This is a genomic window from Mycobacterium sp. NPDC049093 (assembly GCF_040704635.1).
Classification (GTDB): domain Bacteria; phylum Actinomycetota; class Actinomycetes; order Mycobacteriales; family Mycobacteriaceae; genus Mycobacterium.
On the sequence record NZ_JBEZJS010000002.1, the window covers coordinates 1 to 115,343 of the forward strand.

The 115,343-nt window shown below is 64.5% G+C and carries 104 protein-coding genes (1 of these 104 running past the window's edge); 46 read left to right on the forward strand and 58 right to left on the reverse strand.

The genetic code is table 11. The features are described from left to right. Window positions 1–32 precede the first annotated feature (32 nt). The 3 genes from AB0876_RS05605 (at window position 33) to AB0876_RS05615 (ending at window position 1,303) form a co-directional block, all read left to right on the forward strand. Complete coding sequence (locus AB0876_RS05605) at window positions 33–377, forward strand: DUF4193 family protein (RefSeq protein ID WP_526041909.1); 345 nt, start codon at window positions 33–35, stop codon at window positions 375–377. Between the two features lie 358 nt (window positions 378–735). Continuing rightward, window positions 736–1,167 carry a transposase gene (locus AB0876_RS05610; protein WP_160117209.1) on the forward strand — a complete coding sequence of 144 codons (432 nt, stop codon included), beginning with the start codon at window positions 736–738 and terminating at the stop codon, window positions 1,165–1,167. 19 nt (window positions 1,168–1,186) lie between these two features. Continuing rightward, the gene (locus AB0876_RS05615; RefSeq protein ID WP_234814784.1) at window positions 1,187–1,303 is read left to right on the forward strand and encodes a hypothetical protein; all 117 of its coding nucleotides are present in this window, start codon (window positions 1,187–1,189) and stop codon (window positions 1,301–1,303) included. Window positions 1,304–1,755: 452 nt separating this feature from the next. Here AB0876_RS05615 and AB0876_RS05620 read toward each other — a convergent pair whose 3' ends face one another. The 3 genes from AB0876_RS05620 to AB0876_RS05630 all read right to left on the reverse strand — a co-directional run bounded on the left by AB0876_RS05620 (window position 1,756) and on the right by AB0876_RS05630 (window position 4,852). After that, window positions 1,756–2,433: a TetR/AcrR family transcriptional regulator gene (locus AB0876_RS05620; protein ID WP_526041479.1), complete on the reverse strand. Its 678-nt coding sequence runs from the start codon at window positions 2,431–2,433 to the stop codon at window positions 1,756–1,758. A 35-nt stretch (window positions 2,434–2,468) separates the two neighbouring features. Further along, window positions 2,469–4,208 (reverse strand): class I adenylate-forming enzyme family protein, encoded by a 1,740-nt coding sequence (locus AB0876_RS05625; RefSeq protein ID WP_036446656.1) that lies wholly within the window; start codon window positions 4,206–4,208, stop codon window positions 2,469–2,471. A 341-nt stretch (window positions 4,209–4,549) separates the two neighbouring features. Next, window positions 4,550–4,852, reverse strand: coding sequence for a TetR/AcrR family transcriptional regulator C-terminal domain-containing protein (locus AB0876_RS05630; protein WP_036446655.1), 303 nt, complete (start codon window positions 4,850–4,852; stop codon window positions 4,550–4,552). Window positions 4,853–5,269: 417 nt separating this feature from the next. Between AB0876_RS05630 and AB0876_RS05635 the strand changes: the two genes are divergently transcribed. Both AB0876_RS05635 and AB0876_RS05640 read left to right on the forward strand, forming a co-directional pair. After that, complete coding sequence (locus AB0876_RS05635; protein ID WP_036446650.1) at window positions 5,270–6,265, forward strand: MaoC family dehydratase; 996 nt, start codon at window positions 5,270–5,272, stop codon at window positions 6,263–6,265. 97 nt (window positions 6,266–6,362) lie between these two features. After that, complete coding sequence (locus AB0876_RS05640) at window positions 6,363–6,818, forward strand: MaoC family dehydratase (protein WP_036446649.1); 456 nt, start codon at window positions 6,363–6,365, stop codon at window positions 6,816–6,818. A gap of 30 nt (window positions 6,819–6,848) precedes the next feature. Here AB0876_RS05640 and AB0876_RS05645 read toward each other — a convergent pair whose 3' ends face one another. Continuing rightward, window positions 6,849–7,661 carry an HpcH/HpaI aldolase/citrate lyase family protein gene (locus tag AB0876_RS05645; RefSeq protein ID WP_234814786.1) on the reverse strand — a complete coding sequence of 271 codons (813 nt, stop codon included), beginning with the start codon at window positions 7,659–7,661 and terminating at the stop codon, window positions 6,849–6,851. 125 nt (window positions 7,662–7,786) lie between these two features. Between AB0876_RS05645 and AB0876_RS05650 the strand changes: the two genes are divergently transcribed. Further along, complete coding sequence (locus AB0876_RS05650; RefSeq protein WP_135358473.1) at window positions 7,787–8,941, forward strand: acyl-CoA dehydrogenase family protein; 1,155 nt, start codon at window positions 7,787–7,789, stop codon at window positions 8,939–8,941. A 58-nt stretch (window positions 8,942–8,999) separates the two neighbouring features. Continuing rightward, the gene (locus tag AB0876_RS05655; protein WP_135358474.1) at window positions 9,000–9,644 is read left to right on the forward strand and encodes a TetR/AcrR family transcriptional regulator; all 645 of its coding nucleotides are present in this window, start codon (window positions 9,000–9,002) and stop codon (window positions 9,642–9,644) included. Between the two features lie 7 nt (window positions 9,645–9,651). On the opposite strand, the gene AB0876_RS05660 is transcribed toward AB0876_RS05655, so the two are convergent. Further along, the gene (locus AB0876_RS05660; RefSeq protein ID WP_135358475.1) at window positions 9,652–10,857 is read right to left on the reverse strand and encodes an acetyl-CoA hydrolase/transferase C-terminal domain-containing protein; all 1,206 of its coding nucleotides are present in this window, start codon (window positions 10,855–10,857) and stop codon (window positions 9,652–9,654) included. Between the two features lie 293 nt (window positions 10,858–11,150). On the opposite strand from AB0876_RS05660, the gene AB0876_RS05665 reads away from it, so the two are divergent. The 3 genes from AB0876_RS05665 to AB0876_RS05675 all read left to right on the forward strand — a co-directional run bounded on the left by AB0876_RS05665 (window position 11,151) and on the right by AB0876_RS05675 (window position 14,175). Then, window positions 11,151–11,798, forward strand: a complete 648-nt coding sequence (locus AB0876_RS05665; protein WP_135358476.1) for a TetR/AcrR family transcriptional regulator — start codon at window positions 11,151–11,153, stop codon at window positions 11,796–11,798. Window positions 11,799–11,867: 69 nt separating this feature from the next. Continuing rightward, window positions 11,868–13,019, forward strand: a complete 1,152-nt coding sequence (locus AB0876_RS05670; RefSeq protein ID WP_135358477.1) for an acetyl-CoA C-acetyltransferase — start codon at window positions 11,868–11,870, stop codon at window positions 13,017–13,019. Between the two features lies 1 nt (window position 13,020). Further along, window positions 13,021–14,175, forward strand: a complete 1,155-nt coding sequence (locus AB0876_RS05675) for an acyl-CoA dehydrogenase family protein (RefSeq protein ID WP_135358478.1) — start codon at window positions 13,021–13,023, stop codon at window positions 14,173–14,175. 87 nt (window positions 14,176–14,262) lie between these two features. Here the strand turns inward: AB0876_RS05675 and AB0876_RS05680 are convergent, their stop codons facing one another. The 17 genes from AB0876_RS05680 to AB0876_RS05760 all read right to left on the reverse strand — a co-directional run bounded on the left by AB0876_RS05680 (window position 14,263) and on the right by AB0876_RS05760 (window position 31,364). After that, complete coding sequence (locus AB0876_RS05680) at window positions 14,263–15,849, reverse strand: FAD-dependent oxidoreductase (RefSeq protein ID WP_135358479.1); 1,587 nt, start codon at window positions 15,847–15,849, stop codon at window positions 14,263–14,265. A gap of 3 nt (window positions 15,850–15,852) precedes the next feature. Continuing rightward, entirely contained in the window at window positions 15,853–16,044 is a 192-nt protein-coding gene (locus AB0876_RS05685) for a ferredoxin (RefSeq protein WP_036446641.1), read from the reverse strand. After that, window positions 16,044–17,423, reverse strand: a complete 1,380-nt coding sequence (locus tag AB0876_RS05690) for an aldehyde dehydrogenase family protein (RefSeq protein ID WP_036450132.1) — start codon at window positions 17,421–17,423, stop codon at window positions 16,044–16,046. The genes AB0876_RS05685 and AB0876_RS05690 overlap by 1 nt, the downstream gene beginning before the upstream one ends. Before the next feature lie 8 nt (window positions 17,424–17,431). Then, entirely contained in the window at window positions 17,432–18,223 is a 792-nt protein-coding gene (locus AB0876_RS05695) for a coniferyl-alcohol dehydrogenase (protein WP_036446640.1), read from the reverse strand. A gap of 8 nt (window positions 18,224–18,231) precedes the next feature. Next, window positions 18,232–19,497: a cytochrome P450 gene (locus tag AB0876_RS05700; protein ID WP_036446638.1), complete on the reverse strand. Its 1,266-nt coding sequence runs from the start codon at window positions 19,495–19,497 to the stop codon at window positions 18,232–18,234. Continuing rightward, window positions 19,494–21,035, reverse strand: coding sequence for an acyl-CoA synthetase (locus tag AB0876_RS05705; protein WP_105367243.1), 1,542 nt, complete (start codon window positions 21,033–21,035; stop codon window positions 19,494–19,496). The genes AB0876_RS05700 and AB0876_RS05705 overlap by 4 nt, the downstream gene beginning before the upstream one ends. Window positions 21,036–21,045: 10 nt before the next feature. Then, window positions 21,046–21,450 (reverse strand): SCP2 sterol-binding domain-containing protein, encoded by a 405-nt coding sequence (locus AB0876_RS05710; protein ID WP_036446635.1) that lies wholly within the window; start codon window positions 21,448–21,450, stop codon window positions 21,046–21,048. An 87-nt stretch (window positions 21,451–21,537) separates the two neighbouring features. Further along, window positions 21,538–23,142 (reverse strand): class I adenylate-forming enzyme family protein, encoded by a 1,605-nt coding sequence (locus tag AB0876_RS05715; protein WP_036446634.1) that lies wholly within the window; start codon window positions 23,140–23,142, stop codon window positions 21,538–21,540. Window positions 23,143–23,145: 3 nt separating this feature from the next. Continuing rightward, window positions 23,146–24,006: an SDR family oxidoreductase gene (locus AB0876_RS05720; RefSeq protein ID WP_036446633.1), complete on the reverse strand. Its 861-nt coding sequence runs from the start codon at window positions 24,004–24,006 to the stop codon at window positions 23,146–23,148. A gap of 13 nt (window positions 24,007–24,019) precedes the next feature. After that, window positions 24,020–25,216 (reverse strand): acetyl-CoA acetyltransferase, encoded by a 1,197-nt coding sequence (locus tag AB0876_RS05725; RefSeq protein ID WP_036446632.1) that lies wholly within the window; start codon window positions 25,214–25,216, stop codon window positions 24,020–24,022. Next, window positions 25,206–26,546 (reverse strand): OB-fold domain-containing protein, encoded by a 1,341-nt coding sequence (locus tag AB0876_RS05730; RefSeq protein ID WP_036446630.1) that lies wholly within the window; start codon window positions 26,544–26,546, stop codon window positions 25,206–25,208. Before AB0876_RS05730 ends, AB0876_RS05725 begins: the two co-directional genes overlap by 11 nt. Beyond that, window positions 26,543–27,751 (reverse strand): acetyl-CoA C-acetyltransferase, encoded by a 1,209-nt coding sequence (locus AB0876_RS05735; protein WP_036446629.1) that lies wholly within the window; start codon window positions 27,749–27,751, stop codon window positions 26,543–26,545. Before AB0876_RS05735 ends, AB0876_RS05730 begins: the two co-directional genes overlap by 4 nt. Further along, window positions 27,748–27,984, reverse strand: a complete 237-nt coding sequence (locus AB0876_RS05740; protein ID WP_036446628.1) for a hypothetical protein — start codon at window positions 27,982–27,984, stop codon at window positions 27,748–27,750. The genes AB0876_RS05735 and AB0876_RS05740 overlap by 4 nt, the downstream gene beginning before the upstream one ends. After that, on the reverse strand, window positions 27,984–28,517 hold the full coding sequence (locus AB0876_RS05745) for an aromatic-ring-hydroxylating dioxygenase subunit beta (protein WP_036446626.1): 534 nt from the start codon (window positions 28,515–28,517) through the stop codon (window positions 27,984–27,986). Before AB0876_RS05745 ends, AB0876_RS05740 begins: the two co-directional genes overlap by 1 nt. Next, window positions 28,514–29,764, reverse strand: coding sequence for an aromatic ring-hydroxylating oxygenase subunit alpha (locus tag AB0876_RS05750; protein WP_036446625.1), 1,251 nt, complete (start codon window positions 29,762–29,764; stop codon window positions 28,514–28,516). The genes AB0876_RS05745 and AB0876_RS05750 overlap by 4 nt, the downstream gene beginning before the upstream one ends. After that, entirely contained in the window at window positions 29,761–30,561 is an 801-nt protein-coding gene (locus AB0876_RS05755; RefSeq protein ID WP_036446624.1) for an enoyl-CoA hydratase/isomerase family protein, read from the reverse strand. The genes AB0876_RS05750 and AB0876_RS05755 overlap by 4 nt, the downstream gene beginning before the upstream one ends. Further along, window positions 30,558–31,364, reverse strand: coding sequence for an enoyl-CoA hydratase/isomerase family protein (locus AB0876_RS05760; RefSeq protein ID WP_036446623.1), 807 nt, complete (start codon window positions 31,362–31,364; stop codon window positions 30,558–30,560). The genes AB0876_RS05755 and AB0876_RS05760 overlap by 4 nt, the downstream gene beginning before the upstream one ends. 387 nt (window positions 31,365–31,751) lie before the next feature. Between AB0876_RS05760 and AB0876_RS05765 the strand changes: the two genes are divergently transcribed. Then, on the forward strand, window positions 31,752–32,153 hold the full coding sequence (locus AB0876_RS05765; RefSeq protein WP_133058156.1) for a hypothetical protein: 402 nt from the start codon (window positions 31,752–31,754) through the stop codon (window positions 32,151–32,153). A gap of 192 nt (window positions 32,154–32,345) precedes the next feature. Here the strand turns inward: AB0876_RS05765 and mceG are convergent, their stop codons facing one another. The 15 genes from mceG to AB0876_RS05840 all read right to left on the reverse strand — a co-directional run bounded on the left by mceG (window position 32,346) and on the right by AB0876_RS05840 (window position 45,673). Beyond that, on the reverse strand, window positions 32,346–33,428 hold the full coding sequence (gene mceG / locus AB0876_RS05770; RefSeq protein ID WP_081814177.1) for an ABC transporter ATP-binding protein MceG: 1,083 nt from the start codon (window positions 33,426–33,428) through the stop codon (window positions 32,346–32,348). Window positions 33,429–33,485: 57 nt separating this feature from the next. Beyond that, window positions 33,486–33,995, reverse strand: a complete 510-nt coding sequence (locus AB0876_RS05775; RefSeq protein WP_051577040.1) for a hypothetical protein — start codon at window positions 33,993–33,995, stop codon at window positions 33,486–33,488. A 157-nt stretch (window positions 33,996–34,152) separates the two neighbouring features. Continuing rightward, window positions 34,153–34,572 (reverse strand): hypothetical protein, encoded by a 420-nt coding sequence (locus AB0876_RS05780; RefSeq protein ID WP_234814787.1) that lies wholly within the window; start codon window positions 34,570–34,572, stop codon window positions 34,153–34,155. After that, complete coding sequence (locus AB0876_RS05785; protein ID WP_237165681.1) at window positions 34,569–35,000, reverse strand: hypothetical protein; 432 nt, start codon at window positions 34,998–35,000, stop codon at window positions 34,569–34,571. Before AB0876_RS05785 ends, AB0876_RS05780 begins: the two co-directional genes overlap by 4 nt. Window positions 35,001–35,043: 43 nt before the next feature. Then, entirely contained in the window at window positions 35,044–35,685 is a 642-nt protein-coding gene (locus AB0876_RS05790) for a hypothetical protein (protein WP_234814789.1), read from the reverse strand. A gap of 49 nt (window positions 35,686–35,734) precedes the next feature. Continuing rightward, window positions 35,735–36,385 carry a hypothetical protein gene (locus AB0876_RS05795; protein ID WP_036446618.1) on the reverse strand — a complete coding sequence of 217 codons (651 nt, stop codon included), beginning with the start codon at window positions 36,383–36,385 and terminating at the stop codon, window positions 35,735–35,737. Window positions 36,386–36,424: 39 nt separating this feature from the next. Beyond that, window positions 36,425–37,381: an MlaD family protein gene (locus AB0876_RS05800; RefSeq protein WP_036446616.1), complete on the reverse strand. Its 957-nt coding sequence runs from the start codon at window positions 37,379–37,381 to the stop codon at window positions 36,425–36,427. Beyond that, a complete protein-coding gene (locus AB0876_RS05805; protein ID WP_526041480.1) occupies window positions 37,378–38,379 on the reverse strand; it encodes an MlaD family protein in 1,002 nt (333 codons plus the stop codon). The genes AB0876_RS05800 and AB0876_RS05805 overlap by 4 nt, the downstream gene beginning before the upstream one ends. Beyond that, a complete protein-coding gene (locus tag AB0876_RS05810; protein ID WP_036450124.1) occupies window positions 38,376–39,491 on the reverse strand; it encodes an MlaD family protein in 1,116 nt (371 codons plus the stop codon). The genes AB0876_RS05805 and AB0876_RS05810 overlap by 4 nt, the downstream gene beginning before the upstream one ends. Continuing rightward, window positions 39,491–40,432, reverse strand: coding sequence for an MlaD family protein (locus AB0876_RS05815; RefSeq protein WP_169618742.1), 942 nt, complete (start codon window positions 40,430–40,432; stop codon window positions 39,491–39,493). Before AB0876_RS05815 ends, AB0876_RS05810 begins: the two co-directional genes overlap by 1 nt. A gap of 17 nt (window positions 40,433–40,449) precedes the next feature. Further along, window positions 40,450–41,454 carry an MlaD family protein gene (locus AB0876_RS05820; protein WP_036446613.1) on the reverse strand — a complete coding sequence of 335 codons (1,005 nt, stop codon included), beginning with the start codon at window positions 41,452–41,454 and terminating at the stop codon, window positions 40,450–40,452. Beyond that, window positions 41,451–42,539 carry an MlaD family protein gene (locus AB0876_RS05825; RefSeq protein ID WP_036450122.1) on the reverse strand — a complete coding sequence of 363 codons (1,089 nt, stop codon included), beginning with the start codon at window positions 42,537–42,539 and terminating at the stop codon, window positions 41,451–41,453. The genes AB0876_RS05820 and AB0876_RS05825 overlap by 4 nt, the downstream gene beginning before the upstream one ends. A 22-nt stretch (window positions 42,540–42,561) precedes the next feature. Beyond that, a complete protein-coding gene (locus AB0876_RS05830) occupies window positions 42,562–43,299 on the reverse strand; it encodes an ABC transporter permease (protein ID WP_234814790.1) in 738 nt (245 codons plus the stop codon). 134 nt (window positions 43,300–43,433) lie between these two features. Next, window positions 43,434–44,372 carry an MlaE family ABC transporter permease gene (locus tag AB0876_RS05835; protein ID WP_237165683.1) on the reverse strand — a complete coding sequence of 313 codons (939 nt, stop codon included), beginning with the start codon at window positions 44,370–44,372 and terminating at the stop codon, window positions 43,434–43,436. Window positions 44,373–45,067: 695 nt separating this feature from the next. Then, window positions 45,068–45,673 (reverse strand): TetR/AcrR family transcriptional regulator, encoded by a 606-nt coding sequence (locus tag AB0876_RS05840; protein WP_036446610.1) that lies wholly within the window; start codon window positions 45,671–45,673, stop codon window positions 45,068–45,070. A 286-nt stretch (window positions 45,674–45,959) separates the two neighbouring features. Here AB0876_RS05840 and AB0876_RS05845 point away from each other — a divergent pair, with 286 nt between their 5' ends. The 8 genes from AB0876_RS05845 (at window position 45,960) to AB0876_RS05880 (ending at window position 57,382) form a co-directional block, all read left to right on the forward strand. Then, complete coding sequence (locus AB0876_RS05845; RefSeq protein WP_234814795.1) at window positions 45,960–47,408, forward strand: PEP-utilizing enzyme; 1,449 nt, start codon at window positions 45,960–45,962, stop codon at window positions 47,406–47,408. A gap of 51 nt (window positions 47,409–47,459) precedes the next feature. Continuing rightward, a complete protein-coding gene (locus AB0876_RS05850; protein WP_051577038.1) occupies window positions 47,460–48,377 on the forward strand; it encodes a DUF7064 domain-containing protein in 918 nt (305 codons plus the stop codon). 44 nt (window positions 48,378–48,421) lie between these two features. Continuing rightward, complete coding sequence (locus AB0876_RS05855) at window positions 48,422–49,039, forward strand: hypothetical protein (RefSeq protein ID WP_036446609.1); 618 nt, start codon at window positions 48,422–48,424, stop codon at window positions 49,037–49,039. After that, on the forward strand, window positions 49,036–50,550 hold the full coding sequence (locus AB0876_RS05860; RefSeq protein WP_036446608.1) for a pyruvate, phosphate dikinase: 1,515 nt from the start codon (window positions 49,036–49,038) through the stop codon (window positions 50,548–50,550). The genes AB0876_RS05855 and AB0876_RS05860 overlap by 4 nt, the downstream gene beginning before the upstream one ends. Beyond that, a complete protein-coding gene (locus AB0876_RS05865; protein WP_234814791.1) occupies window positions 50,547–52,187 on the forward strand; it encodes a PEP-utilizing enzyme in 1,641 nt (546 codons plus the stop codon). Before AB0876_RS05860 ends, AB0876_RS05865 begins: the two co-directional genes overlap by 4 nt. Window positions 52,188–52,332: 145 nt before the next feature. Then, window positions 52,333–53,457, forward strand: coding sequence for a TIGR03857 family LLM class F420-dependent oxidoreductase (locus tag AB0876_RS05870; RefSeq protein WP_036446607.1), 1,125 nt, complete (start codon window positions 52,333–52,335; stop codon window positions 53,455–53,457). Between the two features lie 95 nt (window positions 53,458–53,552). After that, window positions 53,553–55,055, forward strand: coding sequence for a PEP-utilizing enzyme (locus tag AB0876_RS05875; protein WP_234814792.1), 1,503 nt, complete (start codon window positions 53,553–53,555; stop codon window positions 55,053–55,055). Between the two features lie 65 nt (window positions 55,056–55,120). Continuing rightward, window positions 55,121–57,382, forward strand: coding sequence for an MFS transporter (locus tag AB0876_RS05880; protein WP_526041481.1), 2,262 nt, complete (start codon window positions 55,121–55,123; stop codon window positions 57,380–57,382). Here the strand turns inward: AB0876_RS05880 and AB0876_RS05885 are convergent. After that, entirely contained in the window at window positions 57,343–57,804 is a 462-nt protein-coding gene (locus tag AB0876_RS05885; RefSeq protein ID WP_491837085.1) for a MarR family winged helix-turn-helix transcriptional regulator, read from the reverse strand. The genes AB0876_RS05880 and AB0876_RS05885 overlap by 40 nt on opposite strands. 113 nt (window positions 57,805–57,917) lie before the next feature. On the opposite strand from AB0876_RS05885, the gene AB0876_RS05890 reads away from it, so the two are divergent. After that, the gene (locus tag AB0876_RS05890) at window positions 57,918–58,340 is read left to right on the forward strand and encodes an organic hydroperoxide resistance protein (RefSeq protein ID WP_491837086.1); all 423 of its coding nucleotides are present in this window, start codon (window positions 57,918–57,920) and stop codon (window positions 58,338–58,340) included. A gap of 17 nt (window positions 58,341–58,357) precedes the next feature. On the opposite strand, the gene AB0876_RS05895 is transcribed toward AB0876_RS05890, so the two are convergent. The 4 genes from AB0876_RS05895 to AB0876_RS05910 are packed head-to-tail and all read right to left on the reverse strand — an operon-like array spanning window position 58,358 to window position 63,368. After that, window positions 58,358–59,701: an amino acid permease gene (locus AB0876_RS05895; protein ID WP_526041482.1), complete on the reverse strand. Its 1,344-nt coding sequence runs from the start codon at window positions 59,699–59,701 to the stop codon at window positions 58,358–58,360. Window positions 59,702–59,712: 11 nt separating this feature from the next. Beyond that, window positions 59,713–61,350 (reverse strand): amidohydrolase, encoded by a 1,638-nt coding sequence (locus tag AB0876_RS05900; RefSeq protein WP_526041483.1) that lies wholly within the window; start codon window positions 61,348–61,350, stop codon window positions 59,713–59,715. Next, window positions 61,347–62,354, reverse strand: a complete 1,008-nt coding sequence (locus AB0876_RS05905; protein ID WP_526041910.1) for an agmatine deiminase family protein — start codon at window positions 62,352–62,354, stop codon at window positions 61,347–61,349. Before AB0876_RS05905 ends, AB0876_RS05900 begins: the two co-directional genes overlap by 4 nt. Before the next feature lie 24 nt (window positions 62,355–62,378). After that, window positions 62,379–63,368: a nitrilase-related carbon-nitrogen hydrolase gene (locus AB0876_RS05910; protein ID WP_526041484.1), complete on the reverse strand. Its 990-nt coding sequence runs from the start codon at window positions 63,366–63,368 to the stop codon at window positions 62,379–62,381. 87 nt (window positions 63,369–63,455) lie between these two features. Here AB0876_RS05910 and AB0876_RS05915 point away from each other — a divergent pair, with 87 nt between their 5' ends. Then, window positions 63,456–64,058 (forward strand): TetR/AcrR family transcriptional regulator, encoded by a 603-nt coding sequence (locus AB0876_RS05915; protein ID WP_491837090.1) that lies wholly within the window; start codon window positions 63,456–63,458, stop codon window positions 64,056–64,058. A gap of 5 nt (window positions 64,059–64,063) precedes the next feature. Here AB0876_RS05915 and AB0876_RS05920 read toward each other — a convergent pair whose 3' ends face one another. After that, complete coding sequence (locus tag AB0876_RS05920; protein WP_491837091.1) at window positions 64,064–64,381, reverse strand: heme-binding protein; 318 nt, start codon at window positions 64,379–64,381, stop codon at window positions 64,064–64,066. A gap of 38 nt (window positions 64,382–64,419) precedes the next feature. Continuing rightward, window positions 64,420–64,707 (reverse strand): hypothetical protein, encoded by a 288-nt coding sequence (locus AB0876_RS05925; RefSeq protein WP_491837146.1) that lies wholly within the window; start codon window positions 64,705–64,707, stop codon window positions 64,420–64,422. 265 nt (window positions 64,708–64,972) lie between these two features. On the opposite strand from AB0876_RS05925, the gene AB0876_RS05930 reads away from it, so the two are divergent. From AB0876_RS05930 to AB0876_RS05975, 10 genes are all read left to right on the forward strand, one after another. Continuing rightward, the gene (locus AB0876_RS05930; protein WP_526041485.1) at window positions 64,973–66,106 is read left to right on the forward strand and encodes a putative sulfate exporter family transporter; all 1,134 of its coding nucleotides are present in this window, start codon (window positions 64,973–64,975) and stop codon (window positions 66,104–66,106) included. Between the two features lie 21 nt (window positions 66,107–66,127). Beyond that, window positions 66,128–67,078, forward strand: coding sequence for an ABC transporter substrate-binding protein (locus tag AB0876_RS05935; protein ID WP_491837093.1), 951 nt, complete (start codon window positions 66,128–66,130; stop codon window positions 67,076–67,078). Window positions 67,079–67,090: 12 nt separating this feature from the next. Then, window positions 67,091–67,795, forward strand: coding sequence for a queuosine precursor transporter (locus AB0876_RS05940; protein WP_491837094.1), 705 nt, complete (start codon window positions 67,091–67,093; stop codon window positions 67,793–67,795). 74 nt (window positions 67,796–67,869) lie between these two features. Continuing rightward, entirely contained in the window at window positions 67,870–68,541 is a 672-nt protein-coding gene (locus AB0876_RS05945) for a 5-oxoprolinase subunit B family protein (protein WP_491837095.1), read from the forward strand. Between the two features lie 16 nt (window positions 68,542–68,557). Then, complete coding sequence (locus tag AB0876_RS05950) at window positions 68,558–69,442, forward strand: 5-oxoprolinase/urea amidolyase family protein (RefSeq protein ID WP_526041486.1); 885 nt, start codon at window positions 68,558–68,560, stop codon at window positions 69,440–69,442. 184 nt (window positions 69,443–69,626) lie between these two features. Beyond that, window positions 69,627–70,217, forward strand: coding sequence for an aminoglycoside N-acetyltransferase AAC(2')-Ib (gene aac(2')-Ib, locus AB0876_RS05955; protein WP_526041487.1), 591 nt, complete (start codon window positions 69,627–69,629; stop codon window positions 70,215–70,217). A gap of 110 nt (window positions 70,218–70,327) precedes the next feature. After that, a complete protein-coding gene (locus AB0876_RS05960) occupies window positions 70,328–71,743 on the forward strand; it encodes a nitrate/nitrite transporter (protein ID WP_491837098.1) in 1,416 nt (471 codons plus the stop codon). Window positions 71,744–71,777: 34 nt separating this feature from the next. Next, window positions 71,778–72,929, forward strand: coding sequence for a uroporphyrinogen-III synthase (locus AB0876_RS05965; protein WP_491837099.1), 1,152 nt, complete (start codon window positions 71,778–71,780; stop codon window positions 72,927–72,929). Next, the gene (locus tag AB0876_RS05970; RefSeq protein WP_491837100.1) at window positions 72,926–73,621 is read left to right on the forward strand and encodes a sirohydrochlorin chelatase; all 696 of its coding nucleotides are present in this window, start codon (window positions 72,926–72,928) and stop codon (window positions 73,619–73,621) included. The genes AB0876_RS05965 and AB0876_RS05970 overlap by 4 nt, the downstream gene beginning before the upstream one ends. Window positions 73,622–74,294: 673 nt before the next feature. After that, window positions 74,295–74,549, forward strand: coding sequence for a transcriptional repressor (locus AB0876_RS05975; RefSeq protein WP_491837101.1), 255 nt, complete (start codon window positions 74,295–74,297; stop codon window positions 74,547–74,549). Here AB0876_RS05975 and nirD read toward each other — a convergent pair. The 3 genes from nirD to AB0876_RS05990 form a co-directional block, all read right to left on the reverse strand. Next, on the reverse strand, window positions 74,534–74,905 hold the full coding sequence (gene nirD, locus AB0876_RS05980) for a nitrite reductase small subunit NirD (RefSeq protein WP_491837102.1): 372 nt from the start codon (window positions 74,903–74,905) through the stop codon (window positions 74,534–74,536). The genes AB0876_RS05975 and nirD overlap by 16 nt on opposite strands. After that, entirely contained in the window at window positions 74,902–77,502 is a 2,601-nt protein-coding gene (nirB, locus tag AB0876_RS05985) for a nitrite reductase large subunit NirB (protein WP_491837103.1), read from the reverse strand. Before nirB ends, nirD begins: the two co-directional genes overlap by 4 nt. Before the next feature lie 113 nt (window positions 77,503–77,615). Then, window positions 77,616–79,028 (reverse strand): aminotransferase-like domain-containing protein, encoded by a 1,413-nt coding sequence (locus AB0876_RS05990; RefSeq protein WP_491837104.1) that lies wholly within the window; start codon window positions 79,026–79,028, stop codon window positions 77,616–77,618. On the opposite strand from AB0876_RS05990, the gene AB0876_RS05995 reads away from it, so the two are divergent. Beyond that, window positions 79,027–79,935 carry a DMT family transporter gene (locus tag AB0876_RS05995; protein ID WP_491837105.1) on the forward strand — a complete coding sequence of 303 codons (909 nt, stop codon included), beginning with the start codon at window positions 79,027–79,029 and terminating at the stop codon, window positions 79,933–79,935. The genes AB0876_RS05990 and AB0876_RS05995 overlap by 2 nt on opposite strands. Window positions 79,936–79,996: 61 nt before the next feature. Here the strand turns inward: AB0876_RS05995 and AB0876_RS06000 are convergent, their stop codons facing one another. Continuing rightward, window positions 79,997–80,473, reverse strand: coding sequence for a hypothetical protein (locus tag AB0876_RS06000; protein ID WP_491837106.1), 477 nt, complete (start codon window positions 80,471–80,473; stop codon window positions 79,997–79,999). 115 nt (window positions 80,474–80,588) lie between these two features. Beyond that, the gene (locus AB0876_RS06005; protein ID WP_491837107.1) at window positions 80,589–81,347 is read right to left on the reverse strand and encodes an isocitrate lyase/PEP mutase family protein; all 759 of its coding nucleotides are present in this window, start codon (window positions 81,345–81,347) and stop codon (window positions 80,589–80,591) included. A 211-nt stretch (window positions 81,348–81,558) separates the two neighbouring features. Here AB0876_RS06005 and AB0876_RS06010 point away from each other — a divergent pair, with 211 nt between their 5' ends. From AB0876_RS06010 to AB0876_RS06030, 5 genes are all read left to right on the forward strand, one after another. Next, entirely contained in the window at window positions 81,559–81,855 is a 297-nt protein-coding gene (locus tag AB0876_RS06010; protein ID WP_055119715.1) for an Rv0250c family protein, read from the forward strand. A 50-nt stretch (window positions 81,856–81,905) separates the two neighbouring features. Continuing rightward, the gene (gene sdhC, locus AB0876_RS06015) at window positions 81,906–82,736 is read left to right on the forward strand and encodes a succinate dehydrogenase subunit SdhC (protein WP_491837108.1); all 831 of its coding nucleotides are present in this window, start codon (window positions 81,906–81,908) and stop codon (window positions 82,734–82,736) included. Between the two features lie 33 nt (window positions 82,737–82,769). Further along, window positions 82,770–84,692, forward strand: a complete 1,923-nt coding sequence (locus AB0876_RS06020) for a fumarate reductase/succinate dehydrogenase flavoprotein subunit (protein ID WP_491837109.1) — start codon at window positions 82,770–82,772, stop codon at window positions 84,690–84,692. A gap of 2 nt (window positions 84,693–84,694) precedes the next feature. Then, window positions 84,695–85,444 carry a succinate dehydrogenase/fumarate reductase iron-sulfur subunit gene (locus AB0876_RS06025; RefSeq protein WP_055119709.1) on the forward strand — a complete coding sequence of 250 codons (750 nt, stop codon included), beginning with the start codon at window positions 84,695–84,697 and terminating at the stop codon, window positions 85,442–85,444. A gap of 127 nt (window positions 85,445–85,571) precedes the next feature. Beyond that, window positions 85,572–85,733 (forward strand): hypothetical protein, encoded by a 162-nt coding sequence (locus AB0876_RS06030; protein WP_110762097.1) that lies wholly within the window; start codon window positions 85,572–85,574, stop codon window positions 85,731–85,733. A 22-nt stretch (window positions 85,734–85,755) separates the two neighbouring features. Here AB0876_RS06030 and AB0876_RS06035 read toward each other — a convergent pair whose 3' ends face one another. From AB0876_RS06035 to AB0876_RS06060, 6 genes are all read right to left on the reverse strand, one after another. Then, the gene (locus AB0876_RS06035) at window positions 85,756–86,241 is read right to left on the reverse strand and encodes a flavin reductase family protein (protein WP_276126276.1); all 486 of its coding nucleotides are present in this window, start codon (window positions 86,239–86,241) and stop codon (window positions 85,756–85,758) included. Window positions 86,242–86,363: 122 nt separating this feature from the next. Continuing rightward, window positions 86,364–87,695, reverse strand: a complete 1,332-nt coding sequence (locus AB0876_RS06040) for a cytochrome P450 (RefSeq protein ID WP_491837110.1) — start codon at window positions 87,693–87,695, stop codon at window positions 86,364–86,366. Window positions 87,696–87,805: 110 nt separating this feature from the next. After that, on the reverse strand, window positions 87,806–89,572 hold the full coding sequence (locus AB0876_RS06045) for an AMP-binding protein (protein ID WP_491837111.1): 1,767 nt from the start codon (window positions 89,570–89,572) through the stop codon (window positions 87,806–87,808). A gap of 47 nt (window positions 89,573–89,619) precedes the next feature. Then, the gene (gene pe, locus AB0876_RS06050; RefSeq protein ID WP_491837112.1) at window positions 89,620–90,750 is read right to left on the reverse strand and encodes an acyltransferase PE; all 1,131 of its coding nucleotides are present in this window, start codon (window positions 90,748–90,750) and stop codon (window positions 89,620–89,622) included. Between the two features lie 69 nt (window positions 90,751–90,819). Then, window positions 90,820–93,813 carry an MMPL/RND family transporter gene (locus AB0876_RS06055; protein ID WP_491837113.1) on the reverse strand — a complete coding sequence of 998 codons (2,994 nt, stop codon included), beginning with the start codon at window positions 93,811–93,813 and terminating at the stop codon, window positions 90,820–90,822. A gap of 67 nt (window positions 93,814–93,880) precedes the next feature. Next, window positions 93,881–95,302 carry a condensation domain-containing protein gene (locus AB0876_RS06060; RefSeq protein ID WP_491837114.1) on the reverse strand — a complete coding sequence of 474 codons (1,422 nt, stop codon included), beginning with the start codon at window positions 95,300–95,302 and terminating at the stop codon, window positions 93,881–93,883. Between the two features lie 248 nt (window positions 95,303–95,550). On the opposite strand from AB0876_RS06060, the gene AB0876_RS06065 reads away from it, so the two are divergent. Further along, on the forward strand, window positions 95,551–106,650 hold the full coding sequence (locus AB0876_RS06065) for a type I polyketide synthase (protein WP_526041488.1): 11,100 nt from the start codon (window positions 95,551–95,553) through the stop codon (window positions 106,648–106,650). An 81-nt stretch (window positions 106,651–106,731) separates the two neighbouring features. Here the strand turns inward: AB0876_RS06065 and AB0876_RS06070 are convergent, their stop codons facing one another. Next, window positions 106,732–107,811: an NAD(P)H-dependent amine dehydrogenase family protein gene (locus AB0876_RS06070; RefSeq protein ID WP_526041489.1), complete on the reverse strand. Its 1,080-nt coding sequence runs from the start codon at window positions 107,809–107,811 to the stop codon at window positions 106,732–106,734. 234 nt (window positions 107,812–108,045) lie between these two features. Here AB0876_RS06070 and AB0876_RS06075 point away from each other — a divergent pair, with 234 nt between their 5' ends. The 4 genes from AB0876_RS06075 to AB0876_RS06090 all read left to right on the forward strand — a co-directional run bounded on the left by AB0876_RS06075 (window position 108,046) and on the right by AB0876_RS06090 (window position 111,543). Then, window positions 108,046–109,884 (forward strand): acyl-CoA dehydrogenase C-terminal domain-containing protein, encoded by a 1,839-nt coding sequence (locus AB0876_RS06075; protein WP_448444851.1) that lies wholly within the window; start codon window positions 108,046–108,048, stop codon window positions 109,882–109,884. A 143-nt stretch (window positions 109,885–110,027) separates the two neighbouring features. Then, window positions 110,028–110,669, forward strand: a complete 642-nt coding sequence (locus tag AB0876_RS06080; RefSeq protein WP_055119693.1) for a DUF1361 domain-containing protein — start codon at window positions 110,028–110,030, stop codon at window positions 110,667–110,669. A gap of 110 nt (window positions 110,670–110,779) precedes the next feature. Continuing rightward, complete coding sequence (locus AB0876_RS06085; RefSeq protein ID WP_526041490.1) at window positions 110,780–111,271, forward strand: hypothetical protein; 492 nt, start codon at window positions 110,780–110,782, stop codon at window positions 111,269–111,271. Continuing rightward, the gene (locus AB0876_RS06090) at window positions 111,268–111,543 is read left to right on the forward strand and encodes a hypothetical protein (protein ID WP_491837119.1); all 276 of its coding nucleotides are present in this window, start codon (window positions 111,268–111,270) and stop codon (window positions 111,541–111,543) included. Before AB0876_RS06085 ends, AB0876_RS06090 begins: the two co-directional genes overlap by 4 nt. A 10-nt stretch (window positions 111,544–111,553) precedes the next feature. Here the strand turns inward: AB0876_RS06090 and AB0876_RS06095 are convergent, their stop codons facing one another. After that, complete coding sequence (locus AB0876_RS06095) at window positions 111,554–111,826, reverse strand: DUF4235 domain-containing protein (protein WP_526041491.1); 273 nt, start codon at window positions 111,824–111,826, stop codon at window positions 111,554–111,556. A gap of 166 nt (window positions 111,827–111,992) precedes the next feature. Between AB0876_RS06095 and AB0876_RS06100 the strand changes: the two genes are divergently transcribed. From AB0876_RS06100 to AB0876_RS06110, 3 genes are all read left to right on the forward strand, one after another. Beyond that, window positions 111,993–112,403 (forward strand): phage holin family protein, encoded by a 411-nt coding sequence (locus AB0876_RS06100; protein ID WP_491837121.1) that lies wholly within the window; start codon window positions 111,993–111,995, stop codon window positions 112,401–112,403. Then, complete coding sequence (locus AB0876_RS06105) at window positions 112,390–112,683, forward strand: DUF3618 domain-containing protein (protein WP_526041492.1); 294 nt, start codon at window positions 112,390–112,392, stop codon at window positions 112,681–112,683. Before AB0876_RS06100 ends, AB0876_RS06105 begins: the two co-directional genes overlap by 14 nt. Window positions 112,684–112,913: 230 nt before the next feature. Next, window positions 112,914–114,440, forward strand: coding sequence for an NAD(P)H-binding protein (locus AB0876_RS06110; RefSeq protein WP_526041493.1), 1,527 nt, complete (start codon window positions 112,914–112,916; stop codon window positions 114,438–114,440). A gap of 27 nt (window positions 114,441–114,467) precedes the next feature. Here AB0876_RS06110 and AB0876_RS06115 read toward each other — a convergent pair whose 3' ends face one another. Beyond that, complete coding sequence (locus AB0876_RS06115) at window positions 114,468–115,094, reverse strand: TetR/AcrR family transcriptional regulator (protein WP_526041494.1); 627 nt, start codon at window positions 115,092–115,094, stop codon at window positions 114,468–114,470. Window positions 115,095–115,231: 137 nt separating this feature from the next. Here AB0876_RS06115 and AB0876_RS06120 point away from each other — a divergent pair, with 137 nt between their 5' ends. Beyond that, window positions 115,232–115,343 carry the beginning of an MmpS family transport accessory protein gene (locus AB0876_RS06120; protein ID WP_526041495.1) on the forward strand. It continues 335 nt past the right edge of the window, so only the first 112 of its 447 coding nucleotides appear in the window; its start codon is at window positions 115,232–115,234; its stop codon lies beyond the right edge, outside the window.

The following is a 115,343-nucleotide window of genomic DNA, read 5'->3' on the forward strand; positions in this document are numbered from 1 at the left end:
CACGGACTCAGCCCCACCGAGTTCGCCCTACAGTGGACCACGACCCACCAACCCCAAGCCGCATAGCGACTGGACCAGTAATCGGGTCCCCCTCACCAGCCCACGACGACACCCCTCCTACACAGCTCGACGGATTGCCCCGGATCTTGGGCCTGCGGGCGAACACACTCAGCGACGACCAGGGCACCGCGCTAGATGATCCCGACTCGGCCGAACCACTGGATCTACCAGATGCTGACCTGTCCGAGGAATCCTTATCGGTCACTGTGGTGCCAGTCCAACCCGACGAGTTCGTGTGCTCGCGATGCCTGCTTGTCCAGCACCGTAATCGTCTCGTCTGGGTGGACAACCATCCGGTGTGCGCAGACTGTCTCTAGCCCACTTTCCAACTTCCACCCTCCACTTTCCCATCAGCAGCGCCCTGCGGCTGTGATTCCATCAACGAGGGGACAGGCGAACGGTGCCTGCGATCTACGCTTGCCCACGGACTCAGAAGCGAATGACCTCCGCCCTCAGCATTGCGGCGCGCCTCGTCGCGGTCGCGCTGATGGCGTGCTCGGCGCTCGCGTTTCCATCACCGACCGCAGCCTCAGACCCGTGCCCGCACACCGAACTGATATTCGCGCGTGGAACATTCGAGGCCCCGGCACCGGGAGCGTGGGGCAGGCCTTTGCCGATGCGCTCAGATCAAGACTCGGGCCTGCAAACCTGGTGGTGCATTCCGTCGATTACCCAGTGTCACTGGACTTCGCCACGGCCGCCCAGCTCGATGTGCTTGTCCGGCAGCCCAATCCGGCGCTAGCCCCAACCATTCCATTCCGCTCCGAACCCTCCTTCGCCGCCCTGTGCGGGGCCGCTCCGGTACCGGCGTCCTCGGGCAAGTTCACCCGCCACCACCTGTCCCGCGGCGACGACCGAGCAGCTAACAGAGCCCTCTACCTAATGGCGCTGATCCGCATGTCGGCTCACCCGCAAACCCGCGCCTTCGTCGCACGCCAGCTGGCCGACGGCCGCACTAAGAACGAGATCCTGCGGCTGCTCAAGCGCTCCATCTCCCGCGAGATCTTCAAACTTCTGACCCGCCCCCGTGCCCGTGCCCGTGCCCGTGCCCGTGCCCGTGCCCGTCGACGACTACTACGGCGACCTGCGGCCCGCACGGCAGGCTAGGAACCTCACCCTGGCCACCGTGGCCGCCCACTTCGGTGTTCCGACCATCACTATCTCCCGGCTCGAACGCGGACGCCAACGTAACCAAACCCTCGCCGACAATACCGACAGTGGCTCACCACCGCTTGACTCCTAACACCAATAGCGCTGCTTTGAGGAGAGGGTCTCTGCCGGCGACGCACAAAGCTAGTAGGACCGCAGATCCCTCGCGTGCACGGCTTGATCTCCTTGCGCCCTCAGCAAGACGACTTCAATTCGCCCTCGTTGCTGCCACGGAACCAACTGTCCCACCAACGTAGGACAAACCATCGGCCAAGCCGCTGGTGACCCCGAACGTTCGTAGGCCCGCTCAACTAAGTATGGATTCGTAGGTAGCCAACCTTAACGACGATCGCAGAGTGCGATATCTGAGATCTCAACTCGCGTAGCAACGATGTCCGGCGTTCGCGGTGCTTAGACGCAAGGATCTCGGGACGGCTGATTCGTCGGCGTGGTCCGTCTAGAAGCCCTCATCACCACAATGCATGATCGACGCCCGAGGGAAGTACCCTGACTCGAACACATTCCTTGCGCTCAACGAAGCCGGCTTCAGCCCCGAGGGCGCAGGGTTTGTGGGCCGCCGGGCGGGCATAGCCCTAGGACGGAATTCAATTGGGCATCGGTGAATGCCCTTGCGGGCATATGAGTCTGTGCAGGGCGGCGGCGCACACCGTCGAGCATCAATACGACATAACGGCGCCAAAGATCCGGAGCGACCGCACCGGCGTAGTCATTCACCGAACCGGCGAGCATGCCGAGTATCGGGATGTCGGTATGAGAGAGGTCCCGCCGAATACATCCTTGGTCCTTCGCACGCTCCACGACTGCAGCAATAACGCTGATAAGACGTTCACGAGCAGCCGCCGGACAAAACTCCGCGCCACTGACCTCGAATGCCATCTCGCGGAATCCACGGTCCGACGCAGACATCTCACACAACGAGATCAATGCCGATTCCATTGCTGTCCAAGCATCTTCACTTCGATGGGCCGATTCAAGCTTCACTATGCAGTGATCGAGTGCTTCCGCGTATACCTGGTGGATAAGTTCTGACTTCGTCGGGAACCTTCGGTACACGGTCGCCACTCCCACACCGGCGTGGTGCGCAACATCGTTGAGCCCCGGCGACAGCCCCTTTGTCACGAACAACGCCCGCGCAGCTTCGAGGATGCGGCGACGATTGTCCGCGGCATCCCTGCGGAGCGAAACCTGCTTGCCAGCAGACATATTCAGCGTATCTTCCCTTATCCCACCCGTCTGGATCACTGCCGTTCTTCGGTGGCGAATGTTGGCCGTTGGCTGAGTTGCTGCACCAGCCGATATTTCTGCACCTTTCCGGTGGCTGTGGTCGGAAGTTCTTCGGCTTGACGAAAGACCACTGATTTCGGCACCTTGAATCGAGCCAACGCGCTCCGGCAGAAGGACAGCACCTCGTGCTCGGTGATTGTGGACTGCGGTCTCGGGACGACGACCGCACAGCCGATCTCGCCCCATCGGTCGTTGTGGAGCCCGACCACGTACACCTGGCTGATGTCGGGATGTTCGGACAGCACATCCTCTATCTCCTTTGGCATCACCAACTCGCCTCCACTCTTGTAGAGCTCCTTGGTGCGCCCGGTCAGTTGCAGGTATCCGTCGGCACGAACCCGGCCGAGGTCTCCGGAGTGAATCCATCCATCCCGCAGCACTTCTGCGGTATCAGTGGGTCGGTTCCAGTACCGGAGCATCGCAGTCGGGCCCGACGAGACCAACTCTCCGTCGACCCCAGCAGGGAGCACCGCGTCGCACGCGGCGTCCACAGCTCGATAGATCGTGAGGCCGTCGGTACCGCTCGCACCTGCGACGCCGGCGAGTTTCGGTCGGCCCACCGTGTCGGTGAGTGCCTCCACCGGATCTTCGGGTAGTGTCAGCGTCATCGCCCCGCCGGATTCAGTCATGCCGTAGCCGGTGACGATCTCCTGGACGCCGAATTCCGCCTTGAACTGCCGCCACAACCACGCCGGAGCAGGCGCCGATCCGCATAGTACGGCGTTGAGCGAGCTCAAGTCATAGTCCCCGCGAACGGGGCTTTCCACCATGGACACCGCCATAGTAGGTACACAAAGGATGTCGGTTGCGCGGTGACGCTCGATTTCGCGGAAGTAGTTCTCTGGAGTGAACTTCGGCTGCAGGATGACCGCTCCGCCCACGCACATTGCGGACAGCAATCCCTCAATGTAGCCGAACATGTGATAGCAGGGCAGAGAGAAGAGGATTCGGCGACCTTGCTCATAGGCGCGGGTCAGTGCGGACGCATAGGCCGTTCGCAAGACCGCATCATGCGACAACAGAACACCTTTGGGCGACCCCGTGGTACCGGAGGTATAGAGCAGGTCGCCGGCTGCAGCAGGATCCACGACGGGCCACTCACTCGCCGCATCATCTATCGCGTCGATTTCTGCCATTTGCTGCAACTGAAGTGCGCCCGTCCGCGGCACGCCGCCGGTATCCAAGAGCACAACGTGACGCAATTCCGGGACCTCATCAGATTCCGGCGCTCGGCCTGTGAAGCCGGCGCGGTCCCAACCGGGCGCGACACTGTCGAGAGTCTGTTGGTAATCCTGATCGCTGAACCGGGTCATCGTAATCAGGACACAGCAGCCGGAATCCGCCAGGACATAGGCCAGTTCCCGCTCACGGTAAAGGTAGTTGAACGGCACGGCGATGGCCCCGAGACGCGCGATGGCGAACTTGACCGATACGAATTCTGGATAGTTGGCCATCATCATCCCGACGCGATCACCGGACCGAACCCCGAGGGCGTGCAGGCCCCTGGCGAGATCACGTGATCTCGCCGCGACGTTGCCGTAGCTCCAAGCTGTGTGGTCGGTCAGAACGAAAGGCCGAGACGCATATTCCGACGAGCACCGGTCCAGCCATTCCGCCAGAGACACGCTCTGCCAAGTGGGGAACCGATCCCGCAGCGACTGACGTCGGGAGTCGATCGATGCGGCAGCCGTCATGACGGACCGACGCTCGGCGCAGAGACCTCCATGCCGACTAGGGGTCGGAATGGCGATCGCCAGTAATCGATCATGGTGGCCTCCCGAGGTCGAGAGTCAGGACGAGGCCTGACGGGCGGACAACTGCACTACGTCATCATAATTTAATCTATAATAAAGTTTGATTGCGGAGAAGGCTTCTCTACTCACACTGGACCTTCCCGGCCCACGCTACAAAGTCGACTCCTGGAGTGCGCCGATCCTGGCCAAGTCAGCACGGAGTCCGTCGATGACGATGCTTACCCCGTACCGGAAAGCAGCATCGTCCGATACCTCCTGCCCCGCTTCACCCGCCTCCGAACTCAGCGGCTGCCACAGTGTGGCGCCGCCAACCGCCGAGGAGCCGAGGAGCCGAGGATCAAGTTCAGCAGCACGGCCAACGCTCGGTGCGCGACATCACAGGGAAAGCTGGCGTCGCACAGGGCGGAGACGAACCGTCCTCGCCGGATGAACTGTCCGGGTTTCACCGACAAGCCGGTCAGCGTCAGCGTCACCAGATTGGGGTGCTGCCGACAGATCTCGTACAGTTCGGTTGCTGTGTCTCGGATCTGATCCTCCCAGGAATCGCCCCGGAGCGACAGAATCTGCTGTTGATCGAATGCCAATTCACAGGCGGCTCCGAATTATTCCTGCTTATTGCGGACGTACCCGTAGATCGTCATAGTTGCGACGCCCAGTGGCTCTGCGAGTTTCCGCATGCTGCCACAAGCCGCAGTGCTCGCATGGGTCGCTTCCCACCTGCCCCGGCCGATCTGGTTCCGGTTATGCGGGTTGATGACGAAGTGACCGCGGCCGTACCCGCCGGGGTAGGTATACCAAGCGCACGCCGAGACCATCTGCCAAAGTAGGTTGCGTTCAATATTCGAATATTGATTAAATATCGACAACGGGCCCGCCCTGGACTGCCGACAGATCGAATAGCTCCGTCACAGAGACTTTTTCAGGTGCCAGGCCACCCTGTACACGATACGGAGGTACGCCATGATTACTTCTCCCAGAACCAATCCGCGCGATGTCCTCGTATGACAGCGCACGCGTCGGGTGGTCCCTACTTCGACGAACTCACCCGGAACACCGTGTTCGATTGGGCGCCTGCACTGACGCTGACCTCTGGCGGCGCCGCCTTACATCAAGCCATACTGGGAGATCGTCTACGCCTACCCCTCGATCGTGAACTCAGTCGCGCAGTCACCGGACAGTTATCGGTAGTTGCGCATCCGGCTTATGTGTGCGACGTGGCGATCGGCCAATCGACGCTGGCAACGCAACGAGTGAAGGCCAACCTCTTCTATCGTGGCCTGCGATTTCACCGCTTCCCGGCGATCGGCGACTCGCTTTACACGCGGACCGAAGTCGTAGGGCTCAAGCAGAACTCGACCAAACCCGGTAGGCCGTCGACTGGTCTGGCCGCTCTGCGCATCACGACGCTCGATCAGGCCGAGCGCCTGGTGCTGGACTTCCACCGCTGTGCGATGCTTCCGCTGAGCGACGACTCGATCCAAACGGGCTACAACGATGACCTGTCTGGGATCGGGACCGAGTCGCCGGCCGATCCGGGAAACCCCATCGCCGGCTGGCGCACCGAGGAGTTCCGCCGGAGAGCAACACGACCGGACTTCTCGCCGGAATTGACGGGTACCACCTTGCGCAGCACCGCAGATGTCGTCAGCAGCGCAACCGAACTGGCGCGGCTCACTCTCAACATCGCGGCTACCCATCATGACTCTCGAATCGCCGGTCAACGTCTCGTCTACGGCGGGCATACGATCGGCCTCGCCCTGGCCCAGGCGACCCGCTTGCTACCCAATCTGGTCACGGTGCTCGGTTGGCAGTCGTGCGATCATTCAGGCCCGGTGCACGAAGGTGACACGCTGTACAGCGACCTCGTTGTGGAAGACGCGATGGCCCTGGCCGGCGATCGTGGCACCGTCCTGAACCTCAGATCGGTCGTCTATGCCGCCGACGAGGGTGCGGACCGACAAGTCCTCGACTGGAAGTTTACTGCCCTGCACTTCTGACCGTCCCGACTTCGACGCACGGGAATGCACGCGCGACCAACCACCACTCCATCTTCGGCTGCCGCAACGACACAGCCGCTCCACAGACGGGACAATCATGCACATCTTCGAATCCTTGGGTGAACTGGCCGACACCAAGGGGGAACCACTCGGAACCAGTGAGTGGATGCTGTTGACACAGAACGAAATCGATCGGTTCGCCGAAGCGACCGGAGATTCCCAGTGGATTCACGTCGATCCCGTCCGCGCTGCGACCGGACCATTCGGCACCACGATCGCGCACGGCTTTCTGACGTTGGCACTCCTGCCACAGATCTGGCATCAGATCTACGAAGTGCGGGGCGTCCGGTTCGCCGTCAATTACGGTCTCAACCGAGTGCGTTTCCCCGCGCCGGTGCCGGTCGATTCCCGTGTTCGCGGCACCAGCACCGTCACCGATGTCATCGAGGTGGCGCGGAATACTACCGCAGTGACGTTGTCGACGACCATAGAGGCGATGGGCTCGGCCAAACCGGTGTGCATAGCTGAGAGCATCGTCCGCTACACCGGGTGAGCAAAGGCTCCGGTGACCACCCAGAGCTAGCTAGACTGTGATGCCTGCCGTCTTGAGTATGCGGCGGGCCCGGGCGATCACCGGGGCGTCGATCATCTTTCCGTCTACCACCGCGACACCTTGATCGTTCACCTCGGCGAGAATTCTGTACGCCCAACGCACTTCGGACTCGTCCGGGGCGAAGCCCGCGTTCACGGCAGCGACCTGTTTTGGGTGAATGCACAATTTTCCACCGAAGCCGAGGCCGCTGGCGTGTTCGATGTCAGCTCTCAGCGCATCGGGACTGCTGACATCGCCGGTGACGCCGTCCAATGGCGGTGCAATTTTCGCGGATGCGCAAGCCAGCACGAGCGCGCTGCGCGCGAACAGAAAAGCCTCCTGACGCTCCGGAGCGACCCCGATCTCTGCGCCAAGATCGAAACTGCCGAAAGCAACCCGAGTTACCCCAATACCCGAACAAATTTCGCGCGCGGCCAAGACCGCAGCTGAGGACTCGATGAGTGGTATCAAGTCCGCGTCGTCGCGCAGATGTCGCCAAACGACCTCGACATCGGTTACGGATTCCACCTTCGGGATCATGACGGGGCACCCGTGTCTCCGAACCATGTCGAGGTCTTGTGCATGCCAGTCCGTGTCGCGGGCATTGACACGAACCACCCCGACGTTGCCATCACCCAGCCATCCGTCCACATGAGAACGAGCTTCCGACTTGTCGGCGGGCGCCACCGCATCCTCGAGATCCAGCACGATGCCGTCGGCGCCGGCTTCGGCGGCCTTCCTGAATCGTTCGGGCCGCGTCCCCGGAACGAACAGTAAGCTCCGCGCCGTCGTCAGATCGCGCATCGAATCTCCCATCGAGGTCGAGGATCCTCTCGCCAGCAGTCACTTTGACTAACCGGTCGAGCATCATTTAATCTCGATTAAATACTGCCACATCACCGGTTCACCCAGTCGAGGAAGTTGCCACGATGCCCGCACCCCTGTCCAACGAAGAGGCTTTCCTGGTCGAGACGGTGCGGGCCTTCGTCGATCGGGATGTGAAGCCGACCGTGCAGGAGGTCGAGCACGCGAACGAATATCCCGAGCGCTGGATCGAGCAGATGAAGCAGATCGGGATCTTCGGCTTGGCGGTGCCAGAGTCCTACGGCGGTAGCCCCGTGTCGATGCCTTGCTACGCGCGGGTGACCCAGGAACTCGCTCGAGGGTGGATGAGCCTGGCCGGCGCGATGGGCGGACACACCGTTGTGGCCAAACTGCTCACGCAGTTCGGGACCGAGGAACAGAAGCAGACCTATCTGCCGAAGATGGCCACCGGAGAGATCCGCGCGACGATGGCGTTGACCGAACCCGGTGGCGGGTCGGATCTGCAGGCCATGACCACCGTCGCGAAGACCGACGGGACCGACCTGGTGATCACCGGCGCCAAGACGTGGATCTCGAATGCGCGGCGCTCGGATCTGATCGCGCTGTTGTGCAAGACCGACCCGAACGCCGTCCCGAAGCACAAGGGCATCTCCGTCGTGCTGGTCACACACGGGCCCGGGCTGACGGTGTCGAGGGATCTGCCCAAGCTGGGCTACAAGGGCGTCGAGTCGTGTGAGCTAGCGTTCGACGGGTACCGCGTCTGCGCGTCGGCGATTCTGGGTGCGCAGCCGGGCAAGGGCTTCGGGCAGATGATGAAAGGGCTGGAGACAGGTCGTATCCAGGTGGCTTCACGGGCATTGGGGGTGGCGACGGCGGCGTTGGAAGATTCTCTGGCCTATGCCCAGCAACGGGAGAGTTTCGGGGCGCCAATCTGGAAGCACCAGTCGGTCGGCAACTACCTGGCCGACATGGCCACCAAGCTGACCGCGGCCCGCCAGCTCACCTGGTACGCCGCAGAGAAGTACGACAGCGGGGAGCGTTGCGATATGGAAGCCGGCATGGCCAAACTGTTCGCCTCCGAGGTCGCCATGGAGATCGCGCTCAACGCGGTGCGCATCCACGGCGGTTACGGGTACTCCACCGAATACGACGTTGAACGCTACTTCCGCGACGCCCCACTGATGATCGTCGGCGAGGGTACCAACGAGATCCAGCGGAACGTCATCGCGTCACAACTCGTATCCCGCGGCAGCATCTGAGCGGGTCTAGCGCGAGCCGGACCCCGCAACCACAGACGGCTGTGAATATAATTGAAGAATGACTAGAAAACCGGCGAACGCTGCGAACGGTGCTGCGCCGGATTCGGACACCAAGGCGGCTCGGACTCGCGCGCGAATTCTTGATGCCGCAGCACACGTCCTGAGCGTCAAAGGCTACGCCGGCACCCGACTGACCGACGTCGCCGAGTTCGCCGAAATCCAGGCTCCCGCGATCTACTACTATTTTTCGTCCAGAGAAGAGTTGATCGAGGAGGTCATGTTCTCCGGAATCGGCGAGATGCGCCGACACCTGAAAAGCATCCTCGACGATCTGCCACCCGAAATCTCGCCAATGGACAAAATACTGGCGGCAGTTGAGGCCCACCTTCGCCACGAACTCGAATTATCCGATTACACCACCGCATCCATCCGAAACTCAGGGCAGATTCCCGAGCACCTCCGCACCCGCCAGCGTAAAGAAGAAGCGGCCTACGGGCGTGCCTGGCGGCGGTTGTTCGACGACGCGTTGGAGGCCAAACAGCTCAACCCCGAGCTGGATGCCAAAACTGCGCAGCTGCTGGTACTGGGCGCGCTGAACTGGGCGGCAGAATGGTTCGACTCTCGCAAGTTCACGGTCGACGCCGTGGTGCGCAATGCCCAGATCCTGGTACGCAACGGACTGCAGAACGACGACCGAGCCTGACCAGAAGCTAGTCGAATAATCCGGCCAGGAGCGTTCCGCGCCGGTCCCAATCGCAGTCACGTAGATCGGCGTAGCCGCGCTCGGTCACAACGATGTCGACATCATGGGCCGGGGTCGACGCCGGGCGGCTCAACCTGTCGACGAACGGCGATCGGCCCTTAAACCTCGATTCAACGGCGATAATCGACAATCCACCAGGACTCGATCGACCAGCGCAGCAGAAGTCCGGATGCCCCCCGATTCCCCCGACGACCCGGTCGCTGACGCCTTCGACGTTGACCTGCCCGTACCGGTCGATTTCGATCGCCGTGTTCACCGCGATGAACGGCTCGCCACGAGACAGTCTGGTCAGATCGTGACTGTAGTCGATACCGCGAAGTATCGGACGCCCTTCAGCCCATTCGTAGAGCACCTCGGACCCGATCAAATAGGTCGCCGACGGCACGCCCAACAGCTTGCCCCGCCGATCCAGCTCGACGACGGCATCGGTGAGCAAGCCGGTGTCGAGACGAATCGGTACCGCACACCTGCGCATCAGCGCAGCGCCCAGCTGTCCCGGCCCATATTGCAACCGCGCACCCTCGGGTACGAATCGCAAGACCTGATCAGCCAATTCGTCGTGAACGGCGTCCGGTTCACGCTGTGGCACTATGGCAGGGCCTTCGCCGGTCCGCCCCACCACGGTCACCATCGCAGGGACCACCGGCGTCTCCGCGCTCGCCATCGGACCGGCGTCATCGACAAGGGCCAGCACCGGCACTCCGGCGTCCATTAGCCCCCGCTGCCACGACACCTCGGTGCCGAAATACAGCAATCCTGCTCGTTCCACCAACCGCGTAATCAGCAGATTCGGCCGCAGCACCTCAGCCAGCAACGCCGGCATCGCAGACAGGCTCACGGGCAGAAAGCGGGCTCGATCGTCGCCCAGGACGCTACGAGCTCCCCAACCCGGCATTAGAACGACGACGTCGGCGAAATCGGCTGGATTCAGGTCCAGCGGTGCCTGCGGTACCCAACCCAGGATCAAGCGGACACCCCCGACGTCACGCGCCACATTGCCGAGCATCCGACAGATCGCGGCGCCCTCGGCGTTCGTACGGAGCGCACCGACACCGTCGCCCAGTGCGACGGTGGTCCCAGGCTTGATGATTCGCCTGAGCGCCCCTTCCGTATCACTTGCCGTGGTCGTCGGGTTCGTACTGTGAGCGCGCACCGATGCCTACTCTTCCGATGTTCTAAACCCGCGCAACTCCTCACGAACGCTTCCGCGGCGACATCGGCGCGGAAATCCGTGGGGACGGCTGGCGAGAAAGCCCTGAAAACCAACGCCGCACAGACGGCATACCAAGTGTGGCCGTCTAACTAATTTTAATGTAATATAAATTCGACGGATCGTCCACCCCCGCAAGCCGCAGCTCCACGCACAGGTCGGCCGAGTTGCGTCAACGTACCGAGATCGACCACGCGCGGACTGGGCGCCCCACCCGTCGCGCCTTCCCGGAGGTGGTGTCCGACGCCATGCAGTCCCGCGTTGAAGCAGAGTCGAAATCCGCGCAGACCCGCGCACGCATTGTGGACGCCGCGGCGTACATCCTCAGCCGTAGTGGCTACGCGGCGTTTCGACTTGCCGATGTTGCCCAGCAGGCAGAAGTACGAACGCCGGCCATCTACTACTACTTCCAGTCCCGTGATGAACTCATCGCAGAAGTGCTTCGAGTCGGAATCGCCCAAACGCGTGAACACGTCCGCTCCACGCTGGCCAAGTTGCCATCCGAGGCCCATCCGATGGACAGACTGATCTCCGCAGTGCATGCACACCTGGTGTACCTGCTCGACCTCTCCGATTACGCCACCGCCTTCATCCGCAATGCGCGACAGGTTCCTGCGGAAGTACGCAGGAACGCCATCCACGAAGAGGAGCTCTACGGGTATTTGTGGCAGGACCTCTTCGGCTGCCTCGCCGAGTCACTGGACCCCGAGCTAAGAGACGAACTTCGAGTCACTCAGCTGTTGATTCTCGGCGCCCTCAACTGGACGGCCGAGTGGCGCAATGTGGGGATGCTTGCCGTGGACGAAACCATAAACGCAGCCATGATATTCGTCCGCAAGTCGCTGTCCGGGTACGCCACCGACGGCACACTCGCACCGTCGTGAACGAGGGAGCCGAAGGTTGCACTGAAAAAATCTTGGCCCAGATTTTTGATTCTATGTTAAATTCTACGGGTGACTGAGGCTTATATTGTTGACGCGATCCGCACCCCGGTGGGTAAGCGCGGAGGCGGTCTTTCAGAAGTTCACCCTGCCGATATGGCCGCCCATGTGATCAAGACTTTGGTGAGCCGCCACGATGTAGATCCCGCGGCGATCGATGACGTGATCCTCGGTTGCCTGGACAACATCGGATCTCAAGCCGGTGACATCGCGCGTACTGCCGCACTAGCAGCGGGCCTGCCCGAGTCGGTCCCGGGAGTGACGATTGATCGACAGTGCGGATCCGCCCAGCAGGCCGTGCATTTCGCCGCACAGGGCGTGATGAGTGGCACTGCCGAACTGATCGTCGCCGGCGGTGTCCAGAAGATGAGTCAATACCCGATACTCTGCGCCTTCACGGCGGGAGAACCATACGGATCCTCCGATCCTTGGACGGGATCACACGGCTGGTACGAGCGCTACGGCGACGAGGAAATCTCCCAGTTCCGTGGTGCCGAGTTCATCGCCGCCAAATGGCAACTCTCTCGCGAGGACAATGAGCGTTTCGCCCTGACCAGCCACCAGCGCGCAGCTGCGGCGATCGCCGCCGGCCGATTCGACCGCGAGATCACCCCATTCGCGGGTGTGAGCACCGATGAAGGTCCCCGGCCCGATACCTCGCTGGAGAAGATGGCGAAGTTGCCGACACTCGTCGACGGTGGAGTCCTGACGGCAGCGGCGGCCAGCCAGATCTCGGATGGTGCAGCCGCCCTGTTGATTGCGTCGAAGTCCGCTGTCGATCGGTTCGGCTTGACCCCCCGGGCGCGCATACATCACCTGTCTGTCCGCGGCGCGAATCCGGTGGAAGTGCTCACAGCTCCCATTCCCGCCACTCAACATGCCCTGAAACGCGCCGGATTGTCGATCGATGACATCGACGTCGTCGAAATCAACGAGGCCTTCTCGTCGGTGGTGCTGGCGTGGTTGAAGGAGTTGGGCGCCGATCCAGCGAAGGTCAACCCCAACGGCGGCGCAATCGCGCTCGGCCATCCCATCGGCTGCACCGGCGCACGCCTGATGACCTCGATGTTGCACGAACTCGAACGCACAGGTGGCCGGTACGGCCTCCAGACGATGTGCGAGGGCGGCGGGCAGGCGAACGTCACGATCATTGAAAGGCTTTGAGGTGAAGCGCGTTTTCTACACCGAAGATCACGAGGCATACCGGGAGACAGTCCGGGAGTTCCTTGCCCGCGAGGTCGTCCCATTCCACGAAGAATGGGACCGTGAGCGTTGGATCGAACGATCTGTGTTCGCGCGAGCCGCCAAAGCCGGCATCTATGCCCTCAACGTCGGCGAGGAATTCGGCGGAGCCGACGAGCAGGATTACCGGTACCGCATGATCGTCTGCGAGGAAGCCGCTAGGGCCAACGCTTCCTCGTTCGGTTTGACGGTCAGTCTGCAGGATGACCTCGTCTTGCACTACCTCACCGACCTCACCAACGATGAGCAGAAGCACCGGTGGCTTCCTGGGTTCACCGCGGGCGAACTCATCGGCGCGCTGGCGATGACAGAACCCGGCGCAGGCAGCGACCTTCGTGGCATCCGCACCACAGCACGGCGCGACGGGGATCGCTGGATTCTCAACGGGCAGAAGACGTTCATCTCGAGCGGCATCATGGCGGACCTCGTCATCGTGGCGGCCAAGACCGGGCAGCACAACGGATCTGATGTCTTCAGCCTGTTCGTCGTCGAACAGGACACACCGGGATTCGAACGCGGCCGCAAGTTGGAGAAGATCGGCCTGCCTGCCCAGGACACCGCCGAGCTCTTCTTCCGCGATGCCACAGTTCCGGCCGAGAACCTACTCGGCGAAGAGGGCCGTGGGCTGCACTACTTGATGAGTCATCTTCCGCGAGAGCGACTTGGTGTGTCAGCGATGGCCATGGCCACAACACGCGCGATTTTCGACCAAACGCTGGACTACTGTCGTCAGCGCGAGGCGTTCGGCGCGCCTTTGACGGCCAAACAGCACGTTCGGTTCGAGCTTGCCGATATGTCCACCGAGATCGACATCGTTCAGACATACGTGGACCAGTCAGTCCTCGCCTACAACGCGAATGAACTCACACCGATCGATGCGGCCAAGGGCAAGTGGTACGTCAGTGAATTGCAGAAGCGAGTAATCGACCGTTGCCTTCAGCTGCACGGCGGATATGGATACATGACCGAGTATCCCGTGGCTCGGGCGTTCGTCGATACGCGCGTCCAGACCATTTACGGGGGAACCACCGAGATCATGAAAGAGATCATCGGGCGAGATCTCGCCGCACCGCACTGACATCAATTCATCACCGATCCAAAGAATTCCCCCAATACCTCCAGGGCATTGGGGGAATTCTTTGTCTGACAAGCGTCCCTTGAACACTCAGCTCGTCGTCATGGCGCTGAGGAAATCACTCACCTGCACGAACTTGACCCGAGGCCGCGCCAGCGACATGCCGTTCGCCTTCTCAGCACGGTCGATCGCCTGCCATCCCCTCCAGGTCACAACCTGGACCGCGCGGGCGGCGAGCAGCTCGTCGATACCAGATGTGGGCATGTTCGGCTGCTTCAGCAGACCCTCGTGGTGATCCGACATCAGCTGTGTCACCGTCTCCTCGGCGCAGGCACGGTTGGTGCCGATGACGCCGCTGGGTCCGCGCTTGATCCAGCCCGTGGCATAGATGCCCACCGCAGGGGCGTCATCGTCGCCGACGACGCGACCATCGTTGTTGGGGACAATGCCGCGGGTCGCGTCGAAGGGTACGCCGGGGATCGCGTTTCCCCGATAGCCGATGGCGCGCACCACCATCGGAGCGGAAATGACCTCGCCATCGGTGACTTCCAGGCCCTCAACCCGTTGCTCGCCGACGATGCGCACTGATGCAGTGGAGAACCGCATGACGATTCGCTTGTTGCCGGGAGTCACAGACTCGCGCATCACTTCTTGTGCGACGTCATATTTCAGGGCCCCCTCGCTGTTGTCATCGGGCCGCCTGCCGAGATCGCCCTCGATCACCACATCGACGCCGACGAGCTGCCGAAGCGCCATGAATTCACCGATGGAGAAGGACGCATCGGCGATCCCCCGTCGGCCTAGTACGACGACCTCCTCGATGCCGGACTCGGCGAGTCGCTCCAGGGCCGGATCGGCGATATCGGTGTCCGCCAGAGCCCGCGCGCCGATGGTCAGCACTCGGGCGACGTCCAGAGCGACATTGCCGTTGCCGATGACGACGGCACGTGGTCCAGTCAGATCGATTGCCTCGTCGATGTGGTCGGGGTGGCCGTTGTACCAGGCCACGACGTCGGCGGCGGCGTGGCAGCCGTCCATCTCCTCGCCGGGAATGCCCAGAGAACGACTCCCTGAAGCGCCCACTGCGTATATGACGGCATGGTGCCGTTGCACGAGTTCGTCATGGGTCAGATCACGTCCGATTTCGACATTGAAGTAGCACTTCACATTCGGGCTAGACAACCCTGCCTTGAGGGTATCGACCACTCCCTTCGTCCGTTGATGGTCGGGGGCGACCCCGTACCGGACAAGTCCGAACGGGGATGGGAGTCGTTCGAACACGTTGATCTCGGCGCCGCCGATCCGCGCGAGCGCGGACACCGCGTAACATGCCGCCGGGCCGGCGCCGACCACCGCGACGCGCAGCGAACCCGGTGTCACCGACTCCTTGGGCGGCCGGGAACCGAACTCACGCATCTTCAGCGGGTGGGTCTTGAAATAGTTCGCGTTGATGTCGAGGAAAGGCAGCTGGGTCGGCGGGAGTTCGTCCTCGTGGTAGATCGCATCAACCGGGCACACCTCTTGGCAGGCACCGCAATCCACGCACGACGCTGGATCGATGTACAGCGACTGTGCGGGAGATTCCGCCGACTGCGGCGCCGGGCGAATGCAATCCACCGGGCACACGGGAACGCACGCCGCGTCGGCACAACAATTCTGGGTGATGACGAAGGTCACCGTTTAACTCCTCAAAGACAGTGCAGCAGCGGGACAACTGGAGACGGCTTCCTCGGCCAACGAGCGGTCGGACTCGCCGACTTCCTCGTTCTTGACGTGCGCCTGGCCGTCGTCACCGACCTCGAAGATGTCGGGTGCCGTCATCTCGCACATTCCGATCCCGGCGCATTTCGCACGATCAACAACGGGACGCATCAGAACAGCTTCCGCATGATCTTCAGCGCCGCCTTGCCGTACGGCGGGTAAATGATCGAGGGATCGGGAAACGTCCGTTTGGCGAGCACTGCGCGACGGTGCGACAGCCGCTCAAATCCCCACCTGCCATGGTAGTCGCCCATACCGCTGGCTCCCACACCACCGAACGGCAGTTGGGGCACGAGGCAGTGCATCATGATGTGGTTGACGACCGCCCCGCCTGACGGAACGCGATCGACGATCGCGGCTCCCGCTTTTTGGCTGCCCGCGAACACGTACAGCGCCAATGGTTTCGGCCGCTCGTTGACGAACTTCACCGCCGTCTCCTCAGAGTCGACGCTGAGGATGGGAAGGATGGGACCGAAGATCTCCCCGGTCATCACCTGGTCGTCGGGTGACGGATCGATGATCACGGTGGGGGCGATCCGCAGGGACGCCCGGTCGTAGGTCGCGCCGTGCAGCACCTTGCCCGATGTCTCGCGAATCGACGCGACGAGCCGGTCGAATTGCCGGTCGTTGACGATACGCAATGTCGGCGCGTCCTGGAACGCGACGATGCTGGCGACGATCCGGTCAGCGAGTTCGTCGGCGATGGCAGCGTCAGCGAGGACGTAATCGGGTGCGATGCAGGTCTGGCCGGCATTGATCAGTTTGGTGTAGGCCAGCCTGCGCGCCGCCACCTCGATGTCTGCGCCTGCGGTCACGATCACGGGACTCTTGCCGCCAAGTTCGAGAGTCACCGGTGTGAGGGTGGGGGCGGCGGCCGCCATGATCTTGCGGCCGACCTCGGTACCGCCCGTGAAGAACGCGTGGTCGAACCCCTGTGCGAGCAGATTCTGGGTGGTGTCCGCGCCACCCTGGACGACCCTGATCGCGCTGCTGTCAAGATATTTCGGCACCAGAGTGGCGATCAGTTCGGATGTCGCGGGTGCCAACTCCGATGGCTTGATCACCACGCAGTTGCCTGCTGCAACAGCCGCAACCACAGGTGCCATCGCCAGATAGAAGGGGTAGTTCCAGGGACCGATGACCAACACCGTCCCCAGCGGCTCGTATTGCACCCAGCCCCGGCCTGGCAACTGCGCCAGCGGCAGTGACACCCGCTGAGTCCGCATCCACTTCTTCAGATGTCTGCGGGCGAATGCTGCCTCTCCCGCAGTGGAGGCCACGTCCCCGAGCCAGGCTTCCACAGCCGACCTGCCGAGATCGGCTGCCAGTGCCGCAGCGATCTCATGTTCGCGTTCCCTGCACAACGCCTCGATTCCGCGAAGTTGGGCGATCCGCCATTCCGCCGAGCGTGTTCTGCCGGAGGAAAATTCGCGGTGGATCTCGGAACGTAGCAGAGACTCGGTGGTCTGCTCCGGTACTTGAATCGACACCAAGTCTCCTAGATCTCGGGTGCAGGCACTACCCCGGCGGCAACGGCGCCGCTGATGCCACCGTCAATGGCCAGAGCCTGTCCGTTGACCCAGCGGGCTTCGTCGGACGCCAGGAACAAGATCACGTCGGCGATGTCGTCGGGCCGGGCATGCCGGCCGAGCAGATGCTTGAGACCATCGAGGGTGTCCTTACCCATCGTCTCCTCGAAGTCGACCAGGATCGGCGTCTCGACCGGGCCGGGCAGGACTGCGTTGATGCGAAATCCCATCTCCGCGAACGCCAGGCCCATCGACAGCGCGAAGACGGTGCTGACCTCTTTGGAGAAGTTGTAGGCGTTGCCCTGCTGCGGGTTCGCCTTGAACCAGGCGGCACCTTCCTCGAAGGTATCGGTGGCCAGCAGATCTCGGATGGCGTCGAGCCGCAGTGTCCAGCCGAAGCCCGCAGTCGACGACACGATGGTCACCGAGCCGCCCGGACGAAGGCGCTCCAGGAAGGCCTCCGAAAGATGCCTAACTGCAAGGCTGTTGACCGCGACCACCAGATCGGCCGGCGCAGTGCCCGGAATTCCGGCCACATTGAGCAACCCATCGAATAAGCCATCAAGGGCTTCTATCGCGGCGTCGATGCTCTGCGGGTTCGACAGGTCCACTTCGGTGTGCGACGTCACCGCCAGCGACGGGGCGTTGCGGTCGAGGCAGTGCACCTCGGCGCCGGCGTCGAGCAGTCGCTGTGCAACGGCCTGGCCGATACCTGAAGCAGCGCCGGTGACGACGTAGCGCTTGCCAGAGAAATTGGTCATCAGTAGTCCTAATCGAGGGTGTAGGGCAGCGACTTGACGGCCCGGACGAAGTTGCTTGTCATGTAGGTTGGTTCGCCGACGCGCAGGGAGGGCGCACGGAAGGTGAGTTGCCGGTACAGTGCTTCCAGTTGCATCTTGGCCAGGAATGCGCCCATGCAGTAGTGGGGTCCGCCACCGCCCAGTGCGACGTGCGGGTTCGGTGCGCGGGTGATGTCGAAAACGTTGGGATCGTTGAAGACTCGCTCGTCACGGTTACCCGATCCGTACATCATCACCACCCAGTCACCTTGTTTGATCTCGACACCTTTGAGTTCGGTGTCCTGGGTCGCCGTCCGTCGGAATGTCGAGATCGGGCTGGCCCAGCGCATGAACTCCTCCATGGCGGGTTTGATGCGCCCGTCGAAATCCTGGGCCAGCAGTGCCTGCTGGTCCGGGAACTGCTGGAAGGCCATCGTGGTGAAGGACACCGTGTTACGCGTGGTGTCATTTCCCGCCACGGACAGCAGCACGAAGAACGCGGCGATCTCTTCATCGGTGAGGCGGCGCCCATCGATCTCGGCTTGCACCAGCAAGCTGGCCAAGTCCTCCCGCGGGTGCGCCCGGCGTTCCTCAGTCAGTTCCAAACTGAGCTCGAGCAATCCGACCAGGGTATCGATGAGCACCTCGCCCGGCTCTCGCCCGCCGGCCACATCGGCATCGTTCCAGCCCATGATGGCGTCGGCCAGATGCGCACCGTGCTCGCGCTTCTCGGGCGCCAGCCCGATCATCTCGTAGATAGTCCACATCGGTAGACGCTTGGAGACCTGTTGGACGAAGTCACCGTCCTTGGTCTTCAACAGATCGTCGACGATGGAGACGGCCTGGAACTCGATCTGGTCCTTGATCTTGGCGACCTGGCGGGGAGTGAACACCGAGCTGATCAACCGGCGCGTGCTCGAGTGCTGGGGCCCGTCCATCGCCAGGAAGGACATCACGGCTTCCAGGACGTCTTCGGGCAATGCTTCGATCATCACGCCCTGACCTGAGCAGAACAGATCCGGGTTCTTACTGACGTATGCGATGTCCTCGTGGCGCGTCACTGCCCACACCCCGTCGACCTCGGGTGCGATCAACGCACCCTCGATCGGCGGGTGCCAGCTGACCGGACGTTCGTCACGCAGGATCTTGAACGACGGCTCACGCTCTTCGTTCGTCAGCTCCCAAAAGCTCAGTGGGGATATGCTCACCGGATCAAAGGGCCGGGTTGAAGTCTGCTGGCCCAAATCGACCGTCATGCGCGTGCCTCCAGGTATTGGTCTCGTAGCGTGCGTTTGACGAGTTTCCCTGTGGCTGAACGGGGTAACTCATCGACAAAATCCACCGATCGCGGAGCCTTGAAGTGTGCCAGCCTCTCGCGAACGTAACTGATCAGTTCTTGCGCCAATTCGTCGGAACCTGTGACCCCGGGGCGGGTCTGTACGACAGCCTTGACCTGCTCGCCCATCTCCGTATCCGGCAGGCCGATGACGGCCACATCGAAGACTTTGGGGTGCAAGGTCAGAACGTTCTCGATCTCCTGCGGATAGATGTTCACCCCGCCGGAGATGATCATGAACGACTTGCGGTCCGTCAGGAACAGATACCCGTCGTCATCCAGATATCCCAGATCACCTACTGTCGACCAGTTCTCGTGCTGTGGGTGACGAGATTCGGCGGTCTTGACCGGATCGTTGTGATAGGCGAACGGCGGCTCGTCGCGCTCGAAATAGACGATGCCGGTCTCGCCGCGGGGAAGTTCACGGCCATCGTCATCACACACCCGGACAACGCCCAGCGCTGCTTTGCCGACGGAACCCGGCTTGTCCAGCCAGCCCTCGGTGTCGATCAGGGTGATGCCGAGTCCTTCTGTGGCACCGTAGTACTCGGACAAAATGGGGCCCCACCAGTCGAGCATCGCCCTTTTCACCTCGGGCGGGCACGGGGCTCCTGCATGAACGGCCAGTTTGAGCGACGAGTGATCGTATCGGGACCGGACCTCGTCAGGAAGCTGCAACATCCTGACGAACATGGTCGGCACCATCTGAGTGACGGTGACGCGGAGACGCTCGATCGCCGACAGCGCCGCCTCGGCGTCGAACTTCTCCATCAATACCACGGTGCCACCGATGGCGTGTACTGCGGCAGCCCAGCGAAGCGGAGCAGCGTGGTAGATCGGCGCCGGCGACAGGTACACGTCGGAGCTGGTGACCCCGAACGCATGCTGGAGCAACATCGCGATGACGTCTCCGCCTGGCTCATCCACGCTCAGGTCGGGCAGCGGCAGCTTGATGCCCTTGGGACGTCCGGTAGTCCCGGAAGAGTACAGCATCTCCGAACCACGAGGCTGTTCCGATAGCGGCTCGAACGCATTGTCCTGCAGCACTTCATACGGCCGGAAGTCCTCGATGGAACCGCCGAAGGAATACCGCAGGGCAACCTCGGGCACCTGGCGAGCGGCCTCCGCGGCGAGGTCAGCCAGGCCGGCCGAGGCGAAGATCACGCTCGCATCGCTGTCGCGCAGGATGTACCCAGCTTCAGCAGCTGCAAGATGCCGGTTGATCGCGGTCACATAGAGCCCCGATCGCATACCAGCCCAGAAGATTTCGAAGGCCTCGGCGACATTGTCGGACAGCAGTGCGATGACGTCCCCTCGCTTCAGCCCCAGATGACGGAGCCCGGCCGCTATCCGAGCCGACCGAGTGTCGAGATCTCCGTAGGTGAGCGTGCGCCCACTGCCGGCCATGATCACTGCGGGGCGAGTGGGGTCGACCGCCGCATGAGTACCTGGAAACACGTTTCGACCTCTAGACCAGCAAGTCGTCGCGGCCGTCGCTCTTGAGCCGGTCGATGTAGCCGGGGTAGAGCTTCTTGCCCAGCGGTGCCAGCTTGAGCAGGCTGGCGACATTACCCTCGACCCGGATCTTCTTCTTCGCCATGGCCAGCGGCAGATTGACCTTGCCCTGCCAGTACGCGTTACCGGTGTCGGCCGTCATGGACATCGTCGCGGTCGCCGCGGGTCCGCCGTCGAACCCCTCACGCACCGACTTGTTAGCCATGTCGATGACCACCACCGCGGCTGGTTCGGTGAAATCGAAGGCCACAACCAGACCCGTGTCCACAAGCTTCGGGCCGATCTCTGGATCGGCGAACGCCGTCTCGAAGATGCCGCCGATGTAGCGGGTGACCTCTGCTGAATCCTTGAACGCCATCGTTCTCCTTAATTTATTCTTGATTCAATTCTGCCGTCAAACGGGTGAGTTGTCCAGGACACGTTCGACGGCGTCCGGTCCGACCGGTCACATCTGGGTGAATCCACCTGCCAGCACCGCGTCGCGCACCACGACACGGCGGACCTTGCCCGTTGCGGTCTTCGGTAGTTCGTCGGCAACGAACCACCGGCGCGGAATCTTATGAGGCGAGAGGCGTGCCCGCGCGTAAAATTCGAGGTCAGAAACTGCGAGTGGCAGATGTCCGACGCTACCGTCAAAAACGACAACCGCAGCGACCTGTTGTCCCAGCCGATAGTCGGGCAGTCCGATCACGACGCAGTCGGCAAGCCCGTCGCATCCAGACATCGCAGTCTCGACCTCCACCGGTGAGACGTTCTCGCCGCCACGGTCGATGATCTCCTTGAGGCGCCCTACGATCGTGAGGAATCCCCGCTCATCCATGCTGCCCAGGTCGCCAGTCCGGACGAATCCGTCCGCATCGAGGGCCGCCGCGGTGGCACCCGGGTCTTTCCAATACTCCACGAACTGTTGGTAGCCGCGCGCGCAGATCTCCCCCACCTCACCCATTCCTCGCAGCGCGCCACTGCCGGGGTCGACGACCTTACAGTCGACGTGTGGCAGAGGCCGGCCGACCGTGCCGAGTTGGTCGCCTCGCGCATCATCAGGTCGGGTGAGCGACAAGACGGGGGCCAACTCAGTCTGCCCGTACAAGTTGATGACACTGCCACCGAACGCCGTCATCGCGTCATCGATGAGCGACGCCGGTACCTGCGACGCTCCCCCCATCATCAGTTCCAGAGTGACGCCTTGGCGTGGACTTTCGATTTGGAGCCGGGTAAGCGCAGCGAGGAGGGCCGGCACATAGAAGAAGACGTCGACACCCTCGTCGACAATGGCCTCAAGAACCTCACCGGCATCGAATCGATCCATGAGCACCAAAGTTCCACCAACCCAGAGCGGGCCCAGCATGGAAATCACGCAGCCCGCAGTGTGGAACATCGGCAGTGGACTCAGGCACACTGCACCTTCCTTGACACCTGCGGCCTCCACGGTCAGCTTGGCGACATTGATGATCGAGCGGTGTCTGAGTACGACGGCTTTGGGTGTGCCGGTGGTTCCGGAGGTGAACTGGAGCATCGCCACCTCCGAGCACTCGCCGTTCCAGGGTTCGACCGACTCCTCGGCTACCGGTTCGGCGAAGAATTCAGTCAACGACAGCCGGTGCGTCGGCAGCGCGGCGCAGACCTCGCTCGCGGCGGCCGCCATGTCATAGCCGCGGTATGCATCAGCGTGCAGCAGCAGCCCTGTATCCGATTGCCGCAGAGCAAATTCCAGCTCCGTTGGACGCAGTGTCGGATCGATCGCCACCAGCACCATACCGGCCAGCGCCACTCCGTAGGCGATGATCGGCCACTCCACCACATTGGGGGCCCACACCGCGATGTGCGCACCCACCGGCAGCCGCGTCCGCAGTGCCGCGGCCACCGCACGTGCTTCTCGATCCAATTCCTGGTACGTCAGACGGCGGGGCCGGCCGTCACCGTGTCGAACCCCTACCAGCGCCACCTGGTCGGGCTTGGCTGCGGCGCGCAGGGCCAGCAGCTCACCGACCGTGTGATCGATCAGCTCCGCCGAGGTGTCCGCAGGTCGGTAGGCCGACTGGCTCGACATGGGTCAGACGGGGTTGGTACCGAGCGTGGCGCCGGTCATATCGCTGATCTCAGTCCACCGCGCGGCGATCTCCGCAAGTCCCGGCGGCGACACGAAGGTGACTCCCGCGTTCTGGAACTGCGCGACGCGCTGCACAAGACCCCCGCCGACAACAAACACAGCTCCGGTGTCGGAGTTCTCCTCGGACACGAGATAGCCGACGGCCGGAGCCACAAGCTCGGGATCCAGACGGTCCAGCACTTCCTTGGGCGCGACGTCTTCCGTCATCCGGGTCGCGGCCAGCGGAGCGATGGCATTGGCGGTGATGCCATATTTCGCACCCTCGATCGCCAAGGTGTTGATCAGACCCACCAGACCGGCCTTGGCAGCACCGTAATTCGACTGTCCGAAGTTGCCGTAGATGCCGCTGGTAGACGTGGCGACCACCACTCGGCCGAACCTCTGCTCGCGCATGTGCGGCCACGCAGCGTTAATCACGTTATAGCCGCCGTACAGGTGCACTTTGATGACGGAGTCCCAGTTCTCCTCGGTGAGCTTGTGGAAGGCGCCGTCGCGCAGGATTCCTGCGTTGCTAACGACACCGTGCACAGCACCGAACTCGGACAGGGCGGTAGCCACCATCTGCCGCGCACCCTCCGGCGTGGCGACCGAGGAATAGTCGGCAACGGCGCGGCCGCCTGCCTCACGGATCTCCGCCACGACCGCGTCTGCCATGGTGGTACCGCTACCCGTACCGTCGCGCGCCCCGCCGAGATCGTTGACCACGACGAGGGCACCGTTGGCGGCCAGGAACCGAGCGTAAGTGCGGCCGAGGCCACCTCCCGCGCCAGTCACAATGACGACTTTGTCCTGCAAACCCGGCACTACTTACTCCTTTTTAGTGAGAGATCCTGTCTCGGCTGACCACCGAGACAAACGAGACGCAACCTCCTGGACGGCCGCCCAGATTGTGTGTGAGTGCGGTATGCGGATCGCGTAGTTGGCGCGGACCTGCTTCGCCCCGAAATTGCAGCCAGGCTTCGTAGAGCATCCGCAGCCCCGATGCGCCGACCGGATGCCCGAAACTCTTCAGACCGCCATCGATATTGACCGGAAGTCGGCCGTCCGCATCGAATTCGCCGCCGAGCATGTCTTTCCAGCCCTGCCCCCGGTCAGCGAAACCCAGATCCTCCATGAGGACAATCTCGGTCGGCGTGAAGCAGTCATGTACCTCGGCCATCGACAGTTGAGCGGCCGGGTCATCGATTCCCGCCTGAGAGTATGCATCTCGCGCGGATTTGACGACCTCCGGGAAGGAGGTGAAATCGAAATCCGGGTCCATCGAACCGCGGGTGGACCCGGCGACCAACGACAGCGCACTGACGTACATCGGTGAGTCGGTGTATTCATATGCCCGGTCTGCGGGAACGATGAGCGCGCATGCCGCACCGTCGGAGACCCCCGAACAGTCGAAGACTCCCAACCGGCCGGCGACCTTCACCGCACCGTCGATGGTTTCCCTGCTGACGGCTGATTTGAACTGCGCCTTCGGGTTTCGAGATCCGTTGTCATGGTTCTTCCACGCGACGTGGGTCATCGCCGCTCGCATCTCGTCGGGGTGAACGCCGTAGCGGGCGCAATATGCCGGATCGAGTAGCGAGAATGCTGCAGGCGCAGTCATCGATAGTTCGGGTGCTGTGCCGTCCCCCGGCGGGTCCTGCCGCAGAAGTCCGGAAAATCCGGAGTCCTTCAGCTTTTCGACACCGACAGCCATCGCCACGTCATAGGCGCCCGCAGCCACCGCATAGCAGGCATTGCGGAAGGCTTCCGACCCGGTGGCGCAGAAGTTCTCGACGCGAGTGACAGGTTTATCGTCGGTGGCGATGGCTCGGCTCAACAGGAGTCCGCTCTGGCCCGAACCGAGAGTGCCTAACCAGAACGCGTCTACCGTATCGACGCCGGCTCCGCCTGCCGGCAGGCATTCGCCAACTGCTTCCAGAATGAGGTCCTCGACCGAGGCTCCCCAGCGCTCACCGAATGAACTGCAACCCATTCCGACGACGGCGACCTTGCCGGCGATACCGTTACTGGCCATCGATCAGGACCGCCTTCCAGAAGTAGTCGTGCACATTGCCGGCGGTGAAAAGTCGCCGGAACACGAAGCGCACCCGCGCGCCCACGCTCAGGCGCTCGGGATCCGCATCAGCGATCTCGACCATGAATCGGCCTCCCCCGTCGACGTCCACGGCAGCCTGCACCATCGGGGGTGATGGCGAGAACGCTAGATGATCCACCGTGTAGGAGGACACCGTGCCGTGTCGATCATTGATTCGCACCCGTTCGGTGACGTTTCGCCCGCCGCATGATCGGCACACTTCGATCGCCGGCAGGTGGACGAATCCGCAGTCGAGACAACGCGCCCCAGTGAGTGCGAACTTCCACGCGACCGAGCGACCGGCCGGCGGCGCTGCCGGCCGGTCGGGTTCGGGGCGTCGCGGCGGTTCTAGTTCGACCAGACCGCGCCACGACAAGTAGGTGAGATGCGGTACCGAGGTGCCCGCGGTGCGCTGCTCGGCGACCGGTGTCGCCTGTCGCGCATTCGGTAGCGCCGTCGTGGTTCTCAGAAGCAGTGCGTCGCAACCGTCGGTGGCCGACAGTACCAGGATGTGTTCGCCGGGTTCGGCGTTGTCGAGGACCGCCGCGAGCGCCACCATCATGTCCACCGAGCCCGAAAATCCGGCCGGTGAGCTGATCACGGACTTCTGGCCTTTGACCAGGGTGGCGGCCCGTTTGAGGACCGCGCTGTTGGGGCACGCCAAGGCTACATGTTCGACGTCTGCCACGCCGGCTTCATCCAGCGCCTCCTCGGCGACCTCCCGGATAAGAGCACTGTAATGAGTTGCACCATAACGCTCCTCCCATTGTTCGCCCGTCACCGCGGTGGGCAACCGCCACCGATCAAGGAACTCGTCGGTCCGGGATGCCGTAGCCAGTATTTCGGCGATCGGCTCCCGATCGTCACCGAAGAGCAGTGCGGCGCCGGCATCGCCACCCAGCTTCTCGTCGCTGGACCCCGGGCGGCCGACGCGTACGTCGGCGCCAACCACGAGGCCCTCTGTAGAGGCTGCCGCGATGATGGCGGCGAAGGAACTCCGGCCGTTACCCACCAAATCTGCTGCAATGACGTTGCGGGGCAATCCGAGAGCGGCGTGGATCGCGGTCGCGTTGGTTTTGTCGGCGTAGGCCGGCGTGCTGGTCGCGAAGTACAGTGCCGCGGGTCTCCAGTCTTCGCAGCGCTGACGCAACTCCACGGCCGCGGTTAATGCCATCGTGGTCGAGTCCTCGTCATAGGATGCGACAACCCGGTTCTTGCCAATCCGTCGGCCGGGCAGATATGCGGAGTATCCGAGCAGACCGGCGGTCATGTCGCACCCCGGAAGACGGCAGCGAGACCTTGGCCGCCACCGATACACATCGTCTCTAACGCCAGACCGCCCCCACGTCGGCGAAGCTCGTGCAGCATCGTGGTGAGGATCCGAACGCCCGTGGCACCGATCGGATGGCCGAGTGAGATGCCGGATCCGTTCACGTTCAGTCGGTCATCGACATCGGCGAGCTTGACCCCCCACCCGCTCAGTACCGCAAGAACCTGGACGGCGAAAGCCTCGTTGATCTCGATGAGGTCGAGGTCGTCGAACGTAAAACCCGTCTTGCCAAAAAGTTTGTGCACGGCTCCGACCGGGCCGATCCCCATCCTGGCAGGTTCGCAACCCACCGCGGACCACCCCTCGAGGTACCCGATGGGCTCCAAACCCAGTGCTGCGAGACGATCCTCAGCAACGACCAGGCAGGCGGCGGCCGCGTCGTTCTGTTGCGCGGCATTACCCGCGGTGACCGTGCCCCCGGGAACGACGGTGCGCAGCCGGGCCAGCGACTCAGGTGTCGAATCCGGCCGGACTCCTTCGTCCCGATCAAACCGGATCGGATCGCCCTTGCGCTGAGGTACTTCGACAGGCACGACCTCGTCGTCGAACAGACCCGAATTCCAGGCAGCAGAGGCACGTTGGTGGCTGCGTGCGGCGAATGCGTCCGCAGCGTCCCGGTCGATGCCGTAATCGGCGGCAAGATTCTCCGCCGTCTCGATCATCCCGCTGATCGGACCGAATCGCCATTCCGGCTGGGACCTCTCACGTCCGCGATCGAGGCGGTCGTAGAGCGTCTGGTTTCCGGACCGCGAACCCCACCGCGCGGTGGTCGTGTAGTGCTCGATATTGCTCATCGATTCGACACCGCCGGCCAGCACCACATCGGCGGCGCCGGTCTGCACCATCATGGCCGCGGCGACGACGGCCTGCAGACCACCGCCGCACCGCCGGTCGATCTGCAGACCCGGCACCTCGATCGGCAGACCTGCGTGCAACGCGGCCCAGCGACCGATACAAGGCGCCTCGGAGTTGGCATAGGACTGGGCGAACACCACGTCCTCGATTACCTCGGCGTCGATGCCGCTGCGTGCCACAACTTCTCGTATGACAATAGCGGCCAGATCTTCGGCGCGAAGCGGCCGCAGAGCTCCCCCGAACGCGCCTACCGCAGTACGCCGCGGCGTCACGATCGCAGCGCGCCTCACGATTCTCCCCGCCAACGATCTGCAGACGGGTCCATCAGAGCCGTCAGCCTGTCTTCACGCAGCCAGATAACTGCCTCAAGTTCCATCGCGTCCAGGAACCTCACCCGGCCGGTCCGCATGTCCTCGAGTCTCAGTCGGGGCGAATGCGCACTGTTGTCGATCGACACCCAGACCTCGGCAAACTCGCTGCTGACCAGCGGTACCGGGCCGTCTCCCTCGAAGTGGATACCCATCAGATCAGGAACCCCAAGGTGGGCAGCGGCTTGTCGTTGTCGACAAGGTTGACCTTCTTGTAAGCCAACTTGAGACCGGCCTCGCTGCGCCGCAACCGATAGACGACGCGTCCGCCCCATAGCTCGTTGGTGCGTGATTTCGATTCCAGGACAAGAAAATTGGCTCCCACTTCGATGTCCTGCCCGCCGTCGGGATTGGGTCGGCCGCCGAGGAACTCGATGTTGGAGATCAGCCTCCGCAGGTTGGATACCGGCGCGGCGGCATACCGCCGACCTGTTCGGGCCTGCTTGAGCCGGGTCGAAATGCGGTTGCGATTGTCGTAAATGACCGACATCTCCTGCGCGGGGTCATTGTCGGTCCCGTTGGCCGGTACCCAGTACAGCGCATCTTCGGTCCAAAGAGCTTCCCACGAGTCATAGTCCGACTCGTCGGCGAACCGAGCCTCGCGAAAGAGGAACTGTTCCACCTCGAACCGATCGTAGCCCTCGGGAATTGGGCCGAGAACATGTGTATTCGCCACCGTCGCGGTCATTCCGTCTCCATCAACGTGCGGTATTGGGACCAGAATCCGCGCATACCCGTTTCATCTGTGGGCCCACCAATGGTGAACCCGTTGTCGTCAACGCGTTCACGATTGAGACCCCGGCGTACATCCAGCCACTCCGGGGTCAGCGCCTCGACGCCGCGCTGGTTTCGCTCATACATCTCCGTGTCGTCGGCCAACAGCATGCCGGCCGGCCCTACCGAACCGATGCACTGCGAGACCATCCGCCGATTCAGTTCGGGCGCGCCGGCGAGTTGGACGGCGGTGGCGTATTGGGTGCATTCATTGACGGCAACTGGCTGGATGTTGAACACCTGGATCTCGGCGATGAAGAGGTTGGGGAAGATCATCACGTGCGGGGCACCCTCAACCAGGATCCGTTCGGCGTCGGTGCCGTACTTGGCGCGCATCGCGGCGACATAGTTGGGCACCCTCGACTCCGTCGTCCCGAACCACCGCATGGGTTCGGCGAACTTGCGAAACTCCGGCCGTAGATCGTTCTCGCTGTGCCCGTTGCCCAGGTTCCGGGTCACAGCGGTCGAGGAATCGGCATATAGCGGACCGATGGTGCTGCCAGTGACTCCGAAGATGGACCCGTGGACGAACTGCGGATGATAGCCGTCGGTTTCGTTCTCGGCCAACAGCTTCCAATTTGCTCGGGTGCGATGTTGCAGCCACCCGGCAGTGAGCTCCACGCGACCTTCTGGTGAGAGCGCAGTCAGTCGGTCGATCTCCCCCGCCGCCGCGCCCAAATGCTCGATCAGGCTGGGGCCATCAGCAGCGAAGCTTCCGAAAACGAATCCGCCGTACCGCTCGACGCGCGGCACCCTACCCATCGGCATGTCGAGTTTGCGCTGCCCATAACCCTTGAAGAAGGGGAATCCGATCAAATCGCCGTTGTTGCGGAACGTCCAACCGTGATACGGGCATCGAAATGTCCCCGAGTTGCCCCGCGCGTCGTCGCACACCTGGTTGCCGCGATGCGGGCATCGGTTGAGCAACAGATGGATTTGTCCCTCGCGATCTCGGGTCATGATGACGTCCTGCAGACCCAGCTTCTTGCGAACATAGTCGTTGGGTTGCGGCACCTCGCTCTCGTGACCCACGAAAACCCAAGTGCGATACCAGATCTTTTGGAGTTCTTCGGTGAAGATACCGGGATTCGTATAGAGCGACCCATGCACTCTGTCGTGCTGGATCAAACCGCTCAACGGCCCGCCGATCGTGGACGTCATCGCGCTACCTTTCTTGGATGTGATCCGACACCGCCGAAGACGGCCGGACGCTTCTCATGGAAGGCCGCGATGCCCTCGGCGAAGTCATCGCTGTCGAACAGCGCTGCTTGCTGCTCGACTTCAAGGTCGAGCACTTCCAGGCGGTGCCTGGTCGGCGCAGTCGCGAGCATTTCTTTCATCGTCGCCAGTGCACCTGCGGGGAGGCCGGCCAGTCGATGTGCATCGCTCACCGCTTCGGCCAGCGATTCGCCCGTACCGACGACCGCATCGATCAGACCGAGCGGCAATGCGTCCTCGGCAGTGAGTGGCTCCGCCATCATCAGCATCTGACGTGCCCGCGCCATACCCATGCGTCCGGGCAGGGATGCATAAGCACCCATGTCGCCGGCCAGCCCGACGTTCAAGAATGTGGTGGCGAACTTGGCGGCACGTCCGGCGACCACCCTGTCACAGGCTGCGGCCAGTGCCGCGCCTGCGCCGTAGGCTGCTCCTTCGACAGCGGCGAGAACCGGCTTGGGCGTGTTCCAGATAGCGCGGATGATGCGTTGGGCCATCTGTGCACGCTCTGTCGCTGCATCGTGAGGCATTCTGCGCATTGTCGATATGTCACCACCCGAACAGAACGTGCCGCCCGCGCCGGTTAGGACGAGCGCGCGCACGGAGTTGTCTGCGTCGGCGGTCTCCAGCGCCTCAGCGAGTTCGATGCGCAGCGGAATATCGATGGCATTCCGCACTTCGGGACGGTTCAGCATCACGACGCGGACCGGTCCGTCATCCGTGACGAGCACGTTGGTCATCGGCTGAACCTCGGTACCCGGCGCTCGATCACGGCGCGCAATCCTTCCAGCGCATCCGGTGTGCCCGACAATTCCGAGACGGTCCGAGCCTCCTCGGCCAAGCGCTGCTCCACGGATTGCCCGACACCACTCCACACCAGACGTTTGGTGGCGGACAGCGCGTCGGCTGGCAGCGCCGCAAGGTCGGCGGCCAGAGACTCGGCGTGTTCGGTCAACTCATCGTCATCGACGACTTCAGTGACCAGACCGATCTGCAGAGCTTCCTCGGCGGTCAACGTCGGATTGGTGAGAAGTATCCGCAACGCTTGTCGCAAGCCAACCAACTGGGTCAGCGTCACCGAGGATCCGCCGTCGGGTGCCATGCCGACCCGCACCGCGCCGGAGAAGAATTTGGCCGACCGGCCAGCAACGACGAGATCCGACGAGCAGACCAAACCGAGGCCGCCACCACCGGCAGCAAATCCCTGTACTGCGGTGACCACTGGGGCCTTAAGTTGGATGAGGGCCGCGGTGGCCAGCTGGAGCCACGCGGTGGCCTCGCGCAGATAGTCAGGGAGCTTCTCCCCTTTTGCCTCGAATGTCTTGACGTCGCCTCCTGCACAGAAGTTGCGACCCTCACCAGTAAGAAGGACAACTCGAGCCGCCGGATCGGCGTGTATTGCCAACACGGCCTCATGCAGGGTCTTGAGCAGTTCGACGTTCATCCCGTTGGAGGCCTCGGGACGATTTAGCCGCAGCCGAGCGACTCCGTCAGAAATCTCGAGTGCAACTGGCACCGCGGACACCGTCGGTGATTTGAGCATTGGTTGGCCACCTTCATCGTCCGGCGTTGGACGAACACGTTGGAGCGATTTTAATCTAGGTTAAACCAATACTACCGAGGGCTCAACCGTGTAACAGATGCCGAATCCAGCCAGCGACAACGTCGCGCGTGAAACATCGGGCCAGTCCGAGCCGAAGGTTGACAGCAGGCACGCACAGTCCGCAAAATTGATTCCAAATTAAAATTCCGTTTCACAGTGCGCTCACCCCATCCCGATGGTGAAACCGCTGTTCTGTCAGGGAGGGCTCCCACCGTGATTGACAGTCCCCTGCCAAGCGCATCCACCAGCAAGACCGTCGCAGCTTCCTCATCGTTCCGCGTGACAGGGCCGCCCCGGGCCCGGTGCAGGAGATCACCACCAATAGGCTTGCAGCCCGTTGCTCCTTCCTCGCAACCTGGCACCGACGAGCTCGCCCAGTATCCGGTGCCCGCCGGCGATTCACCTGCCGAAGAAGCAGGACTTGGCCGCGCCACCCGTCCGATGGGGCGCGCCGACCAGGCTGAGCTGGCCTGGGGCCTTGCCACCGAGGCCGCCGGCCTGCTCACCAGGAGTGAGCGCGCCTGGATCTGCGTCAAGCTGGGTGTCGGCGATTACCCCCAGGTGATCGAAGAACTACTTAGCACAATCGCTGTCAAGGAAATGCCGCTACCGGGCGAACTTGCGGATTCCGCCCGCGACTGGGTCTTTGGCTTCAGCGGCACTCCGGCCGAGCCGCGGCTGCGTTCGCTCGTCGGCATGGTCAGCCCGCCGCAATATCCAGCCGTCTAGATTGGCCGATCCGCCGCTGCTCATGCACCGCAGACATTGTGTTCGTCACGGATCTCCTTGAGGCGCAGAAGGTATGGATCCTGAATCCGTCCTCCAGTGCGGCGCTCCTGCGCTATACCTGACCGAATTCCCTTGTTCCTCAAGCAGTAAGAGCGCCAGGCGCCAGCGGCGAAACCATCTGGGGCGAACGCGTTATCGGGTCGAGTCGCTCTGAGCTGCCTCGACGAACACATCAGTCGGCGCATCTGCTGTTACACCACCGGCAACGACGGCGCCATCGTGCACCCGGTACCTGTGGGTGCCCTCGAGGTCATCGAGGATCGCGGCCTGCGCAGCCGGCGGCAGGGTGTGCAGGATCTCGCGCACCCGGGCCTGGCGCCGGCCCACGGCCTTGCGCTCGGGCATACCCGGAGTGGCCATCAGCTGCGGCGGCACACCCTCGATCTCCTCCACACCACCGTCATGCTGACCGGCCTCGATCATGGCCTGCTCAGCAGCCGCAGTCGCCTCGTCCTTCTCCTCCGACATACCGATCGGCCCGATACGCCGACCATTGAGGAACTGCTTGACCACAGGCTCCTCACTGGTCAGCAACACCTCACGGGGACCGAACATGACCAACTGCTTACGGAACAGCATCCCGATGTTGTCAGGCACCGTGCGGGCGATGTTGATGTTGTGCGTCACGATCAGCACCGTCGCGTCGATCTGGGCGTTGATGTCGATCAGCAACTGCGACAGGTAAGCGGTACGCACGGGATCCAGACCGGAGTCCGGCTCGTCGCACAGGATGATCTTGGGGTCGAGCACCAGGGCGCGGGCCAGGCCGGCGCGCTTGCGCATACCACCGGAGATCTCACCGGGGAACTTGTGACCGTCATTGGGCATACCGACCAGGTCGAGCTTCTCCATGACGATGTTGCGGATTTCGCTCTCGCTCTTCTTCGTGTGCTCACGCAACGGGAAGGCGGTGTTGTCATAGATGTTCATCGAGCCGAACAGCGCACCGTCCTGGAACAACACACCGAACAGGGTGCGGATCTCGTAGAGCTCCTTGGCCGAGCACTCCAAGATGTTGGTGCCATCGATCACGATCGAGCCACGCTCCGGGCGCAACAGGCCGATCAGGGACTTCAGGAACACCGATTTACCGGTACCCGACGGGCCCAGCAACACGCTGACCTCGCCCTCGGGAACCGTCAATGTGACGTCTTCCCAAATCTTTGACGATCCGAAAGATTTGCTCAGTCCCGTCACATCGATCTGGACACCCATAAGTCAATCTCCCTCAAATTTCTGACTCCCGTTGCTCTGCAAGGGAAGTAACCGACACTAGCTGTAGCACGGGCCACCGCCCGGAGGGCTGCACGATGCGGGCCCCAGCTCGATCCAGCTCAGGTCCATCCACGGCGGTGACAACCATGTCTTGGTCGGCTCGATGGCGAATCGCAGCGGGCCTCGCTCACAATAGGTCCTACCGTCTGGGGTCGCCGCGCACGTGGTTCCCTCGTGCGTGATGGAACTTCTAGGCGGCAGCATCAGCTGAGCCTGGGTACTCGGAAACCGTGCCGCCATGGACCAGTCGTAATGCACCGCTCGGTCGCCGTTGATCCAGCCGATGTGGCTCGTGCCAGGGGGCGCACCCGGGATATCGCCGACACAGCCGAAGTTCCCGAGTCCCCAGATGCCGCAGTTCTGCCCGGTCGGCCCGGTGAACCACACCCCGCCGGGTTGCGCATAAGCTCCCGCATCGACGCGGTCGTAGTACCGAATGTCCGGCCAAGGATTCGGCCCCACATCCGAGGCAGGATCAGCCAACGCCGTTGCCGCACTACTGATCATGCAAGCGATCACACTGGCCAACGCTCCCAACCAGCGAACTGTACCGCCCACGCCGCTCCCAGGTGCAAGCATCAGCTGTTCGTGTCGAATACGAGGACTCATCTCTCCGCCTTCTTCACTGGGACTGTGTTTGAGACGATCACAACGCACGAGAAAGTCACGTGACACGTCGTGTGCTTCCGTAACACGCAGCATCACCGATATCCAACGTGTTCTGGCAAATTACCTTGCCCTTGTAGGTGATTCGTACGCTGACCCACCGGCCCGGTGCCGCGCCGGGGCGCCAATCGGCGCGCACCTGGCTACCGCTCGGCGGCTGGGCCAATGGGTCACTCAGACGTACGTCCATTCGCCACGGAAGCGTCACACCCTGCATCGCCTGCCGTCCGGCCGCGTCCTGCCACTCGACAGTGGCCACGCCGATGCTGTCAGAAACCACTTCGTAGGTGATCGGATCGTCGGCCCGCGCCGCCGCTGGACGACCCACCGCCGGGCACACCAGCAACACGGCGCAGACGACTACCCGGATTCTGCCGCCCAATACCTTTCGTGATCGTGAAGTACCGGTGATTGTCATGGACCCACCAACACGACGACCACGAGGGTGTAACCGCTGTCTGGTTCCCGGAGCGCACTGGTACCGATCTCGGTGTAGGAGCAATCTGGGATCGCGCTGAATCCTTCGAGCAACACTCCGTGGATCGCGTCGCTCTCAGCCAGCCCGGCACCCTGCAGGGACGTGACTTTGCTGCCCGTGATACCGAGGTCCTTCGCGATCGCTGTCGGATGCGGGTCGTCGGCGGGCACATTCTCAGCCGTGTGATTCACGTAGGTGAAAGTCGACTGATTGACGATGTCGGCGAGTTTATCTGCCTTCGGATCAGGCTTCAGTTCGCCGCACGAACCACCCCGGGCGGCGTTGACGGCCTGTGCCAGAGCAGGATACGGATCGGCCATGGCGGCCGGTGCGCCGGCGGCGGCCAGGATACATGCCGATATCAGCACCGCGGCCGGCAGCCTGATATCGAGGGGCCACCTTCGACGCGTTCTACCCACAGACATGAGACCGGTTGATCTTGCTCCCCCAGTGCTGGGCACGCAGGAAGGACGGACCGCTGAACCAGGTGGGCTGACGGGCCTTCAGACCGTTGTTCACATTCGAGAGTTGTTGCCACAGGCCGTAGAAGCTATCGCCCTGATATATGGGGAAGTACATGTCTCCTGCTCCGTCGTAGCTTTGCGTGAGGGCTTGAGCGCGAGGCGTCAGAAAGTCGAGTGCCTGATCGAGATTCGCCGTGACGATGTCCAGCCGCTGCGGCACATCGTCGCCGTCGAAATTCCCGTTGGTCCGGACAATCGCGTTGTTCAGGTGCTCGACCTGGTGCTTGAGCTCCGAGTACTGCGCGTTGTACCACTGGCACATCTCCCGCTCCGCGGTCACATCCGCGGGTGTGACGTACTGGCGCGTCTGGTCGAAGGGGAAGGGAAACTGCGGCTGCCAGTCGGACGGTCCTGGCACCACCACCGAAAGTGGCCGAGGCATCTCCGGTGGCCCGTTCACCGGATCGGCCTCTGCAGCAGCGCAACCCAACGCCATCGCGGCGCCTACAACCGCCGCCACCAACGCCGCGCGACCACAGCGAATGGTCACTCTGCTGCCGCTGTTCGAGAAGGACGTCAGCATACGCATCCGAATCGCACTCCTATCGTTGACTCGCATGCCGGCCGAAGCACCGCGATCACTTTCCGAGGGCCGCGTCGATCCCACCGACATCGGTGATCTGCCAGTTGTTCTTGCTGTCCAAGGTGACGCTGTAGGTAGCCGTGGACTGCAGACCGTCAGGCGCCTGCATCGTTTTGGTCAGGACGCTGACGAACGTGTCGACGACGTAGATTCCGCCGTTGTCTGACCGAACCTTCGCCGCCAGCGGGCGAGCGGAGGACTTCCACTGCAGCGGCGCCAAGATCTGCTGCATGGAATCCGCAGCCTTGGTCAGCTTGTCCTTCAGCTCTGGTGAAGTGCCGTTGACCAGCTTGAGTTTCCAGCCGTTGAAGTCCTGGTAGTCCATCTCGGCTGCGTGCACCGCGTAGTTGCTGGCGATCTCTTCAGCATGAGTTCCATTGTTGGTGGCTAGATCTCGCGCATTCAACTGACTCGTGGCATCGGCATACAGCCAGCCGAAGACCGCCGCCGCCGCGGCGAGCACCACGATGATCAATCCGACGATGAAGCCACGGAGCGAAACCGACAGTTGCCGTGGCGCCTTCGTGTTATCGCCGGCCTCGGGCCTCGTGACGAGGTCTTGGGCGTGGTCTGCATCGGCGTGTTGTTCGGCTTCGGCTTCTGACGTCGACGCATCCGCGTCAATTGGGGTCTTCGTGTCGATCATGGAGTTTGTCCTCTCAAGGCTTTGGGGCGTTCACCCGATCTACCGGTCGGGGATGGTGACATGAAGTGTGATCGCCCCCTCTTCCGGTATGCCCGACAGGGCGTTGGACAAAATCTGCCCGGTGTCGAAGTTCATCAGAGCGCCGCCGATCCCCTGAAACTGCGGAGTCAAGGTCTGGGTGAGCACTTTGATGTCCGGACCTCTGGTGTCCAGCAAATTTTGAATTCGACCGAGGAATTTGCCGAACAAATCCATGTTGTGGGGGTTGTTCCAAGCGACTGTTCGCATCATGCCCTGGTAGGTGCCGGCCACACCGTCCCCTGCCGCTCGCAACTGAGGCGCCGTATCTGCGAGGGTCGGACCGACCCAGTGAGCGTTCTGGAGCAGCGTCTGGGAGTTGGCCAGCACCGTCTCACCACTGCCGTTAAGACCGAGCGCCATGTTGTTCAGCAGCTGGGCAGCCCGGGCAAGGTTGGGCAATACGGTGTCTGGGTTCGGCAGCGCAGCGTCGGCTTCGTTCACGATGCGCTCCAGCTCGCCGGGATCCATCTGATTGAGCACTCGAACCACGCTGGTGGCCAACTCTGAGATGGACGGCGGCACAACGATCGACTCGGTGGCGATGTGCTGCCCATCGGTCAACACAGGGCCCTCGTCAGTGCGGGGCATCAGGCCGACGTAAGCCTCACCGAGGGCGGACAGATTGTCGAGCCGCACATCGCTGTCTACCGGGATACGTTGGTCACCATTGACATAGAAGTCGATTTTCGCCGCGTTGACCGAGGATTCGACCTTGGTGACCTTCCCCACCGCCACACCGCGTAGCAATACGTTCGAACCAACGACAAGGCCCTTGATGTCGGGCACATCCATGGACAGAGTGGTGCGGTTTTCGGGGTCGCCGACATGCACCCCGAAGGATGCGATGTACGCCACGGAGGCTACGACGATCACGCCGAAGGCGACGAATGAAGCAATATTCTTCGCTGCTCTCATGGCATTGCTCCCAACATTCGAAGCACGTCCTGGGTGTTGTTGATCAACTCCCGGCCGTCCGGAGTCTGGATCGAGGTGATGTTGATCGCCGGGTTCTTGTCGGCCGGCAGGAAGTTCTCGTAGAACAGTTTCCGCCAGGCAGGGCCCTCATGTTCGAAGTCCCACTTGCTGCCTTGGAGGGCGCCCGCCGCGTCAGCGAGCGAATTCAAAGTCGGGACCAACCAGTAGCCACCGCTGTAGATGCTCCCGATCGACGGGAGCACGGTACCGATGTAGCCAGCCGTCTGGGTGCCGCGGTCAAACCCTTTCATGCCGTCCGGTGACAGCCAGTACTGATAGGTGGACATGTTCCTGTTCACCACGTCCGCAGTGCCGGACACTCCGTTCAGCCACGTGTCGACCACATCCATGTTGTTTGACAGGTCTGAGAGGTCGGTGGCCACTCGGCCGGCGACTGCCCGCAGTTCCTTATCACGCTGTGGCGTCACGTTATTGACGCCGAAGATGGAGGTCTGAATGCGCTGGATCGAGCCGCTGCCGACGAAGTTCGCCATATTCGCGATGGTGTCTTCCAACTGGGGCGGCGACGTGGTCTGAACTACCGGTACTCGCTGCCCAGCCTTCAGCGATTGTGTTGCGGATTCCCCAGCCGGTTGTCGTTCCAGCGCAACATACGTGTCGCCGAGCACCGTCGATTGTTGGAGGGTGGCATGAATATCACTTGGCACCAGTACATCTCGGTCAATCCTGGCCGTGACGTCGACGTGGTCGCTCTTCAGATCGATGCGGGTGACCACACCAACCGCGGTGCCGTCCTGGACCACCTTGGCCTGATCAGGCAAGTTGAGCACATTGGCGAATTCGATGACGACGTCGTAACCATCGGAGTGGCTGCCGCCCGGTTGCGGCAGCGAATTCACGCTGATCGACGTACATGATGTCAGTAGCGCGGCTCCGGTCAGGCCCATCGTCACCGCCCGCCATACCCGTGCCCTCATGAGTGGTTCGCCTGCATCAGGACGTACTGCAGCAGCGCGACGTCGACCGCATAGGGAACTCCGTTGACGTCGGCGCAGCTCCCGGGCATCGACGCGTTCATGAAGCCACACGCTGCGAGCCCTTCGTGGGTACGCACTCGAAACATGGGCGGGCGGTATGCAATGTTGAAGAAGCTGAACTGATGCGCGTTGTAGTGGTTTGCGACGGTATTGATCCACCACGGCACGGGGTCGAACAGTCCTGCCAGCGCGTTGGCATGAGGCGTCATCTTTCTGATGGAGGCACTGACGGTGTCGAGCGTCAGCTGCGTTTCGTCGCCCAGGCGGGTCTCGGTCACGGCGACTGCCTCGATCAGCGGCCCGAGGTTGCCGATCTCTGTCTGTCCTGCCAGCCGGGCGGTGCCGTCCAAGGCTGTGGCCACTTGCCCGGTCGTGGTGCGGGCGTCTTGCAGGATCTCCTTGAGCGGGCTGCGGAGTTGAACCAGGGTGTCGGTCAGATCACCGAGGTTCTCGATGATCGACCCGATGTTGCCGATCGCCTGATCCGGGCTGTCCAGCAGCGTCGACGTCCGCGTCACGAGTTCACCCGCAGCGGCGCCGTTTTCATGCGCCAGTTGATCCAAACCACGCACCGTGCCTGCGACGTTCGTCGAACCGTCCGGATTGATTCGGTTGATGAACGTGTCGGCCGACCCGATAACCTCGGACAAAGTCTTAGGTGACATTGAGCGGCTTCGTGGGACGCAGCTTCCCGCAGTCATTCGGGGACCGCCCTCATAGTTGCCCACCAGTTCCAATGAGCGATCGGCGAGTATCGATGGTGAGCGGATAACTGCCTTCACATCATCGGGTAGCCACCGTTGTTGGTCGATGGAGAAGTCGACGCGGACGTTGTTCGGGCCGGGGGTCAACGAAGTGACCTTGCCGATGGGAAACCCCATCTGCGTCACCGGATTACCGGCATAGAGACCTACCGTGTCAGGCATCAGCGCGCAGTAATCGGTTGCCGCAGGTTGGGTCGGCGAGCACGATGCGGCCGTCCCGACGACCGACACAGCGAGCAGTGTGGTCGCGGTGACACGCCATGCGTGAATCGCTGTGGACTTCCTCATCAGCACGGGCTTCCGGGCATCGGGATGCACAGGTCGGTCGCCAGTAACTCTGGCTTCGCGTTCTGCGCGTCCAGAACACGTTCCATCTTGTCCCTGACACGTCGCAGGCGGGGAATGATTCTGCTGTTGTTGTCTACCCATCGTCTGAATCTGTCCTGCCACTCATGAATTTTCTGGATGAAGTCCTCGCGATGATTCACCCAGAACTCACCGAAGGGCTGGAGAAAGGCATCGCCGATGTCGCCCATACCGCTGAGTGCGCCGGCAAAGCCTTTGCCGTAGACGACCAGCGTCTGTTCCAGGATCGAAAACTTGGAGACCAGTTCCTGCAGCTTGCCCTTGAACTGGCTGAGTTGAAGGATGTACTCGTCGGACATGTCCAGGATCTGGCTGATCTGGCCGCGCTGCCGATCGATCGAGCTTGTAATGGCATTGCCGGCATTGATAATCGAGGTCATGGTTTCGACGTTTGTTCCCGTCAATCCCGCCGCGACCTGGTCGAGGGAATCCTTGATGGGCTGCGGATCTACCCGGTCGGTGACCTTCGTTGCATCCGCCAGCGCCTGCATCAGGTTGTAGGGCATCGACACACGTTCGACGGGAATAGCCTTGTCGCCCAATGGACTGTTGCCCAGGGATGTCAGGTTCACGTAGTAGCCGCCGACCACGGTGAGCATCCGGACATCGATTTGGGACTGGTCACCCACGAACGCATCTTTCGCCACCGAAGCCCGAACTTTGACCTGATTCGGCTCGATCGACAAGTCCTGCACCTTGCCTACCGTGATACCTGCGATGCGTACCCCGTCGCCCGGACGAAGCGATGCCGCGTCGCGGGTGTAGAAGACCACGGTTCTGTCGCCGGGCGGGCTGATATAGAGAATCGCTGCGGTGATCGCCACCACGACCACCAGACCTAAAGCGATGACACCCCAAAACATTTGATTCCCGAACAGTTTCACTGATTGCACAGGATCACCCGCTGACCATTGAGGAGAATATCCAGTGATTCCGGCAGTTGAGCGCGTCCGCGCGAGCAGGGCAGAGGCGACCCAGGTTCGGCCGGTGGTTGCACGTTGTCCCATACGACGGGCACCCGCTTGAAGGCGTCACTGTAGTCGTCGAAGACGGTAATCGCACGATCCAATCCCTTGTCGATATCGGCCTGTCCTGGTTTGAAACCAAGGTTTTGCAGTAGCCGGAATGCCGAAGACGTGAAGGCCGGACCATAGAGCTCTGACTTGCGGAACTCATCCAGCACCTTCAAAGCCGCATCCAGCGGGCGGTTCAGCCATTCCAAAATCTGAATGAAATCTGCCGAATGGCCGCCGAACGTGCTTGCCATGTTGGACAGGTTCTGCATGAGTGTCGCGACCACTTCTTGTCGGTTCGCCACGAACTCGGTCAGCTTTCGGATGCTGTCGAGCATCGGTCCCAAGCCGTTTCCATCCCCCGACATGAATGTCGCGACGTTTTCAGTGAAGATATCGATGTCGTTGGGGCTCAACGTAGCCAGTGCCGGCTGTAGCCCATTGAACAGCGTAGTGATGTCAAAAGAGGGTCGGGTCATGGAGACTGGGATGTCTTTCACCACATCCGGTGGCGAGGACTCTTCGGCCGGATCCACGACATCGAGGTACCGCAAGCCGGTGAGTGCTTGATACTTCACAGCCAGCCGCGTCTTGGGCACCACTGCGTACCGCTTGTCGAGGCTCATTCCAACCACGGCCACGCTCTGACCGCCCGCGCGTTTGAGCTCTAGAGACTCCACTTTGCCTACGCGGACACCGCGCACGCGTACGTCGGCATCCTCGTGCAGTCCGGATACGTCAATGAATTCCGCTGTGTAGTGGGATGTTTCAGTCGACACCGGCTGCCGAAGGACATTTACGATCAGGACGAAGACCAGCGACGCAAGAACGGCACTCACGATGAACCTCCAGAGCGCACCCATCGGCTTCATGACGGGCCTCCCATCGCGTCGATCGGAGCCTGTATGCCAGGCAGGTTGTCCAGCACGATATGGACTTGAAGCGCGCGTTGCTCAGGCGATCCGGCATACAGCTTCTCGAATCGCGTACGCAATTCTTTGAGCGTGTCTGCGATACCCGGAGGAGATACCAATCCTGGAACTGTGTCGGTGAGCGTCTTTATAAGACCCACCGCCGGCAACAGATCCGAGGGATGAGAGGACAAGAGCTTGCCCAGCGCGCCGAAGAACGAGTTCGCAAGCAGGTCGAGGGTCGCACGAGAGCGCTTCTGCCAATATTCTTCTGACTGCGGGTTGCCTGGCATCGCAATCTCGTCGACGTCGTCCTGGCCAGGAAGCGCGGCCTCGCCGGACACGTTGAAAGTGACGAAGCCGCCGCGCTGATTGAAGCCGTAGCCTGCAGCGGTCGCTCCGTCGATGAACGACGGGAACGCGACGCTGATGCCGGTGGCGTTCCGTAGCAGTTGTTCGGTGCTGACGGTCTGCACATTCTTCACGGCGTCGGCGGCCGTGAGAATAGTTTCGATCATCGGGTTCAGACCATCGGTATAACGCGTGGCCCGGTCGACGACGCTGACCAGTTGCGGAGTCACCACCCCTCCGGTGATTTCCCCAAGGCGGGCCAGCAACGCCTGCAGCGTGAAGTTTCCCTTGGGCACCGTGGCGAGCTGAAGGCCGTCACGAAGTGGTGAACCACCTTGCCCGGGAATCAGATTGATACCGGTGACACCGAAGTAGTTGGCCGGCCTGAAGTCGACGCCCACCGAGTCCGTCAGCCCCGAGGTGGGCAGCGACTGAAGATAGGCGTCCAGCCGGACTGTCCCATTGGGCATGCTCTTCACGTCGGTGACCTCACCCACCCTTACCCCGTGCAGCATCATCGGGGTGCCGTCGGCGACGCCCTGCCCGACGTAAGGCATGTCTAATCGGACCGAGATCCGGTCGGTCGCGGGCTTGGCGAACGGGTTGAACGCCGCCATCAGAAAGACCGCAGCCACACACAACGTGAGGGCGATCCCAATCGTGGTCAGCCGCCGCGTTTCCGCCTCGGCCGACATCCGGAACAGCAAAGCTCGACCCCTATCCCTTGAACACGAATTCCGGGCGAAGGCCCCAGAGGATGATGGTGGTGGCCAGGTCCAACACCATGATCGTCACGAGACTCGTGCGAATGGCCCGTCCTGAAGCTTCCCCGACACCGACCGGTCCACCAGAAGCGAAAAACCCGTAGTAGCAGTGGATGATCGTGACCGCCGTGCAGTAGACGACCGCCTTCAACAGCGAGTACAGGATGTCTGTCGGCGTGAGAAACTGCACGAAGTAGTGGTTGTATGTTCCACCCGGCTGGTTATAGAAGATCCGGATCACGGTGTCCGAAGTGATAAAGCTGACCACCAGGGTAAGCAGGTAGCCGGGGATGACACAGAACAGTCCGCCGATGACCCGGGTACCGACGACGAACGGGATGGACCGCAACGCCATCGCCTCCGCAGCATCGATCTCTTCTGCAATGCGCATGGAACCGATCTCGGCGGTCATCCGACAGCCGGCCTGAGAAGCAAACGCCACACCGGCCACCAGGGGTGCCATCTCTCGAACGTTCCCCCAACCACCGATGACGCCGGCCAGCGCACCGAGACCGATCAGGTTGAGCGTCGCGAACGCCTCGATCGCGACGATCGCGCCGACCGTGATACCCAGGATCGCCAAAACACTGATCACGCCGCCGTCGACGATGATCGACCCTCGGCCCCACGCAAGGTTGTTGATCACCCCCATGGTCTCTCGGCGATAGCGTCGGACGGTGATCGGCAGCATCCAGAAAGTCTGCGCAACGAACGTCGCCCATTGTCCAGCCGACCGAAAGGTATTACGTACCGAGTTCAGCGGCGCACGAAGCACCCTCCGGTGAAGCGCGGGTGCTGCCGCCGACGTTCTTGTCGCCGTTGCCATCACGCCACTGCCATCGGAAAGAACATCGTCTGCAGCTGGGTGATCGCCAGATTGACGATGACGATGACGAGCACATTGAGCACGACCGAAGCGTTCACAGCGTCGGCGACACCACGTGGGCCGCCCGTGGCTTCCATCCCGCGTTGACAGGAGATGACAGCGACAATGAAGGCGAACATGAAGCCTTTGCCCATCGTGAACCAGACGTCGACCATCTTGGCGAAGGCACCGAACGACAGCCAGAAACTGCCGGGCGTGACGTCATTGACCACAGTCGCGATGACGAAAGCCGCACCCACACCCATCGCGATCACGATGACCACCAGGATCGGCGTGATGAGCAGAAGCGCCAGGAATCGCGGAACTACAAGCCGCCGCACCGGGTCGATCCCCAGTGTGCGCAGCGCGTCGAGTTCTTCCCGGATTGCTCGGGCGCCGAAGTCGGAGGCGATAGCTGCCGCAGCCGCACCACCCATCAAGAGCCCGGCGGTGACGGGCGCACCCTGCCGAAGCACCGCGACGCCGGTGGCCGAACCCACAAGCGAGTTCGCGCCGACCTCGTTCACCAGACCGGACAACTGGACAGCCACCATCGCGCCGAAGGGGATGGCCATCAGAACTGCAGGCAGTGCAGTAACTTTCAACAACGCCCACGCCTGGAGAATGAGCTCGCCGAACGGCAACTTCAGCGTCACAAGGTCGGTGACGGAGTACCGCAGCATCGCTCCAGCCAACAAGACGCCGCGGCCCGTCGTCGCCGCGCTCTTAGCGGGAATCGAGGCGAGCTTTGAGCCCCTCTTGGTAATGCCCGATCGAAGCGTGGTCGCGGCAGCGCCTACCCGCCCAGGCTGAGCGCGATGACCGTTACCGGCTCGCAGAGGCTCCGCCGTCCGGTCCAGCACCGAGACCGATCCGGCGAACTGCGCAGTCGCAGACATCGCCGACTCCTGATCCACACGGGAATCGGGACTGTCCGCCCCTCGATCCAAAGGACTCGTCAACGTTGGGCCTCCATACCGTGGACTGATGCGACGGCGACTACGGATAGTGCGCCTGGACTCTGCGTGCCCCGCTGTGCGACACCGCCAATGCGGTACACCGACAGGCACTTGGTGGCTCCGACGATCCGCGAGCTCACGCCTCGCCAGCTCGTCGCAGCTCCGGGCGGATACTGATTACTTCTAATTAAAATTAAAATTTGCGCCCAAAAAAATTTGACCTCGACGACCTTGGAAACCGCTGGAAAGGCCACGCTGCACACATAATCAACCATGCCCCGTCCCCTTCCTCGGAAGTCGCACTGTTGCTCACTTTGCCGCTGCCCCGAACGGCGGTCGCGGCCAGGCCATCTCGATTCGGGCTCTGATGGTATGGCGTAGCTCATAGTGAGTCAACCCGTGTGAGCTCCACTACCGGAACTCGTGGCCTTTGCGTGTTCCCGCGCAAGCAAAGCAGTCGTGCCATCTGCGACCAGCCCGATTCCCACGAAAGCTCCTGGGAGGAATCGCATTTCGATTCTCACTACGCTCACCTGCCCATCAACCTCCAAAACAGCTACACCGAGCACACGTTGCCACCGCAGCGCGTTGAGACGACGGACCCCGGCCGACCCGCACGCTCACTCCCACCCCGCTCAGGATGTCGGCTTCCCCAGGTACCCCGCCACGAGCCGCTCCAGCGCTCCTCGAAACATCGCGTCCTGAACACCCGCCATGGCGAGGCGATCCCGCACTCGGTGCACTGCGGGCGCTTCCTCACCCACCTTCGACAGTTGAGTGCGTGCAGCACGGGACGACCGATAGAGCGCACAGCCGAGGGTGAGGCTGAACGCAGCCACCAGCAGATCCGACGCCGACCCATCGTCCATCCCGTTGCGCTGCAACAACTCCAGCACCCGGTCAGCGATCTGCGCCGCGACCGGCCCCTCCATCGGGTTGTCACCGACCGCGCGCGCGAGACCCGGATGATCACGTAGAAGTTCGTACAGACCGTTCAGACAATGGGACAGTTCGTCCATCAGCGGTCCCGATGGGTCCGCCAGGGGTACGACGCGAAGCGACTCGTCGATCACCACATCGACCAGGCCCGACTTGTCCGGCAGGTATCGGTAGATCGCCATGGGAGTGACTCCTAGTCGTTGCGACAGTCGACGCATGCTGAGCGCGTCGATGCCGTCAGCATCGGCGATCTGCACGGCCGCACGAACCACTACTTCACGACTGAGCCCTGCCCTCCTCATCCACCGCCCCTCCTTGGCCGGTCCGAAATACGCGCCCTTGCGCGTTCGGAAGTATACACCGTAGAGTCATTTTTTATTCCCTCTTCGAAACGTGATCGGAGTCTCGATGCGGCCTGACGCCGTACCAGCGCACACCGGACCAAACGCCCTGAACGGCGTTTCTCCGGCAAATGCCACGTGGAGTTCCATCAACCTGGCTGAGGCCGTACCGGGGGTGATGACGCCGCTGTGCGCCAGCGTGTGGGTTCCGGCCAGTGAACTAGGCCTGCGGGAGCCATTCGTGGCAATGGGAGCACTGCCGGTCCGACGTGGGCACATCCCAGCTGACCCGATGGGGCGTATCACCAACGCATTCTTCGGCAGGATGGCCGTCCGGGTGGACTTTCTCTGCGAGATGGGCGACCTCATCCCCGGCCAGTCTGGTGAGGCATTGGCGCGGGACTTCTTTGGATTCGTGCCTCCGGACTTCCACAGTTCTCCCTCGAATCGGCGGCTACCGTTCATCGCCGCGCGGTACCCCCGAACCCTTCTCACTATCGGTAGACGTATCGAGAAATTGCGTACCGAAACCGACCGATGGTGGCGACGCGAAGTCGCGACCATGAATGGTCTCAACCTCGCCCTTTCCCAGAGGGCCATTGGGGAAGCGCGGAACCGGTTCTTCGATGCGCTCGCTGCCCAAGCGGTGATCAGTGCCACGCTGATCCAGCCCCTCCAGGAGCAGTTGGCGACGATGAGTTCGGCTGCAGGCGTCGATCCCGCCGCCCTACTGCGAGGCGCCTCGCACGAGGAGGGCGCAGTTCTGCACGATCTCTGGGCGGCGTCACGTGGGCATCTGACCGTCGAGGAGTTCGTCCTCCGCCACGGCTATCACGGACCCGGGGAAGGTGAAGTGGAGACGCGGGTGTGGCGTGAAGATCTGGACACCGTGCGCACCCTCGTAGAGCGCTACCGCGCTAAGCCCGATTCCGAATCCCCGAACGCAGACGCGGCCGATCGGGTCGTGATGCGTGAGAGCGCCGAACGGGCATTGCTTTCCTCATCAAGCCGAGCCGGAGTCGCGCGCGCCCGCATCGTGTTGAAGCTGGCCCGTCGATACATCCCGCTGCGCGGCACCGGCAAGGTGTCCTACCTCCAGTGCATCGACGTGCTGCGTGCCGGAGCCCGCCACATCGGCGCCCTCCTGGCGGAGGCGGAACGGATCGATGATCCGGAAGACGCCTTCTATCTGACCGCCGATGAACTGTCCGGGCCCACGCTGACCGATCCCCGCGCCGATCTGCGCCAGATTGTCGGCGCGCGCCGCGAACTGCGCCTGGAGTATCAGGCGTTGACTGTCCCCAGCGCGTGGACCGGAACCCCCGAACCACAAGCACTGGAGACGCAGGCCGCCGGTTCGGTGACATCGTTGTCGGGTATCGGCACCTGCTCCGGGATCGTGGAGGGCCGCGCCGTCGTGGTGATCGACCCCGCTGATGCTGATGTGGACGACGGAGACATTCTGGTCGCCCATACCACCGATCCGTCCTGGGTGTCGCTTATGTTCCTCAGCGCGGCGCTCGTGGTGGACATCGGCGGCATGATGAGCCATGCCGCCGTCGTCGCTCGCGAACTCGGAATCCCTTGCGTGATGAACACCGGCAACGGCACCTCCATCCTGCGCACCGGCGACCTCATCCGGGTCGACGGTGCGGCCGGAACAATCGAAGTGCTGACGCCAGCTGCCGCGTCCTGAAGTTTTTCGGTCACCGATCACACCAATTGCATTACGACGAAAGGTTATTTGATGAGCACCGCGACAAGCACCGACATCTCGCCCAACGCCGGGGGCGCCGCTGCCTGGGGGCCGCTGTCTACGGCGATCCACGCCGACGCGGCCGGTCCATCCGACCCGACCTGGAAGGACAACGCCTACCTGTCCTTCTGGGATGTGGCCGGCAACATCTACGGCAGCATCCACGTCTCGACGTCGCCCAACGACTCCAAGGCGCGTCGAGCGCGGTTCTCCCTGCAGGTGGACAACCAGATCATCGAGATCATTGAGCCGCTTCCGCTGGGATCCTTCGCCAGTGAATCCATCTCGTTCGGCCTGGACGGCACCATCACCGTCGACCACCCCGATTTGAAGGTTTTACTCGGCAACGCTCCGCTCTGGGTTCCCGCTGATTTCGCGCTCAACGAGCTCATTCCTCCGCTGGTTCCCGGCAAGCCGCTGCAGCATTACCAACAGGCTTGCACCCTCCGCGGCACCATCGAGCACGGCGGGCGTACCTGGACGCTCGATGCGACCGGAATGCGCGACCGCACATGGGGTTTCCGCGATGAGGCGGCGCAGTGGATCGAATACGCCGGCCTGGTGTGCGTCATCGGCGACAGCTTCGTCTCCGCGATGAAATTCCTCGGCACCGATGGAAGCCTGCGCGCAGACGGCTACTGGGTCGACGACAACGGCGCGGTACTCATCACCGATATGGGTTTTCGCCGCAACGCCGCCGCACAGTTCCTCTCCAGCACCATGACTTTGGCGGACGGCCGCGAGAAGACCGTCACGATGTCGAACCGTCTGGCCGGATTCTTCGTGCCCATGGGCCGCGACACCGACGGTCCCGCCTTCGGCACCTACGACGATTTCATGACCCTGGCCGATGGTGAGGCCGAAGGCGCCGGCTTCGTCGAACAGGGCATCGTCCACCGCGTGTTCTGACGGCTAGCACACACCGGCCGACGATACCGACAAAGGAGTTCAGCATGGACATCGAGCGACTTCGGCTTCTCCGGGCGCTTCGACTCAAGGGGCGAGTTCTCGCAGCAGATCTTCCGGCTGCGGCCGGCGTCACGGCAGTCCAGAGCGACGATTACATCAAGGAATTCACTTCTGACAATCTTGTCGAGGAAGTCCGGGGGCGCCTAAAGCTCACGCCACAGGGCCGAGACCAACTGGACGAGACGCTGGTGGCCGAGCGGAGCACGGTCGACCACGAAGCGCTGGCGGCGTTGTACACCGAGTTCGATGAGCACAACAGCGCGCTGAAATCGCTGATGACGCGATGGCAACTCAAGGGCCCAGACACGCCCAACGACCACACCGACCCGGAGTACGACCAGGCGATCGTGGATGACCTGGTCGCGCTCGACGCCGAGTTCACACCGCTGGTGGACCGCATGGTCGAGGTCGCGCCGCGGCTGGGACACTACCCGGCCCGGTTGGCCAACGCGCTCGATCGCGTGACGGCCGGCGATCATTCATGGTTCGCAAAGCCGCTGGCCGACAGCTATCACACGGTCTGGTTCGAGTTGCATGAGGACCTCATCGGTCTGGCCGGCCTGTCCCGGATCGAAGAAGCAGCGGCAGGGAGAGCCGAATGAGTGTTTCCACCGACCACCTCGCCGATCGGGTACAGCCCTTGCGCGGCGACGGCACGCTCACTCGCGAGATCGCGGGCGGTAAGGCGTGGAGCATTCAGAACATGTTGGCCTTGGGTATTCCGGTGCCCCCGGCGTTCGTCGTGACAACTAACGTCTGCCGGGACTACCACGCCGGCGGAAGGGAATTTCCGTCGGACCTGATCGATGAGGTCCGACGGGCACTGCAGCGCGTGGAGGAGCAGACGGGACGCAACTTCGGCGTGCCCGAGCGACCGCTGCTGGTGTCGGTGCGCTCTGGCGCAGCGATCTCGATGCCGGGGATGATGGACACGGTCCTGAACCTGGGCATGACAGCGGACATCGAGAGGGCGCTGGCCGTCGAGACCGGCGACCCGGATTACGCGGCGGACACCCGGCATCGCTTCGTCGAACAGTTCGAGAAGGTAGTGGGCACAACTCCGCCGGATGAGCCGTGGGCCCAGCTCGAACTCGCGATCCGTGCCGTGCTCGATTCGTGGCATTCCAAGCGCGCCGCCGCGTACCGGCGTTCGCGCAACATCCCCGAGGATGGTGGGACCGCTGTCACGGTGCAGGCCATGGTATTCGGCAACTTGGACGACCAGTCAGGCACCGGTGTGCTCTTCTCCCGGGATCCGCTGACCGGCAACGCCGACCCCTACGGCGAATGGCTGCCGCGCGGTCAGGGTGAGGACGTGGTGTCTGGCCGCAAAGATGCGTTGAACCTTCAGGAACTCGGCACGTCCATGCCGGCGGTGCATCGTGAACTGTTGGCTGCCACCGAGATACTCGAGCGCAACGGTCGCGACGTTCAGGACATCGAATTCACGGTGCAGTCAGGACGGTTGTGGCTGCTGCAATCCCGCTCGGCCAAACGGACCCCGCGGGCCGCCCTGCGAAGCGTCGTGCACCTACAGCGCGACGGGATCATCAGCGTCTCCGAGGCGCTCGATCGCGTACAGACCGAACATGTGCACGCAATGCTCCGGCCCCGTTTGGACCCCAAGGCTGTCTCAGCATCACCCCCGGTAGCCGCGGGCAAATCAGCATGCCCAGGAGTCGCAAGCGGGCTTGTGGTCACCGACGCCGACATGGCCGAGCAACTCTCCGATGAGGGGCTAGCCGTCATCCTCGCGCGCCCCACCACTGACCCAGATGACGTCGCTGCGATGTCGGCGGCGGTGGCGGTGCTGACCGAACTCGGCGGATCGACATCGCATGCCGCGGTCGTGTGTCGCGAGATGGCGATTCCCTGCGTGGTGGGGTGTGGGGTCGGCTCCATGACCGACCTCGCGGGCAAGATCGTCACCGTCGATGCCGAGGCCGGGACTGTCCACCTCGGTGAGTTGCCAGTGCAGCCGCCCGTGGCGTCCGACGACGACGACCTCCAGCTCATCGAAGGCTGGTTTCGGGACGTCCTCGGCGAAGACGACCCCGCCGTCACCCTGCTTAGTCTGGTCGATGGTTACCACCGTCGCATCGGAGCGCAATGACGACCGTCGATTCCATGCTGCACACGCTGGACTCAAGCAGTCCCCGTGCTCAGCAAACGTGGACGACCGGAAACGTGGCCGAGGCTTTCCCCGGCGTCTTCAGCACGCTGGGGCTCGGCTTCGTCTTCAGACCCATGGAGCTCGCCTTCCGGCGCATGTTCTACGACCTCGGGGTGTATTCCGCGAACGAGGTCGAGGTTCCTGCCAGGATCCAGGATTGTTTCTGGTCGGTGTTCGACGGGTGGGGCGCCGGAAACATCGACAAGTTCCGCGACATCGCCAACCGGATGCCCGGAACCTCCGCCAGCGCAGTGGAGCAGCAGCTCTTTGGCTATGCACGCCCGGAAACGGTCGATGCCAACACAATCCGACGTTATCCCTTCATCATCGCCAAGGCGCCGCGCTGGCTCATCCGAACTCCGAGACGTCACGACGCCATGTTCGCAGGTCTGCGAACATGGCGGCGCGGCGTGATCGACCGCATCCCCGAGATGAACGAACGCGACTGTGCCGCGACCCTCGCCGACGCCCAAGCACGGTTCGAAGATGTGATGAGCATTCACATGGGCGTCGCCATGGTGAGTTCGTCATTGGCGGAGAAGGTCGCGGACATGGCGAGGAAGGCCGGCCACACCGGCCTGGAGACCGCGCTGCTGTCCGGCGTGGGTTCCGACGAGAACGAGGTAGCGCACGACCTGTGGGCACTGGCTCACGACGAGATCAGTCTCGGCGAATTCAATGGCCGGCATGGTTATCACGGCCCGAATGAGGGCCAACTGTCCGGCGTCACCTGGCGCGAGGATCCCACGCCAGTACTGGCACGGCTCGCCGACTATCGCCTCATCTCCGCGGACAGCCCCCGCGCGCCGCGGCGCCGCGGCGCCAATCAGCAGGACACACGTGAGGACGCGCTACGCCGATTGCTCAGCGCCAGCCCGCGGGCCAAGCGACCGGCTGCGCAGGTCCTCGTCAGGACAGCGGCACGTTACCTCGCACTGCGCGAACAGGGTAAGGCCGGCTATCTGATCACCATGGATGTCGCCCGCGCGGCGGCCCGGCGCATGGGTGAGATCCTCGCCGTTCGCGGAGTCATCGACGAACCGGAGCACATCTTTCATCTCGGATACGACATGGTGCTGGCGGGAGTCAACACCGATCAACGAGAAATGGTTGCCAAGAGAATCGCCAAATACACAGCTCGGCAGGCGATTCGGCTGCCGAAATCGTGGTCGGGCCAGCCAGTGCCCATCGTGGTCGATGACCAGGAGCGACAGCAACTGCTTGCCGGCCACACTCTCAGTGGCGTGGCGGCCAGCGGCGGTGTGGCCGAGGGGCGAGCCCGCGTGGTGCGCGACCCGGACGGCGTGGAACTCGAAGACGGGGACATCCTGATCTGCGAGACCACCGACCCGGCTTGGGTTCCGCTGTTCCTGGTCGCCGGTGGCGTTGTGACCGATCACGGCGGCCTGCTCAGCCATGGCCCGATCGTGGCGCGTGAACTCGGAATCCCTTGCGTCTGCGGAACCGAAGACGGTAGTCGACGGATCGCCGACGGCCAATTGGTTCGAGTCGACGGGGACCGCGGTGTGGTGACCGCACTCTCACCAGCCGTGAAATCGGCCGCTTCCGTCGATTAGGTCATCAGGTCGCGGCAATGTCGGTCTCAACTAATTGCTCACCGCGTTGCCCCATGCCTGAAAGGCAAGCGCCGCAGAATATTTCGCGGCACATTCTCCGTCGATGGCATTGACCAATGCCATGTACACGCTGTAGACATACACAATGACCAACGAACACCGCGCTGTCATAGACGATCTCAGCGCCTATCTCATTGCGGGGCGGGTGGTTTCGGCCCTACCTGAGAACCACATCGATCAGACTGCGGCCAGAACTGTGGTCCAGGGCATCCAGGACGGGGCCGAAGCCGAACAGTTGGGCTTCGCCAATGTCTATCTGTCGGAGAGATGGAATCTCAAAGAAGCTGGTGTCGTCCTCGGCGCAGTGGGTGCGCGCACCACTCGCGTGGGCCTAGGCACCGGACTGGTCTCGCCGGCACGTCGGCATGTCCTACACATGGCCGCGTTCGGCGCCACGATGCACGCCGCTTTCGGCCCCCGGTTCCTCCTGGGACTCGGTCGAGGCGACCATGCCTACTTGCGGCACGAAGGCCTGCAGACGGCCGGTTTTGCCGGCGTGGTCGACTACGTCAAAATTCTGCGGCGGCTGTGGGACGGGGAGGTCGTGTCCTACGACGGACCGGCGGGAACGTACCGCGACATCAAGCTGGGAGACATCTACGTCGGCCCCGCACCCAAAATGCTCTACGGCACCTTCGGGATGCCCAAAGCCTCGGCAGCCGTTGCCAGGGCCTTCGACGGCGTCATCCTGCCCCCGATGATGTCTCCCGATGCCACATCCCGATCAGTGACACGGCTGCGACAGGCCTGCGAAACCATCGGCAGGGATCCACACTCCCTGCGCATCGTCCAGTGCGTGGTCACCGCGCCCGACCTCGACATCGACGAGGCCCGTGCGCTGGCCCATGCTCGAGCCGTGACTTATCTGCAAGCACCTGAATACGGCGCTGCACTGGCAAAAGTCAACGAATGGGACCTTGGGCCGGTCGAAAAGATCCGCTCCGAAGTCGACCGCATGCAGAATGGAGCGGGAGATGAATTGGCGGACACCGCGTTCCATCGTATCCAATTGATGGACGTGGCCCGTCTCGTGCCCGACGAGTGGATGGACGCGTCCTGTGCGTTCGGCACCGCAACCCAGTGCGCCGACAAATTGCGGGAGTTCAAACAGGCTGGCGCGGACGAGATCTCCACCTACGGAAGCACACCCGGCCAGAACGCCGATGTACTCGCCGCTTGGCGCCGGACGACGACTGCGGTGAATCGATGACTCTCGACCTACACGCACCGAACCCGATGCACCGAGTATCAGGTCCCCATGACGCGTGGTCGACCATCAACACTCGGGAGAACTATCAAGGTGTGATGAGTCCGCTCGGCGCCACGCTGTGGCTGCCAGTCAGCGACTTGGCCGTCAACGGCACGTTCCACGACCTAGGAGTGCTACGCCCAGACGAGGTCACCGTGGCCAGGACTCCGGCCGAATCCTCATCCACCGTCTTCTACGGTCGATTCACCGCCAGTATCAACTACTTCCGACGCGTCAGTGACCTCATTCCCGGCCAGTCGGGTGCATCGTTCGAGGAACAGATCTTCGGGTCCTCACGCGCCGACGCGCCGGACACCAAGTCCAAACGCCGGTATCCGATCGTGGCGGCGAAGGCCCCTGTCACGATATTCAGGCTGCCCAAGCGCATCCGCCGGATGTCCGGCGAGGTGCATGCTTGGTGGAGACTGGCGACCACGCCCGCGGGGATGGCCCGCTCGGTCGATGTCCAGTTCGCTCAGGCGCTGAAGATGCTCGAATACTCGATGCGCGAGCACGTCACGCTCACTTTTGTAGCGCAAGGCCTCTTCGACGCGCTGGACAAGCTCGCGGTCTCCATCGAACGACCGGGACTGCACTTGGAGCTGTCCACCGGTTACGGGCAGATGGTTGAAACGCAGTTCGTCGCGGCGTTAAACGATGTGGCCCTGGGTAAGTCGACACTCGCCGCGTTTCTCGCCGACTACGGCTACCGGTGCGCCGGGGAGATCGAGGTGTCCAATCCGTCCTGGCGAGAAAAGCCCGAACTGGTACAGCGGATGGTCGAAAAATACCGGTCCGCGCCCACTCGGCAGGACCTCGCCGCACAGGCCGCAGAACGCACGCAGACGCGACTGGCAGCAGAGCAGGTTCTGCTCTCATCGCTGCCGAGGGCCAAGCGACCCGCGGGTCGTCTGCTATTGAAGCTGGCCGCAACTTACATTCCGCTGCGTGAAGAAGGAAAAGCCGCGCTGGCAATGGCTTTCGATGGGGCCCGCGCGGCGTGCGGAGTCCGCGGACGCGAGTTGGTCAGCGAAGGCGTCATCGACTGTGTGGACGATGTGTTCTACCTGACGATGGACGAGATCAGGGGTACGCCTCCACTCGACGCTCGCAGCCTGATCGCAACACGCCGCGCGCTCCGGCAAGCCTACGAGCAGATGGACGTACCGGACGCGTGGGTCGGCCAACCAGTACCGGTCGAATTGCCGGCCGTTCAGGTTGGTCGGGTGGATAGCGTGACCGGAGTCGCTGCCGCCCATGGCGTCGCCGAAGGCCTGGCCCGCGTTCTCAACAGCGCCGACGATCTCGATGATCTCGAGCCCGACGAGGTCCTGGTGTGCCGAACCACCGACCCGTCCTGGGCGTCGGCGTTCCACCTGGCTGCGGGTGCCGTCATCGACATCGGATCGACCGGATCCCACGGTGCCATCGTGGCCCGCGAGATGGGCATGCCCTGCGTGATCGGAACGGGAAACGGCACGCACTTGCTGCGCACCGGTGATCTGTTACGCGTAGACGGTGGTACTGGGGTGGTCACGGTTCTCCAAGCCGCGACGTAATCCGGCGGGGTAGCCTCGCGCGATGCCATTTTCACCGACCCCGACCCCGACGGTAGGGAATTTCGTTGAGCGAGATTGACGAACGCGGTTACCGCAACTTCCTGCGTCTCGAAGCCATCGTCGGCGAGGCGAGGGCGATAGCCGACATCGAGGGCCTTCAGGCGGTGTCGATGCGGGCACTGGCAGAGCGCCTGGGGTGTACACCGCGCGCGCTCTACCGACACGTGGCAGACAAGGACTCAGTCCTGGAATTGATGGCAGATCAGGCGTTGGCCGACATACCGACGCGCCAGGGTCCACTCGCCGGCCGGTACCCCGCGGTGGCCGCCATGGTCACCCTGGCGTTGATCCCCTACCTGGCATTGTCTGCCGCGGTCGATCCGCTGGTACCGATCATCTCCGAGCAGTTGAACCTGTCGGCGCAGACCATGAGTCTCGGCTTCGGCCTGGGTAATGCCGCCTATGCGGTGGGCACGGTCCTGGCGGTGCAGTTCGCCCAGCACCTGCCCCAGCGCAGGATGCTGTTGGTCTACGCAGTCGTCCTGGTCCTGGGGTCGGTGATCGCCGCGTCGGCGGTCAACGGAGCGATGTTCATCGGCGGTCACATCCTGCAAGGCCTGGCCACCAGCATGCTGCTGATCGCCGCGGCGCCGCCGCTGACCATCGGCTTCCCCCGGGACAAGCTGCGGCACACCGCCGTGATCATGAACATGTGCGTGTTCGGGGCCGTCGCGCTCGGCCCGTTCATCGGCGGTGCGCAGGCCGAGGCCCTCGCATGGCGGCCCCTGTTCTGGATCATCGCCGCGATCGCCGTCGGAGCCCTCATCATGGCGGCCCTGACCTTCGAGGACGCCCCACCAGCCGACCTCGACGCACCACGTGACCTGCGGGCCATCGGATTGGCGTCGGTCGGCTGCGCCGCCGCTTTCATAGGTGCCGCACAACTGACCAGCCATGAATTCACCGACCCGGTGGCGATCGTGCCGATGCTCGGCGGCCTGGTCCTGATCGTGGCGCTCATCGTGTATCAGTTCCGGTCCCGCCGGCCATTGCTGACCGTGCGCACCATGCTGACCAGTGCGATTCCCGTCGCCGGCGTCGGTGTCGCGCTGTTCGCGGCGGCCGCGTCGGTGGCGGCGACCGCGCTGACAGCCCAGGTCTTCATGGAGACCTACAGCCCGGTACAGGTGGGGCTGCTGTACCTTCCGGAACTCGGCGGCGCGATTGTGATGGCGTTCGTGTTCGGCTCGGTCATCTCCAAGCGGTCGATGCACTACCTTCCGCTCGTCGGCATGGGCCTGCTCGCCGCCGGAATCGTGCTGTTTCGGCTCGCTATTCCGACCAACCAACCGCTGGCCCTGCTCGCCTCGGCGCTGACCGGGCTGGCGCTGGGCGCCACGGTGGCCCCAGCACTGTTCGTCGCCGGATTCTCGCTGCAGTCCAACAGCCTTCAGCGCGTGTTCGCAATCATCGAGTTGTTGCGGGCCGTGGCCGCCTTCATGGTGGCGCCGATCTTCGCCCATTTCGCGGCCAAAGCGGCCGGCGGTCTCACCGCGGGCGCCGGCGACGCCCTGTGGATCGGATTCGGACTGGCCGTCGGTGGCGCCGTCTTCGGAGTGGCTGTCTATGTACTCAGTGGTGCCCGGCCCCAGAAGCCCGACCTCGACCAGTTCCTCGACGGTGAATCGCCGGCCTGGTACTCGCCGCCCCTGCTGGCGCGGCTCCGTCCCGGCCTGCCCGCACCGATCCCCGAACCAACCCGTGACCGGCGGGTGACGGCATCCGAGGCGGGCGCGATGTCAGTCGCCGCCACCGGACCGGTGCTATTCGCTTACGACGGATCACTACGCGCCGCCGGCGCCATCGAACGCGCCGCAGCCGAACTGCCCGTCGGTCGCGAAGCCCTGGTGGTCTGTGTCTGGCAACCGGTGGATGTCGGATTCACGCCGGTCGAGGCGACGCATTTCGACGCCGACCAGGCGACCGAGGTACGACGGGCCGCCGAGCAGACCGCTGCTCACGGCGCATCGCTGGCCACCAGGGTGGGTTTCTCCGCCCGCAGCGCGACCGTCGAAGCGGCGCCCATCTGGAAAGGCATCGTCGAGACGGCTCAGGAACACAACGCCAGCCTGATCGTGGTCGGCCCGCACCGGCGCAGCGGGCTGCTGGGCCACCTGGAAGGCAGCGTGGCCGGCGCCGTCGTCGCGCACTCCACCACTCCGGTCCTGGTCATCCCAGAGGACTGTCGACGTTCATCCCGCGCAGAGGGCGCGGCCCACTCGAACGTTCACGCCGTGGCCGCAGGATCAACGGCGGATCGCGAGTAGTTGCGCAGGTTGTCCCGCAGCGTGGACACGCCGCGTTGCATGGTCGTGAGTTCGTCCAGTGACAGCCCCGTCGCGGCCAGCAGGTCCATCTCCAGGGTCTGCGCGCGGAGCGCGCGGCCGGCGTCGGTGAGGCTGACGCGCACCTGACGCTCGTCGTCGGGATCGCGTTGCCGCGTCACGTATCCCAGCGCTTCGAGCCGCTTGAGGATCGGAGTCAGCGTGTTCGACTCCAGGAACAACTTCTCCCCGAGGCCGCCGACCGTCTGGTGATCCTGTTCCGAGAGCGCGACGAGCGCGATGTACTGCGTGTACGTGATGCCGTGTCGATCCAGGATCGGCTTGTAGGCCTTGCCGTACGCGAGGTTGGCCGAGTAGACGGCAAAGCAGAGGAAATCGGAGAGTTGCGGAGCCTCGGGCGCCATGTTCCAAATTATATCGGATCCGATTTAGTCGGACGGGATGAAATACATGGCCACCCCGCGTTCATCTCTAACGCCTCCAATTGGAGCCGACCATCCACCCGAAGGAGAACGCCGTGACCGCCAGCCAGACCGACAACGTGCTGTACACCGCCCAGACCCACACCACCGGCGGGCGTCAGGGCGAGGCCTACAGCTCCGACGGCAACCTCGACATCCAGCTCACCCCGCCCGGAGGCAACGGCTCCGGCACCAACCCCGAGCAGTTGTTCGCGGCCGGCTGGTCGGCCTGCTTCCTGAGCGCCATGGGCCTGACCGCGGGCAAGCACAACGTGAAGCTGCCCGCCGAGACCGCCGTGGACGCCGAGGTCGACCTGCTCAACACGGACGGGGCATTCTCACTGCGGGCACGGCTGAACGTCACCATCCCGGGTGTCGATCGGGAGACCGCCCAGGCCATCGCCGATGACGCACACCAGGTCTGCCCGTACTCGAAGGCCACCCGCGGCAACATCGACGTGACCATCAGCGTCGCCTGACCGATGGCGGGCCGGGGTTACTCCTTCAAGTCCAGTACCGGCGTCGGCCGCTGGAAGCCACGGGTAACCCCGGCCAGCCACACGAATCCCACTGCCAGCCAAGACAACCCGATCACCAACGTCAGGCCCGACAAGCTGGTCCACAGCCACACGGTCAACAGGAAGCCGATCAGCGGCAGCACGAGATTGCTGATCACCTTGGCACCGTCGCGCTCCTGCCGGTCCACGAAATAGTGCTTGATCACCGACAGGTTGACCACCGAAAACGCCACCAGTGCACCGAAACTGATCACCGAAGCCAGGATGGTCAGGCTGATCACGGTGGCCAACAGCGACACGGCTGACACCGCCAGGATCGCGTACACCGGAGTGGCGAACCGCGGCGAGACGTGGCCGAAGAACGAGCGCGGCAGGATCCCGTCGCGCCCCATGGCATACAGGATCCGGGCCACCGAGGCCTGCGACGCGATCGCGGATCCGAGCGCACCGGCGACATACGCCGCGGTGAAGAACGTCTGAAGGAACTGGCCGCCCGCAGTCAGCATCAGGTCGAGCGATCCGGACTCGACATCGGCGAACTGGTTGGAGGGGAACACCAGCTGCCCGAGATAGGACAGCACGACGAAGATCACCCCCGCCACTACGGTGGCGATCATGATCGCCTGCGGAACGGACCGCTTGGGATCCTTGGCTTCCTCCGACAGCGTGGACACCGCGTCGAACCCCAGGAACGACAGGCACAGGATGGCCGCGCCGGCCAGCACCGGACTGAATCCGGTTGCGCCGCCGTCACCCTGGAAGGGGGCCATCAAGTCCACCGCGCCCAGGCTGAACACCTTGGAACAGGCCAACACCAAGAACGTCACGATGAAGATCGCCTGTATCGCGATGATGACGAGATTCGCCCGCGCCACCGACACGATGCCGACGATGTTGAGCACCGTCACCCCCGCGATGGACAGGACGACGAACACCCAACCGGGGATCGCCGGTACCGCGGCGTTGAGGTAGATGCCGATCACCAGGTAGTTGATCATCGGCAGGAACAGGTAATCCAGCAGCAGTGACCAGCCGGCGAGGAATCCGATCGGCGCGCCGAACGACTTCTGTGTGTACGTATAGGCCGACCCCGCAACCGGATAGGCGACCGCCATCCTGGCGTAGGACCGCGCGGTGAACACCATGGCGGCCAAGGTGACCAGGTATGCGACGGACAACCTGCCGCCGGTGGTCTGGGTGACGATGCCGTAGGTGGTGAACACCGTGAGCGGCACCATATAGACCAGACCGAACAGCACCAACGACGGCAGCCCGAGCGCGCGGCGCAACCGCCCCTCGGTGGCCTCAGCCAAATCGGCCATGACAGTTCCTCTCATTTTGCGGCCGAATAGACCTGTGTGCCTTGGAGATAGGTGGCGCGCACTTGCACCTGTGACAGTTCCGACGGGGGGATATACCTGGGATCACGGTCCAGCCAGACGAGATCGGCACTCGCCCCGGGTGCGATGTGGCCCCAATCGTCTTCGGCAAAGGCCTGATAGGCCACGGCGCCGGTATAGGACGCCAGGGCAGGCTCGATCGGGAGCACCTCTTCAGGTGTCCACCCGCCGGCCGGCTCACCGTCGGAGGTGCACCGCGACACCGCCACCGCGATACCGTCCAACGGCGCACCCGAGGAGACGGGCCAATCCGATCCGAACGCCAGTGCCGCACCGGAATTCTCCAGGGTGCGCATCCGGTACTGCCGATCCGCACGCTGGGCGCCCAGTCGCGGGATCGTGAGCACCGTCATCAGTGCGTCCATCTGCGCCCACAGCGGCTGCATGTTCGGGATCACCCCGAGTTCGGCGAATCGCCCGAGGTCGGCGTCGTCCACGAGCTGAGCGTGCGCGATCACCGGGCGTCGGTCGCGCGGACCATTGTGCCGTGCAACGTATTCGATGGCGTCCAGCGCCTGGCGGACCGCGGCGTCGCCGATGGCATGGATATGGATCTGCAGACCCAGCTCGTCGACTTTCCTTGCCGCCTCCGCCAGAGCATCGCCTTCCCACAACTGCATGCCGTGCGAGTGCAGGCCCGAACAGTACGGTTCGAGCAGGGCGCCGGTCTCGTTTTCCACCACCCCGTCGGCGAAGAACTTCACGGTCTGCGCGGTCAGCAGCGGCGAACCCATTGCCACCACCCGGTCTCTGGCTGCGGCGTATTTCGTTACCTGCGTGTCGAAGTGACGCGGATCGGCATAGAACGCCAGGTTGAACCGGATCCGCAGGGCGCCGTCACGGGCCGCCGCGAGGTAGGCGTCGAGCTCGGCCGGTTCGACCCAGGCATCCTGAACCCACGTCACACCACGGGCCAGGTAATAGTCGGCAGCCGTGCCCAGTGCGGCGATCCGCACCGCCTCGTCACGGGGCGGCATGACCGCGGTGATCAGGTCCGTGGCGCCCCATTCCCGCAGCGTTCCCAGCGGGGTGCCGTCCTCGCGGCGCGGGATCTCTCCGAGGGCCGGCTCCGGGGTGTCCGCGGTGATGCCGGCCCGCTGCAGGGCGACAGAGTTGACCCACAGGGTGTGATAGTCCCAGGCACGCAATACCACTGGCCGGTCCGGGACCGCGGCGTCGAGCCAGCGCGCGTCGAACAGCCCATCGGGCGCGAGACTGCCGTCATACGACGCCCCGACGATCCACTCCTGATCGGGGTTCGAATCTGCGAATTCCTTGACGGCCGACACGATCTGGTCGATCGACTCACATGGCCGCACCGCAGGTCCTGCCGATTCCAGGCCACCGAACAGCGGGTGGGCGTGACCGTCACCGAACGACGGCATCAGGAATCCACCCTCGAGGTCCACCGTCCGGTCCGCCGTGGCCGCCAGTGCGTCGGCGCCGACTGCCCGCACCACCCCGTCTGCGACGAGCAGTGCATCGGTGGTGTGGCCGGGTGTCCAGATCACGCCGCCGTGGAACAGGGTTGCCGTCGTGACGAGCGCGGGCGGCATATTGCGGGCGGTCATGCGACGGCCTCCCTCCGGAGCGGGGATGGTTGTTGTTGGGTGATGCAATGGATTCCACCGCCACGCTCGAAGAGTGGGCGGGCGTCGACAGCCACCACCTCGCGGCCGGGATACTGCTCGGCCAGGATCGCCCGCGCCTCCGCGTCATGCGGATCATCGAATGCGCAGGCGATCACGCCGCCGTTGACGACAAGGTGGTTGATGTAGCTGTAGTCGACGTAACCGTCGGCATCGGTGAGAGTAGCCGGCGCGGGCATCTCGACGATGTCGAACCTTCCTTCGACAGCCGATCGGATTCCTTTGCACACCAGGGCGTCCGGATGTGATTCGTCGCGCTGGGTGTGCAGGAGCAGACGCCCCGGGGCAGTGAGGGCCGCGACGATGTCCACGTGACCGCGCGTGCCGTAGCGCTGGCTGTCGCGGGTCAGTCCGTACGGCAGCCAAACCACCTCGGTGGCGCCGATGGTGCGCGCCAGCTCGGTCTCCACCCCGGCCTTGGTGGCGCCGGGATTTCGGTGCGGGTCGAGCTGCACGGTCTCGGTGACCAGCACGGTACCGTGCCCGTCGGTCTGGATACCGCCGCCCTCGTTGACGAGCGCGGACGGTACGACGGTGACGCCTGCGAATTCGCCCACCATCGCTCCGATCTTGGCGTCGCGGTCCCAACGCGCCCAGTCCTGGGCGCCCCAACCGTTGAACGTCCAGTCGACGGCGGCCACCGACCCGTCGTCGGCGTGCACGAACGTGGGACCGATATCCCGCATCCAGGCATCGTTCAACGGCGCCTCGATGAGCTCGATGTCTTGAGACACATAGCGTTTCGCGACCGCGAGTTCAGCGGGGTCGACGAGCATCGTGACCGGTTGGAACTGCCCCACGGCGTGAGCCACGGCGGCCCAGGCGGACCGGGCCTCATGGCGCGCCTGCTCGGTGTCACCGAGCGAATAGCCCTCAGAGGGAAAGGCCATCCATACCCGATCCTGCGGTGCGCCCTCGGCGGGCATCAGATACGAGGTCACCAACCGTTCCTATTTCACGACCGGCGTGGCCGCATGGCCGTCGCCGTACGGGTGGGCAGGGTCGACCGGAGCGGTCAGCCGGCCATAGCTGTCAGGGCGGCGGGTAACCAGGAACGGGAACAGCTCCAGCCAGTCACGTCGCTGGTCCAGGTCGAGATCGGCGACCAGCACGGCCTCCTCGTCGCGCGGCGCCTGCACCAGCACGCGACCGTAGGGGTCCGAGATGAACGACGAGCCGTAGAACGAGACAGTGCCCTCGCCCCCGGTTCGGTTGGGCACCACCATGAACAAGCCGCTGCTGATGCCGTTGGCCACGATCACCTGCTGCCACAAGGGCTGGGTGTCGAACGCGGGGAACACCGGCTCCGAGCCGATCGCGGTCGGATAGACCACGATCTCGGCGCCACCGAGCGAATAGTTGCGGGCCACTTCGGGGAACCATTCGTCCCAGCAGGTGGGCAGGCCGATCCGCGCGCCCAGCCCCTCGGGGTCATACACCGGGTACGGGTCGTCGTCCGCGGAAGCCGGGCCCGGTCGAAAGTAGGTGTCCTCGTAGTACCCGGCCGAGATCGGGATGTGCATCTTGCGGGTACGTCCGACCAGCTCGCCCGACGGCGACACCAGGATCGCGGTGTTATAGCCCAGGCCATCGGCGGCGGGCGCCTTCTCGTACAGCGAGGCGTGCACGAAGATGCCGTTGGCCTGCGCCGCCTCGGCCGCGAGTGCAAAGGTCGGGCCGTCGGTCAGGTCCTCGGCACCCTCCCCCGGGTTGGGCCCGGCCGGGGTGTCGGCCGGATAGCGCAGCAGTGTGATCTCGGGCAGGAACACCGCGGTGGCGCCCGCACCGGCGGCACGGTCGATGCCATCGCGCAGCACTTTGGCGAGTTTGTCGGCGTCAGGACGCCAGCGGTGCTGCACCAACCCCACCCGCAGGGGCGGTCGCTGTGACGCGGTACTGCGCGACAGCGGGTCGGGGGCGCTCGCAGTGAGCGTGATCATGGGACTCCTAAAACGAATGCGATTCGTTTATTGTGTGATGCAGACCACCATTTGTAAAGAGGTCAGATAGAACAAGGGGGACAATCCATGGGGCGGCCGCCGACACCGATCCTGTCGATAGACCGAATCACCAGTGCAGCAATGGATCTCGTCTGCACAACGGGTGGATTCACCATCCCCGAGCTGGCCCGCAAGCTCAAGGTCAGCCCGTCGTCGCTGTACAACCACGTGTCCGGGCGCGAGCAGATCGTCGAACTGCTCCGGGAACGGGCGATGTCAGAGGTGCACCTGCCCGACCTGCACGCCGAGCGGCCATGGATCGACATTCTGGCCGACATCATGCGCTCGTACCGCAGCAGCTTCGCCCGCTACCCGCAGTTGATTCCCCTGCTCACGGCGCACGCGGTCAACAGCAGCCAGGCGCTGACCATGTACAACGCCATCGCCGTCACCCTGGCCCGCGGGGGCTTCGACCCCACCGACACGCTGCGGATCATCACGTTGGTCGACAACTACGTGCTGGGGTCCGCGCTGGACCTCACTGCACCCGACCGGCCCTGGGAGTCGAGCGCCGAAGTCGGCCCGGAACTGACCGCTGCGCTCGACACCGGCGCACCCCGGCCCGCACGCGCCGACGATGCGTTCGAGTTCGGTTTGGCGGTGCTGCTGCGGGGGCTCGTACAGCCGTGAGCCGGCTACCCGCCGCAGCGGTTGCGGAAATCCGTCGCCGGTTGCCGGAGGCCCTGCAGTTCGGCACGGATCTGCGGCTTGTCCTCGAGGTAGGCGTGCACCGAATCTTCCATCTGGTCGGTCGACTGACCCTTGAGGCTGGTGAAGAAGTCATTGACGTCGGGATGGGTGAACAGATAGGCCGAGGTGGCCGCGCGGACCCCGGCCATCACCCCGGCCAGGTCGGCAGCCGTGCAGTTCGGCTCGTCCGCAGCAGCGATAGGCGCGCCAACAGCCAAGAGCGACAGGCTGATTGCGCCGGCGGCGATCACACGGGTGAACATCGTGGCTCCTAAATCGACTCGGATAACTGGGCTAAGGCTCACGGACGCCCCGGCCGCCAGCCGCCGCCACCACCGCCGCCGTTGTCGGGCGGGCGGGGGTCGATGTTGATTTCTAGGCCCCCGCCGGCGCAGTACCAGTCGTTGGCGCAGTAATACGGGTAGTAGGGGCCGGCCTTCGGGGGTGTCGGTCCGCCGCCGCGGACGTTTCCCTGCGCGCATACCGTCGAACCGCCGGCGTCGACACAGTCAGCCGTGGCGGGCGGAGCGACTCCGATCGCGATCGGTACGGTCAAACCGGCCAGTCCCAACAACACTGGACGCCACATGCTCCGCATGACCACTCCTCGGTAGGTCCCCGTGAGCCGAGAATAAATCCCGAGGACGCCCAATATGCGGGATCGACAATAACCGGTTCACTGCCAGGCCGCATCTCGTTCGTGATCGGTTGCATTCGCACAGATTGCAAGGCTCGCCACGAGATTCGGCCATCCCTAGCCTGACGCGCGTGAACGAAGATTGGCTGGCCGTGATCGTCGGCCTCATCCTCTTGACCCTCGTGCTCGTCGGCGCCATCCCCGGCAGCGTGATCCCGTGACCAGCACCGAGGAACGCTCCGAACAGCGATCGCCGAAGATCGGCTACGCCGTCGCCGGTGTGCTCGTGGTCATCGCGCTGGGCGCGGCGACCCGATTCCTGGAAACCGAGGTGCCCCACTGGGCCGCCGGGAGTCCGCTGGCCAAAGTCGCCAAGTCAGTCGAATTCCCGGTCTACGCAATCGCTCTCGGGCTCATCGGCAACGCCGTCCTGGCCAGGTTCGCGCTCCGCGACGTCCTGTCCCAAGGATTTCGCACCGAGTTCTTCATCAAGACCGGCCTGGTCCTTCTCGGAGCGTCGATCAACCTCAAGGTGCTCGCCACTGCCGCAGGACCGGCGATCATCCAGGCACTCCTCCTGATTTCGATCGTCTTCGGATTCACCTGGTGGCTGGGTGGACGGCTCGGCCTCGACGACAAACTCCGGGCGCTACTGGCCTCGGCGGTCTCCATCTGCGGGGTGAGCGCGGCCATTGCCGCCGCCGGCGCCGTTCAGGCCCGAAAAGAGCAGCTGGCCTACGCCGCGTCGCTCGTCATCGTGTTCGCACTACCGTCGATCTTCCTGCTGCCCTGGCTCGCCGACGTGTTCGGGCTGTCCGACGCCGTCGCCGGCGCCTGGATCGGCGGCAACATCGACACCACCGCGGCCGTGGCCGCCGCAGGCACGATCGCCGGTGAGCAGGCACTGCAGATCGCCACCATCGTCAAGACCACGCAGAACGCGCTGATCGGCATCGTCGCCATCGCCCTCACCGCGTACTTCGCGTGCAAGGTCGAACGCCGAACTGACACACCTGACCCAGCCGTGGCACGCCCGTCTCTGCGCGAATTCTGGGACCGTTTCCCGAAATTCGTGCTCGGCTTCATCGCCGCCTCGGTGATCGGCACGCTGTATCTGCAGTTCGCCGCCGACGGTAAAGCGGCCATCACAACGGTCAACGACCTGCGAACGTGGTTCCTGATCTTCGCGTTCGTGGCCATCGGGCTGGAGTTCTCGCTCCGCGGCCTGAAGGAAGCCGGCTGGCGGCCGATCGTGCTGTTCGCCGCGGCGACCGTGGTGAACATCGTGGTGGCACTGGGTCTGGCCTCGGTCCTGTTCGGCGGATTGTTCGGCACCTTCACCACGGGGTAGCTAAACGGTTACCCTGGCTAAGTGCCGACAACCTGGTCGCGGCGAGGGTTTTTCACGGTCACCGCTGGGATGGCCCTGGTCGCCGCATGCAGCACGCAAAAACCCGGCGAAGTTGCGAAAGACGGTTCGGTGACCGTCCGCCACATCTTCGGAGACACCAACATCCCGGGTCCACCGCACCGTGTGGTCAGCGCGGGATTCACCGAGCAGGACAACCTGCTGGCCCTCGGCGTCGTGCCGGTCGCGACGACCGAGTGGTTCGGCGGCGAGCCGTTCGCGGTATGGCCCTGGGCGCAACCGAAACTCGGCGCCGCCCAGCCCACCGTGCTCGGCCTGACCGACGGGATCCAGGTCGACGCGATCGCGGCGCTCAAACCGGACCTGATCGTGGCCACCAATGCCGGACTCGACGCCGACACCTTCGCAAAACTCTCCGAGATCGCCCCGACCATCGCACAGTCCGGACCGGACGCGTTCTTCGAGCCGTGGCGCGACCAGGCCACCCTGATCGGCCAGGCCCTGTTCCAGAACGACGCGATGACGGGGCTGGTCACCGGCGTGGACGACAAGTTCAAGGCGGTGGCCACCAACAATCCGCGTTTCGCCGGCAAGAAGGCGATGCTGCTCGCCGGCACCCTGTTCCGCGACAGTGTCCAGACCCAGACCGGGTGGCGGACCGAATTCCTCACCCAGATGGGCTTCGCCGTACCCCCGACACCCGAGGAGATCCCGCGCTCAGATTTCGCCTCGGTGCTCGACGCCGCCGATGTGTTGATCTGGACCACCGAGAACGACGCAGAGCGCGACGCCCTGCTGGCCGACCCGGGCATCGCCGAACTCAAAGCCACCACCCGCAAGCGGCACGTGTTCACTCCCAAAGAGCTGTCCGGCGCCATCGCGTTCGCCTCGCCGCTGTCCTACCCGCTGGTGGCCGACCAGTTGCCACCGCTGCTCAACCAGGCACTGACCTGACAAGATGACCGGGTGACAAGCACCCAGGAACACTCCGAACACCGCGGCACCGCCAGCATCGGCTCGGCCTATTATCCGGTGCTCGTCGCGGTTTTCACGGCCCTGGTGATCATCTCCAACGTCACCGCCACCAAAGGCGTCGCCTTCGGACCGATCATCGCCAACTGGTCGATCATCACAGACGGCGGGTTCATCGTCTTCCCGCTGACCTACGTGATCGGCGACGTGCTCTCCGAGGTATACGGATTCAAGGCCGCGCGCCGAGCGATCTTCCTGGGTTTCTCGATGAATGCCCTTGCCGCGCTCGCATTCTGGGCCACGATCTATCTGCCCGCTGCGGACTTCTACACCAACCAGGAGCACTTCGAGAACATCGTCCACGCCTACACCCAGTTGATCGTGGCGGGCCTGGCCGGGTTCATCGTCGGACAGACCATCAACGCCTGGGTTGTGGTGGCCATCAAGGAACGCACCAAGGAAAAGCACCTGTGGGCCCGCCTGGTCGGATCCACCTTCGCCGGCCAGCTCGGTGACACATTGGTCTTCTGCGGTATCGCGGCCAGCGCGATCGGCATCAGCACCTTCGGCGACTTCGTCACCTACACCGCGCTGGGCTGGATCTACAAGACTGCAGTCGAGGTGATCATGCTGCCGATCACCTACCGCGTGATCGCCACCATCAAGCGCCGCGAGCCCACTTATCAGGCCGCCGTGTGAGGCTTCGATAAGGCACCTCTGGCAAGGTTCATAGAGCCGCAGCTTTCTTAGCTACTCGCGGGTAGCTTCAGGTCATGAGTGTGACATCAGAGGTGATGGACGCGACGGGACCGACCCTGAACCCGGGTACCGCTCGCGACTACGGCGATCAGGCTCTGCTGCTCGAGTTCGACAGCACGGCCGATGTTTTGGCGTGGACCGCCACTCTCACGGCGGCCCAACTGCTCGGTGTGGTCGATATCGTGCCGGCCTCCCGCACGATCTTGATCAAGCTGGCCGATCCGCGCTACCAGGCGCCCACCCGACAACGGCTGGGCACGTTGCAGCTACAACCCGGTGCAGCCCCGGTCCGTCCGGTGGGCCAGGCCGACGTGACGATCGACGTGGTCTACGACGGCGCCGACCTGCGCGACGTGGCCACCCTGACCGGGCTGACCCCGGATCAGGTGATCGCGGCACACACCGGCAGCCAGTGGCAGGTCGGATTCATGGGCTTCGCGCCCGGATTCGCCTACCTCGTCGGCGGTGACGAACGACTACAGGTACCGCGCCGAGCCGAGCCCCGCACCAACGTCCCGCCCGGAGCGGTGGCACTCGCCGGTGAGTTCAGCGGCATCTACCCACGGCAGTCGCCCGGCGGCTGGCAGTTGATCGGGCGCACCGACGCGGTGTTGTTCGACGTACATCGGGACCAACCCGCACTGCTCACCCCGGGTACGTGGGTGCAGTTCCGGGCCATCGGCTAGTCGGCGGGAGGACATCATGACAACAACACTCGAAGTGCTACGTACCGGACCGCTGGCCCTCGTCGAGGACCTCGGCCGGGCCGGCATGGCCCACCTCGGCGTCACCCGCTCGGGGGCGGCCGACCGGCGGTCCCACGCGCTGGCCAACCGGCTCGTCGCCAACCCCGGTGAACACGCCACCATCGAGGTGATGTTCGGCGGGTTCTCCGCCCGGGTGCGCGGCGGGGACGTCTCCATCGCGGTCACCGGCGCCGACACGGATCCGGCGGTCAACGGTATTCCGTTCGGCACCAACAGTATTCACCATGTGCATGACGGCGAGGTGATATCGCTGGGCGCCCCACACTCGGGGCTGCGCAGCTACCTGGCGGTCCGCGGCGGCATCGCCGTCGAACCCGTCCTCGGGTCACGGAGCTACGACGTGATGTCGGCGATCGGGCCCGCACCGCTACGACCCGGCGACATTCTGCCGGTCGGTGAGCACACCGCCGACCTGCCCGAGACCGATCAGGCTCCCGTCGCCTCCATCAGCGGAGACGTTCTGGAACTGAACGTGGTACCGGGTCCGCGCGACGACTGGTTCGTCGACCCCGACGTCCTGATCCGGACCAACTGGCTGGTGACCACCCGCAGCGACCGGGTCGGGATGCGCCTGGTCGGCATGCCGCTGGACTACCGCTGGCCTGACCGCCAGCTGCCCAGCGAGGGAGCAACCCGCGGAGCAATCCAGATACCGCCCAACGGTTTTCCGGTGATTCTCGGGCCCGACCACCCCGTCACCGGCGGCTACCCGGTGATCGGTGTGGTGACCGACGAGGACATCGACAAACTCAGCCAGGCCCGGCCCGGGCAGACCGTCCGGTTGCACTGGGCGCACCCCCGACGGCCGTTCGAGGGCTAGACGTCTGGACCATTCCCGTCGTCGTTTTCCACGTCAGGGTTGCGATCCCGCGGCGATCAACGACCCAGGTGTGGAAAACGGCGCCCGGGGAGCACGGCGGCCGGGGAGTTCGGGGACCTCGGCCTATGCGCTGGACGGCCCGCAAGGTAGAGACACCGGCGCGCGGCGCTGGTAGAACATGGGTGTGCCCACACAGGACGTCAGCTCGCCGTCAGTCCGAGGCGGGATCCTGCACACCGCACGACTCGTCCACACCTCCGATCTCGACCACGAGACCCGTGAGGGCGCGCGGCGCATGGTCATCGAGGCTTTCGACGGCGATTTCACCGACGCCGACTGGGAGCATTCACTCGGCGGGATGCACGCGTTCATCTGCCATCACGGCGCCCTCATCGCCCACGCCGCCGTGGTCCAGCGCCGCCTGATCTACCGCGACACCGCGCTGCGCTGCGGCTACGTGGAAGCTGTGGCGGTACGCGAGGATTGGCGCGGCCAAGGCCTGGCCACCGCCGTGATGGACGCCGTCGAACAGGTCCTGCGCGGCGCCTACCAACTCGGCGCACTCAGCTCGTCGGAATCCGCGCGAGACATGTACGTCTCCCGTGGGTGGGTGCCCTGGCAGGGCACGACCTCGGTGCTGCGGCCCGCCGGTGTGACGCGCACACCCGACGACGACCGGGGGTTGTTCGTCCTGCCGATCGATCTGCCGGCAGGCCTCGAACTCGATACCACTGCCGAGATCACCTGCGACTGGCGCGACGGGGACGTCTGGTAACCACCAGACGCACAGTCTCACACCCGTGTGTGTGAGCAGGTGAGCGGAATTTCACGGCCGGGTCACCGCAGGGCGCATTCGGGCAATAAACGCTTCCTAGCGTTTCCGCCATGCCCACTCTGTCGAAGTCGAATCGCGTCACCAACTGGGATCCCGAGGACACACTGGCCTGGGAATCAGGAAACAAATACATCGCGCGGCGGAATCTGATCTGGTCGGTATTCGCCGAACACGTCGGCTTCTCCGTCTGGTCCATCTGGTCGGTCATGGTTCTGTTCATGCCCGAGGCCGTGTACGGATTCACCGCCGGGGACAAGTTCCTACTGGGCGCCACTGCCACGCTGGTGGGCGGCTGCCTGCGCATCCCCTACACACTGGCCACTGCCACCTTCGGCGGCCGCAACTGGACGGTGTTCTCGGCCTTCGTGCTGCTGATCCCCACGGTGGGAACCATGGTGCTGCTGGCCCATCCGGGCCTGCCGCTGTGGCCCTACCTGCTGTGCGCGGCCCTGGCCGGCTTCGGCGGCGGGAACTTCGCCTCGTCGATGACCAACATCAATGCGTTCTTCCCGCAACGGCTCAAGGGCTGGGCACTGGGACTCAACGCCGGCGGCGGCAACATCGGCGTGCCGATGATCCAGCTGGTCGGCCTGCTGGTCATCGCCACGGCGGGCAACCGGGCCCCGTACTGGGTCTGCGCGGTCTACCTCGTCGCACTGGCCGTCGCCGGTATCGGCGCAGCGCTCTACATGGACAACCTCGAACAGCACAAGATCGACCTGGGTGCGATGAGAGCCATTCTGACAGAACGTGATACCTGGGTGATCTCGCTGCTCTACATCGGCACCTTCGGATCCTTCATCGGCTTCGCCTTCGCCTTCGGCCAGGTGCTGCAGATCAACTTCGCCGCAGGCGGCCAGACCGCGGGACAGGCATCCCTGCATGCCGCGCAGATCGCCTTCATCGGCCCGCTGCTCGGCTCGCTGTCCCGGGTCTACGGCGGCAAGCTGGCCGACCGGATCGGTGGTGGACGGGTGACCCTGGCGGTCTTCGGCGGCATGATCCTGTCGGCTGGACTGCTGGTCGCCATCAGCATGATCGACGATCACACCACGGGCGCGGCCAACGGCCTGATGATGATCGGCTACGTGATCGGCTTCGTCGCCCTGTTCCTGCTCAGCGGCCTGGGCAACGGCTCGGTCTACAAGATGATCCCGTCCATCTTCGAGGCCCGCAGCCACTCCCTCCAGGTCAGCGAGGAGGAGCGGCAGCGGTGGTCCCTGTCGATGTCGGGCGCACTGATCGGATTCGCCGGCGCGATCGGCGCCCTGGGCGGCGTCGGCATCAACCTGGCCCTGCGTCAGTCGTACCTCTCGAGTGGATCAGCCACCGCCGCGTTCTGGATCTTCCTGGTCTTTTACGTGGTGGCCTCGGCGTGCACGTGGTTCCGCTATGTCCGCCGGCCTGCTGCGACGGGCGTCACAACGACCGCCGAAGACCGACACGCCTCGGCAATGGCCGGGTAATCACTTGGAAACACGAGATACCTTCACTGGACCCATGACCGAGCCCGACTGGGCACCGCTCACCGGCTTTCGCGTGGCGGTGACCTCCGCCCGACGTTCCGATGAGCTGAGCGCGCTGCTGACCAGGCGCGGCGCGACGGTCACCAGTGCGGCCGCCATCACGATGGTCCCGTTGCCCGACGATGAGGAACTACGCGCGCACACCGAGTCGCTCATCGCCGTGCCCCCGGACATCGTGGTGGCCACCACGGGTATCGGCTTCCGCGGCTGGTTCGCCGCGGCCGACGGGTGGGGCCTGGCCGGCGAACTGACCGACGCGCTGGGCAAGGCCCGCATCGTCTCCCGTGGCCCGAAAGCCACCGGGGCCTTGCGGGCCGCGGGCCTGCCCGAGGAATGGTCGCCGGAATCGGAATCCTCCCGGGAAGTGTTGCGCTACCTCATCGAGCAGGGTGTGGCGGGGCAACGGATCGCCGTACAACTGCACGGGGCCACCGACGAATGGGACCCGTTCCCCGAGTTTCTCGACGAGATGCGGGCCGCGGGGGCCGAGGTGGTGCCGATCCGGGTGTATCGCTGGCATCCCGCACCACGGGACGGCGAATTCGACCAGATGGTCGTCGGAATCGCCGAACGACGTTTCGACGCAGTCAGTTTCACCTCGGCCATGGCCGTTGCCTCGGTCCTGATGCGGGCCACCGAGATGGACCTCGCCGACCGCGTGCTGGCCGCTCTGCGTACCGACGTCCACGCCATGTGCGTCGGCCCGGTCACCGCGCGGCCACTGGTCCGGCTCGGTGTGCCGACCTCGGCACCGGAGCGGATGCGGTTGGGTGCCTTGGCCCGTCACATCACCGACGAACTGCCGCTGCTCCAGGCGCGGACCGTCCACGTCGCCGGCCACTCGCTCGAGATCCGGGGCACCTGCGTGCTGGTCGACGGCACGGTCAAGTCGCTGTCTCCGGCTTCGATGGCCACCATCCGGGCTCTGTCGCAACGGCCGGGGGCGGTGGTGTCGCGGTTCGATCTGCTCAGCGCGCTGCCGGGCACCGGCACCGACACCCACGCCGTGGAGACCGCGGTGCTGCGGCTTCGTACTGCATTGGGAGACAAGAACATCGTGTCGACGGTCGTCAAGCGGGGTTACCGGCTGGCCGTCGACGACGCCGAGATGGCCCGGACCCGATGAGCCTGGTCCTGGTGGCCCACGGAACCCGCAAGCCGGGCGGGGTGGTGATGATCGGCGATCTCGCCGCACGAGTATCCGACCTGCTGGGCCGGCCGGTGCACGTCTCCTTCGTCGACGTCGTCGGGCCGACTCCCGCCGAGGTCCTGACGTCGCTGCCCACAGACTGCCCGGCGGTGGTGGTGCCCGCCTTCCTGGCCGGCGGCTATCACGTCCAGGTCGACGTACCCGCGCACGTGACCGCCAGTGAGCATCCCGCCGTCACCGTCACCAAACCGCTGGGCCCCTGCCCCGGCACGGTCCGGGTACTCGCCGACCGGCTCATCGAATCGGGATGGCGGCCAGGTGATTCGGTGATCCTGGCCGCGGCAGGCACCTCGGACAGAAATGCCCAATCCGACCTTCGCCGCACCGCCGCGCTGCTGTCAGCGATGACCGGCGACCGCGTAGAACTGGCCTTCGCCGCCACCGGCGCGCCGAGTGTTGCCGAAGCCGTCTCCGCGCAACGCCGCCGCGGCCATCGCCGCATAGCTGTGGCGTCCTACCTGCTCGCCGACGGGCTTTTCCAGGACCGGCTGCGTGAATCCGGCGCCGACCTCGTCAGTGAACCACTGGGCACCCACCCCGGCATGGTTCGGCTGATTGCGAACCGCTTCCGGCGCGCCGGAGTACTGAGCCTGCCTGCCGCGGCGTAGCCGGATCGAGTGCGCAAGGAGCGGGCCGGCCCATCCCACGATCATCAGCGCCCCACCGGCACCCGCGACCGAGAAGGCCGCAGATCGTCGCGCACCGACCATCTCCGAACATTGCTCGACGTAGTCACTGGCCATGTATCCCGGCCCGGCGAGCGTGTGTTGATCCAGGTTCAGGCGGTCCTGCTGGGCGGCAACTTGGTAGTTCGGATGTGCTCCGTTACCGCACGGAATGGGTTCGCCGGCACGATCCACGGCATTCAAACCCAGAGGCATCAACGCTGCCCCGAGTGCGCCCAGCATCGCTGCCGCCCCCACCAGATTCAATACCGAACGCGCAAACATCCCTTGTCAGCCCCTCTGACGCCGCTTCCTTGAGAGGGAGTCTAAACACACCCAGCGAACTATTCTAGTTAGCCAGCGAGAGGTACGCCACGCCATTGATGACATTCACCGATGGTGCAATTCTGGCAAATTTCCCGAAGAAACCACCGCTGTACAGGTAGTTGACGCAGTAACAAATTTCCCGATCGTTTGCCGACGGCTCACCGTGTCAGATCGGACCCGAATACTCAGCTATCGTTATCGCGATCATCGGACGATGCGACGGGAGTGCAGGTAAAGGTGCAGGTGACAACACCGGTGGGCGCTGCCCGCCACGGCGGCGTACTCGGCCGTGCGACCCGGTAACCGGGTCCCGGCCGAACGTCTGCGTGAACACCTGTTGAACACCCTGGAACGCACGTCCCGGCCGATGACGACCGCACAGCTACGCGACGACATGCACGAGCATTTCCGCGCACCCGTCGTGATCGAGTCGGTGTACCGCAATCTGACGGTGCTCGAACGACGCGGCGCCGTGGAACGTCGCAAACTCCAGGGCCGTGACGCGCACTGGAGCCGGACGACCGAGAATCAGGCCGCGAGCTGAACGAACCCGCCCGGGGTGACCCGGGTCCGGTAGACCGGGATCGCCACGGCGGTGTCGTCGAGACAACGACCGTCGTCGAGCGCGAACGCCTGTTTCTTGATCGGCGACTGCACCGTCGCGCATCCGCCGCGATCACCCACGATCCCGCGGGAGAGCACCGCCGCGCCGGAGAACGGGTCGATGTTTCCCACCGCGCGCAGCGAGCCGTCGTCGAGACGGAACAGTGCCGCCTGCGAGCCGTCGGGAAGCAGTACCGCGACGCCACGGCAGGGCATCAGGTAGTCATAGCGGCAGGCCGTCGTCCACCCCGAAACCGAAGGGGTGTACACGTCGTTGCCATCGTCGAGCAGAGTCATTTCGCCTCCTGGATGATCGCCGGCATACCCAGCTCTGTTGCGCTCCTCGCGGGCGCGAAATCCATAGCGCCCGGCACCTTCCGGCCGCCACGCTCGGTGAAGGTGATGGTCGGATCGTCCACATCGGGTGCATTGACGAACGACACGAAGCGCGAGAGCTTCTCCGGATCCTCGAGCACGCCCTTCCATTCGCAGGCATAGCCATCGACGTGGCGTTCCATGGCCGCCTCGAATTCGGCTGCCAGACCGAGGGAGTCATCGCACACGACCTCGCGCAGGTGGTCCAGCCCGCCATCAAGAGCTTCCAACCAGGGCGCCGTCCGTTGCAGCCGATCCGCGGTGCGGATGTAGAACATCAGGAAACGGTCGATGTAGCGGATCAGCGTCTCGTCATCGAGATCCCCGGCCAGAAGCTGGGCGTGCCGCGGTGACATGCCGCCGTTGCCACACACGTAGAGGTTCCAGCCCTGTTCGGTGGCGATGATGCCGACGTCCTTGCTCTGCGCCTCCGCGCACTCACGCGCACATCCGGAGACGGCCATCTTGATCTTGTGCGGCGCGCGCAGGCCCCGGTAGCGCTTCTCGATCTCGACGGCCATGTTCACCGAATCCTGCTGCCCGTACCGGCACCAGGTGCTGCCCACGCAGCTCTTCACGGTGCGCAGCGACTTGCCGTAGGCGTGCCCGGACTCCATGCCACCCTCGACCAGACGCGCCCAGATCTGCGGCAACTGCTCGACGCGGGCACCGAACATGTCGATCCGCTGACCACCGGTGATCTTGGTGTAGAGATCGAAATCCCTTGCGATCTCGCCGATCAGGATCAGCTGCTCCGGGGTGATCTCCCCGCCGGGCGACCGCGGCACCACCGAGTAACTGCCGTTCTTCTGGATGTTGGCCAGGAAGTGGTCGTTCGAATCCTGCAGTGAGGCCTGCTCACCGGAGAGCACGTGGTCGGAACTGGTGGAGGCCAGGATCGACGCGACCGTGGGTTTGCAGATGTCGCAACCCTTTCCGGTACCGAACTTCTCGATCAGACCGGAGAAGGTACGGATCTCGGTCGCACCGATGATCTCGAAGAGTTCGGCGCGCGACTGGCTGAAGTGCTCGCACAGCGCCTTGGACTGCTCGACGCCCTCCGCCTCCAGCAGCTGCTTGAGCAGCGGGACGCAGGACCCACAGGACGTGCCGGCCAGCGTGCACTTCTTCAGGCCGGGCACATCGTCGCAGCCGCCGCAGATGGCTTCCTTGAGATCACCCTTGGTCACGTTGTTGCACGAGCAGATCTGGGCGATGTCGGGCAGCGCACCGACACCGAGAGCCGAGGCCCCGGACGCGCCTTCAGCAGCCGGTGCGATCAACGACAGCGGGTCGCCGGGCAGCTCGCTGGCCACCATCGGCCGCAGCACCCCGTAAGCCGAGGCGTCACCGACCAGGATGCCGCCGAGCAGCGTCTTGGCGTCATCGGAGAGGACCAGCTTGGCGTAGGTCTGCTTCACCGGATCATTGACGACGACATCCAGGCAGTTGGGTGTCCGGCCCTGGGCATCGCCGAAGCTGGCCACGTCCACGCCGAGCAGCTTGAGCTTGGTGGACATATCGGCCTCGGGGAACTCGGCCGCGCCGCCGAGCAGCCGGTCGGCGACCACCTCGGCGCTGGTGTAGCCGGGGCCCACCAATCCGTAGCAACGCCCCTCGATCGCTGCCACCTCACCGATCGCGAAGATGCTGGGATCACTGGTCACACAAGACAAATCAGTCATCACACCACCGCGCTGTGCGATGTCGAGCCCGGCTTGACGGGCCAGCTCGTCACGCGGACGTACGCCGGCCGCGAACACGATCACACTGGCATCGACACTGCTGCCGTCATTGAGCGACACCCGCACCGAATCGTCGGTCCGGGATTTCTTCAGCGGCTTGTGCCGCTGCACCGGCTGGATGCTCTCGGTGCTGACGCCGGTGTGCACCTCGATGCCGAGACCCCTGATCATCCGGTTCAACAGGGCACCGCCGGCCGGATCGAGCTGGGCCGCCATCAGATGCGGCGACATCTCCAGGACGTGGGTCGCCAACCCGAACGCGCGCAACGCATTCGCGGCCTCCAGGCCGAGCAGGCCGCCACCGATCACCACACCGACCGGCGTCTTCGAATCACGCGCGGCCAGTGCGCCGGCCCGGATGGCGTCGAGGTCGTCCAGCGTGCGGTAGACGTGGCAGTGCGGCAGGTCATGGCCGGGCACCGGCGGCACGAAGGCATACGAACCGGTGGCCAGCACCAGCGCGTCGTAGCTGATGCTCTCGCCGTCTGCGGTGCGCACAGTCTTGGCGTCCCGGTCGATCTCGGCGACCGCGCAGCCCAGCCGCAGGTCGACCCGGTCGTCACCGGAGTAGGCATTACCCGGCAGCGCCAGCCGGGACCGGTCCCAGTGCTCGGTGTAACCGGTCAGGCCGACCCGGTCATAGGCGGCGTCAGTTTCCTCGGACAAGACGGTGACCCGCCAGGTGCCCGCGGCGTCACGGGACCGCAACGCCTCGACGAAGCGGTGTCCCACCATGCCGTGTCCGATGACAACGACGTTCTGTGTTGACGACATACGGCGAGGTTAGGAACCCGACGTTGCCGAAATGTCGCGCTGTGTGAATCGCCCGTCACGGTGTGCTCACGGCCCGCGCGCCGCAGATGTGAGATTGCCGGGTGGTGTGCCCGTCAGCCCGCTTGGCGCTCCAGCGCCCGGCCGATGACCCGGGCCGCCTCGTCAAAACGCTGCGGATCCGGCCCGGAATAGTTGAGTCGCAGGTAAGGCCCGGACGGCTCGGCGGGAAACCACTCATTGCCCGCCGCGACCAGCACCGACTCGGTCTCACACTCACGCACCAGGCGCTGCAGGTTGATCGCATCGGGCAGGCGCAGCCACAGGTGCAGCCCACCGCGGGGCACCTGCTCCAACTGCGCGCCGGGTGCGTGCTCGGTCAGCGCGGCAATCAACTGGTCACGTCGGGCCCGCAGTTGCCGACGCACGTCGCGCAAGTGGGTTCCCCAGGCCGGCTGGGTCACCACATCCAGCGCGGCGGCCTGCAACAGCCCACTGACATACATCGACTCCGCTCCGCGATCGGCGAGAATCCGGTCGCGCGCAGGACCTCTGGCCACCATCGCGGCCACCCGGACCGACGGCGACACACTCTTGGTCAGCGACCTCAGATAGATGACGTGGCCCGCGTCGTCGGAGGCCGCCACCGGCCGGGACGTGCTGTCGATACCGAAATCGTGGGCCCAGTCGTCCTCGACCAGGAAAGCGCCGTGACTGCGCACCACCTCGAGTACCTCGCCGGCCAGGTCCGGATCCCATTGCGCACCGGTCGGATTGGCGAAGTTGGGCTGAGCGTAGAACACCCGGGCGCCGCTCTCGGCGAACGCGCGCGAAAGTTCCTCGGGGTCAGGGCCTCTCGGCCCGCTCGGCACCGGCACCAACCGCACACCGCTCTGGGCCGCTGCCAGAATGGCGCCCCAGTAACTGGGCGACTCGATCAACATCGGCTGCCCGAATCCGACCAGGGCGCGAAAGATGGAGCTCAGGCCACTCTGACTGCCGGGCAACACGATCACCTCACGTGCGGTCGGCGCGGTCACGCCGGCCCCGAACGACTCGGCCAATTCCTGGGCGAACCAGGCCTGCAGATCGGAGCGGCCGGGGGCAGGCGCCGGGCTCAGCGCAGCGTCCCCGCGGGCCGCCCGGGCGAATGCGGTGCGAACCAACCGCTGCGGAAGCAGTTCGTGAACGGGATAGCCGGAGTGCAACGCGATCAGGTCGGGGGCGACGCTCCGCAGCGGAGTCGACAGCGCCGGGATCCGCGCTTGCGGGGATCCCAGGGCGGCCGTCTGCCATCCGTAGTCGGGAAGGCGCGCGCTGCGCACCGCGCGCACGAACGTCCCGACGCCCGGTCGGCTCTCCACCAGGCCCTGGCTGCGCAGCGTGCGCATGGCCTTGGCCACCGTCACCGGGCTGGCCGCGTACTTCGCCACCAGAGTGCGGTTGGACGGTAGCTGCGCGCCCGGCGGCGCGGTGGCGACCCACTTTCGCAGACCGGACACGATGCGGTCAGTGCTATCGTTATCCATGTTGAAACAGAGTAGCGCTACTCAGAAGAGTTCGTCAGCGCTATCCCGCCCTGGGTTGTGGTGGGGATTGTTGGGCGTGACGGCTTTCTCGTTCACCATCGTGTTCACCAAGGTCGCCATCGACGGACTGTCTCCCCTGTTCATCGGCGCCGGGCGAGCCGTCGTCGCCGCCGCCATCGCGGTCGCCGCCCTCACCCTGACCCGACAGGCACTGCCCGGGGGCCGGCAGTGGGCGCGGCTGGCCGTGGTGGCCGCCGGGGTCGTGGCCGGGTTTCCGCTACTGACGTCCTATGCGCTCACGATCGTCCCTGCCAGCCACGGCGCCATCGTGGTGGCGCTGCTTCCGGCCGCCACCGCAGTGTGCGCGGTGCTGCGCGGACACGAGCGTCCGCCGGTCACCTTCTGGGTGTTGGCCGCCGCCGGGGCGCTGGCGGCGGTGGTGTTCGCCATGGTGCACGGCGCGGGCCTCGGCCATCTGAGCTGGCCGGACCTGCTGCTGTTCGGCGCGGTGATCGCCGCGGCGATCGGCTACGCCGAGGGTGGTTTGCTGGCCAGGGAACTGGGCGCGTGGCAGACCGTGTCGTGGGCCCTCGTGGTTGCCGCGCCGGTGATGCTGGCCTTGACGACGCTGGCGGTGGTGCAGGAACCGCCGCATGCGACGACGGTGCAGTGGGCGGCGTTCGGCTACCTCGCCGCCGTCAGCATGTACCTGGGCTTCTTCGCCTGGTACCGCGGCCTGGCCATCGGACCCATGACACAGGTGAGCCAGGTGCAGCTGATCCAACCGGTTCTCACCCTCGGCTGGGCCGCCCTGCTACTGCACGAACGGCTGACCTGGTCGACGGTGCTCGGCGGCGCGGTGGTCATCGGATGTGCGGCGCTGGCCGTCCGCGTCCGCCTGCGGTGATTCGTCCGACTGACGCCGAAAGCCGGTGGAATCTCTTGGATTCCACCGGCTTTCGCATGAGTCAGATGTTTACCGGGAAGTCCGAGCTGTAGACGTCACCGCGAATGCGTCCCGGTGGCGGCGGCCCCTCGACAACCACCCAGGCCTGCGTGGCATCCGCAGCCAACTGGCCGGCGACCGTCACGGTCGCTGTCCCACTCGCATCGGTGTGCAGCGTTGCGCCCGCCACACCGGGATCCCCGACGTTGCACGTCGCCACCGACGGCCGCGGCAGTTGGATGAGCCTGACCCGGTAGTCGGTGTCGGGCGTGGCCGACTGCAGCGACACCTCGGCACCCACGTGCGAGCCGTCGGCGCCGATGCTGGCCCGGCCGGAGCCGGTGCCCGAGCCCATCCCGCCGAGAAACAACGCCTTCGTGAAATCGCACCCCCGGATGGAGTTCGACAACGGCACCGTCGTCGCTGCCCCGGCTGGTGCCGCACCGATCCCACTGAGCACCAGCCCACCGGCCGCAGCCAGTGTCATCACACTTCTCATGCGCCAACCCATCGCCGCATCCCGCCTGCTCGACGTATCAGTGCGTCATTATTGGCACAGATCGCACATCGAGAAGCGGCAGTTCGCGCAAAAAGCCCGGTCGGCCGCGAACGGGCTAGCGCCAGCGGCCCAGCACGTCCTTGGCCCGCGCACTCAGCACGGCCTGCAGGAACGGCCCGAAGGTAATCCGCCCCACTCCGATCTCCGCCAACGCCGCGAGGTCGGCCGAGTCCGCCGGAACCGTCACGCTGACGGGCAGTGGCACGGCAGAAACGAAGCGCCCCAGCCCTTCCGGGTCGGCCAGGCCGGCCGGGAACAGCGAATCGGCGCCGGCAGCCGCCGCCTCGGACAGGCGTGCGATCCCCCGATCGACCCGATCGGCGGCGTCCCCGTCCTTGCGCAGGAACAGGTCCGTGCGCGCATTGATCACGACGTGCACACCCGCGGCGTCGGCGGCGGCGCGCAACTGCCCGACCAACTCGGCATGCTCGGCCGGACTGCGTAGCCGCTTGTCCTCCTTGTGCACGGTGTCCTCAAGGTTGAAGCCGACCGCGCCGACGTCGAGCAGGCCTTCGATCAGCCGCTCCGGCCGCTCGCCGTAGCCGGATTCGATGTCCACCGACACCGGCACATCCACCGCCTCGGTGATCTGCCGTACCCGGGTCAGCACGTCGTCGAATGACATTCCCTCGCCATCGACCTTGCCGATGGACTCGGCCAGTGGGTGGCTGCCCACCGTGAGTGCGGAAAACCCCTCGCCGACCGCCAACCGGGCCGACCAGGCGTCCCAGACCGTGGGCAGCACAACGGGGTTGCCGGGCCGGTGCAGCGCCAGCAGCGCCGCAGCCCGGTCCTGCAACGTGGTCTCACTCATACGTCCTCCAGATACTCAGATGTGCTGCTCAGATGTCCTCCAACCGGCCGCGAAGCCGGCGAAACCAACACTACGACCTGGGTTCCCAGAGCTCATCCGGTGCGCCGACCGTCGAGCGAGTCGACGTGATGCGCATCACGTCCCGATCGTGATGTGGCTAGCATTGGTTGTCGTACTGTGAGCCCCGACACCTTCAGCCCGAGGAGGTCACTTGTCCACCACCACTGAGTTCTCCGAACTGCACAACCTGATCGGCGACATGCGTCGTTGCGTCACCACGTTGGCGGCGAAGTACGGGGATTCCCCCGCCATGCGCCGCGTCGTGAACGACGCCGAGCGGATCCTCAACGACATCGAGCGGTTGGACATCGACGCCGAAGAGTTGGAGATGCGTCACGGCGTGACTCGCCAAAAACAAGGCCGCGAAAAGATCGGCATCCCCGACACCCAATACGGAAGCGAGTTCTGGCAGGACGTCGCCGACGAGGGTCTCGGCGGATACCGCTGAGCACGCGGGCGCCTGCGCCCGTCGCACAACTGAACTGAAGAAAGGGAACCGTGAGCGCACCCACTGCTGACCGTCGCGCGACCGGGGTCTTCTCGTCAACACGAGCGCAGATCCCCGAGCGCACTCTCCGAACCGATCGGTGGTGGCAGTCGCCCCTGGTCGTCGATCTCGGCTTCGCCGCCTTCGTCGTCTATGCGACTGTGCGCGCTTTCCTACAGAGCAATTACTACGTACCGCAGTACAACTATCTGACGCCGTTCTACTCACCGTGCGTCAGCCAGGGCTGCACCCCCGAGGCCAGCCACTTCTGGCCGCAGGTCCTCCCCGACGTGTGGTGGCTGCCCTACGCGGCCTTCTCACTGCCGTTCCTGCTGCTGTTCCGCCTGACCTGCTACTACTACCGCGGCGCGTACTACCGCTCGGTCTGGCAGTCCCCCACCGCATGCGCGGTCGCCGAGCCGCACGCGAAGTACACGGGCGAGAGCCGGCTGCCGCTGATCATCCAGAACACCCACCGGTACTTCTTCTACATCGCCGGCATCATCTCGCTGATCAACTCCTATGACGCGATCGTCGCGTTCCACTCGGACAAGACCGCCAGCGGCTTCGGCTTCGGACTCGGCAACCTCGTCCTGCTGGGCAACGTCATCATGCTGTGGGTCTACACACTGTCCTGCCATTCGTGCCGCCACGTCGCGGGCGGACGCCTCAAGCACTTCTCCAAACACCCTGTGCGGTACTGGATGTGGACGCAGATCAGCAGGCTCAACGTCCGCCACAAGCAGTACGCGTGGATCACGCTGGGCACTCTGATGCTGACGGACTTCTACATCATGCTGGTAGCCAGTGGCACCATCTCTGACCTGAGATTCATTGGTTAGCAACCGTTTACACAAATTAGGGATAAAGACTGCATGACATCGGAATTGGAACGGCACTCCTACGACGTAGTCGTGATCGGTGCCGGTGGGGCTGGACTGCGCGCCGTGATCGAGGCACGCGAACGCGGCCTGCGCGTGGCGGTGGTGACCAAGTCGCTGTTCGGCAAGGCCCACACCGTGATGGCCGAGGGCGGGTGCGCCGCGGCGATGCGCAACGTCAACACCAAGGACTCCTGGCAGGTCCACTTCGGTGACACCATGCGCGGCGGCAAGTTCCTGAACAACTGGCGGATGGCCGAGCTGCACGCGCAGGAAGCCCCGGACCGGGTGTGGGAGCTGGAAACCTATGGCGCGCTGTTCGACCGGACCAAGGACGGCCGGATCAGTCAGCGCAACTTCGGCGGGCACACCTACCCTCGGCTGGCCCACGTCGGCGACCGCACCGGCCTCGAGATCATCCGCACCCTGCAGCAGAAGATCGTCTCGCTGCAGCAGGAGGACAAGGCCGAGCTCGGCGACTACGAAGCCCGGATCAAGGTCTTCCACGAGTGCTCGATCACCGAGCTGATCTTGGAAGATTCAGGCGGCGCAAAGAGAATCGCGGGAGCCTTCGGGTACTACCGCGAGACCGGCAACTTCGTCCTGTTCGAGGCGCCCGCGATCGTGCTGGCCACCGGCGGTATCGGCAAGTCGTTCAAGGTGTCGTCGAACTCCTGGGAGTACACCGGTGACGGCCACGCCCTGGCGCTGCGCGCCGGGTCCGGTCTGATCAACATGGAGTTCATCCAGTTCCACCCGACCGGGATGGTCTGGCCGCTGTCGGTCAAGGGCATCCTGGTCACCGAAGGTGTCCGCGGTGACGGCGGGGTGCTGAAGAACTCCGAGGGCAAGCGGTTCATGTTCGACTACATCCCCTCGGTGTTCAAGGGCCAGTACGCCGAGACGGAGGAAGAAGCCGACCAGTGGCTCAAGGACAACGACTCCGCGCGGCGCACCCCTGATCTGCTCCCTCGCGACGAGGTGGCCCGCGCCATCAACTCCGAGGTCAAGGCGGGCCGCGGTTCGCCGCACGGTGGTGTCTATCTCGACATCGCGTCGCGCATGCCCACCGAGGAGATCAAGCGGCGGCTGCCCTCGATGTACCACCAGTTCATGGAACTGGCCGAAGTCGACATCACCAAGGACGAGATGGAAGTCGGCCCGACCTGTCACTACGTGATGGGCGGTATCGAGGTGGATCCGGACACCGGAGGCGCCGCCACCCTCGGGCTGTTCGCAGCGGGCGAGTGCTCGGGCGGTATGCACGGCTCGAATCGCCTTGGCGGCAATTCACTTTCAGATCTGCTGGTGTTCGGTCGACGCGCCGGCCTCGGTGCAGCCGACTATGTGCAGGCGTTGCCGGAGCGGCCCAAGGTGTCGGAGGCCGCACTCATCGAGGCCACCGAACTCGCGTTGTCGCCGTTCGAAACTCACACGAACCCGGAGAATCCGTACACGCTGCACGCCGAACTGCAGCAGTGCATGAACGACCTGGTCGGCATCATCCGCAAGGCCGAAGAGATCGAGGAGGCGCTGACCAAGCTGGCCGAGCTGCGCACCCGCGTGCACAACGTCAGCGTCGAGGGCGGTCGCGTCTTCAACCCGGGCTGGCACCTGGCCATCGACATGCGCAACATGCTGCTGGTCAGCGAGTGCGTCGCCAAGGCCGCGCTGACCCGCACCGAAAGCCGCGGCGGACACACCCGCGACGACCATCCGGAGATGGACGCCAACTGGCGCAACACCCTGCTGGTGTGCCGTGCGTCCGGCGAGGATCAGGTGGTGCCGGACGTGACCGTGACGCCCGAGGCGCAGCTGCCCATGCGGGAAGACCTGCTGGCGACGTTCGAACTGTCCGAACTCGAAAAGTATTACACCGAGCAAGAACTGGCCGAGCACCCCGATAGGAAGGGCTGAGCATGAGTGCGTATGACGCGAACCTGCGGGTGTGGCGCGGCGACGAGACCGGAGGCGAGCTACACGACTACACCGTCGAGGTGAACGACGGTGAGGTGGTGTTGGATATCATCCACCGGCTGCAGGCCACCCAGGCCGGTGACCTGGCGGTGCGGTGGAACTGCAAGGCAGGCAAGTGCGGATCGTGCTCGGCGGAGATCAACGGCCGCCCGCGGCTGATGTGCATGACGCGGATGTCGACCTTCGACCCCGACGAAACCGTCACTGTGACGCCGATGCGGACGTTCCCGGTGATGCGCGACCTGGTGACCGACGTTTCCTTCAACTACGAGAAGGCCCGCCAGATCCCCTCGTTCACCCCGCCGAAGGACCTGCAGCCCGGCGAGTACCGGATGCAGCAAGAGGACGTCGAGCGCAGCCAGGAATTCCGCAAGTGCATCGAGTGCTTCCTGTGCCAAAACGTGTGCCACGTCGTGCGTGATCACGAGGAGAACAAAGAGGCGTTCGCCGGCCCGCGGTTCCACATGCGGATCGCGGAGTTGGACATGCACCCGCTCGACGTCATGGACCGCAAGGACATGGCTCAGGACGACTTCGGCCTCGGCTACTGCAACATCACCAAGTGCTGCACCGAGGTATGCCCGGAGAACATCAAGATCACCGACAACGCGCTGATCCCGATGAAGGAACGGGTCGCCGACCGCAAGTACGACCCGATTGTGTGGTTGGGCAACAAGCTGTTTAGGCGCTAGCTTCTTCCGCCGAGTGTGCGTTCAGATCGCGATCCGAAGCGGGTACGCGATCTGAGCGCACACTCGGCGTTTGGTCGGCGGCGTAGGCTCGTGACAAAGCAGCCAATCACCGTCGAAAGGCAGCTCCATGAGCATGGGACAGACTCACAGCGTCAACGAGATCCGGACCGCGATCCGCGAACTGTCGGTCAGGGCCGACCTGGCCCGGAAAGAGGGCCGTCCGGACGATGCCGGCGAGATCGAACAGCGCATCGCCAAATACCGCGACGAACTGGCCGCACGTCCCTGAGACGGGGCTAAAGCCCCTTACGTCAGGCGCCGAGCTTGCGGAACGTGCTGCGGTGGAACACGATCGGCGCGACATCGGCGTTGACGGTGATGTCGCTGACCCGCAGCACCACGATGGTGTGATCGCCGGCCTCGACCAACTGCTCGATGGCGCTCTCCAGCCACACGCTGGTTCCGTGGATGAACACGGCGCCGGATTCGCGTGACTCGGTCTCCAGCCCGGCGAACCGGTCCCCGGTCTTGGCGGCCAGGGTGCGGGCCGCTTCGTCGTGGGCTTCGCCCAGCACGCTGATCCCCAGCGACGGGAGATCCTTGAGCTTGGGCCAGGTGGTCGAAGAGTTCTGCACGCAGAACGACACCAGCGGCGGATCGAGCGACACCGGCACGAACGTGCTGGCCGCCAAGCCGACCAGAGTGCCCTCTACCTCGGCAGCGATCGCGATGACACCGGACGGAAAGTGGCCGAACGCCTCACGCAGAGACGTCGGGCTCAGTTCTGTTGCACTCATAACACCTCCATCTTCACACAGCGCCCTTCGACCCTGATCCGCCCGTCCGTAGCCATCATCGTCGCGACGGGCACCGGTGGCCAGGTCCGCGATCGCACTGATCGGAACCCGCCTGTCACCCCTCAGCCGGGCAGTCCATCGTGGTCGGCACTATGACCCACTTCCCCGACCGGGGTCCGGCGATGGAGGACGATGCGGCCGCCGCGTCCGGGGACATGGGCGATCCCGCGGAAGCGCGGCTTCTCATCAGCGGCGGTATCGGTCTGGATCCGGAAATCACGCAGCACGGTCCGTAGCACGACATCGATTTCGACCATCGCGAAATCCGCTGCGGGGCAACGGCGTACGCCGCCACCGAACGCCAGCCATTCCGGCGCCGTCGGCCTGATGCCGAGGAATCGACGTGGCTCGAATCGTTCTGGGTGCGGGAAGTTTTCGGGATCCTCGTGTAGATCGGCGACGCGCACAAGCACATTGCGGTCCTGCGGTATCCGCCACTCACCCAGGCTGAAGTACGGTGCCCGCACCCGGCGACCGACCACATCGACGACGGTGCGGGTACGCAGCAGTTCGACGATCGTGGCCCGCCGGACCTCGCTGCCGCCCGCGTCGATCTCCCGGACCAGCTCGGCCAACACGCTCGGGTGGCGCCGCAACCGCTCGAACGCCCAGGCCAGCGCCGCTGCGGTGGTTTCCTGGCCGGCACCGATGAACGCCAGCAGTTCATCGCAGATGTCCCGCCGCGACATCCTGGTCCCATCGTCGTGCCGGCTGCGCAGTAAAACGGCCAGGACGTCATCCCGATCGCCGAGTCCCGGATCGGCTTCAGCCCGATCGATCAGCGTGGTGACGATCCGGTCGTAGTCTCGCCGGTAGTTGTTCAACCGGCCCCACCGGATCCAACGTCCGGTCCGAGATGCCGTGAAGAGCGGGATGACCTCGCGCAGCCTTTCCGCCTCGGATCCATCCGCCCCGTCCGGACCGAAGATGGCACGCAGGATCATGTTCAACGTGATTCGCTCCATCGGCTCGAGCGTCCGGAATTCCTTGCCCTCAGGCCAATTCGCGCATTCCTGCAACGTCTCGTCCTCAATCAGCTTCTCGTGGTCCTTGAGGCAGTGCCGGTGAAACGCCGACGCGATCAAGCGACGCCGATCGCGATGCTCATCGCCGTCGAGCGCAAAGATCGAGCCGGGCCCGAACAGGCTGCCGAGGTTCGGCCGCACGTTGACCAACTGTTCGGCACTCGCCGTGCACACCGAGCGCACCAGGGCGGGGTCGGACACCACCACGAATCGCCCGAAGACGGGTGCGCTGATCTCGAAGATATGTCCGTGCCGCTTGATCCAGTGCCGCATCGCCGTGCGGCGAAACGCAACGAAACCCACCTTCTGCACGAGGCTCGGTGAGCGGACCTGCGGCGGGGGCGCCCCAGCGACGACCCGATCGGTCATACGGTCCCCCAAGCTGTGATGTTCCCTGGAAATCTCCAGAGATCATCACTCGCCTGCGGCGCGACGGATCAAGTACCGGACTACTGCAATCTCGCGCAGCGGGTGCGCGCTCAGGCGTCCAACCGGGCGAATTCGTCCTGTCGATACTGTTCCACACAGGCGGCGCGGCGGATCTTGCCGCTCGTCGTGGTGGGTATCGACCCCGGGGGGACCAGAACGAGATCCCCGACGTTCAGGCCATGCGCGTTGGATATCGCGGAGGTGACATCGCTCTTGATCTCGGTGAGCCAATGCCCGGCCTCCACCGGGGACTCGCCGCGCTTCTTCAGCTCGATGACGGTGACCAGCTTCTCGGTGCTGTTCACCGGAACCGAGATGGCCGCCACCCGGCCGCCGGTGATCTGCTGGACCGTCGCCTCGATGTCCTCGGGGTAGTGGTTGCGCCCGCGAATGATCAGCAGATCCTTGATGCGACCGACGATGAAAAGCTCTCCGCCGGAGACGAAGCCCAGGTCACCGGTTTTCAGCCATGGTGCGTGGACCGTGCCCGGAGACGGGTCGACCAGCGTGGCGCCGAAACACTGCTGCTCCTCCGGTGGCCTGCTCCAGTAGCCGGCCGCGACGTTGTCGCCGTGCACCCAGATCTCGCCGACTGCGTCCGGCGGGCATTCCTGGTTGGTGTCGACGTCGACGACCCGCACCATCGGAGACTGCGGAAGTTTGTACTGCACCAGCGCGGTGCCGGCTCTGGCCGCGCAGCGCTTGGCGCGGCCGGCTGCCAATTCGTCGACATCGAAATACACGTCGTCCGCCGACTCGGACCATGAGCCGGTGGCCACGAAGACGGTGGCCTCCGCCATCCCGTACGACGGCCGCAGCATGTGGTCGGCGAAGTTGAAGTGAGCGAACCGGTCGGCGAAGCGCTCCAAAGTGGCCGGCTCCACGCGCTCGGCGCCATTGATGATGCCCACCACCCCGCCGAGATCGAGCCCGGCGAGGTCAGCGTCCTTGGTCTTGCGCGCAGCGAGGTCGAAGGCGAAATTGGGTGCGGCCGAGAAGGCAGAAGGATTCTCGGCCAGCGCACGGATCCAGCGGGACGGCTTCTCCAGGAACGCAACCGGGCTGGTCAACGCGGCGCGATAGCCGCTCAGGATGGGTGCGCAAACACCCAGTACCAGTCCCATGTCGTGATAGAAGGGCAACCACGACACGATCGTGGCGTTCGCCATCGATTTACGGTCGCCATCCGTGAAGAAGCACCGCATCAACTGCTCGAAATTCGCCTGCAGGTTGCGGTGCGAGATCATCACCCCGGTCGGCAGTCGGGTGGAACCCGAGCTGTACTGCAGATACGCCGTCTCCGGGTAATCCGAAGTGTCGAAGCTCGGCGCGTCCGATCCGTCCTGAACATCGACGTCCAGGGACTCGATCTGAAGGATCTTCGGAGCGGTGTCCAGACGTGACTGATCCACGTAATCGCCGACATCCTGCGCGACCGCGGAGGTCGTGAGAACCACCGAAGGCGCCGTATCGACGAAGACCGCACTCACCCGGTCGTGATTCGAGCCGCGATGGGGCAACGGAAGCGGAACCGCGATCAACCCGGCCTGCATGGAACCGAGGAAAGCCAGGATGTACTCCAGGCCCTGCGGAGCGAGGATCACCGCCCGGTCGCCAACCGATCCGTTCAGGCGGATCTGTCGTGCGACATTCATCGTCCGGCGGGACAACTGCGACCACGTCACGGTCTCGGCCACCCCGGCCGGGTCGTCGGTGTAATCGGTGAACGTGAAAGCCACGTCGTCCGGACGCAGGCTGGCACGTCCGTGCAGCATCGAGAGAATGGTTGATTGGGGCGAAGGCGTCGTCAGCGTCATTTCACGTCCGTACTCACTCGTCGAATTCGTCGGCTCGGGCGCCGCTGTCAATGTCCGCCGGACAACAGGGACAAGGCACCGTTGGCGATCTCCGACATGGGATCGGTGCCGCCGCCGAACGTCGCGTCGTTGGCCGGTGCGGTGACCTCCGCGGGGTCGAAGCCGTTCACCGGGTCCACGGTGACCGGCGCGGTAGCCGGATCATCATTGCGCGAATAACCCGCGTCGACCCGCGGCTTCAATATCGCGTCCAGCTGATTCAGCGTGCCCTGGTCATATCCGAGGTACTTGAAGGGCAACACCAGGGGCAGGTGCTCTTCGGGCACCATATATGTCGTCGTCGTCGCGCCCTTGGAGTTGACCGTCGTCCTGATGTTCTGCGGCGGAACATTGCTCGGATTGGTGAAGGCGATCGCGGTGTGACCGGTGGCCAGACCGGCGACTGCGTTGATGACGCTCATCCAGTTGTCGGGCCGGTCCGGCCAGTCGGCGATGCTGTCGTAGGCCGAGATGAACTGGTCGGTGTGGTACTGGCTCTCCACAGGCTCCGGGATGCGGTAGTCCATGAACGGTACGACGCTGCCGACGGGAAAGTTCTGAGTCAGGAAGCTCTCGCCGAAGGGAGACTTGGCGATCGGGTCTCCGAATGTCGCGAAGCTCAGTTGGTCCGGCGGCGGGGCGGTCGGATCGTTGGCCAGCCGCGCCTTCACAGCGTTGAGCACCAGCGCGCCCTCGGACAGCCCCATCGCTCTTCCCTTGCCGCCCTTGCGGATGGCGGCGTCGAGGTTGCCTTCACCCTCGTCGACCGACTCGCCGATGCTGGGACCGTCGAGACCGAGGCCCGGGTAGATCTGCTCGCCGATCGGGCCGATCCCGGGGAAGAGACGCTCCAGGGTGTGGCCCTGAACCTGCCCTGCCGGGTAGTCGACCTTCACCCGCTTCATCCCGGGGAACCACTGCTCACCCGTCATGCGGATGTACTCGTCGTACGGGATACCGAGAACGTGAGCCCCGCCCAGGGCGTACGCGGTCCCGGGGTCTGCCGGCGCCGGGGGCGGCGCACCACCGTTCGATACGCCGGGGGCGGCAGTGTCATCGGCAGCCGCCGATCCGACGCCGAAACACCCTGTGACACCGGCAGTTACCAGCACCGTCAGTCCTGCGAGTAGCTTCTTCATCTCTGCACCTGCCCGCTTTGCTTCGTTTCGAGTTTTCCATACATCACGTATGCGCGCTTCCCGCCGTGGTCACGCGCTGGTCGCCGGTGTGCGTAGCGATTTCTGATCGCTCATTCGTGACGGCCACCAGTTGGCCTTGCCGAGGAGCGCAGCGATGGCAGGCACCGTGATGGTGCGCACCACGAAGGTGTCCAGCAAGATGCCGACTCCGATCACGAAGCCGCCCTGCACCACCATGCCGATGCTGGAGAACATCAGACCGGCAACCGAGGCGGCGAAGATCAGGCCCGCTGCGGTGATCACCCCTCCGGTCGAACTCAGTGTGCGGATGATGCCGTACCGAATGCTGTGCGGAGACTCGTCCCGCATTCGCGACACCAGGAGCATGTTGTAGTCGGCTCCGACCGCGACCAGCACAACGAAGGCCAATGGCGGCACGCTCCAATGCAATTGCTGGCCGAGTAGCGATTGGAACACCACGACACTGATCCCCAGTGCGGCGAGGTAGGAGATCACCACCGACGCCACGAGGTAGATCGGCGCGACGAGCGAACGCAGCAACAACATCAGGATCAGCATCACGACGACGAGGGTGCCGATGATGATGAACCGGATGTCCTGCTGGTAGTAGTCACGCGTATCCCGCAGGCCGGCGGGGAAACCACCCATCGATATCGAGGCGTCGGCCAACGTGGTGTTGGGCTGCGCGCCCCGGGCGATGTTCTGGATCTCGTTGACCTGGTCCATGGCCTCGGGACTGAACGGGTTGAGCTTCGTCTGCACCAGATACCGCACCGACTTGCCGTCCGGCGAGACGTACGCAGCGGAGGCCTTCTTGAACTCGTCCATGTTCAGCACCTCGGGCGGGATGTTGAACCCCGCCTGCGCCGGATCCGCGGCGTCGTTGCGCATCGTCAGCAGAAATGCCGAAGCCTGGTCCAACCCGGCCGAGATCACCTTGACCTGCTTGACGAGTTCGTCCACGCCACCGGCCACTTCGCGACTTCCACCGGCCAGGCGGTTGGCACCGCTCTGCAAGTCCTTCAGGCCCGACTGCGGACCGCCGGGCTTGTTCATCCCCATGGCATTGGCCGCCTTGGTGACGCTGGCCAGCGCCGCGTTCAGCTTCTTGACCGTGGCGTTGAGGGTCTGTCCACCGCCGACGCCGTTGAGCTGGTGGGCGAGATCGTTGATGTTGTCGAGGCTTCCGTCATGGTTGGCGTCCATGAGCCGTTGCATCTGAAGGCGGCTGTCACTGCACGAGGGGTTGGCATCGCAGACTGCATTGCCGTTCAACGCCGTCAGCACCGGTCCGATCCAGGCGAACATGTTCTTGACGGCGGAGAAGTTGTAACCCATGGAGTTGGACAACGCGTTGATGCTGTCGACCAGCTTGGCCGCGGTGTCGACGTCCTTCACCAGCTTGTCGCCACCGTATTCCGTGCGCACGGAGGAGACCGCGTCGACCGCGCTCTGCAGACTGGGCGCGATCTGATTGATCTGGGCGCGCACCTGGGCGAGGCTGTCGGCCAACGTGTCGGCCCCGGCCGTCAGCCGGTTGAGGTCACTCGAACGCTGATCGATCTGGGTGGAACCGTCGGCCAGCCGGTCGCCGACGATGCCGGCCTGGAAGGTCGCCCGGAATTCCGCGGGTACCTCCCCCAGTGGCCGGGTGATGCCGCTGACCAGGCCGACATCCGGCAGCTGGGCGACACGTGACGCCAGCTGCTCCAGGTCCGCCAGACCACGCGGTGAGCGCAGGTCGTGCGGTGACTGGATGAGGATGTATTCGGGAATGGACTGGGCGATGGGGAAATGGCGTTCCACCGCGGCGTATCCGATCGAACTCGGCGCCGACGCCGCCACCACCTTGCGATCGTCGTAGTTGTAGCGGGCGAAGATCGCGGCGCCGGCCAGCAGCGCCAACACCACAAGGCTGGCGACGAGATGCGGAACCGGCCGACGAACGATGCGGATGCCCGAACGCCGCCAGAACCGGGCGGTCAGCTCGCGCCGGGGTTTGACCCAGCCGCGGGGCCCGACCAGAGCCAGGATGGCCGGCAACAGGGTCATTCCCGCCAGATACGCCACACCGATACCGATCGCGGCCGACACCCCGACCGTTTTGAACACACCCATTTTCGTGAAGCTCAGCAGCAGGAACGTCAGCCCTACCGTCGCGGCAGATGCCGAGATCACCTTCCCGATCGACATCATCGCGGCCCGCACGGCCTGGTCGAAATCGTTGTCCGATCGCAGATAGTCGTGATAGCGGCTGATCAGGAAGACCGCATAATCGGTGCCGGCACCGGCCATGATCGCACTCAGAAATACGACGGACTGATTCGAGACACCCGCGCCGGTCAATTGGGAAAAGCCCGCCACCAGTGCCTGCGCGATGAGCAGGGACGACCCGATCGTGATCAACGGCAGCAGCATCGTGACAGCGCTGCGGTAGACCAACAACAACACGGCCAGGACCAGTACGGCGATCGCGATCTCGATCGGGAGCCGATCCTTCTCCCCCGCCACGGTGAGATCGGCTGCCGTGGCCGCCGGACCGGTGAGGTGCACGGCCAGCGGGCTGCCTGCCGTGCTGAGTCTGACGACTTCGGAAACCCGGTTGAACGAGTCCATCGCCCGCGGTGTGCCCAGCTCACCCACCAGGCCCACCGGAAGCACCCAGGTGGTCTTGTCCTTGCTGGTCAGGAACTGTCGCAGCTGTGGGGTACCGATGAAATCCTGAACGCTCTCGACATCTGTCACGTCGTCGTGCAGCGCGTCCACCAGCTTGCGGTAGGTCGCCTCGTCCGAGGAATTCAGCCCGTTCTCGTTGATCAGGGCCACCAACAAGAGATCGTTGTTGCCCGATTCGTGGAACGCCTCGGTCATCTTCTTGGCGGCGACGCTCGACGGCGCATCGTTGGGCAGGATTGCCAGCGGGTGCTTCTCGGCCATCGCGCCGAGGGAGGGGAATGTTAGCGGTAGCGCGATCAGCAATGCGGCCCAGGCCCCGATCACTGCCCAGGGCCACCGCACCACGAAATCGGCTAACCGTCGCATGTTGCCCTCACCTTCACCTCGAAGGCGGCGCAAAGCGGAAAGTCCATGACCATTTGTTTGCTCTCCGTTACGCGACCCGGCCCCAGTGCCCGCTGTCAGCAACGCGTGACGACACCGACTTCATCGCCTCCAGGTAGCGGGTGACCGACTTCTCGGCGACCGGGTTGTCGGGGTGCATGATCGCCATGACCGTGCCCTCCCCGTACCGGAAGATGTAGATCGTCAACTGGTAGGAGAACCGGTTGTCCGGATACATTCCGATGTTGTTCGCCAACCCCATGTCGCCCGCCGCGAGGATCGCGTTGAGCGGCGCCGCTCCGCCGTGCAGAAAGTTCGATACCGGGAAGTTCGGTTGTGGCCAGTTCAACCACGGCGCCAACTCCAACACGCGGTAATACGGAACTCTCGCCATGTCCAGGCCGGAATCGAAAGACTGCTGCGCCGCCCAGGCAGCGTCACTGAAAGAGGTGGCCGCAACCGGGACGGTGATCGGAATCAGACCGGTGAACCAGCCCTGTGTCATGAAATTGTCGCCGGCTGTACGCGAATCCCTCGGCGTGAGGCCGTAATACGTAAGCGCACCGGTGAACTCATGTTCCACCAGGCCCAGGCATGCGAACAGGCCACCGACGAAACGGGCGCCGGCCGCCGAGCAGGCCGCGTCGAAGCGTTCCGTCTGTGCCGGGCTCAACAGCACTTCCGAGGACCAGGCGCTGCTGGTCGACTCGTTCGGATTCCCCAGCGGCAGCGGGAATTCCGGAAATCCATCCTGGTTGTTCTCAGCGAAGTCGATCCAGGCGCGCACTCCAGGAGATTCCAAGGTCAGCGTGGACGTGTACTCACGCTCGCGGACGCAGAAGTCATCGAAGCTGCCGGCGTCAGGAAGTGTGAGGGCCTGACCACTGCCGCTCATCGCCGAATACATTCCGTTGGCTTCCATCATTGTGGTGCCGATCAAAGTCGCGTCGCCGTGAACGTGATCCATGGCAGCGAAGAAAGTGAAGTGACCGTCGTTCTGGATGATGCCGAACGTAAAGCAGCCCCATTCCAGGGGATTCGGTATGCCCACGACGTGGGCGTGAATTTCTTCGACCGTCAAGTTGCCCTGGTCGACCGGCACGAATTCGATATCATCCGGGTTTTCGATTGCATGCCTGACGAATTGGCCGTCGTCGCCTTCTTTGAACCAACTCCGGAATGTATCGTGCCTGCGCAGGTAGGTATTCACGGCGTGGTCCATCGCCGAGATATCACATTGCCCAGCAACCTCACAGCTAGCGATGATCTGCCGTGAAAAATTCAAACCCGCGGATTTACGCTGGGTGTAATTACGCAGATGTTGGCCCTGCATGTAGCTAACCGGTACCGAGCTCACCGGTGCGTTTCTTGCGGTTTCCTGAGCTGCAGGCGTCGGGTGCCACGAGGTCACCGAGCCAGGACTCAGCGACCATTCATCAAGTGCGCCAACAGTTATCTTACCGATCCGCAAAGCTCAGGCCCTCCCAGTAGTGCTCAATGCTCGGCCGCTCTCCGGACCGGCAGGACCCCCCGGGGCATCAACATACCCGTCGTTCGGCCGAGACGGTTCAGGGAGCTTGACGAGGGAAGTTTGACCGGGCAAGGGGAGTAGCGCGCGCCACAGGTTCGCATGCAATAGTGGTTCGGGTTGATCTTCAAGCGCTTTCGGGGGGTGCGCGGAGGTGTAGTTTTGCACGCCGATGCGAGGAGGACAACGGGATGAAATCCGTTGAACGTCCAGATGAACAGTCCGCACGCTTTGCCATCGTCGGCTACGCTGCGCGCTTTCCAGGAGCTCAGGACGCCGATGGCTTCTGGGACCTGCTGAGAGCCGGTCGCGAAGCCATCTCGGAGGTACCCGAAGACCGCTGGGACGTCGAGGAATTCTTCGATCCGGAGCCAGGCACACCAGGCAAGGTGGTGACCCGCCGCGCCGGTTTCGTCGATGACGTAACCGGATTCGACGCCCCGTTCTTCGGTATGTCAACGCGCGAGGTCAGGCTGATGGATCCGCAGCATCGGATCCTGTTGGAAACAGCCTGGCGGGCCGTGGAACACTCGGGTACCGCGCCAACGGCATTGGCTGACACCAACACTGGCGTGTTCGTCGGACTGGCCACCCACGACTACCTCGGAATGGCCTCTGACGAGCTGACTTACCCCGAGATCGAGGCCTACATGGCCATCGGTACTTCGAATGCCGCGGCAGCCGGCCGGATCAGCTATCGATTAGGTCTGCAGGGCCCCTCGGTCGCGGTCGATACCGCGTGCAGCTCGTCGCTGGTGGCGATCCATCAAGCGTGCCAAGCACTTCGCTTAGGTGAGTGCGATCTGGCGCTGGCCGGCGGGGCGAACGTCCTGCTCACGCCCGCCACCATGATCACCTTCTCGAGTGCGCATATGCTGGCACCCGACGGCCGCTGCAAGACGTTCGACGCGGCCGCCGACGGCTATGTCCGCGGCGAGGGCTGCGGCGTCATCGTCATCAAGCGCCTCGAAGACGCCATCCGCGACGGTGACCACATCCGGGCCGTGATCCGCGGCAGCGCGATCAACCAGGACGGCGCGTCGGGCGGTCTGACGGTGCCCAACGGCGTCGCTCAGCAGCGCGTCATCGCCGATGCCCTACAGCGGGCCGGCCTCGAACCCAAGGACGTCGGCTACCTCGAAGCGCACGGCACCGGGACCTCCCTCGGCGACCCGATCGAGGCGCAGGCCGCAGGTGCGGTGCTCGGTGCCGGACGCGAACCCGACCGGCCGTTGTTGATGGGCTCGGCGAAGACGAACATCGGGCACCTCGAAGCCGCCGCAGGCATCGCCGGCGTCATCAAGGTGGTCCTGTCACTCGAGAACGAGCTGCTGCCCCAGCACCTGCACTTTCAGAACCCGTCGCCGCACATCCCGTGGGACCGGCTCGCCGTGGAAGTGGTCAAGGAGGCCACCCCGTGGGAACGCAACGGCGCGCCGCGCATCGCCGGTGTCAGTTCGTTCGGCTTCGCCGGAACCAACGCGCACGTCATCCTGGAGGAAGCGCCCGAACGGGCGGCGCCGCAGTTGGACGTCGCCGGGCAGGCTGAGCGATTCGGCATCCTCCCGCTCTCGGCACACACGCCCGCCGCATTGGTTCAGGTCGCCGAGCAGTATCGCGATTGGATGAGCGCTCACCCCGAGGCCACCCTGGCCGACGTCTGCTTCACCGCCGGGGTCGGCCGGGCACACCTTGAGCACCGCGCCGCGCTGGTGGTCGATTCGAGGGAATCCGCCATCGAACTGCTCGGCGCCCTCGCCGACGACCGTCCGGCACCGGGACTGATCCGGGGTGAATCCCACGACAAGCCCAAGACCGCGTGGCTGTTCACCGGCCAAGGCAGCCAGTACGCCGGGATGGCACGTGAGCTGTTCGACTCCGAGCCGGTGTTCGCCGAGACGCTGAATCGCTGCGCGGCGGCCGTCGCCGACCAGCTCGACAAGCCTCTGCTGGACGTGATCTTCGATCTGGACGGTCCAGATGCCGAGGAGACGCTGCGCCAGACCTCCTACGCGCAGCCCGCGCTGTTCGCGGTGGAGATGGGTCTGGCCCGGCTCTGGCAATCATGGGGATTCGAACCCGACGTGGTGCTCGGCCACAGCGTCGGCCAGTACGCGGCGGCCTGCGTCGCGGGCGTGTTCGGTCTGGAGGACGGCGCCCAGTTGATGGCCGAACGAGGACGCCTCTTCGGCAGCCTGCCCGCCGGTGGCCGCATGGTCGCGGTGTTCGCCTCCGCAGAGCGGGTGGAGAACCTCACCGACGAGTTCCCGGCCCTGTCGGTTGCCGCCTACAACGGCACCAACACCGTGCTGTCGGGGCCCGCGGAAGACCTGGAGCGGGCCGTCGCCGGACTCACCGCCGACGGTGTCCGGTGCGACTGGCTCGAAACCAGCCATGCGTTCCACTCGTCGCTGCTGGATCCGATCCTCGACGAATTCGAATCGTATGCAAACCGTTTCACCTTCAAGGCACCGCAACGAATTCTGATCGACAACCGCACCGGCGCCGCGTTGGGCCGGAGCGTGAAGCTCGATGGCGCGTATTGGCGCCGGCACGCCCGCCAACCGGTGGAGTTCGCCAAGAGCGTGCGGACCCTGGCCGACATGAACTGCAAGCTGCTGGTCGAGATCGGACCTCGGCCGGTGCTCACCGCGACGGCACTGGGCGCCTGGCCCGACCCGGCCGGCGCACCGCGGGTGATCGCGTCGCTGCGCCGCAACACCGCCGACCAGCGGCAGATCACCGAAGCCGTCGCCGACGCGTACGTCCTGGGCCACCTGCCCGAGTTCGGCGCGTTCCGGCAGGCGCAGGCACGGAAGCTCGATCTGCCCACCTACCCGTTCGAGCATCGTCAGTACTGGTATCGGGACAATCGCGAACAACCCAACCAACAGCAGCACGTTGCCGGTCCGCGCACCCAGGCCGTTCGCCTTCTCGAAGACGGCCGTCTAGAGGAACTCGCGACCCTGCTCGGCGGCACGGACGGCGACGGTCAGACCCTGGACGTGCTGACCAAGCTTGCAGCACAACACAACCGCCAGCGGTCCACCCAGTCCATCGCCGACGACCGCTACGAGTTCCGCTGGGAGAAAGCGGTTACTCCGCTGTCGGGTGCCGACACCGCAGAGACGTCGACGTGGCTGCTCATCGGCGAGCAGTCCCCGGCGGTCCAGCCGCTGGTCGACGCGCTGACCTCGCGCGGGCAGCAGTACCGGTTCCTCGGGCTGCCGACGTCCGACGCCGACACCGCTCAACTCGCCGACGCGTTGCGCGCTGCGGCCGCCGACGGTTCGACACTGCGCCTCCTTCACGTGGCAGCGCTGGACGGGGAACCGGAAGCCAAGTCCGTGCCGTCGATGCGGTCGCTGCTCCGGATGCAACACCACGTCCTGGCCGGAACGCGGCGTCTCTTCCGCGCCGCGGCCGAGGCCGATCTGAGGGCTCCGATCTGGTTGGTCACCCGCGGCGCACAGCACGTCGCCGTAGCGGACACCGTGGCGCCCGAACAGACTGCCCTGTGGGGATTCGGTCGCGCGGCGGCGCTGGAACTCCCGCAGCTGTGGGGCGGACTGGCCGACCTGTCCGAAGGCAGCGCAGGCGAATGGACCACACTGCTCAACCGGATCGCGATATCGACCGACGCGAACCGGCGGGAAGACCAGATCGCGGTACGCGATCAAACGGTCCACGTCCCCCGGCTCGTCCGCCGAGAGGACCTGCCGAGCGGCACACCACTGGAACTGCGCAGCGACGCAACGTATCTGGTGACCGGCGGCCTGGGTTCGATCGGCCTGGAGATCGCCGGATACCTGGCCGCCCACGGCGCCAAGCACCTGGTGCTGACCAGCCGTCGCGCACCCGGCGAAGCCGCCGCACAACGCATCACCAAACTCGGCGACCAGCACGGCTGTGACATCCGTGCCGTGACCGCCGACGTCGCCGATGCGCACGACGTCGCACGCCTGTTCAAGACCATCGCCGCCGAGATGCCACCGCTGGCGGGCATCGTGCATGCTGCCGGTGAACTCGGAACCACTCCGCTGGGCGACCTGGACGACGCTGAGGTGGATCGCGTCTTCGCCGGGAAGGTCTGGGGTGCCTGGCATCTGAGCGAAGCCGCGGCAGACGCGAAGCTCGACTTCTTCATCAGCACCTCGTCGATCGCCTCGGTGTGGGGCGGATACGGTCAGACGGCCTACGGTGCGGCGAACGCCTTCCTCGACGGCCTGGCCTGGCGACTTCGCGAGCACAACATCCCCGGCACCAGCGTCAACTTCGGTCCCTGGGCAGCAGGCATGGCCGACGCGGAGTCTCGCGCCCGGCTGGATCAGCGTGGTGTCCGGACGCTGCCACCCGCCGATGCACTGGCCGGACTGGCCGACGCCGTCGCGATCGCCTCTGCTGGAGGTTCGGCACAAGGAGTCGTGGCCCGCATCGACTGGTCCCGCTTCCTGCCGCTGTACCAGCAGGCGGGCCGACGGGCCTTCCTGGCAGAGCTGGAACATGAAGTGCCGGCGCAACTTTCGGCACCCACCACCGCCTCGGGCAAGACACAGCTGGTCGAACGCCTGACCAATGCTCCGGTGCAGCAGCGCAAGAAGCTGCTGACCGATCACCTGCGCGACGCCGTCGCAGAGGTGACCCGGGTGGACTCCTCGGAGATCCGCGAGGACGCAGGGTTCTTCGACCTCGGCATGGATTCGCTGATGGCCGTCGAATTGCGCCGCCGCATCGAGCAGGGAGTGGGCGCGGAGATCCCCATCACGCTGGTGATGGATCACCCCCGGATCTCCGACGTTGCCGAATATCTGCTCGGCGATGTCCTCGGGCTCAACGAGCAGGCCAAACCGGCGTCGCAACCGGCAGCGGTGACCGCGCGGACCGATGAACCCATCGCGATCGTCGCCGTGTCGTGCCGCTTCCCCGGCGCGCCCGACCCGGAAGCGTTCTGGGAATTGCTGTCCGGCGGCGTCGACGCCATCCGGGAAGTTCCCGAAGACCGATTCGACATCGACGAGTTCTACGATCCGGATCCCGAGACAGCGGGCAAGACCTACACGCGTTTCGGCGGATTCCTCGACGGGATCGACGGATTCGACCCGGAGTTCTTCGGTATCTCCCCGCGTGAGGCCGTCTGGATCGAGCCGCAGCAGCGGCTGATGCTCGAAACGGTCTGGGAGGGCCTCGAGCGGGCCGGGTACGCACCGGCCACGTTGCGTGGCAGTCGGACCGGCATCTTCGCCGGCGTGGCCGCCAACGAGTACGCGCATCTGCTGTCGTCGGAGTCGATCGACAAGATCGAGCCGTACTTCATCACCGGAAATGCCCTCAACGCCATCTCCGGCCGGGTTGCCTTCGCGCTCGGATTCGAGGGCCCGGCAATGGCTGTCGATACCGCGTGCAGCTCGGCCCTGGTGGCGATCCATCAGGCCTGCCAGGCACTGCACTCCGGCGATTGCGACCTGGCGTTGGCCGGTGGCGTGAACGTCCTGCTCTCTCCGGTGACGGTGGTCGCCGCATCCCGGGCACGCATGCTCTCCCCCGTCGGGCGGTGCAAGACCTTCGACGCCTCCGCGGACGGCTACGTGCGCAGTGAGGGCTGCGGTATTCTCGTGCTGAAGCGGCTGAGCGACGCAGAGCGCGACGGCGACCGGATCTGCGCGGTCATCCCCAGCAGCGCGGTCAACCAGGACGGTGCGTCCAGCGGTTTGACCGTGCCCAATGGCGGTGCGCAGCAACGCCTCATCGGAACGGCGCTGGCCCGCGCCGGGTGGACCGGCGGCGACGTCGACTACCTCGAAGCGCACGGAACGGGTACGCCGCTCGGCGATCCGATCGAGGTCCAGGCGGCTGCCGCGGCCTACGGCGGCGCGCGTGACGCCGATCGGCCGTTGCTGATGGGATCGGTCAAGACCAACATCGGTCACACCGAATCCGCTTCGGGCGCAGCGGGTCTGATCAAGGTCGTGTTGTCGTTGCAGCACGAGGTCCTGCCGCAGAGCCTGCACTTCGACAACCCGTCGCCACACATCCCGTGGGATTCACTGCCGGTGCAGGTCGTCGACAAGGCGACCCCCTGGCAGACCAACGGCCGGCCGCGCCGTGCCGGGGTCAGCTCGTTCGGGTTCACCGGTACCAACGCGCACGTGCTGATCGAGGAGGCGCCGGCCCGACCCGCCGTCGCTCCCGAGGACCAGCCCGCTGACGAGGTGTCGCCGGAGACGCAGGCTCCCGACGAGCAGGTGAGCGTGCTGGCGTTGTCCGCGCGGTCACCTGAAGCGCTCCTGGCACTGGCACAGCGGTACGAGACGTGGCTCAGCGCCCACCCGGACGCCGATCTGGCCGGTGTGTGCCTGACCGCCGGAACCGGGCGGTCGCACTTCGAGCATCGGGCCGCGCTGGTCGTGGACTCGATCGAGGAGGCACGCCTGGCTCTTGCCGACCTGGCCGAGAACCGGACCCGCCCCGGTGTGGTGCGCGGTGAGCACACCAACCACCCGACCACCGCATGGCTGTTCACCGGGCAGGGCAGCCAGTACCCGGGCATGGCGCGTGAGTTGTTCGACACGGAGCCGGTTTTCGCCGAGACCGTGACGCGGTGCGCCGAGGCGGTCAAGGGCATGCTGCCGCTCCCGCTCCTGGATGTGATGTTCGCCCAGGATGCCGAGGCAGGACAGACGCTGCGGCACACGTCCTATGCGCAGCCGGCGCTCTTCGCCGTCGAGATGGGCCTGGCGCGGCTGTGGCAGTCATGGGGCATCGCACCCGACGTCGTACTGGGCCACAGCGTCGGCCAGTACGCCGCGGCATGCGTCGCCGGCGTCTTCAGCCTGGAGGACGGTGCCCGGCTGATGGCCGAGCGCGGCCGGTTGTTCGGCAGCCTACCCGAAGGTGGGCGCATGGTGGCGGTGTTCGCCGACCCCAAGCACGTCGAGGAGATCGCAAGCAAATTCCCGCGGGTGTCGGTCGGCGCCTACAACGGGCCCAACACCGTGCTCTCCGGCCCGGGCGACGATCTCGAGGAGATCGTCAACCAGTTCGGGAACGAAGGGACCCGCTGCACCTGGCTCCAGACCAGCCACGCGTTCCACTCCGAACTGCTGGACCCGGTGCTCGACGAATTCGAGGCGTACGCCGCGCAGGTGCAGTTCGCAGCGCCGACACTCCCCCTGGTCTGCAACCGCACCGGAGCCATCCTGACGGCCCAGACCCCGCTCGATGCCCAGTACTGGCGCCGCCATTCACGCCAGCCGGTGCAGTTCTCCGAAAGCGTGCGGACCGTCGCGGCGCTGGGCTGCTCGGTCCTGATGGAGATCGGTCCGCAACCGGTGCTCACCAGCGCAGCGGTTCAGGTATGGCCGGAACACCTGGCCGCACCGCGGGCAATCGTCTCGCTGCGCAAGGGCATCAACGATCGGCGTCAGATCGCCGACGCGCTGGCTGCGGCCTACGTCGGCGGGCACCGACCCGACTTCGCCGCGGTACAGCGGCAGCCCGGTCGCAAGGTCGAGTTGCCGACATATCCGTTCCAGCACCGCCGCTTCTGGCCCAAGACATCGGCGATCACGAGCTCCGGCTTCGACGGCAGCGCAGGTACTGGAATCCTCGGCGCGGCCAAGGACCTGGCTTCCGGCGACTCCATCTACACGAGCCGGATCTCGGTCAAGACGCAGCCGTGGTTGTCCGACCACGTCATCTACGGCACCGTCGTCGTCCCCGGCGCGACGTACGCCGCGATGGCGCTGGCCGCGGTCGGCACCCCGGCCCACGCCAAGGACGTCTTCTTCTTCGAGCCGATCATCCTGCCCGAGAAGAGCTCTCGCGAGGTGCAGCTGACATTGCACCCGTTGGAGACGGGCGGAGAGTGGAAGTTCCAGGTTCACAGCCGTCCCTACGGAGAACGCGACGTCGACTGGTCGCTGAACGCCGAAGGCACAGTGGTAAGCGGCCCCGGCGACTCGTCCGAGGAACCGAACGCCGAAACCGACCCGGTAGACGAAGCCATCGAACGGCTGGAACGCATGCGTCCGCAAGAGCTGTTCGAGACCTTCGCCGACCTGGAATTGGCCTGGGGCCCAAACTGGTCCGGTTCCCTGAAGTCCTTGTGGCTCGGTGAGGGCGAGGCGATCGGCGACATCCTGGTCGGCGAGGAACTCGCCGAACAACTGGGCACCGAGCCGATGCACCCGGTCCTGATGGACCTGTGCACGGGCGTCGCCTTCCCCGCGTTCCCGGCTCTTCTCGCCGCCGAGCAGGGCGTCAACGACCTGTTCCTGCCGCTGCGGTACGGGCAGGTGACGTTGAAGGAGAAGATGCCCCGGCGGTTCTACTGCCGCGCGAAGTGGCACGAGGCCGAGCTCAACAACGAAACCCAGGTGTTCGACCTCGAGTACATCGATCGGGACGGCCATTACCTCGGCGGCGTTCGCGAGTTCACGGTAAAGCGCGCACCCCGCGAAGCATTGCTTCGTGGCCTCGGCGGCGACGCCACCCGGCTGCTGTACACGCTGGGCTGGCACGAGGTGCCGGTGCCGCCGTCCGACGGTGCGGCCGAAAGCCCGAGCGGCACTTGGCTGGTCGCCGGATTCGACGACCTCGCTGCGAAGGTGCCGGGCTGCATCCCGCTCGATCGCCAGACCGGTCAGCAGCTGGGAGAGGTGCTGGCGGAAGCCAAGGAGCGCGGTCTGCCGTTCTCCGGTGTCATCTGGCGCGCCGCTACGGCGGGCACTGAAGAAACCGCTGCTGACAGTCAGACGCGACTCGAAGCCGAGATCACCAACCTGCTCGGCGCGGTGCACACCGTGCAGGGCGGTTCACAAAACGGCGGCGTGAAACTTCCACATGGTCTGTGGATCGTCACCGAGCGGGCCGTCGCCACCGAGTCCGGCGAGCCGGTCGATCCGGTGCAGGCCGCGCTGTGGGGCTTCGGGCGCACCACGATCAACGAGGAACCGGCGTTGCACGCCAAGCTCATCGATTGCGACGGGTCACCGGAAGCCGTGCAGGCACTGGCAGATCTGATCGTCACCCCGGTCGAAGAGCCGGAAATCGCTGTGCGGCAAGGCAAGCTGCTCGCATCGCGGTTGCTGCCATGGTCGCGCAGCGGGCACCTCACGGTGCCGCGCGGCAGCGACTACGTCCTGGCACCCACCGAACGCGGCGCGATCGACAACCTCCGCATCACCGAGAAGGAGGTGCCGGCGCCGGACGAAGGTTACGTGCAGGTCCGGGTCGAGGCCGCGGGTCTCAACTTCCGGGACGTGCTCAACGTGCTGGGCCTGTACCCGGGCGATCCGGGACCGATCGGCGGCGACTTCGCCGGCATCGTCACGCAATTGAGTGAGGGTGTCACCGGAGTCGAGGTGGGCCAGCGGGTGTACGGCTCCATGCAGGGGGCGTTCTCCAGCCGGTTCAACGTGCCTGCCCAGTTCCTGGCGCCGATCCCGGACGGGGTCAGCGCGGTCGAGGCCGCAACGATTCCGGCCGCTGCACTGACGGTCCGGCTGTCGTTCGACTGGGCAAAGCTCAAGCCCGGCGACAAGGTGCTGATCCACGCCGCCAGCGGTGGTGTGGGCCTGGCAGCCATCCAGATGGCGCAGCAGTTCGGTGCAGAGGTCTACGCCACGGCGAGCACCTTCAAGCGGGCCACGCTGCGCAAGCTGGGTGTCAAGCACGTCTACGACTCGCGGACAACGGACTTCGCCGATCAGATCCTGGCGGACACCGACGGTGCGGGCGTCGACGTGGTGCTCAACTCCCTGACGAGCGAAGGGTTCATCGAGGCGACACTGAAGGCCACCGCCAAGAATGGCCGTTTCGCCGAGATCGCCAAGCGCGACATCTGGTCAACCGAGCAGATGGCCGAGGCCCGTCCCGACATCGCGTACGAGATCGTGGCGTTGGACACGGTGATGTTCACCGAGCCCGATCGCATTCGCGACCTGCTCACCGAGGTTTCGGAGGGTCTCGCCAAGGGTGAATGGACTCCGCTGCCCGCGGAGATCTACCCGCTGACCGAGGCCAGGACGGCGTTCCGGCGGATGCAGCAGGCCCGGCACATCGGCAAGATCGTGTGCCAGCTGCCGAATCCGCTTGCCCCTCGGCCGGACCGGACTTACCTGATCACAGGTGGGCTCGGTGCGATCGGTCTGCACACCGCGTCGTACCTGGCCCAGTTGGGCGCCGGCGACATCGTGCTGACCAGCCGCCGCGCACCGGATGCGGCCGCGCAGAAGCTGATCGAGGACATCACCGAGCGCTACAAGACCCGCATCCATGTGTTCACCGCCGATGTGGGCGAGGAGTCCGAGGTGGCGAACCTCCTGGAGCGGATCCGTGCGGAGCTCCCGCCACTTGCGGGCGTCGCCCACCTGGCGGGCGTGCTCGACGATGCGCTGCTGGGTCAGCAGAGCACGGAACGGTTCCATAAGGTATTGGCACCCAAGGCCTTCGGCGCCGAGTATCTGGACAGGTTGACCAAGGACGACGAGCTGGACTTCTTCATCGTGTCCTCCTCGGTGTCCAGCCTGTTCGGTTCACCGGGGCAGTCCAACTACGCGACGGCCAATGCGCTGCTCGACGGTCTGATCGCGCAGCGCAGGGCGCAGGGCCTGCCGGCCACCGGCATCAACTTCGGCCCGTGGGGTCAGGGTGGCATGGCCTCCTCGGAGGCGGCGACGGCCAATATCAGTGCGCAGGGCCTGATTCCGCTGGATCCCTCGGCGGCGCTCGCCGCGCTCGCCGAGGTCGTCGCCAACGGGACCGGCCAGGCGGCCGTCATCAAGGCCAACTGGCAGCGGGCCGCGAAGGTGCTGGGCAGCCAGCGGCCTCCGATCCTCGACCTGGTGTTGCCGAGTGCCGTCGGTGAGGTCGTCGGTGACAGTGAGGTTCTCAAGCAGCTGCTCGAGATCCCGGTACCGCAGCGGGCCGGGTTCGTGACCGAGTTCCTGCAGAAGGAGGTGCAGAACTTCCTGCGCCTCGCCTCACCGCCGGCCGCGACCAGCCGCTTCCTGGATCTCGGCACCGACTCGCTGATGGCGATCGAACTCCGCAACCGGCTGCACACTCAGTTCGGCGGCAAATTCACGCTCAACGCGACGGCGGTCTTCGACTACCCGACCATCGGTGGGCTGGCCGAGTATCTGGTGGCCCAGCTGCCCGATGCGGAGTCCGCGGAGTCGGCCGAGTCGTCGGAATCGTCGGAATCGTCGGAATCGTCGGAGTCTTCGGAGTCGGCCGAGTCGTCGCCACAGGAGCCGGAGGCACCTGTGGAGGCAGAACCCAAGGACTAACCCGTCGAGTGGCCAGTTGTGACACGCCTTTTCGTGTTTCGCGTGCACTAGCTGGCCACTCGGCCTTTTTGGGCGAAAAAGTCAGACCCAGCGGGTCGCTTCGATCTCGGCAGGCAGCGGTGGGTGCAACGGCACGTCGAGTCCGTCGTAGATACCGGGCTTCTGGGTAGCCAGCCAATCGATCGCGCCGAGCAGACGGTTGGCCGCGGTGGTGTTGCCGCCGTCGGCGCGGGTGCCACCCGGCACATCGGCGCGCACGACGATGCTCAACTGCGGATCGCCGTCGACGATCACCCGGTGATCGCCGACCCCTTCGTCGGGCTGCGGCCAGTCCGGCGCACAGGCCGGGTCGATGCGGGTGATGTGCTCGATGACGACCCGCTCGACCCCGTTGGCCCACCCGATGACCTGCAGGCGGAACGCGCCCTGGGTGCCTGCCTCGAACCGGCCCATGACGTTGTCGACAGCCTCGGTCAGCGGCAGCCGTTCGACTGTCTCGGTGATCTCGTCGATCTCCAGGCCGAGCCCGCGGCCGATCAAGCGGACATTGCCGCCCCACACCATGGTGGGGATGGACGGCAGCAACATCATCGGCGTCTCGTCCATCGACCCACCGAAACCGCAGAGCACCCGGACCGAGTGCGGCTGGTTGTAGGTGGAGTAGTCGAAGATCTCCTGGCACCGGATGGTGCGGATCCGGGTGCACAACCCCGCCGCGATCACGGCCAGGGCATCGTTACCCCAGCCCGGATCCACGCCACTGACCAGAAGCGCGGAGTTGCCGGCCACCGCGGCGTCGGTGAGCCGCTCGACCCATTCGGCGGGAGCCGAGGCCGGGTCGTAGAGCGAGTACAGCGACGGCGTCACCACTTGCTTACCTGCACGGAGGCACCGCTCGATCTCGGCAAGGGCCTCCTCGGGACGGATGTCGCCGGAAGACATATACGCCACCGCATCGCACTGGGCGAGTGCCGCGTCCACATCGGTGGTGGCCTCGACTCCGGTGGGCGCGTCGAGCTTGGCGAACGTCGCCGCGTCGCGACCGGCCTTGTCGGGCGAGGACGTGATCACCGCGGTCAGTTCGAGGCCCGGAAATCCCGTGGCCGACCTGATCGCCGTCGCACCCATGTTGCCCGTACCCCACACCGCAATTCGACGCATCGGGCCACCTTAGTGGACCATTGGTGACTATCCTCACATTATCCGAAAACAGCTGGTCAAGCCCGTTTACGGAAAGGGGTACAAGGCTCGATCAACCACTGGGTTGGTTAGCTTTCAGAAATTGCTCAGAGTCTCTTTGCGTTGAAGTTACCGAACGGTATAGTTAGCCGCAGTTACTGGTGGGTAACTTATCCAAAGTACCCAACCTCAGGTGGCATTCCACAAGGAGGAAAAGTGAGCCACTACAAGAGCAATGTCCGTGACCAGGTCTTTAACCTGTTCGACGTGTTCGGCATCGACAAGGTGTTCGGCACCGGCAAGTTTGCGGATCTCGATCAGGATTCGGCTCGCGAGATGCTCGCGGAGATCGCCCGACTGGCCGAGGGACCCATCGCCGAGTCGTTCGCCGACGGCGACCGCAACCCTCCCGTCTTCGATCCCAAGACCCATAGCGTCACGCTGCCGGAGTCGTTCAAGAAGTCGATGCGCGCCCTCCTCGAGGGTGGCTGGGACAAGGTCGGCCTCTCCGAGGAACTCGGCGGTATGCCGGTGCCGCGTGCCCTGCAGTGGGCGCTGATCGAGCACATCCTCGGCGCCAACCCCGCGGCCTACATGTACGCGATGGGCGCGGGCATGTGCGAGATCTTCTACAACAACGCCACTGAAGAGCAGAAGAAGTGGGCAGTGCTGGGCGCCGAGCGCGGCTGGGGCGCCACCATGGTGCTCACCGAGCCCGACGCCGGTTCCGACGTGGGCGCCGGCCGCACCAAGGCCGTCCAGCAGGAGGATGGCTCCTGGCACATCGACGGCGTGAAGCGGTTCATCACGTCCGCCGACTCCGACGATATGTTCGAGAACATCATGCACCTGGTGCTGGCCCGCCCCGAGGGCGCCGGCCCGGGCACCAAGGGTCTGTCGCTGTTCTTCGTACCCAAGTTCCTCTTCGACTTCGAGACCGGTGAGCTGGGCGAGCGCAACGGCGCCTTCGTCACCAACGTCGAGCACAAGATGGGCTTGAAGGTCTCCACCACCTGTGAGCTGACCTTCGGTCAGCACGGCGTTCCCGCCAAGGGCTGGCTGGTCGGCGAGGTGCACAACGGCATCGCGCAGATGTTCGACGTCATCGAGCAGGCCCGAATGATGGTGGGCACCAAGGCCATCGCAACCCTGTCGACCGGTTACCTGAACGCCCTCGAGTACGCCAAGGAGCGCGTCCAGGGTGCCGACCTGACCCAGATGATGGACAAGGCCGCCCCGCGCGTCACCATCACCCATCACCCCGACGTGCGCCGGTCCCTGATGACCCAGAAGGCCTACGCCGAGGGCATGCGCGCCGTCTACCTCTACACCGCGACCTTCCAGGACGAGGACGTTGCCAAGGCCGTCCACGGGGTGGAGCCCGAGCTGGCCCACAAGGTCAACGACCTGCTGCTGCCGATCGTCAAGGGCTGCGGCTCCGAACGGGCCTTCGTCCTGCTGGGCCAGGAGTCGCTGCAGACCTTCGGTGGCTCCGGCTTCCTGCAGGACTACCCGCTCGAGCAGTACGTCCGCGACTCGAAGATCGACTCGCTCTACGAGGGCACCACCGCCATCCAGGCGCAGGACTTCTTCTTCCGCAAGATCGTCCGCGACAAGGGCCAGGCGCTGGCATTCGTGGCCGGCGAGATCGAGCAGTTCATCAAGAACGAGACCGGCAACGGCCGTCTCAAGACCGAGCGTGCCCTCCTGGCCACCGCGCTGGAGGACGTGCAGGGCATGGCCGCCACCCTCACCGGGTACCTGATGGCCGCCCAGGAAGATGCCGCAAGCATCTACAAGGTGGGTCTGGGTTCGGTCCGCTTCCTGATGTCGGTCGGCGACCTGCTGCTCGGCTGGCTGCTGGCCCGCCAGGCCGCAGTGGCCATCGAGAAGCTCGACGCCGGCGCCACCGGCGAGGAGCGCACCTACCTGGACGGCAAGATCGCCGCCGCATCGTTCTTCGCCAAGAACATGCTGCCGCTGCTGACCAGCACCCGTCAGGTCATCGAGACCCTCGACAACGAGGTGATGGAGCTCGACGAGGCTGCGTTCTAAGAAGCTCGTACGAAATCGCCCCCGGGTCACCCCGGGGGCGATTTTGTTTCTCGGTCCAACGTCGGCTCGTGTGCGAGCTTCCGCCAAAATCTGGAACACAAGCCAACATTCGGCGGGCAACCGGCACCAGGCAAACTGGTCCCATGACCGAAGCCCGCGGCATCCTGCTCGTCATGTCGTTGATGGCGACGACCGCGCTCACCCTGGCCCTCGGGATCACCGATCCGGCCGCGCCGATGTCCTACCCCACCAAGTTCCTGGTGTGGAACCTGGTGCTGGCGTGGATCCCGATGGTTTTCGCGATCGCGTTCGATCTGGTCGAGCGCCGGCTGTGGCTGCTGCCCCTGGGGCTGGGCTGGTTGGCGTTCCTGCCTAACGCTCCCTATCTGGTGACCGATCTGGTCCACCTCGGCGAGGGTTACGAGCTGTGGCGTCACGTGCTGCAGTACGGATTCGCCGCGTGGACCGGGATGCTGCTGGGCGTGGTGTCGCTGTTGCTGGTGCATCAGCGCCTGGACGACGAATTCGGCTCGTTCTGGGGTTGGCTGGCCGTCGTGCTGTCCGTTGCCGGGTGCGCGGTCGGCGTGGTGATCGGCCGGTTCCAGCGCTGGAACTCCTGGGACCTGGTGACCCGGCCCGATGCGGTGGTCGCGGCGACGTTCGACTGGATGCGCGCACCGCTGTCCTATGTGCAGTCGACCGGCGTGGCCATAGCTGTTGCAGCGTTCTTCGGGTTGGCCTATCTGACGATCTGGGCACTCAACGGACTGAATGTGCGCAGATAGTGTCCTGATCGTTATCGCGGTTTATCCCATTTGCCACATGGGTAACTTCTGTATCAGCGGCGCGGGTCCGCGACCGCACTGAAACAGAAAGAGGCGAATGGATCACCACCATGAACACCGTCCTATATTTCAGCGTCTATGGCGCCGTCTATGAAACCCGGGCCTACACCACCGCCGATATCAACCAACTCGTCCATGACCACGGGCTGCACTGCCTGACCTCCGCCGATCGGCAGTTCGACTTCTGGTTCAGCCCGTCGACACACTCGTGCCAGCGTCACGTGAACCGTAAGGCAACCGAACTCCTCCTGGCCACAACAGCTTTCACCCCCAAGACGGTTCCTCTGCTGCGCGGATGCGTCGTCGTCGCCACTCACGACACCGACGGTGAACTCGACGGGCTGAGCTGGCAGCAACTGGAGCTGCTGGCCCGCCGCGATCGCTCGCTGACCAAGTCGCAACAGCGTGCGCTCGGCCGACATATCAACCGTGCCGACGCCCGTCGAATCGACCCGCTCATCCCCGTCGCGCACTGTGACGGGTCGCACCACGTCGCCGTCAGCCGCGTCCGCGCAACCAGCCGACGAGCCTGGTCCGAATGACGGGGCAGAATGACTCGGCCGGGTACAGCGTGGAAGACGTCGCGGTGGAACATATCCGCGTCGGAGACACCCTGGCGATGTCCGGTGACGACGACCCGCGGACTCACGTCTTCCGCGTTGCGAACGCCGAGCTGCGGAACGAACTCACCACGGGTGAACAACCGAGGGTGATCCTGACGTCTGAGCCGGTGGGCGACACCGGTGAGCCGATGGTGCTCACCTATCCGACCGGAACCCGACTACGGAAGATCGTCAGCCACCCGACCGGGTAGCCGGTCCGTCTCAGACCGGTGACTCTTGGGCGAGCGCCCGATAGCTCTTGGCCCCTGCCCGGTCGACGGCGGCGCGGACCAGGCCGAATACCAATCCCTGAATCGCTGCCGCCGTCAAGGCTTTGGCGCCGGACCGTTCGAGGTCCTTGGGGTCGGGCGGTTCGAGATTCGGCTGATCGATGCGCTTCCAGATCTGGGTGAACAACGCTCCGGCCAATAGGCCCCCGCCCACACTCGTCGCCATGGACAGCGGCATGTAGAGCATCTTCGAGAGTCGGCTCACGGCTCCTCCTCGCGTCGGCACCAGCCCGAAAGGACGGCTTTCGGGCTGACGTGCGGGTACCCCGAACCGCACAGTTCTAACGGCACAGATGCCCTTTCGAGGTTTCGCCCGGCCGCACGTCGGGCACAGCTGTGGAAGAAGTAGTACGCATGGGGAAGGCCCAACGATGACTACCGAATCAAAATCAATCAGCGAAGCGTCGACGGCTCAGCTCCTCGGCCAATTGCAGGAGCAGACGACACGACTGGTTCGCGACGAGTTGCGGTTGGCGCAGCGAGAGTTTCAGGAATCCGCGCGTCACGCCGGAATCGGCGCGGGGTTGATCAGTGCCGCCGGTCTGCTGACGGTGCTCGGCCTCATGACGGTCATTGCCGCCGCGGTTGCGGCGATCGCGCTGGCCCTGCCGGTCTGGGCCGCCGCGGCCATCGTCGCCGCGGTGCTGTTCATCGGTGCCGCAGTGGCCGCAGTCGTCAGCCGTAGCCAGGCGAAGCAAGTTCCGCCGCCGGCCGCCGAGTCAGTAGACAGCGTCAAGCAGGATCTCGATGAACTCAAGGAGGCACGACATGGCCGACGCTGATCGCCTTCCGCCCGAACCGGGGCCGGACGCCGGAATCGATGAACTGCAGTCCGACATCGACAAGACGCGCAGTGAGTTGGGCGAGACAGTGGCCGCGCTGTCCGACAAACTCGACGTCAAGGGTCGCGCGCAGGACAAGGCCGCCGAGACGAAGGACGCCGTCGTCGACCGGGCTCACGCCGCAACCGAAGCCGCAAGGTCCAGGCCGGCGGTGCCGGCCGCCGCTGTGATCGCAGTTCTTGCGGCAGTCGGTCTGCTGGTCTGGTGGCGCCGCCGCTGACCGCATCGGCCATCAATTACTTGCGCTGCAACACGAACTGGTTCTGCGGGGCCGCACCCAACTCCGGGGCTGTGCGCCACCTCGGACATGATCGCGCTGAGGTGCCCTGGCAGCCAACGGGTTTACCTCGTTTGTCATGTGGGCATCCCGGTCGCGACGAGTAATCCACCCATCGGTCGTCCTCCGTCGGCCGGCTTCGGGCCGGCTCTGGCACCTTGCGAGGAGAACCCGTGACAAATCCGCCGCACTCCGCCATCTCCTTGCGTGTTCTGGTTACCGGCGCGACCGGATACATCGGCGGCCGCCTGGTTCCCCGGTTGATACAGGCCGGCCACCGGGTGCGGGCAATGGCCCGCAACCCCGACAAGATCAGCGATGTGCCCTGGGCATCGGACGTGGACGTCGTTCGCGGCGATCTCACCGATCCGGACACGCTCGACGAGGCCTGCCGCGACATCGATGTCGTCTACTACCTCGTGCACTCGATGAACGCCGGTGGAGCGTTCATCGAATCCGAGAGGCGCAGCGCCGAGAACCTCGTCAGTGCCGCCCGCCGCGCCGGAGTGCGACGCATCGTCTATCTCGGCGGCTTGCATCCGGAATCGGATCGACTTTCGATGCATTTGCGCTCACGCGGCCAGGTTGGGGAGATACTGCTGAACTCGGGTATTCCGACGCTGGTCCTGCAAGCAGGCGTGGTCATCGGTTCCGGGTCGGCGTCTTTCGAGATGATCCGGCATCTGACCAACAGGCTGCCTGTGATGACCACGCCGCGCTGGGTCAACAACCGCATACAGCCCATTGCGGTTCGTGATGTCATGTACTACCTGTTGGAAGCCGCCACCGCGGAACTTCCACACAGCCGCGCCTACGACATCGGCGGCCCCGACGTCTTGCGGTACGGCGAAATGATGCAAATCTATGCCGATGTCGCCGGCCTGGCCCGACGACGGATTCTCGTACTCCCCGTTCTGACACCGAAACTCGCCGGGCTGTGGATCGGGCTGGTCACCCCTGTGCCCCCGAAAATCGGGCGCGCCCTGATCGAATCGCTCAGCACCGACGCCGTTGCCAATGAGCACGACATCGATTCGATCATCGCGCCGCCACCGACAGGGGCGACCCGGTATCGGGACGCCGTTGCACTCGCACTCCGTCGCATCGAGACCGGTGAAGTTGAGACCACGTGGGCCAACGCGTCTCCCACCAGCGCACCCGCCGACCCACTGCCCTCTGATCCCAGTTGGGCCGGCGAAGCGATCTACACAGATGAGCGCAGCCTCGACTGCAACGCAACGATCGAGCATGTGTGGGAGGTTGTCGAGGGCGTCGGTGGTGAAAACGGTTGGTACTCATTTCCACTGGCCTGGACCATTCGCGGATGGCTGGATCGACTTGCCGGCGGCGTCGGTCTGTCTCGCGGTCGCCGCAACCCTCACTCCCTGCACACCGGTGATGCCCTGGACTTCTGGCGTGTCGAACGCATCGAGCGGCCGCACTTGTTGAGGTTGCGTGCAGAGATGCGCACGCCCGGCAATGCCTGGCTCGAATGGCGACTCGAACCCCGCGGCAAACACGCCACCCGGCTGCACCAGCGGGCCATCTTTTTTCCGAAAGGTCTTGCTGGACGAGCCTATTGGTACTCGCTCCTGCCGTTCCACGGCATCATCTTCACAGGCATGATCAACAACATAGGCGTCGCCGCCCAGAACGGATCGATGAACCGCAGTTCGGCAGCGGAAGTTGACGAGTCATGACCTCCTGCGTCAACGAAGTAACAGAGTTCAGAAGCGGGTCAGACTGGGCATCAACACATCGTCGACGAGTGCGCGAACCGTCACCTCGGTCGGCGGGCGTCCCGGTATCAGGGACCGGAACACCAGATATCCCGGCATCACGTCCCACAACTCGTCGTGCACCGCCGCGGCGTCGATCTCACCCCGGTTGACCGCATCCGTCAGCACCTCGGTCATCAGCATCTTGCGCTGCAGAACGAACTGATTCTGCAGTGCCGCACTCAACTCCGGGCTGTGTGCTACCTCGGACATGATCGCGCTCATCGTGCTGCCGTGCTCGCGTGCCTGTGCACACACCGACGAGCCGATGCTCAGGAGGTCGGTCCGCAGCGCGCCCGTGCGGGGCGGCACCAACTGGATCCGGGTGCCCTCGATGAACGCTGCCAGGACCAGCTCGGTCTTCGAGGGCCACCGGCGGTAGATGGTGGCCTTGCTCGACTTCGCTTCGGTCGCCACGGCTTCCACGGTCAGCCGGTCGTATCCGTGCTGCTGCAACAGACGCAGGGTGACCGCCAACAATTCCGATTCGCGCTCGGTCCACTGTGTTGCCGGGGCCGGCGGTGAAACGTCATGCGACGAGACGGTCGAAGCGGGTGACACTGAAAACCTTTCCATAGCGGGCAACCGCGGCCACTTGCCTGTAGGCCTTGCCCTCCATCCGACTGGACCGTACGGTACCGTTCAGGTGCTTGGAACGGCCGAGGAATCTCGCCTCACGGCGAGTTGTGCGCTTGTTCTCGAAAGGCTCTGAGATGCAGGGGATCTCGGTAGGAGGCCTGGTCCGGCGACGATGGACGGTGATCGTTGCCGTGCTCGTGGTGGCGGTGGTCGCCTTCACCGTCAGCCGACTACACGGAATATTCG

Bases quoted from the DNA above. Each gene is read 5' to 3' on its own strand.
- AB0876_RS06065 (WP_526041488.1), top strand. From the start codon at position 95,551: ATGAAATCCGTTGAACGTCCAGATGAACAGTCCGCACGCTTTGCCATC.
- AB0876_RS05830 (WP_234814790.1), bottom strand. From the start codon at position 43,299: ATGCTGCCGATCACCGTCCGACGCTATCGCCGAGAGACCATGGGGGTG.
- AB0876_RS06085 (WP_526041490.1), top strand. From the start codon at position 110,780: ATGAACACCGTCCTATATTTCAGCGTCTATGGCGCCGTCTATGAAACC.
- AB0876_RS06090 (WP_491837119.1), top strand. From the start codon at position 111,268: ATGACGGGGCAGAATGACTCGGCCGGGTACAGCGTGGAAGACGTCGCG.
- AB0876_RS06020 (WP_491837109.1), top strand. From the start codon at position 82,770: ATGACATCGGAATTGGAACGGCACTCCTACGACGTAGTCGTGATCGGT.
- AB0876_RS05950 (WP_526041486.1), top strand. From the start codon at position 68,558: ATGACAACAACACTCGAAGTGCTACGTACCGGACCGCTGGCCCTCGTC.
- AB0876_RS05685 (WP_036446641.1), bottom strand. From the start codon at position 16,044: ATGCGTCCCGTTGTTGATCGTGCGAAATGCGCCGGGATCGGAATGTGC.
- AB0876_RS06000 (WP_491837106.1), bottom strand. From the start codon at position 80,473: ATGAGAAGTGTGATGACACTGGCTGCGGCCGGTGGGCTGGTGCTCAGT.
- AB0876_RS06035 (WP_276126276.1), bottom strand. From the start codon at position 86,241: ATGAGTGCAACAGAACTGAGCCCGACGTCTCTGCGTGAGGCGTTCGGC.
- AB0876_RS05995 (WP_491837105.1), top strand. From the start codon at position 79,027: ATGTTGAAACAGAGTAGCGCTACTCAGAAGAGTTCGTCAGCGCTATCC.
- AB0876_RS05820 (WP_036446613.1), bottom strand. From the start codon at position 41,454: ATGAAGCCGATGGGTGCGCTCTGGAGGTTCATCGTGAGTGCCGTTCTT.
- nirB (WP_491837103.1), bottom strand. From the start codon at position 77,502: ATGTCGTCAACACAGAACGTCGTTGTCATCGGACACGGCATGGTGGGA.
- AB0876_RS05900 (WP_526041483.1), bottom strand. From the start codon at position 61,350: ATGACCGCCCGCAATATGCCGCCCGCGCTCGTCACGACGGCAACCCTG.
- AB0876_RS06105 (WP_526041492.1), top strand. From the start codon at position 112,390: ATGGCCGACGCTGATCGCCTTCCGCCCGAACCGGGGCCGGACGCCGGA.
- AB0876_RS06040 (WP_491837110.1), bottom strand. From the start codon at position 87,695: ATGACCGATCGGGTCGTCGCTGGGGCGCCCCCGCCGCAGGTCCGCTCA.
- AB0876_RS05910 (WP_526041484.1), bottom strand. From the start codon at position 63,368: ATGATCACGCTCACTGCGAGCGCCCCCGACCCGCTGTCGCGCAGTACC.
- AB0876_RS06080 (WP_055119693.1), top strand. From the start codon at position 110,028: ATGACCGAAGCCCGCGGCATCCTGCTCGTCATGTCGTTGATGGCGACG.
- AB0876_RS05745 (WP_036446626.1), bottom strand. From the start codon at position 28,517: ATGACCGCGACGGTGGCGAATACACATGTTCTCGGCCCAATTCCCGAG.
- AB0876_RS06025 (WP_055119709.1), top strand. From the start codon at position 84,695: ATGAGTGCGTATGACGCGAACCTGCGGGTGTGGCGCGGCGACGAGACC.
- AB0876_RS05970 (WP_491837100.1), top strand. From the start codon at position 72,926: ATGAGCCTGGTCCTGGTGGCCCACGGAACCCGCAAGCCGGGCGGGGTG.
- AB0876_RS05775 (WP_051577040.1), bottom strand. From the start codon at position 33,995: ATGATCAGTAGTGCGGCAACGGCGTTGGCTGATCCTGCCTCGGATGTG.
- AB0876_RS05655 (WP_135358474.1), top strand. From the start codon at position 9,000: ATGACTAGAAAACCGGCGAACGCTGCGAACGGTGCTGCGCCGGATTCG.
- AB0876_RS05635 (WP_036446650.1), top strand. From the start codon at position 5,270: ATGACAGCGCACGCGTCGGGTGGTCCCTACTTCGACGAACTCACCCGG.
- AB0876_RS05700 (WP_036446638.1), bottom strand. From the start codon at position 19,497: ATGACGGTCGATTTGGGCCAGCAGACTTCAACCCGGCCCTTTGATCCG.
- AB0876_RS06070 (WP_526041489.1), bottom strand. From the start codon at position 107,811: ATGCGTCGAATTGCGGTGTGGGGTACGGGCAACATGGGTGCGACGGCG.
- AB0876_RS05965 (WP_491837099.1), top strand. From the start codon at position 71,778: ATGACCGAGCCCGACTGGGCACCGCTCACCGGCTTTCGCGTGGCGGTG.
- nirD (WP_491837102.1), bottom strand. From the start codon at position 74,905: ATGACTCTGCTCGACGATGGCAACGACGTGTACACCCCTTCGGTTTCG.
- AB0876_RS05905 (WP_526041910.1), bottom strand. From the start codon at position 62,354: ATGCCCGCCGAGGGCGCACCGCAGGATCGGGTATGGATGGCCTTTCCC.
- AB0876_RS05870 (WP_036446607.1), top strand. From the start codon at position 52,333: ATGACCAACGAACACCGCGCTGTCATAGACGATCTCAGCGCCTATCTC.
- AB0876_RS05945 (WP_491837095.1), top strand. From the start codon at position 67,870: ATGAGTGTGACATCAGAGGTGATGGACGCGACGGGACCGACCCTGAAC.
- AB0876_RS05740 (WP_036446628.1), bottom strand. From the start codon at position 27,984: ATGGGTATCCACTTCGAGGGAGACGGCCCGGTACCGCTGGTCAGCAGC.
- AB0876_RS05925 (WP_491837146.1), bottom strand. From the start codon at position 64,707: ATGTGGCGTCCAGTGTTGTTGGGACTGGCCGGTTTGACCGTACCGATC.
- AB0876_RS05860 (WP_036446608.1), top strand. From the start codon at position 49,036: ATGAGTGTTTCCACCGACCACCTCGCCGATCGGGTACAGCCCTTGCGC.
- AB0876_RS05715 (WP_036446634.1), bottom strand. From the start codon at position 23,142: ATGTCGAGCCAGTCGGCCTACCGACCTGCGGACACCTCGGCGGAGCTG.
- AB0876_RS06055 (WP_491837113.1), bottom strand. From the start codon at position 93,813: ATGCGACGGTTAGCCGATTTCGTGGTGCGGTGGCCCTGGGCAGTGATC.
- AB0876_RS05710 (WP_036446635.1), bottom strand. From the start codon at position 21,450: ATGGCGTTCAAGGATTCAGCAGAGGTCACCCGCTACATCGGCGGCATC.
- AB0876_RS05760 (WP_036446623.1), bottom strand. From the start codon at position 31,364: ATGCTCAAATCACCGACGGTGTCCGCGGTGCCAGTTGCACTCGAGATT.
- AB0876_RS06045 (WP_491837111.1), bottom strand. From the start codon at position 89,572: ATGACGCTGACGACGCCTTCGCCCCAATCAACCATTCTCTCGATGCTG.
- AB0876_RS05865 (WP_234814791.1), top strand. From the start codon at position 50,547: ATGACGACCGTCGATTCCATGCTGCACACGCTGGACTCAAGCAGTCCC.
- AB0876_RS05750 (WP_036446625.1), bottom strand. From the start codon at position 29,764: ATGACGTCCACGATCGGCGGGCCGTTGAGCGGTTTGATCCAGCACGAC.
- AB0876_RS05725 (WP_036446632.1), bottom strand. From the start codon at position 25,216: ATGGCCAGTAACGGTATCGCCGGCAAGGTCGCCGTCGTCGGAATGGGT.
- AB0876_RS05695 (WP_036446640.1), bottom strand. From the start codon at position 18,223: ATGACCAATTTCTCTGGCAAGCGCTACGTCGTCACCGGCGCTGCTTCA.
- AB0876_RS05790 (WP_234814789.1), bottom strand. From the start codon at position 35,685: ATGCGTATGCTGACGTCCTTCTCGAACAGCGGCAGCAGAGTGACCATT.
- AB0876_RS05875 (WP_234814792.1), top strand. From the start codon at position 53,553: ATGAGTCCGCTCGGCGCCACGCTGTGGCTGCCAGTCAGCGACTTGGCC.
- AB0876_RS05640 (WP_036446649.1), top strand. From the start codon at position 6,363: ATGCACATCTTCGAATCCTTGGGTGAACTGGCCGACACCAAGGGGGAA.
- AB0876_RS05920 (WP_491837091.1), bottom strand. From the start codon at position 64,381: ATGTTCACCCGTGTGATCGCCGCCGGCGCAATCAGCCTGTCGCTCTTG.
- AB0876_RS06005 (WP_491837107.1), bottom strand. From the start codon at position 81,347: ATGAGTGAGACCACGTTGCAGGACCGGGCTGCGGCGCTGCTGGCGCTG.
- AB0876_RS05620 (WP_526041479.1), bottom strand. From the start codon at position 2,433: ATGTCTGCTGGCAAGCAGGTTTCGCTCCGCAGGGATGCCGCGGACAAT.
- AB0876_RS05810 (WP_036450124.1), bottom strand. From the start codon at position 39,491: ATGAGGAAGTCCACAGCGATTCACGCATGGCGTGTCACCGCGACCACA.
- AB0876_RS05780 (WP_234814787.1), bottom strand. From the start codon at position 34,572: ATGACAATCACCGGTACTTCACGATCACGAAAGGTATTGGGCGGCAGA.
- AB0876_RS05625 (WP_036446656.1), bottom strand. From the start codon at position 4,208: ATGACGGCTGCCGCATCGATCGACTCCCGACGTCAGTCGCTGCGGGAT.
- AB0876_RS05650 (WP_135358473.1), top strand. From the start codon at position 7,787: ATGCCCGCACCCCTGTCCAACGAAGAGGCTTTCCTGGTCGAGACGGTG.
- AB0876_RS05845 (WP_234814795.1), top strand. From the start codon at position 45,960: ATGGGAGCACTGCCGGTCCGACGTGGGCACATCCCAGCTGACCCGATG.
- AB0876_RS05915 (WP_491837090.1), top strand. From the start codon at position 63,456: ATGGGGCGGCCGCCGACACCGATCCTGTCGATAGACCGAATCACCAGT.
- mceG (WP_081814177.1), bottom strand. From the start codon at position 33,428: ATGGGTGTCCAGATCGATGTGACGGGACTGAGCAAATCTTTCGGATCG.
- AB0876_RS05730 (WP_036446630.1), bottom strand. From the start codon at position 26,546: ATGACCGCCGGTCTGCTCGGATACTCCGCATATCTGCCCGGCCGACGG.
- AB0876_RS05825 (WP_036450122.1), bottom strand. From the start codon at position 42,539: ATGTCGGCCGAGGCGGAAACGCGGCGGCTGACCACGATTGGGATCGCC.
- AB0876_RS05835 (WP_237165683.1), bottom strand. From the start codon at position 44,372: ATGTCTGCGACTGCGCAGTTCGCCGGATCGGTCTCGGTGCTGGACCGG.
- pe (WP_491837112.1), bottom strand. From the start codon at position 90,750: ATGAAGAAGCTACTCGCAGGACTGACGGTGCTGGTAACTGCCGGTGTC.
- AB0876_RS05755 (WP_036446624.1), bottom strand. From the start codon at position 30,561: ATGACCAACGTGCTCGTCACGGATGACGGACCGGTCCGCGTCGTGATG.
- AB0876_RS06030 (WP_110762097.1), top strand. From the start codon at position 85,572: ATGAGCATGGGACAGACTCACAGCGTCAACGAGATCCGGACCGCGATC.
- AB0876_RS05850 (WP_051577038.1), top strand. From the start codon at position 47,460: ATGAGCACCGCGACAAGCACCGACATCTCGCCCAACGCCGGGGGCGCC.
- AB0876_RS05800 (WP_036446616.1), bottom strand. From the start codon at position 37,381: ATGAGAGCAGCGAAGAATATTGCTTCATTCGTCGCCTTCGGCGTGATC.
- AB0876_RS05855 (WP_036446609.1), top strand. From the start codon at position 48,422: ATGGACATCGAGCGACTTCGGCTTCTCCGGGCGCTTCGACTCAAGGGG.
- AB0876_RS05885 (WP_491837085.1), bottom strand. From the start codon at position 57,804: ATGGCGCCCGAGGCTCCGCAACTCTCCGATTTCCTCTGCTTTGCCGTC.
- AB0876_RS05795 (WP_036446618.1), bottom strand. From the start codon at position 36,385: ATGATCGACACGAAGACCCCAATTGACGCGGATGCGTCGACGTCAGAA.
- AB0876_RS06115 (WP_526041494.1), bottom strand. From the start codon at position 115,094: ATGGAAAGGTTTTCAGTGTCACCCGCTTCGACCGTCTCGTCGCATGAC.
- AB0876_RS05645 (WP_234814786.1), bottom strand. From the start codon at position 7,661: ATGCGCGATCTGACGACGGCGCGGAGCTTACTGTTCGTTCCGGGGACG.
- AB0876_RS05895 (WP_526041482.1), bottom strand. From the start codon at position 59,701: ATGGCCGATTTGGCTGAGGCCACCGAGGGGCGGTTGCGCCGCGCGCTC.
- AB0876_RS05960 (WP_491837098.1), top strand. From the start codon at position 70,328: ATGCCCACTCTGTCGAAGTCGAATCGCGTCACCAACTGGGATCCCGAG.
- AB0876_RS05990 (WP_491837104.1), bottom strand. From the start codon at position 79,028: ATGGATAACGATAGCACTGACCGCATCGTGTCCGGTCTGCGAAAGTGG.
- AB0876_RS05815 (WP_169618742.1), bottom strand. From the start codon at position 40,432: ATGTTTTGGGGTGTCATCGCTTTAGGTCTGGTGGTCGTGGTGGCGATC.
- AB0876_RS05805 (WP_526041480.1), bottom strand. From the start codon at position 38,379: ATGAGGGCACGGGTATGGCGGGCGGTGACGATGGGCCTGACCGGAGCC.
- AB0876_RS06100 (WP_491837121.1), top strand. From the start codon at position 111,993: ATGACTACCGAATCAAAATCAATCAGCGAAGCGTCGACGGCTCAGCTC.
- AB0876_RS05840 (WP_036446610.1), bottom strand. From the start codon at position 45,673: ATGAGGAGGGCAGGGCTCAGTCGTGAAGTAGTGGTTCGTGCGGCCGTG.